The sequence below is a fragment of the Parabacteroides sp. genome, assembly GCF_977054455.1.
Window position 1 is genome coordinate 1 of sequence record NZ_CDRTCT010000017.1, and the last position, 111,228, is coordinate 111,228.

Below are 111,228 nucleotides of genomic sequence, written 5' to 3' on the forward strand. Positions count from 1 at the left end.
GGAAGTCACGCGTTGCATGGCGGCATCCGTGTTGCGTCCGGTCCAGACGTCCTCCACGATGGAGGCATAGTCTTCGCGGTTGTAACGGGCCGGCTTGGTGAAAGCCACGCGGTTCGCCGGATTGTTGGTCAGGCAGAGGCGATAATTGTAGGACTGCACGGCATTGTCTTTCTTGAACGTGCTGCCGTCACCTTCCGGACCGCCCCAATATTTGTAGACGCGTCCGGCTCCGGGTTCGCCGAACTCGTCTTTCCCTTCACGGCCTACGCGAAAGGGGACTCCGGCGGCGGCTCCGAGGTCACCTTCGTAGGTGGCATCCAGGAATACCGAACCGGTGTATTCCTCCATCTCCCCGGTTTCCCGGTTCAGGATGCGGATCTTCTCGATGCGGTTGTCGCGCATGACGATGTTTTCGTCTTCGGCATCGAACTGGCGCATGGTGAGGACGGTGATCTTGTCCTTCTGCCCGTCGAGCATCTTCTGGAAGATGCGTGCCCCGACGGAGGGTTCGAAATGGTAGCCGTCGCTGCATACTTTCACCTGCTCGGAGTCAGGGCCGTAGGTGTCGATATAGTATTGTTTCACTCCGTCCACAAACTCACGGAACAGGCCGGTCGTGGCGGCACGGGTGGCGATGTCGGTTGCTCCGAGTCCGTTGGCGGGAAGTCCGCCGACATAGCGGGTACGTTCGAGTATCACCGATTTCTTCCCCATCCGGGCGGCCGAGATGGCGGCCATGATGCCTCCGGGGTTGCCGCCGACGATCACCAGGTCGTAGGACGACTGGCCGAATGCGGCCGCACAGGCCAAAAGGAGAGAGAGTATAAGTGTTTTCTTTCTCATAAAGTGCTATTTACTAATTAATATTTCATAGGCATAACGGACGTAACAACTTTACAAACCGTTTACATATTATCAAAAGCTATAAAACAAGTATTTTATTTTGAAGCTAAAGAGAGGAGTGCAGATTCTACACTCCCCACAAGAAGCAATTCAGAAAATTGAATTTATATAATCCCCAATTGCTATTACATTATTAAAGAATTCTTTTATACTGCTTCTTTTCCATTGGAGATATAGAAGTAAGATCTGCGATTTTTACAGGTTGCTTCGATGCTATACTATTGCGTGCAGCTATCCCTACCAAGCAAGCTAATGCCCCATCTCTACTGTTAGCACACTGGTGATACGGATCATCGACATTGGGAAGGAACAATTGATCTTTCAGAAGCGCATCACCTCCTCCATGTCCTGAAGTTCCAAACGGTATATGTATATATTCTCGCTTAGAAAAGTTTTTAAACAACACAATCTCGTCATAATTTACATCTGAAGTTTTTCGTGACTCTTGTATCCAGGCTTCTAACCGGCCTTTTGTTCCATTAAAAGCGATACGGTAACCTTCATAAGGAGAATAGGTTGTTAACGAATATGCTACCTGTACCCCATTTTTGTAATGGATAGTTGCTGCCATTTTGTCGAAAATATTGACATCATTTCTAAATACACAACCATCACGTAAATAACCATCATATTTTTCGTTGGCTACATATATATCCATATGGCTTTTAACCTTGGTAATATCAAAGAAAAACGGACATTGTCTGGTTTGGGAACAGGTACGACAATTTTTCGCCCTCATCGTTCCATTTTTACCGTAGAAATTCAATTCACCTAATGCATATACACTTTCCGGATCACTATCGATCCACCAGTTTAAAAGGTCAAAATGATGGCTGGCTTTGTGTACCCATAACGAACCGCTACATTCAACGAGCCTGTGCCAACGCCGGAAATAGTCGGCTCCGTGTGAAGTGTCAAGATACCAATGGAAATCTACAGAAGTGATATCACCTATTTCTCCAGCACGAAGCAACTCCCATATTTTAGCCCTATGAGGAGAATATCTATAATTAAATGTAACTCGACAATGTTTTCCAGTTCTTTCTTCGGCATCCAAAATTGCCTGTATTTTCTTTTCATCAATGGTCATTGGCTTTTCAGTGATGACATTTGCACCAAACTCCATTCCACGGATTATGAACTGATGATGTGTACTATCCATTGTTGTAACGATCAACACTTCAGGCTTTGTTTCTTTCATCATCTTTTCAAAATCCGTGTATGTAGGACAAGAGACTCCGATCATTCTTTTTCCCGTTTCAACACGTCCTTCATTGATATCGCAAAGTCCAACGAATTCAATATAATTGGAATAACTATCTACCAAGTCCTTTCCCCACATAAATATTCCCCTTGAGCCAGTTCCAACCAAAGCTACAGTTATTTTTTTATTCGATCTAAAAGGAATATTTTCTATTGAGGAAGCTCCTAAATTGGAACTAATCAAGGAACTTCCAGCAATAATACCGGATGTTTTCAAAAAATCGCGTCTCGAGATATTACTTTTCATTTTTTAATTTATTTTATTATTAACTTCTATAAAAAATATGCAGGCCAATCTACCTCATTTATGTATCTATACCCACCAATTATACTATTCGCATAACAATGCATAAGTGCACCATAACATTGGAGCCTGCCCATGATAATCTCCCGTAATACGGGGACGATTATAATAAAATTGGAGATCGTTTTTCTTATCCGTACCAACACAAACTTCCTCAACATCTCCATCTTCATTGATATAGGGAACTAAAGCAATCCAAGCCTTCCGTGCCACCGAACCATACTCGGTAGCATCCAACCAACCTTTTTTTACTCCCATTATCATCGCATAGGCAAACATCGCAGAACCGGATGTTTCCGGCCAGCAATCGGTTTTATCCACCAACTGGTTCCACATGCCGCTTTCACTCTGGTAATCTTTCAAGCTCTTCATCATAAGACGATAACCTTCTAAAATACGAGTACGATTAGGGTTATCTTTCGGAGTGGACAATAGAAGTTCTGCCATACCGGCTGCCATCCAACCATTTCCTCTAGCCCAGAAATAAGGAACATCGGGAGCATGATAGAATAGACCGTTAGGACGCTGCAATTCATCCAGATAAACAACCATTTCTTTGGCTGCCCGATCGATATACTTACGTTTTCCTGTTGCATGATAAGCTTGCGCCTGTACAATCGTAATCATAAACATATCATCGATCCAAAGACGAGTTTGCCAAGACAGACCTTTATCTGCCCAAGCTTTTTCCTCCGGTGTTGCTCCTTCGGGCAATGTCCATTGCGTATCAGCATACGGCATACCGAGTTCAAAATATTTTTTATCTTTTGTTATCCTATAAAATTCCAGCGGAAGACATCCGAACATATTCCGATTCACATGATTCATTATTGGTTGATATGACTTTTCAACAGTAAGTAGAAAATCAAATCGATCTTGCAATTGTTTGATAAGTTTTTTATCTCCTACCACATTGGCATATCTCAATGCTCCAAACCAAGTACAAACCTCTGCATAATGAATCCATCTACCTCCAAACATGTGTTTAGAATGAATAAAACGCTGACCTAAAATTGTCCCAACTTTTTTGGGGGAACACTCACTAGGTAAATCCTCAAAATATTTTTTTTGTGCACTTGCAGGTTGTACTAAACAAATAAACAGGTACATGATTGAAAAGAAATAAACAAAATGTTTCATACTTAAATATTAAATTAAATACGGAATCAATCAAAATCACTCAAACTTATTTCAATTCATGGGACTGTGTCACAAAATGCCTTTTGTAACACACCGCCATGAATTTTACTTGATCTGCTCTTTTTATTTTTATTTAAAATTTAGCAAATACACCATTTATTCCATACTTTTTAATCATAACCTGGATTCTGTTCAAGTACAGCCCCCACATTTGCATCTATTTCACTTTGAGGAATTGGGTAAAACTGATGATGCTCACGAATATTTGGTGCATTGTACACATTATATTTTACAGTCCTTTCATACAATTTTCCCATTCTACTTAATGTCAATCTTCTCTTTTCTTCAATACCTAACTCACGTAATCTTTCATCCAAAATAAAATCTATCGTAACCTCTGATGCCGTAATCAACGAAGCTCCAGCTCGTTTTCTAACAACATTAATATCTTCTGCAGCTGCAGACAAATCACCTTTCAGCAAATAAGCTTCAGCTCTCAGCAAATAAGTTTCTGCAAGTCGCATATCATACCAATCTGTATAAGTAACCCCTGCCTCACTTCTTAACTCTCCGGTTTCCTCATTTGCAATCATTGAAGCTGGATGATTATTAGGGGTTGTACATTTCGTCTGATAAGGATAAGCTCCACGAGACCAAATACCTTTTTCTTTTAAACAATATTGATTTTCTGCAGTATTGATATCAAAATAAACTCCTTGATATTTCTCTGGTCCATTAGGATTATTATATTTAATCCCTCTAGGGAAATTATATTCTGAAACTCGAATATCTCTATAATCTATCTCACCATCAGCATTATACCATATTTCATTCGAAAAATGAAAAGTCGGCATTAGCCATCCCGTACCACGTCCGCTAACAGTTGTCCACAACATATCCGCAAGGATATTTTTGTCCCAAGGATCTGTTGCTAATGGAGTATTTGGAGCATGATATCTTTCCATCTGATAGCCGGTTCTCTTCGTTGAAGATTGTCCACCACCCAAAATATCTAATTCAAATTGTATTACAAATATAGCTTCCTTATTTCCATTAGATCTATTCTGATTGCCCCTTTGAAAAAGATCCCAATATAAATCTCCCGGTTCATCTTTACGGGACCCAAATCGTTCTGTCATTAAACCCATTGCAGGATTATTGATTGCAGCAGAAGCTGATTTAACTGCCAAATCATAATTTTTAGCGGCTAATGCTATTTCAGCTAGAAGATGATTTGCAGTCACATTAGATACTCGTCCATCTGCTACTTTAGAAATATCAGGTAAGTAATTAGCTGCAAATTCCAAATCCGCAATAATCTGTTCCAATACCTCCTCTTTAGAAGCACGTACAAAATCATCTTTAGAAGATGTTATTTCCTCCACAACCAAAGGAACACCACCATACAAAAATACAAGATATCTATATGCCAAAGCCCGGAAAAATTTTGCTTCAGCTGCCATTGCATTCTGCTCTTCTTCTGTTAATTCGGAATCAGGCAACCTACTTATAATCGTATTCGCATTTGCAATGATTTTATAATTACCTCTCCAATGATAAATTACTTTAGCAGTTGTAGGATCCAATGTTGCAGGATAATCACTAAAAAATCGAACGACATTTGGCTGACCTGCATGAATAAAATCTGTTCCCCAGAAAAAATCATATTCATTGTCATTACCACTATAATATAATGAACGATAACCTCCATACAATTGTATTATTGCAGAGTCAAAATTTTCCTTCGTTTTATACATATTCTCTGCCGTATACTTTCCAGATGGAATCTCCTTCAAAAAATCAGATTCGTTGCATGAACAAAAAGATATCAACATGCAGAAACAAATTAAATATATTATCTTCATTTTGCTTTTTATTTTAATGTTAATTCAAGTCCAATTGTAAAATGTCTCATAACAGGTCGACCTCCATATCCAAGACCACTGCCCGTCTCAGGATCCCATCCATCCCATTTCGCCCAAGTGCATAGATTCTTACCTGAAACAGATAATCTCAAAGCGTCTACATAGATTTTAGATAATAATCCGGGATTAAAATCATAACTTAAAATTACATCTTGTAAACGCACAAAACTTCTTTTTTGATAAATATTCGGATTAATAGAACTTGTTCCTGCAGGATTTCTAAATTTTCCATTTGGATTAGATGGAGTCCAAAAATCTACTTCTTCATACATTCCTTTTGATGATATAAACTGGGGGGTATATGCACCAAATACATCTGCATTCGCCAAGTATCCATTTTTTCCACCTTGAACAGAATTTAAGAAAATTTTAAGAGTAAACCCTTTATAACGGAAAGTATTATGCAAACTAAAACGATAAGCAGGATCAGATTGTCCTAAGATAATACGATCGTCTGCCGATAATTTACCATCACCACTATGATCAACGATCCGATAACTTCCTGGATAATAACCTTCAGGGATATTATCATTTAACTGATAAATTCCGTCTACATCATAGTGATAAATTGTACTTAACGATTGGCCAATAAACAAATTACTAGAAACTAGATCATCTTCAATGCCATCTCCATTAACATCCCCTAAAAGATGATTAATTTTATTCTTGTTACGAGAGAAATTAAAAGTCACATCCCAACTGAAATTTTTATTCCTAATAGGAGTTGCATTCAGAGTCAGTTCTATACCTTGATTAGCAATTTCTCCCATATTATCCACAATTTCTTTAAAACCAGTAATTTCAGGAAGTGTTTTTTTCCAAATCAAATCTTTCGTCGTTGTCCTGTAATACTCTATATTCCCTGTTATTCGATTATTTAGCACACCAAAATCCATTGCAATGTTAATTCCATGAGTCTTCTCCCACTTCAAATTTGCATTTGGAAGATTGGACAATGATTGGCCATACGCAGAACTACCTCCATCACCAAAAACATACGCAGCAGAAGATGAAACCGTTGCTAACGAGCTGTACCTACTAACCAAATTACCATTCACACCATAACTTGCTCTCAATTTCAGCAAATCCAACCAATTAGCCTGTTTCAGAAATGATTCTTCCGAAGCAATCCAGCCTAACGCAAAAGAAGGAAAGTAAGCAACCTTTTCATTCGTCGCAAACCCAGAAAAACCATCTCTTCTGATTGTTCCTGTCAACATATATTTTGACATAAGAGAATAATTTGCTCTAAACATCTGATAAGAAGAGGCTTCTTCCCATGATTGAGATGTCGTGTATTGATTTTTCCCTTGAGCCAAATCATTATAACCTAATGTCTGGTTTGCTAAATCGGTCGATCTTGCAGTAGTATTCTCATACTCCCGCTCCGTCCGACCAATAACCAATGTCGCATCAATATGATGTTGATCAAAATCTTTGGTATAATTCAAAATATTATCGAACGTATAACTATAAGCTGTACCATTCACTTTCTTAGCTTCTCCTGTTTCCGCCTGTGCATATTCATTAGAATTAAACTGCCTTTCCCACTTAAGCATATTTCCATAATTAATATCCCAACTAAATCCAGGAAGGAATGAAATGTTATTTAATCGAGCATAGAAATTTCCAAACAATTCATTTCGCTTATCCATATCCTTATTATAAAGTCCGATTAAAGGATTAGTAAAATCTCCACCTAGAATTACCAAATTTCCATCATCACCATATGGCATTCTTAAAGGCCCAGCCTGCGTCAATTGCGTAAGATTAGGAGACTCACCTGAATAATCAGAAAAAGAACCAAAAGCTTGAGTTCCAATTTTCAACCAATTAGTAACTGAAGTTTCAAGATTTACACGAACTGTTTTTCTATTAAACTTATCATTGATTATATAGTTGTCCTGTTTATCATATCCAAAAGACATATAATAATTAACTTTAGAACTCATACCTTGAATGCCTACATTGTGTGTCATTATAGTCGCATTATTAGTTCCTAAATTCCACCAATCCGTATCAGCACCAGCCCTATAACCTTTTGCGATGGAGGCATCTGTAAAAGGTGCAGAAGTTTCAATATTATAATCGGGGTTATCTTTTGTATAACCAGATTCTTCTGTATAGGCTTCTTGCCAAAAGATATCACGAATCATTTGCAGATAAGAATCTCTATTTTTTGAATGCAACCTATTATAAGGAGATCCCACAGAAAACGAAGTGTTATAAGTAATTACGGGTTTATCTTGACTCTGTCCACGCTTAGTTGTTATCAAAATTACTCCATTTGCAGCTTGTGCTCCATAAATAGCTTTACTACTTGCATCTTTTAAAATATCAAATGATTTAATATCATTCGGATTCAAACTTGTTAAACTTCCATAATAAACAATACCATCTAAAATGATCAGAGGATTTTGACTTCCGGAAATAGTAGATCGTCCTCGCACTGTAATACTTGGACTTGCCCCCGCCTCATCCACCATCCCAACATTCAATCCAGGAAGAGTTCCTTGTAATCCTTGTAATATATTGACATTAGGAGATCCTTTCAATGCTCCTAAATCGGCAGAAGCAACCGATCCTGTCATGTCTTTCTTCCGCATAGTCCCATATCCGACGACTACCACCTCATCTAGATTTTGAGTATCTTCTACCAATTTAATATGAAACTTATTTTTATTTCCAATTAGTATCTCTTGGGAAACATATCCTATATAAGAAATTTGCAACAGAGAAGAAGATGCGACATTCAATTCGAAATTCCCATCAATATCAGTGATGATACCATTCGTCGTCCCCTTCTCCACAACATTCGCGCCGATGATCGGTTCGCCTTTTTCATCTTTGACAACGCCGGTGACTTTTTTTGTTTCGGAAGATGCCGGGGCTTTTCTGGAGATGATTACATGGCCGTTGCTGAACGTGACGGAACAGTTCGTGCCTTCCAGCAGTTGTTCCAGGACGTTCCTGACGTTGTTGCCGGCCGGTACTTTCTTGATCATGCGTGAATCGTTGACATCTTGGGTGTTGTAGTCTACGAAGAGTTTCGTCTGTTGTTCGATTTGCTTGAAAGCCGCCTTTAAGGTTAAATTGTTTCCGGACAAACGAACCTGTTGATTTTGAGCAAATACGAACGAGCTGCCAAGAGACAGGGCTCCAATTATACATAGACGGGAAAGCGTTTTTCCCGCTTTTATAGGTATTAGATTAGTTAATTTCATATATTTGTATGTTTGAAAATTGAATATTTATTATTTCCAACGTTTTACGTTGAGTCCAAAAAAGTCACAATTCGGTTTCAAACGCCGGAAAGAGGGATTTTCGCACTTTCGTTCTTTCCGGTTTTCTTTTGTTCATCCTGTCCTCTCCTTTCTTTTTAATTTATAAATACAACATTTCCCTTTATCTTGAAACGAATGCCGATCAGCTGTTGCAAAACAGCCAATACATCCTCCAGGGTTTCATGCGGGGCAAACTTGACATTGTAATACTCGTCCGCATATTTCTGGGAATTATAATGGATCGTCACGTTAAACTTCCGTTCCAGCGAAACCATCAGATGGTTGAAAGAGACATTCTCGTAGATCAGGTAGCCGCTACGCTCCATCTTATAGAGCGAAGCATCGACCGGCCGGACCGTGACCGTATGCGCCGCATGCGAATAGACCAGACGTTCGTTCGGCTTCAGGATAGCCGGCTGGTGTTCGCCCGCCTTAACATCCACCTTGACGCTCCCCTCTTCCAGGATCGTGCTCGTGCAGGAATCGGCCGGATAGGAAGCAACCGTAAATACCGTACCCAAAGCCTGCACATCCAGATAAGTCGTCTTCACGATAAAAGGCTTTTCCGGGTTTTTCCGAACCGTGAACGACGCCTCGCCTGTCAGGTAGACCGTACGCGTTTCCGTATCCGCAAAGTCCTTCGGGTAAACGAGCAACGAACCGGCATCGACCCACACCCGCGAACCGTCCGGCAAAATGACCTGCCGGCTCTCGCCATAAGGGACGAACAATTCCGCCATCTCCACATGCCGGGCGGGTTTCAGGCGGTCCGTAACGAAAAAGGTCGCCGCTCCCGTCAATAGCATCAATGCGATTACCGCCGCATATCTGATCCACCCGCGATACATCGGGACGGAATTCCGGCGGACTGCTTCCACCTGTAAATGTCCTTGCAAGGCCTCCCAGTCTTCGCGGGTCTCGGCAGTCGCTTCTGCCGGCGAATGTTCCCAAAAGGCCTGCAACATATCGGTCTTTTCGGAAGTCCCATCCTCCGCCCGCAGCCAGCGTCCGAACAGGACACGCCCCGAACGGGAGAAATGCTTTCCGAAATAAAGTTGTATGATTCGTTTTATATTGTTGTCGTTTTCCATAAAATCCCGTGCTTTATAATGGAGTCGGCTTACTATGGGAATACACACAACCGGATATGTACTTTTTTTCAAGTTTTCTTTGCCATGTCTTTCGATGGGGGCAGGAGTGGGGAATATAACTTGGGGCAGGGAGACTCCCCTTGCCATTTTTTTACTCTCAGGATTTATTTGTATATCTAAGGCATCGAATGGTTACTCAGATGCAAGTGTAATCTGTTTTCGACCCTGTCGTATATATTCCCGACAATGTCAAACATATACTTGACAATGTCGAACTTATTCTCGACAATGCAGAAAACAGATTACACTTGCATCTAATCAAAAACACATTGGCATCTCACATCAAACCTGTGCCAGTGCCTGGTCCAGATCATCAATGATATCATCGATATATTCGGTACCGATGCTCAGGCGCACCGTGGAAGGCGTGATATGCTGTCCGGCCAACTCTTCCGGAGTCATTTGAGAATGGGTAGTCGTATATGGATGGATCACAAGGCTCTTCACATCAGCCACATTGGCAAGAAGGGAGAAGATTTCCAGCGAATCGATAAACTTCCAGGCCGCTTCCTGCCCGCCTTCGATCTCGAAAGTAAAAATACTGCCAGCGCCTTTCGGGAAATATTTTTTATAGAGTTCATGATCCGGATGGTCCGGAAGAGCCGGGTGGTTCACTTTGCTCACTTTCGGATGTTCGGACAAATACTCGACGACTTTCAAAGCATTGGCAACATGACGCTCCACACGGAGGGACAAGGTTTCCAGCCCTTGCAGCAGGATAAAAGCATTGAAAGGCGAGATCGTGGCTCCTGTATCACGCAGAATGACGGCCCGGATACGAGTGACGAAGGCTGCCGGGCCCGCCACGTCGGCAAAGACCGCCCCATGATAGCTTGGGTCCGGTTTGCCCAAAGTCGGGAACTTATCGGCGTTTGCTTTCCAGTCGAAACGGCCACTGTCCACAATCACGCCTCCCAAGCTCGATCCATGCCCGCCGATAAATTTGGTGGCGGAATGGACGACAATATCGGCCCCGTGCTCGATCGGGCGGATCAGGTACGGCGTACCGAACGTATTATCCACGATCAACGGGATATTATGACGATGGGCCACCTCCGCCACAGCATCGATATTGGTAACATCAGAATTGGGATTACCGAACGTTTCGACATACACCGCTTTCGTATTCTCCCGGATAGCAGCCTCCAACGCCTGCAAGTCATTGACATTTACAATCGTGTGGGTAATGCCCTGAGCCGCTAACGTATGCGTAATCAGATTGAAGGAACCGCCATAGAGATTGTCGGCAGCCACAATATGGTCGCCCATCCCAAGTATATTCTGCAAGGCATACGTCACGGCCGCCGCACCGGAAGCCACCGCCAGACCAGCCACTCCCCCTTCGAGAGCGGCGACACGCGCTTCAAAAACTCCCTGGGTCGAATTGGTCAGGCGGCCATAAATATTCCCGGCATCACGAAGGCCGAAACGGTCTGCCGCATGTTGTGAATCATGAAATACATAAGATGTTGTCTGATAAATAGGGACGGCACGAGCATCAGTTGCGGGATCGGCCTGTTCTTGCCCTACATGAACCTGTAATGTCTCGAAATGTAATTTCTTTGTTGCCATAGTCGTATTATTTTAAATTGTTCTTCTTGCTTATTTTCCAGCAAAACTATAGCAGACAGAGATATCAGACAAGATATATGGGAAATACAGAAAATAACGCTATTTTTACGGCCATCAACAGAACGCATAAACTGTATCAGGATCGAAAAAAGGATTCCGATAGAATTTTATTCTTATGAACACACTTGAGAAATTAGACAAAGTAGACTTGCAGATCCTCCGTACCCTGCAATCGAATGCCCGGCTCACCACAAAAGAGCTCGCCGCGAGTGTCAGCCTCTCGTCGACACCCGTATTCGAACGCCTGAAACGCCTCGAAAACGGAGGATATATAAAGAAGTACATTGCCGTGCTGGACGCCGAAAAGCTAAACCAGGGCTTCGTGGTCTTTTGCAGTGTCAAGTTGAGGAGACTGAACAAAGAGATTGCGGCGGAGTTCACAAGAATCATACAGGAGATTCCGCAAGTCACGGAATGCTACAACATATCGGGGAGTTACGACTACCTGCTGAAGATCCATGCGCCGAATATGAAGTATTACCAGGAATTTATCCTGAACGTGTTAGGCACGATCGACAGTCTCGGCTCGCTCGAAAGCACCTTTGTGATGGACGAGGTGAAGCATGAATACGGAATCCATATTTAACACGCCGCCCCGTCCCTATCTCGCATTTATTACTTCAAGGCATAAATCCGCTGGATGATGTCCACGACCTTCATGCCTTCCAGTACGTTGGTCGTGATGCATTCCGAACTTGCACCGGAAAGGACACGGACCACATTGCGGATCACGAAATTATGGTTCTGGGCGGAACCTTTATAAGGACCGTAGTCATTTCCCGGATTCGTCGGCGCCAGTTCCGGCATTTCATAATCTTTGATATGACAGTATTCGACTTCGTTCATATACTGTCCGCCGATTTTCACGCTTCCGTTCTCCGCAACAATCAGCATACTGCTTTCCATGTTCCTGTTCCAGACAGAAGTGGAATAGCTCAGACTCCCCATCCCGCCGTTCACGAAGTTGAAATTCACAAAACCCGAATCTTCAAAAGCCGTAAGTCCGGCATGGTTGAAATCGGCAAAGCGGGCCTGGATATTGCAGATATCCCCGAAAAGCCAGTACATAATGTCGATGAAATGGGAGAACTGGGTAAAAAGCGTCCCTCCGTCCAAAGCGGCATCGCCATGCCAGCCACCGGGTTTATAATAACGATCGTCACGGTTCCAATAGCAATTCAACTGGACCATATAGATCTTGCCTAACTTACCCGAATCCACCATCTCCTTGATCCAGACGGAAGGAGGAGAATAACGGTTTTGCATGACGCAGAACACTTGTTTACGGTATTTCAGCGAAGCATAGACCACCTTCTCGGCATCGGCAAGCGTCAGTGCCATCGGCTTCTCGATCACGACGTGATGCCCGGCTTCGACAGCCCGGATGGCCATAGAGGCATGCAGACCGTTCGGTACGCAGATATTCACGACATCGATGGAAAGTCCGCTCTGCAATAATTCCGTAAGGGATGAGAAAAACGGGACATCGTATGCTTCAATGCCCAATTCTTCACGGGGACGAATATCACAAAGGGCCACCAACTCGGCTCCCGGATCGCGTGTCACCATCTCGGCATGACGTTTGCCGATATGGCCGCAACCGATTACTGCGAATTTTATCTTCTTATCCATAATCACTTTAGTTTAGTGAGGGTATCTGTTATATATTGCTGTTGTTCGGATGACATCTCCGTATGGATAGGTAGGGAAAGGACGGATTCGCACAAACGGGCGGAGATGTCCAAACTGCCGGATATACGGGAGATGTGCCGGTAGGCTTCCTGATGATGTACCGGTAAGGGATAATAGATCATGGATGGGATTCCCCGCTCTTTCAACAGACCCTGAAGGACATTCCGCCGGCCGTCTTTTACCTGGACCGTATATTGATGATAGACATGAGTCGAAAACGTCGACTTCGTCGGGAGAACCAACAAGTCGCAGGAAGACAAGGCTTCATCGTACCGGAAAGCGACCTGCCGGCGGGCCTCGGTGAACTCCTCCAGATGCTTCAACTTCACATCCAGCACGGCAGCCTGCAACGTATCCAGGCGGGAGTTACATCCGATCCGCCTATGATGGTATTTGCATTCCTGACCATGATTGGCAATCATGCGGATACGGGTAGCCAGCACCTCGTCGGAAGTCATCAACGCGCCTCCGTCGCCATAGCAGGCCAACGGCTTGGACGGGAAAAAGGAAGTCGTCCCGATATGTCCGATCGTGCCGGCCTTTCGTACCCGTCCGTCGGAAAACGTATAATCGGCGCCGACGGATTGGGCATTATCTTCCACGACATACAGATGATAGGCATCTGCCAAAGCCATGATCGGCTCCATATCGCAGGGTTGTCCGAACAGGTGGACGGCCACGATCGCCTTTGTCCGCCCCGAAACAGCCGCTTCTATTTTCCGGGGATCGATATTGAAGGTCCGGGGATCGACATCCACCAGCACAGGCGTCAGCCCTAACAAAGCGACAACCTCGGCTGCCGCTATATAAGTAAATGCCGGTAGGATCACCTCATCGCCGGGCTGAAGTTCCAATGCCATCAAGGCGATCTGCAAGGCGTCCGTCCCGTTTCCGCAAGGGATCACGTATGGGATCTGGAGATAGCCGGCCAGATGCCCGGCAAAGGCTTTCACCTGCGGACCATTGATAAAGGCACAACTGTCGATCACCGACTGCATGGCCTCATCGATCTCCTCTTTGAACCGGAGATATTGTCCATGCAAGTCGACCATCTGTATCTGTTCTTCCAACATTATATTATCTATTTCACTTCGCTGCCCGGTTTCACCTCTTTCTCAGGCATGATGACAGCCAGCTTGCCGTCGAAGTTTTCTGCAGAAAGGATCATTCCTTCGGAAACGATGCCTTTCAGCTTGCGCGGAGCCAGGTTGGCAATGAAGCAAACCTGCTTGCCCACAAGCTCTTCCGGCTTGTAATGCTGGGCGATACCGGAAACGATCGTACGTTTCTCCAGACCGTCATCGATACGGAACTGCAACAGCTTGTCCGCCTTAGGCACTTTCGTACATTCCAGCACGGTCCCGACACGGATATCCAGCTTCATGAAATCATCAAACTCGATATTCTCGCGGATGGGTTTCGCCTTGTAGTTCGCTTCCTCGTTTGCCTTCTTCGTGTCCAGCAGCTTTTGTACCTGCGCTTCGATCACGCTGTCTTCGATCTTCTCGAACAACAGTTCCGATTTGCCCAACTGGTGGCCGGCTTCCAACAGGTCGGTCGATCCCAGACGGTTCCAGCCTAACGGTTCGACATTCAGCATCTTGTTCAGTTTCTCCATGCTGAACGGCAGGAACGGTTCGAAAGCGATCGCCAGATTTGCCGTGATCTGCAAAGCGATATTCATGATCGTGGCGACACGTGCCATATCGGTCTTTGCCAACTTCCAGGGTTCGGTGTCAGCCAGGTATTTGTTTCCGATACGCGCCAGGTTCATCGCTTCTTTCTGGGCGTCACGGAAATGGTACGTATCCAGCAGACGTTCCACGTCGGCCTTTACATTCGCAAAGTCGGTCAATGTCTGACGGTCATAATCGGTCAGCTCGCCGGCGGCCGGCACCTTGCCTTCGAAATACTTTTCGGTAAGCACCAAGGCGCGGTTGACGAAGTTACCTAAGATGGCAACCAGCTCATTGTTATTGCGTGCCTGGAAATCTTTCCAGGTGAAATCGTTGTCTTTTGTCTCCGGAGCATTGGCCGTCAAAACATAGCGCAACACATCCTGCTTGCCCGGCATATCCACCAGATATTCGTTCAACCAGACAGCCCAGTTGCGGGAAGTGGAGATCTTGTCGCCTTCCAGGTTCAGGAACTCATTGGCCGGCACATTCTCCGGCAGGTTGTAAGAACCTTCGGCTTTCAGCATGGCCGGGAACACGATACAGTGGAACACGATATTATCCTTACCGATGAAATGCACCATCTTGGTTTCAGGATCTTTCCACCAGGTTTCCCAACTTTCGGGGAGCAGTTCTTTCGTATTGGAGATATATCCGATAGGCGCGTCGAACCAGACATACAGCACCTTTCCTTCCGCACCTTCCACCGGCACGGGAATGCCCCAGTCGAGGTCGCGGCTTACGGCGCGAGGCTGCAATCCCATATCCAGCCAGCTCTTGCACTGTCCGTACACGTTCGGTTTCCATTCCTTATGTCCTTCCAAAATCCACTGGCGCAGAAACGGTTCCCATTTGTCCAAAGGCAGATACCAGTGTTTGGTCTCTTTCATCACCGGCTGGCTGCCGCTGATGGCAGACTTCGGGTCGATCAGGTCCGTCGGGCTCAAAGATGTACCGCAGGCTTCGCACTGGTCGCCATAGGCTTTCTCATTGCCGCAATGCGGACAAATCCCGGTTATATAGCGGTCGGCAAGGAACTGTTTTGCTTCCTCGTCATAATACTGTTCGCTTGTTTTCTCGATAAACTCGCCTTTATCATATAAGGTACGGAAGAAGTCCGATGCCACCTGGCGATGCGTAGGCGAAGTCGTACGGGAATAGATATCGAACGAGATGCCGAAATCCTCAAAAGACTTCTTGATAATGCCATGATAACGGTCCACCACATCCTGCGGCGTAATTCCTTCTTTCTTCGCTCTCAGCGTGATAGGCACTCCATGCTCATCCGATCCACCGATCATCAAAACTTCTTCCCCCTTCAGGCGAAGATAGCGTGCATAAATATCAGCAGGCACATACACCCCGGCCAAATGACCGATATGCACCGGTCCGTTCGCATACGGCAACGCCGTAGTTATCAGCGTTCTCTTAAACTGTTTTTCCATACCTTGTGTTCTCTTTTTGAGGCACAAAGGTAAGGAATAATTTGGTTAGATGGAAAAGATTAGTTCCCTGTTTAACCATCATTTTAGCCGTTTCACGGCTAAAAAAGCGAATCATGATAGTGTGACAATTGTTTTCGCAATCAATAATATGTTTGCAGAATAATAGAACGATTGTAAGAATATTTGAAACATTAAAGAACCAGGTTCGCGGATGACGCGGATGAAACGGATGAAAGCGGATTTTAATTATTTTATCCGTTAAGATCCGCCCAATCCGCGTCATCCGCGAACCTGGTTCTTTAGTGGTACATTTAGTTTCAAATCTGCTAAGAAATGAAGTTGTTTCTGCCAATCAAAACATATATGTTTCAAGATCGAATCATAAGCGTTTTGCAAAAGAATGCCTGTCTTTTTACTAAAAGCCGCCGACTTCTTTTTTATTCATATATCAGCTCCAGATCATCCAGCCATAAGGTACTGCCGTCACCACCGGTAAAATAGTCGCCGTACTTGCTGGCACTGGCGACAACTATAATATATGTCGGCTTACGCGTCAGAGAGCGGTAATCCAGCTTTAGCTTGAACTCCGTCCAGCCGCTGACTGTTTCGCCGACAATCATTTCCTGATAAGCGATGATATGTTCATCGTTTTTATTGAACAATTGACGCTTTGACTTCTTCGTCTGGATACGTACAGGAGAGTTCCAATCTCCTAAAGCGATATAAATATGCGCTTTATCATTCATCCCTTTCTGTGCATCCGCAAACTGGTCTCCCGGATCATCTGCAACCTGAGTGATCGGCGTACAAGTATATTTGAACCATCCTTTCAAGGAGGTCGGACGCGCGGTGAACGGACGTCCGAAATCAAGGATACCATCTGTCCCGTCCGTTTTGACATATTCGCCGGCAAACAGGTTTCCGGCAGCAAACTTGATAATCACATTTTCCGAAGCCAGCTTAATAGACCGTTTACCACCATGAGGCTTAGATTCGTCATAAACCGTCACATTCTTATTGGCAATTGCGGACCCCGTGTTTCCGGTATCCCAGAACATTTCACCCCCTTCGGCATAGACAAACCAGATATTTTTCGTGTTCATCCACCATTCTTCAAAACCGGCATTCGGCAACTGTGCCGCCTCATCCGTCACAAAAGAGGTGACATCGTAAGTTTGCGTACCGATAGTAGCCTTGTATTCATATTCGGTCGCCGGCATCAAATGACGCATGGCCGCCGAGAAAGTGCCGTCTTCATGGAACGTGATCTCGTCTTCAAATACCTGGTCCCATACCTCCTCGCCTTTCTGGCGATATTGGATATCGATAGCAGTTCCCTCTTTTGCCACTCCGCTCAGATACGCCCGTTTTGCCCATACGGAAAGAGTTGCTCCTGTTCCCTCGTAATGGACAACGCTGACAGACCATGTTTCCGTCTCACCAAAAGCCTTCACTTCAAATGTACGGGTACGGCGGAAATCGGTTACCGTTGTCGGTTCGGGAATAGTGGAAGCAATAGAGCTTCCCAATGTCATTTCTTGCACCTTCAGATTACCCAAATCCGTCTCTTTGCTCACATATATAATCACCTTGCAGTTCTCTTCATCGACAACAGGAGTCCCGACCTGTACATCACTACCGTCAGCCGCCTTGATCGAGAATTTCCGCTGGATATTCCGTTTAGCCGATATCTGCCAGGGATAATCCTGATAAATACGCAAGACAAAAGTAGCCGGCGACGACAGGTCAATCTGCGTGTTAGCCGTTGCAGGCAAACTGTCGACCGATACAAATCCCGAATCCGGGAAATGACCGACATCCTTACATGCCAATGAATCCGGAATGATCGTCGTACCGGCAGTTGCCAGCAACTTTGTAATGCGGAGTGTACGGAGGTCGACCGTATCGTCTACCAGAATGGAAACACTTCTTGCCTCCTTATCAATAGAAGAAGAGACAAAGCCATTCGTCTCAATGTCCTGTATCTCCGCTTTTACGACCGGATAGGGAATATCATTCTCTATACATCCTGTCAAGACACAGATAAATGACAGAAGACATCCTTTTACGTTATGCATCATCTCTCTCTTATAAATAGAATGTAATACCTAAATTGATTGACAACAAGTTGATTTTAAAGTTCGCCCCGCTATTGGTACGTTTGCCTTTTTCTACTTGGTTCGTTGTCTGGTCATACCATTTAAAGTCCAACCCTAACACATCTATTGCCGCCTCAACAGCAACATAGTCGTTGATGAAACAGGTGATGCCAGGTGCAACCCCGAAATTCAGATTCTGTTTGACCTGATGTGTCCCCTTCAGTTCATCGCCCGTCCCGTCTTCCACGTTGCTTTGTCCGTATCCGTAAGTCACACGGGCTTCGTTAAACAAGCCGAACCGTTTGCTATCACCCAGGTTCAGGTATGTACGGATAAAGAATGAACCGGATACCATATGTGATTTATCTTTATAATCAGACAAATCAAAACTCAGGTCATCTCCCAGATTTAGAGATAAGTTTCCTAAATCAGTCAAGCCGCGGGAATAGGCTACACGTCCGCCGATTGCGATATTATCCCGGATAAAGTAGCTGACAACCGGAGAGACTTTAAAAGTATATCCCGTACTGGTCACATCATCCATCACCAACCACTTGAAATTATCGTCCGTATGTTCGGAATAAGAGAAAGAGGCTCCCACCATCCATTGCCCTTTCGGGATGAATGTCTTCTGCTCTATTCCACGATCGAACTTATTCCCTCTCGCCATTGCCGGTATGCTGCATACGAGCAATAGCATTATTAATATATGCTTCATTGTTTATTATGTGTTCAATTTGAATAGTTGGCATCATCGTTATCACTTTTGTATTTCATAACGATGATGCCGGAAATAGATAACGATGCCATTATTCGGCCAAACCTTCTAAAGATGTACCGACGAAGGAGGCAGGGTTGTAATCAAACCCTAACTTAAATTCATCTAACAATAAAATAGAACCATCTCCTCCTACAAAATAATCCCCAAATTTACTTGCAGAACAAACTATTATAATATAGACAGGGATTTCTGCTTCCTTACCTTTCCTATAAACCAATGGTATAGTAAAATCCTGATATCCGTTAGTCCCACTTGCTTTATCCGAAGACAACTCACCATAAGCTATAACTGATTTATCATTCTTATCAAATAATACACGACTCTTTGTTTCAACTGTTACTTTTGATGTTGTCAAAGCAATATATATTGAACAAGTATCAGGAACACCGTTCTGCACATACGAAGGCAAATCCGGTGTTGCATATTTTGTTGTTATATTCACAGGCGTATAATTATATCTTCCTGAAAGAGTTGTTGGTCTTAATTTACAAGATTGTCCTAATGTAAGAATACCATCCATGCCATCAAGTTCAAAAGTTCCAGTAAATAAATTTCCCGCAGCAAGTTTTGTGCTCATCACGATTTGAGATTCCAAACGTGCAGCACTTCCTACTTCTCCAGATACTTCTGTTGTAAAATTAAACTTAAAAATCATATCAGTATTACCTGTAGCCCAAAAAGGAACAGTTCCATCTTTATAGGGATATTGAAGTTTACTTTTCGTACACCAATCATCAAACCCCAAATTCGGCACAAACGGCTTTCCTTCATTATCCTCATTCTCATAATCCGTTGTAAACTCAACGTCATTACCTATAATCTTACCTCCATCCTGATCATTACTGATAGCACGATATACATACCTTGTTTTCGGTTCCAAACCTTGGACAAAAGCACTGAACGTCTTTCCGTCCTTATTCTTAAAAGCAACAGTTACCGGAGTCCATTCACTATCAGAAACTTTTTTATATTCAAAGCCAAAACCTTCATCACTATCACTTTCACCGCTAAAGAAAGTAAACGTAGACCAGATATTCATGGTTGCAATCTCTTTGGTGATAACAGCGACATTCGGCTTCACTGAATAAGAAAATGATATACTTTGTTCCTGCGTTTTCGCATCTGTTATTGTAAAGGTAAAGTTATGCGTCTGGATGCTTTCATCAAAAGATTTCAACGCATTACTCATCGCAGTCAAATCGAATGTCAATGTATCAGTTTCACTCTTAACCGATTGAACCGGGAAGTGAATACTTTCCAATTTTTCGCTTGTTGCAGCATCCAAACTTGCTAAATCAAAAGATTGAATCCCCACACGATTATTCAAAGAATCAGACTGTATCGTTACCATCAACTTCTCGATACCGCAAGAAGCAACAGCTTTCAAGATATTATCAGCAAACTCACCTTCTTTAGCTTCCAAACTATTATTCTCTCCAAATCCTTCCAACTTCAATTCCGGAGCCTTGATATTTTCCAGATCTTCCACTTTAATAGGGATAGAAACAATCACCGTATCAGCTCTCTCGTCAATCGTTATATCATCAAACTTGCCTCCTGCTTCTCCGCTATCATCCGGTGTTTCCGGATCGCCACTCAATTTGAAATAAAGTTTATAATGACAACGTTCCTGGATATCGGCATATTCACGTTTCAATTCAAACTGTTCGCCGTCCGTATTCGTCAGCTTCAATAAAGCCAATAATGTTTCCGGAGCAAAATAGCCGCCTCGTGTTTCACCTTTCACGAAAGTCAAAGAACCCGAAATATTACTTACCGTTGTACTGTAATCGGTAAAGTATTTCTTAAAATCGTCGCTATAATCGACTGTTACTTTCGTATTCGCGATCTTACAAGTTACTTTTGCCGAAGTAACCTGGTTCGTTTTAATCTCGCATTCCGTCTTTCCGTAGAAATTCGGTAACTCCCAGGCTGCAGAGTCTTTCTTACCGGAAGCAACGACTACCTGATAGGAACCGGCATCCAATAGAATTCCTTCATCTGCTTTTTCAGCCTCAAAATCGGCAATATACTTAACCGTATCTTCTGCCGCATTCAAGATAGCGACACTCAAAACAGGATCGACAGCCTTCGTCTGCAATGTGACGTTCTTCTCTATACCCAAGTACAGATATCCTTGTCCATTGGTTGCCTTTTTCTCTTCATCACATGACACAAAGCCAATTAATAATAAAGCGGATATTATCGATAATATATATTTTGTCATTGTCTTATTTTACTATGATAGTTAATGTTTTCGAACTGGATGTTCCATTCTTATCTTTCAAAGAAATATTAAACTTATGAGTTCCTTTAAAACTTGTCAGCAAGGACATAAAATTACTTACATCAAAACGAACAGACTTTTGGCCTTCTTGAACGGCATTCAAAAGTTGGGACTGCATTGAATTCAAGTTCAACATATCAAAAGGATTACCAATATCGGCTACTGCCGCCATAAAATCATCATGATTAGACGAAATTGTTACTTTCATTTCACTTACTCCGGTCGGCATCGTCATAGTCACAACTACTTTTGTAGAAGAAGCATTCTCTTCCGTCAATGTAATCGGTGAATCTAAATTTGTTCCTCCCCATTGGATTTTAGCAGTAGTGGAACCACCTCCATCACCGCCGGAATTACCACCTCCATTATCATCGCCGGAAATGAAATCAGAAGGGATTTTAATCGTATATTCACGTTCCACCAATTGGATATCCACTTTGATGATTGGACGTTTCAAAGAATCCGGGGTTTCTGTCGGCTCATCCGGGTCTACCGGTTCGTCCGGATCTACAGGCTTATCGGGTTCTACCGGTTCATCCGGTTCGGCAACATCCAACCAGACAACGATATTATTATACTCTTTCACGGTCGGATCGTTATACAGATCACAAAAATATTGTGTTTCCAGGCCGGAACGAGTGGTAGCATGAAGAACAAAATCCAATTGGTCGGTAGTTTTGAAGAATGGCTTTTTCTCTTCATCGGATTTTAAAGTCAGTACACCATTGCCGTTCGTCATTACCACTTCATAATCTTCTTTAAAACGCTCTTGGAAATTTTCAGTATAAGCGACCGTTATTTTCTTATTGCTCAGCACACAAGGGGTAATCAGCGAAGAGACTTCCTGTGAAGTAATCGTACAAGAATCTTTTCCTTCATAATAAGGAGTATCGTAGGCAGCATCTTTCAACTCGCCTTTTGTTGCAACCACCTGATATTTTCCGGTTGCCAGCAAAACCTCATCGATATCGGCATAAGATGCATATTCTTCTACGACCTCACCATTCTCGTCAAGAATCTTCACCGAAAAATCGTTTACATCCAGACTTTCATCGGTTGCTTTCGTCGAATTTCCCGTAATCGTTTTTTCCATCTGCGGATCCAACTTCAAATCCAGCAACCCGACCTCTTTCGGCAAATCTTCACGAGAAGGCTTTTTGCCGAACAGATCATCTTTCATTTCACAAGACGTAAATCCTGCTATCAGAAACACCAATAAATAAAGGATATGTATATTTCTTTTCATAATCATTCTTCTTAAAGTGCTTTAGTATCTGGATTTTCACCCGTAAATTCAACTATATAATAATCGTTCGGAGCAGGAGCCAGACCTTTTTTCGTAAGCTCTTTTGTCCGGGTGGGATAAGCAGTAGATAGATCTTTCGCCTTAACTGTATATTCCAGTTTTAAGCCGCCATCCACATCATCAAAATAGATAACCTGACCGTTATTCTCTTTCGTAAACGTACATTCTTTGCCTTTTCCGTTAATCACTTTCATCAGATAGCTATCTTCAAAAAGCAGATTAAAACTGGTAGTCAGTTTAATATCTACTGCTACACTCTGGAATGTACAAGTAATAGCCGGGACCGTTGTGATCTTCTTTTCCAAAATCACAACATTATTGTTCTCACCGTAGAAATACGGACTATCAAAAACACCGCCTTCTACTTTATCACGCGAATAAGCTTTGACTGTATAAGTTCCTACCGGTAATACAATAAAATCTTTTTTTTGCATTTCTGCAAAAGAGTCGAATACAATAGTCGTATCTAACGGGTAATCATTTGTAGGATTACTTTTCAGTTCCACTTTGAAAGTACCGGCATCCATACCGAATGCTTTCGTTCCTATAACCTGTATCTCATCATCAATTCCAACCGACTGCAAAGAAAGCTGTCCATAGTTTTCAGGAACATCATTATTCCCAATCTCGTCCTTCTGACAAGAGACTGCCAGCATACTGAGTACGCTGAACAGTAAGATTGATATGTTGTTTAATGTTTTCATCTTTTATTCGTAGATTAGTTCGACGTCGTCGATATATAATTGGCTACCGATGTGCGCTTTATCAGAATAAGCAGCATCTCCAAAACTATCAAAAGTCTCTAAATTTACATTACTTTTTAAATCATCATGATTTACATTCCCAGATTTAAACTTCACATATAGGTATTTTGCTTTTTCATTTTTTTGATAACTTAATGGTAGATCTATTTTAGTATACGTAGATAATACTCCACCTCTTTCTATAGTATTTTCAGATATAACATCTCCACTTTCTCCTACTATTACTACTACTACAGTAAATACATCATCTCCTTTCGGCACATATTTACAATAAAAAGATAAAGATGATGGACGTGACCCAAATTCAAAATCATAATTCGGCTTTAAATCCGGATCACTAGTTTTTGATCCTAAATAAAGATAACCGGCATCAACATTATACAATACAGAGATTGAACCTGCTAAAGTAGTACCTTTACCCCACGCTATTGTTCTCAACAATGCAGCAGAAGTTCCAGTATTTTTATCACCAGTCTGAACAGTCCCCGAATTAGAACAATATGCGTATGTTCCAGGATTGACAGTTGTTACATCATTTATTGTATTCCACCCATGTGAGCTAGGATTACTATCAGACCATGGATAATAATAATGCCAAAACGGCCCTTTCTCTTTTCCAATCCATGGTTTATATTTAGGTCCATCTTTTACAATCCAATTTTCAAATCCAGCATTTGGAATCTGTAATGCATCTTCTGTAATAAACTCCTTTACCTCTGTTGGCCAGCCATTAACAAAGGCCCGTACCTTATATTTAGAACCAGAGGATAATCCTATAGCCATATTTCCCTCTACATCCTGCCATTGTCCATCTTTGAACACTTGAAAAACTGGTGCAGCATATTTAGAGACATCTTCTTTAATATAAAAAGTAGCTCTTTTAGCCCAAATCTCACCATCCGGCACAACAATCGTAAAAACAGGTGTTACTTCCAATTTTGAAGTCTTTACAACCGTCTTATCCAAATTATCCGTTACCGATACTTCATAGGAGTAAGTAGAAGCCTCTGTTTCCTTCGACTCTAATCCATTTGAAAAGTCCTTCTTGAAAACAATCTTATGATTTTGTTTATCATAAGAGATACCTGCCGGCAAATTATCAGAAAGCACATTATACACAACCCCATCACTATTAATCTTCAGTGTTAATGCTTTTATTCCCGCTTCTGCCATAACCGCAATAGCCGTATCTTCTTTTAAAGCATGTTTAGAAGGAACTGTCAATTCAAACTGTCCGACAGTCGGTGTTTTAGCCTCTTTCAAATTCACAGAAGCCGTTACCACGTCCGAAGTATGCATCACATTCAATGCATCATTAATATATACGCTAAAACCATATATTTTGTCTTTATCAGAAGCATATAACTGGTTAAATGCCCCTTTCAAATCCAGTTCAAGCCCCTTTGTTCCGGTAATAGGAGAAGAAATAGCATTCAATCCCCAAATATCTTCGGCCGTTTTCAATCCTTCCGGAGTTGCAATATCGACACTGTCTTTCTTTTCTCCATCTTCCAGACGAACCACCCAACATTCTTTAATGCGTCCGGGCACTTCGGCCTTGACCGTACAGGAATCATTCGGGAAACCATCTGTTACATTCATTTCGACAGGTACGTTATTCTCAAACCCACAAGCCCAAATCCGCAAATCGGTAAACGGTTTCCACATAAAGTCAGGAATACCGAATTCAAGATCCGCTTCTTCCATAGAATCATCCAATTCGATAGAAAGGTTCAACCCGTCTCCCGTCTTCCCATCCGTAGCAAAATTCAATATGACGGATTCTTTCGGATTCAGTGTTATAGCCGGATCCGTTACGGTATAGACTTTGGGCTCTTTCCAGTTTTTACGCATTAAAGAGATAGCGACACTCAACGGTGTCCCTTCTTTTGCCACTTGCAGATAAGCGCCGCGAGACTCGCCTTTAGTGATCGTAAAGGAACCATCCATATAAGAAGTCTTCAATGAGACACTATAATCCGAATAAGCTTTCAGGAAATCTTCCGTATAATTGGCATAAACACGTGCATTTGCCATCTTGCAAGTCACCTCCAAGGGAGTCTTCATGTCTTTCTTGATGACAAAATCCACACTTCCCTCAAAATAAGGATTATCAAAAGCAGCAGGTAAGTTTTCTCCTTTAGAGGCACGTAAAGTATAAGCCCCTTCTTTCATTTCCAGTTCGTCCGGAAAATCCTTATACAAAGCACTTTTAAGCGTGTCACTTTTCTGGAAGATTTGGACTGTATATTCGTCCGCATCTTCAAAGCCGTCTAAAATATTCCCGGCTTTTGTAGATAAAGTTCCTCCCTTAATGTTTGTCGTATCGGCGGCGAGATTTAAACTCAACATCCCTATACTTCCCCCACCGTTCAAGCGATCCGAATCGCAGGAAAAGAGCCCTGCAACCGAGACCCATGCACAAAAAGAAAATGCGATAGCCTTTCCCAGACTATGACGTAATTGATACTCTTTCATTTGTATACCTTTTTACCTTAGTACATACAATCTGAAACAGCACAATCAATCGTGATATTACCCTATAATAAATTCTTAAATACCCTACCCTTAAAATCGTTGCAAAATAACAACAACTCTAAAATCCTCACAAGGTCTATTTATCCGATTACATGTTCTTTCTTTCAGAAATCACATAATCTTTTCCAAACAATCAACACAACCGGACCTTACTTACGATTACCGAATCCTGATTTTTACAGGTTCTCCCTCTCCCACTTTGACGATATACAGACCGGCAGGCAACGGATGTACAGAACAACCATCCGAAACGAAAGTCCTCTTTATCAACACCCCATCCATATTCCAGATAGATAGGCCGGACGCCTTCGTTTCCACATACAGTTTACCGGAACGGGCATATATACGTGTAACCGACAGTGCAATCCCCTCATTCGCCACCGCCATGTCGCTGCGCATAAACACTGCTTTCAAATTCATGTCGCCATCCACCGAGAGAGGATACGGGTTCAGCGTATTCCCATCGCTCCACTTGACGAACATGTTCCCGGCATCCGGCATAGCCGTGAATACCAACTGCTTGCCACATTCGATCCGTCCTGACGGACTGACAGACACCCGTCCTCCTTCCGACTGCTCCACGCCGACATTATAAGTATCGAGTTTCAAGCCGCCGATCTCGATTTTCACCTCTTTTTCCACATCGGCAAGCGAATAGACCAACGTACGGCTCTTGCCGGCGGCACGCATGGACAGTCCTTCCTCCAACAATTTGCCGTTGGCCGTGACCTTCACCTCGCTTTGGCTGTATCCGGGCAGAAGCACAACTTTGAACGGCATCTTGCCGCCTACCTCGATCGTATGTATATCCACCTGCACGCCGACACCTGCACCGACAACGTTGGGAAGGTGGATCTTGGCGTATTCTCCCTCTCCGGAACTCGGTTGGAACAAAGGCAACAATCCGGAAGCCTCACGAACCGTCACGATACGCGGGTTGTCGCTATTCCCGTCATTCCATTTGTAAAAATATTGTCCATCCGGAGCCGTTGCCAATAAAGAAATCAGCGATTCCGGATAGAGCTTCGCTTTCATGGCATCCGTTGCAGTCGCAATGTCCACAGCGGAAACATGCTCTGCCAATTTCAATTTCACCCCATCCTGCACGATCCCTTCCACCGAGATGGAATAGTTCTTGACAATCCGATAAAGGCTATACACCCCTTCTTCATTCGCAGCCAACACTACGCCGTTTGCCTTGACAACCAGATTTTCGGCACGATACCCATCGGCAAAACGCAAATAGAAATGGAATTTCCCACCTTGCAACACTTCGGTCGAATAATTAGACAACGGTTTGACCGTCACTCCTTCCAACACAGGCAGCGTAATCGTAAAATATTTGTCATCCGGCACGAAAGTCGCCTCCAATGTCGTATCACTCGATACAGTAAATGTGTAGGGATTTTCTTGACTTCCGTTACTCCATTTCCCAAACCTATAATTCAAATCAGGTACAGCCGTCACTGAAATCCGTTTGTTACAAGGCAACGTAAGGATCCCATCGCTGCCATCTTCGGTATAATAAATATGACCTCCTTTGCTTTGTTTCAACGTGACTTCATAAGCGATACTTTCCAATCCCTTTACTGTAACGGTCACATCTTTTGACGGACCGTCCACTCGGTAAATACCGTCGGCATTTGCCGTCAATATGGAATCATTTGCCAATACGGTCATCGAATCCAACGACTGAAAATAGTTTTTGTCCACTTGCAGGGAAAATTCGAAGGCGGTACCGGAGGCAATCGCCGAAACTACATCCCCACCCAATGGGTTGACAGCCGTAATGCCGTCAGGCAAATCAAAGGTAATCGATATTTTCTGCACCCCGAATCCCATATCTCGCACGCTTACTCCGTCTTTATATCCTTCTTTGACTGCATAAGCTTTTAAGGTAAGAAGTTTTGCCGTTTCACTACTCAACTCGAAAGGCTTTTCGTAAAGTCGTTTCGGCCCGTCACTGATCGAATAATAGAGTGTCGTGTTTTCATCCGTCTTTTTGAGGGTGACTCTCACGGTTGTTCCCATAAGCATATTGTCGGTGTTTTCCGGATCCGTGATGATCTCCGGCGCGGAAGCTACCGCACGCGCATCTTCAAAGATGGCGGAGATATACAAGTCGTTGGCTGGCATTTTGATGATTTGGGGGCTGGTGGTGTATGTCTTTCCTCCGATCGACAAAGCCTTCAAACCATACTTTGCATCCGTAGGCGTAGCCGTGATCGTGATCTCCACACCTTCCCCGACCTTGTCGCCCGAAACTAACAGGTCTCCTCTCCGTTTTACCTCTATCTTTCCGTTCTCCGGCTGGGTAAAGCGAATCGAATAGCCTGGTTTCCAAGTGGCATAGAATGTCTTGTCGCCCGAACTTCCTTTGTCAATCTTCGTTACAGGTCCCTTTGTCAACATATCGTCTTCGTACCAACCGGCAAACGTAAATCCTGGACGAACTGCATTCATAGGCAACTGTTTGGATTCTTCTGTCGTATAGGTATCATCAGGCAATTCTTCCCCGTGAAACATATCGTAATGGATCTTGTAGCGCTTCGGTCCCCATTTGGCGTATAGGGTGAGGTCGCCGCCATATTTGTTCTTTTCATCAAAAGGCGTTTTCAAAGTCTCTTCCATATACCAACCGGAAAAATCATAGTTCTTTTTATAAGTACGTTTACTGATTTTAATCGTTTCACCGTATGTATATGGAAAACTTCCGGCAATAACCGTTCCGCCATTCGTTTCATAAGTTACGTGATAAACATTCGGTGTCCATCTGGCATAAACGGTCGTATCTCCTGTTGCCAAACTAATCTTATTGGCAATCAGCTTTTCGCCACCTTCTTTGCGAGTGTACCATCCGGCAAATGTATAGTGTTCTTTCTTGGGAGTCGGCAACACAATGACATCTTCCACTGTGTATGTGCTTATCGGTTTGTCCAACGTTCCACCATTGTTTTCATACGTAATATTATAATCTATCACTTTCCAATGCGCGACAAGAGTGATCCTATCTGTTCCTCCTGCAGGAATAGATTCCACCTTATTTTTTCCTTCCGGATCATTCTTTTCATACCATCCTAAAAATTCATAACCCTTTCTTTTTGCGACAGGCATATCAGCTTCCGAAACTCCGTTTGCCAATTTATAAGCATCACAATCAATAGGTTCTCCTCCATTAGGCATAAACAAAATATCATATACTTTTTCTTCCCATTCCGCATAAAGCGTAAATGTCACTTCCAAGCCATCAGAAGAAGTAGTTGCCGGTTCCAAGTGTCTGTTTAAAGGGAACTGGCTAATTACCGTTCCTGTAGCAGAACCCAAATGCCAACCCTTAAACACAAATCCGGACTTCATCACATCTACCCCTGTTTTCCAACGCACATCCTTTGTGGTTTCTGCTGTATATCGATCCACAGATTGAACTCCCGTACCAAAAGTCCCTCCATCAAGATCGTATTGAACAACAAAATTAACCAAATTCCAAGTAGCATATAGCTCAACAGATTCATGTCCTTTTTCTACATTCGTTAGGATAGAAGTATTTCCTTCTTCAATCCAACCTTTAAATATTCGGTCATCTTCGATAGGCACAGGTAATTCATCTATTCCTTTCTCTTCCGAGCGATTGAACGTACCAAATTTGGTATATTGCACAGCATCTTCACCTGTTCCATTATAAAAAGTCACCGGATATTCAATAGGGATCCATTTAGCATAGAGATAGAAAGGATTTTCATAGAATCGTCCTTCAAACCCTGGAAACCATTGAGTTAATCCCTGATCTTTATACCATCCGCCAAATTTATAATAATGACGTCCAGCTTCTCCTAATTCACCGGTTTTGGTTTCAACATTATACGTCTTTGGATTCTCATTATCTGGTTTCTCAAAACCACCATTTCGCTCATAAACAATTGGGTATTCAATGGGAGTAAAAAGAGCTGTAAACTTTAACGTATCAGTAGTTCCCTGTTCAATACACAAATCTTTCACAATTTTACCTCCACTTCCATATCGCCAACCAGCAAATGTATAATGCTCTTTAGCCAAGGTATCAATACGGAAAGTAGGAGTCTCAACATTATATTTTGAAGGATAATTCCCACCTTGTATTTTACTGCCTCCGTTCAATTCTTGATATAAAATCGGATAGTCGATTGGTTTGATTTCGACAGTACCATTGGCAGCTTCGGTTGCATCCATAGATAAAGGATCCTTATCATTTTCTTTATATATTCCATAACCTTTAACTAAGATATTCATTAATGGCTTAGATGATTTTATAGCTTTTGCTTTATCTTTATATAATCCACTTTCATTCGTGCCCATAATCTTTCCGTTTTTTAATTGAACATTTCCGTTTTCAATACTTAAACCATATCCCCAATATTCATTAGTCACATTTACTTTTGCCGTAGCATTTATTTCACCACCAAACATATTAAAAGTTCCTCCGGAAACGTGCACGCCTATAGCTTCCCAGCGTTCACATATAGACTCTATTCCACCATTATATAAATTAAATGTTCCACCTATTAACGAAACTCCTATCATTTGTACATGTTTTGTATCAAAAAAAGAGCTCGTATAAGAAACTAAAATTTTACCATTTTTTCCCGAATCTTGAACACTAAAAATACCTTTTGAAACTTGAAAAAGAATTATCCCATTTTTTTTATTAGAATTTTGTATTGTTTTTCCATTCAAATCCAACACAATATCCCCACCCGTTATCGTAATCGTCTCCGACAACTCCACATTTCCAGTCAACGTCACCTTATTTCCACTACAATTAGCTTTACCTTTAAAATCTTTTGCATTTGCTAACCCTTCAGCCAAACTTACATCTACAGCCTCAGCCACCCCAGCCACCATCATCATCCCAGCCAGCAGTACACCTTTTATCCACCAATTGATTACTCTATTCATGGTCATATCGTTTGTCCTTTCTCCCCGAACCCGTTTCCCCATCTTCCACGTTTTCGGGTATATTTAATTTTTAAACTGAATTCAACCTATTTCCATTCTACTTGTCAGACAGTCCTTTATCCTGTCGGCAAGCAGTGCAAAAACTACTTACTAAGTAAACCCTCGTCTACTTAATAAGTAAACACACGCCTGCTTAGTAAGCAGACATACCCACTACTTATCGAGTAGATTTGAGCTTACTCGATAAGCAGATTGTTTATTTAAAAATCTTGGATTTAAGAATAGGCAGGTAACTCCTCTTTCATGATTCGGATAGTGTCCAAAAAGGCTTCAACTCTACACAAAGAGTCATCTATGATGATGGCTCAAAAGAACTAATTATCTTATCTTTACCAAAGAGCCACCTTGCCCAATGAGCCTAAGTCGAGATTTGCCGATTTTACACCCATCGCCCGGAAAGCCCGGACAATCGTTGAGAAATTGACGCTTTTTCCACTTTCTATTTTGGATATTTGCGCTCTCTTGACACCCATCAATTCACCCAATTGCTCTTGAGTGAGATTCTTGGATTCACGGGTTCGCTTAATGGCTTCACCGATTAGGAAATTGTTAATATCATCTTCATATTTTTCCCGTTCCGAAGTACCACGGACACCGATTACTCGATCCAGCATTTCCTCATGCGTATAAAGTTTCATCTGTTCCATATCATTTCTTTTTTAAGCCAAAATATAGTTTTCTCAATTCTTCTGCTTTCAAAATTTCTTTAAACGGCGTCCTTTGAGTCTTCTTGATTAAACCATGCGTCGCAACAACCAATGTCTCTTTATCTGTATCCCAAAATGCGAATAGACGATATGACATTCCATTATACAAGGTTCTAAATTCCCAAATATCAGAACTACCCATCTTTTTGAACAAAGCCTTATCAACCACCAACATTGCTTTTTCTATATTATAAGCAATCTTAGTTCTAACTTTTTCGTCCAAAGATTCCAAAAATCTGACAGCCTCATCCATATAGATTACTTTGAATTTCGCTTTTGTTTCCATAGTCGCAAGTTTATGCGACAAAGATAACAAAAGTTCCTATTAAGGAAACATCCTAAGCCATTTTTATTTCAGAATCTGCCTATATTCCAAATCCAATCATTTCAAAGAGCTCACCCAATTGCCAATTACTCAAACACCAACTCCAACTCATCCAACAGCAATACGCTGCTCGTGCTTCCCGTGAAGTAATCGCCATACTTGCTGGCGGAGGCTACGATCAGAATATATGTCGGTTTTGTTGTCAGGTCGCGATATTCCAGGTCAATACGGAACTGGGTATAATCCTTTACCGTTTCGCCCTGTATGAGTTGCCCGAAAGCAACAAGGTTTTCATTGTTCCAGGTCAGATCGACAAACGTTCCCGTATTGGTATTGACCGGGAAAGGAGCCGTCCAGTCTGAAAACAACGCCATATAGATATGACAGGAGTCACGCCGTCCCGCCAAATCCTGATAAGGTGCTTTCGCCTTGTCGATCACACCGGAGTTATACTTATAATATCCTCTCAATGCCGACGGACGGCCCGTATAAGGACGGCCGAAGTTCAAAGAAGCACCGCTCAATCCCTCTACCTTGCCGAATGTTCCCGTATAAAGGCTACCGGCAGCGAAGACACCCGCTACCGTCTTGCTTTCCAGACGCGCCGCCTTGCCACGAACCACATCGCTCGTTTCCGGTGAAGTCGGATTCGCCTCGCCTACTGCGTTGGAACCTTTGTTACCGGAATCCCAAAAATAGTTGTCCGGCTCCAGGTCCAGATTGGCATACCAGCTTTTCCCGTCTTTATACCAATCATCCAACGAAAGGTTCGGAATCAACTCGACAGGCTCCGTCTCGAATGTCTTCACCTCTTCTTTGACGCCGTCGACGGTCAATTCGTATTCATAGACTTTGCCCGGTTGCAGATGGGTAAACACCAACGTGAAATTACCCGATTCGTCGATATCTATCTCGCTCGAAAGTACTTCCAACCAACCTTCGTCCGTATCGGCCTTCGTCACCGCTTCGGGCTTGACACGATAGCGGGCAGAGACCATGCCTGTCCGTGTATTTCCTGTGACGCACGCACGTTTGGCAAAAGCCGACACCGTAGTAAAAGACATCCCTGCGGGCGGATAGGCAATACTGACCGTCCACTCTTTCGTCTCGCCGAAAGCAGTAAACAGGAAGGTACGGGGACGTGTAAAGTCGGTCACCGATTGCGGGTCGGGCATGACCGTTGCCGTCGAACCGCCCAAACTCAACGTTTCAATCTCAATATTGTGCAAAGAAGGTTGCAAAAGCGAGTCTACATATACAATTACATTGTGCGTATTCTTATCGATCAACGCACTGCCCAACTGGTTTTTCACCGTTACTCGTTGTTGGATATCATGCTCTACCGTCACTTTCCACGGATAATCCTGATATAGGCGAAGGGTAAACGAGACAGGCTTCTTAAAGTTCATGCGCGTATCGGCAGTAGGCGGCAAGCTGTCCGCATGGACAAAGCCCGTATCCGGGAAATGCGCAAAGTCGAGGCACGCCTCTTCATCGGGGATAATCGTCATGCCGTCTGTCACAATCATTTTCTCGATTTTAAGATTGGCCAGGTCCAGACTGTCCGCAACCTTGACAGCAATCGTAGCCGCTCCTTTATCTATCTTCATCTGAGTCTGCCCATGCAAGGCAAACTCATTGATTTCCCCCACGATTGTAGGATAAGGCAAATCGTTCTTCACGCATCCTGCCAAAAGAACAAGAACAACCGATAGTAGTATGAAATTCTTTCCTTTCTTCATAAATCAGTTACAGATAAAAGACTATGCCGAGATCTACCGACAGCAGGTTGATCTTGAAATTCGCCGAACTGGAAGTACGTTTGCCTTTATATACCTGATCACGCGTCTGATCGTACCAGTTAAAATTAAGCCCTGCCACGTTGATAGAGGCTTCCACGGCTGCAAAATCATTGACGAATACCGTGATACCGGGTGCGACACCGATATTCAGGTTATGTTTCAGCTGGTATAAGCCGGAGAAGTCGACTCCCGTTCCGGAACTTCCGTTACTTTCGGAATAGCCATACGACACCCTTGCTTCGTTGAACAACCCGAACCGTTTGCTATCGCCCAAATTCAGATAAGTGCGCAAAAAGACCGCAGTCGTAAACGTATTGGAAGTACTTTCGTAGTCGCTGACGTCAAAGCTCAAATCATCGCCCAACTCCAAAGACAGGTTATTCAGGTTCGTCACGGTACGCCCGTAAGCAAAACGTGCTCCCAAACTGATATTGTCACGTATGAAATAGCTGACCAATGGCGTCACCTTGAATGTATATCCATCGCTCGTTATATCCTTTAGCACGGAAAGAAACTCGAAGTTTTCGTCCACATGCTCGGAGTATGAGAACGTTGTCCCTACCATCCACTGTCCTTTCGGGATAAAGGTCTTCATGACAATCCCACGGTCGTACTTGTTTTTCTTTGCCTGGACGGGCAAAGAAAAACAAAGGACGGATAGGAACAGGAAAAAAAGATGTTTTTTCATTTATTCGTTATTAACTGGATTTACGGGAATATCTTTGTATTCCGTTTCTTTCAAACATTCTTGATTATAATCGTAAGACAAACTAAATTCGTCAACATACATGACACTGCTCGTCGAACCGGTAAACACATCGCCATCTTTACTTGAAGAAGCCATGATGATAATGTATATAGGGGTTTCGGGAGATGGCATCTTCCCTTTATAATATGTCAATGGTATAGAAAATTCCGTATATGTGTCCACATTTTCCGTTATTATCTTTTCACCATAGGCAAAGACACTTGATGCTTTTGGATCAAAACGAACCGGAGTACCTTGTAATGGAGACTTTACTATCTGAGTTTCCGTTGTTAATACAATATATATTATACCGACATCGGAACCACCTGCTTTCTTTTCATTACTTATATAATCAATATTACCAGGTAAATACTTATACCAGCCTTTAAAAAGAGTTGGAAAACCGATATATTGTTGTCCATATTGTAATGTTGCTCCACTTGTTCCCGCCTCTACTACAATTCCAGAAAATATACTACCTGCAGAAAATGCACCAAGTTTTAACAAATCAGAACCAGCAAACTGTGAAGTTAACTTCGCTGCTGCACTTCCTTCTTTACAATCATCTGTTTTTTGAAGTAATATTTTACTTCCCATCTTTGCACCCTTGTTGCCAGATTCCCAATATTCTCTTCCTTCCTTATTAACTCCACCCGGTCTATTATACCCTGGGTCTGTGTTCCAGTCTTCAAAACCCAAATTCGGAACCACCGAAGCCGCCTCAACCTTGAACTCCACAGCTCCACATACCATTGCCGGATCCTGTTCTGAAGCCAATTTATACGAATAAGTAACATCCGGCTTCAACCCTGTAACCAACGCCGATACATTCCCTTCATCCGTACGCTTTACATCTTTAATATCAATATTTAAGCCATCAGATGATGTCAATTGGAAATAAGCAGTCTCATCAACAGTAATCCCCCGCAATACGGCAAAAGTCGTCCAACAAATGGGGTCTTCGACAGCTGCTGCTACATCCGGCATGATCTTAACCGTAAACGATGCTTCTTTTTCCTGGTTACGGTCATCTACGAAAAGCACCTTGAAAAGATGCTCTGTCGGTTTGTCATTTACAGCCTTCAAATGTGATAACAATCCGGACAAATTCCAGATACAATCTACAAACTCAGCACTTTCCCCTAACTCCGGTGTCGGAGGATTACCAAGTCCTAATGCCTGTGCTGAAGTTGCACTTTGCGGATTCATCAAATCAAACTTGCTCAAACCGGCCTCTACAAATACAAGTGAAGTCGTTTCAACCAACACTTTTGAAAATTTGGTTTTCGTACCAACTTTATAAGTAATCCCTATTTGCGGCATTGTTTCAGAATTTTCCCGAAAAGAGAATACTCCATTTGTAAAATTATCACTCAAAGAAAAAGAGGTTATTCCCACACCAAACAAATCCTCTTTCCGTATAAAAATATCACACGTTATTTCGTCATGCTCCTCATCAATCGTCACATCAAAATCAGCACCAGCTTCCTGATCTCCTCCACCCGGATTAGCTATAGCGATGTTAAATATATAATGATACTGGGGATTAATATCCGGATATATCTTTCGAATCACAAACTCGTTACCATCCCGGTTTACCAACTTCAATGAAACAGTCAGCTCTTCCGGTGTAAAATAACCGGAACGATACTCATCACGGGTAAATGTCAAAGAACCGGAAGAGTTGCTTACAGTAGTACCATAATGAGAAAAATAGTTTTTCATATTCTCGGAATACAATACCGACACTTTCGTATTGGTTATCTTACAAACCACTTGTGCACTGGTGATCTCTCCTTGTTTGACTTCAACTTCTTCTTCTCCTCGATACAAAGGGGTTTCCCAGCCAGCCTCACCGGTATGATTCGAAGTAACGGCAACAATATATTTTCCCACAGGAAGCGTTATCCGCTGGTCTTTTACATCCGAAAGATAATCTTTATATGTATTAACCGTATCCCGATTCATATCCAACACATCTACCCGAAGCGACTCAAAAGTAACTCCCGTTTGCGCCTTGGTATGTAAAGTCGCATCTTCTTCTACATTCAGATAAAGGATTCCGGTCGGACATAAACTATTCTTATCTTCTGCACAAGATCCTAACAATCCAACCAACAGGCAAATTGCAATATATTTTATAGCATCAGTTAATGACTTCATTCCCATATTTATTTTTTATTCAAGACAATTTTTGCTTTATCTTCTTTTCCGTTTTTATCCTTTATATATATATTAAAAGTATTACTGCTACCAAACAAATCCGAGAAAGAAGAAATATCAAATTTCAGTTTGCCCTTCTCTCCTCTACTGGGCACAACCAATTTGTCTTTTTCCAGATTGACAAGCAGATCATTAATTCCCCCTAAAGAAGATGCATCTAATAAATCTACTGACAAACCTTCTATAACTCCACTAATCGTAATATTTGCAGTCAAAGCATCCAATCCCGCAGGCAAATACAAATAAACAATAATACTTTCTGTTTTTTCAGTAATTGTCTGAGGTGTATGCACATCGAAAGCCTTTCCATCAATCGTACCTGTTATCTCTGGTTCAGTTTTGGAAGGTTCCTCTCCCGGCTCATTTTCCCCCGGCGTACTCGGTTTATCTGGTTTATCCGGCTTATCCACTTCCACGAAATCGGAAGGCACTTCTATGACATAGTTCTTTTCAACCAGCGACACATCCACTTTGATGGTCGGGGCGGCAAAAGGATGTTCCGGATCTTCAGGTTCACCCGGTTCATCCGATCCCGGCTCGCTCGGTTCCGAAGGTTCGTCCGGTCCCGGGTTGTCGGGATTGCCGGGATCCGACGGTTCATCCGGCCGGGCATCGATGGCGTCCAGTTTGATATACAAATTGTTATGTTCCTTAATCTGTTCGTCTTTCGACAAGTCGCACGAATAGGTATAGGATTCCCCCTTATAGGTTGTCGTATAGATCGTAAAACGCAACGTCCCGGTATTCCGGAAATAGGCGGAACGCAACTCATCCGATGAAATCGTCAGCACCCCCGTCCCGTTGTCCACCACGATCGTATAATCACTTCTGAAACGGTCGAAGAAACGGTCAGAAAGGTCGAACTGTACCTTTTTATTCGACAAACGACAATTCGTCTCGATCTTCACCACCTCTTTGGCAGAAATCACGCAGGTCGTATCCCCTTCATAATAAGGAGCATCGAAACCGGCATCCGGATCGTCGCCGCTAAAAGCCCGTACCGTATATTTACCGGCAGGCAACAACAATTCGCCATCCGCCTTCAATGCCGCATACGAATCGTAGCTCTTCACCACCTGCCCCACGCTGTCGAGTATCGAGACACAGAAATCGTCCGTAGCCAAATATATATCCTCATTCTCCGTCTCCCCTTTCGTTCCGGGCACGGCTGCTTCCCGTTCTGCTACTACATGAAGATCCAGCAGGCCGACATTCTCCGGCACACCCTCTTCTTCATTTCCTTGTCCCTTGCCGAACAAATCCTTTTTCATCTCGCACGAGACGAAAAACAGCAGGCAGCACAACGCCCAATATGTAATCGGTTTTACCATACTCATTCTCCTATTCCATTAATGCACTTCTTAAAGATACAGTCTCCGGCTGGTCACCGGCATCCAGACGGATGATATAATACTCGCCCGTCTTAGGCGCATTCCCATTGTTCGTGATCCGCCAGACACGCTCCGGATATTTGTCGCCCCCCATAGTCATGGTCACTCTCACGACCAGTTCTTCACAGCCTTTCAGGAAATAGGCAGGCTTCATTTCGTCTTTCGAGAATTCATACGAGGCATCGCCGTTCGATACGTTCACCGTATAATCATAGTTTTCAGACTCCGTTTCCAGCAACTTCTGAAACTGTTCGGACAAATCCAACTCTACGCCCAAGCTTTTATAGGCACACTTCAACGTCACCTGCGTAATCCGCTTCTCCTCTATCACAAACGGATGGCCTCCGCCCTCCACTTCAAAATAAGGATTCTTGGAAACCTTTACCCCGTCAGGCTTGAACGAAGAGGCAAACGCCGTGTAGTCGCCGGTCGGCAGAATGACAGGCAGCCCTTCGTTGCGCATGGCTGTCAACGATGCAAACTCTTTGGCAACCTCTCCTTTGTCATTCAATATCTTTATATAGAAATCATCCGCCGAAACACCACTGAAATCGGCCGACCGCGTGATCACCGGTATCACCTGTTCGGTAGACATACCGGCAGCCACATTCAAGCCACCCGTATTGTTCGGAAAAACAACCAGATCATCTGCTTCGTTCCCACCACACCCCGCCATGCAGAGCAAAGCGAACGATCCTAAAATAGATAGTATATGCTTTTTCATTCTTCTATTATTCCTTATTTGTATTTTCTTGCGTAGGCAAAAACACTTTCACGTCAAAAGTAACCTCATCCGTTTCTTTCGGCTTTTCATTCGCATTATGCCCCTTAATGGAGAAATGGTATAAATAAAATGAAACCCCTTCTTCCGGACTCGGTGCTTTCAGATTATTCAGGGCATCCCACAAGAAAATCTGTCCGTTCTTTATGTTTTTCAGATTGATATTCCGGTTATCGCCGGATTGCCAAGAGAACTTTTGTTCTATCGCTTTCTTGACACCCTCATCCGTAGCAAGGTCTATGATCTCGGCTTCTTCCTCATACAAATCGTCTCTCCAATACTTGATCTTCAAAGAACCGACCCCGGCAAGCATCTTGAAACCGACCGTCATGCCATCGCCGGAGGTACCCTCCGCAACGGGTACTTCAACCACATCACCCGACTTAAAGTGAACGGGATGCAAATCCGGCTTGGTAAATTCTTCCCACATGAAATCCGGAATCTTGATCGAGTAATCATGGTTAGTCAATGTATCGTCCAACATGACATCCAACCCGATTCCGTTGAAAGCACCGCCATCCGTCTTGAATATCAAATGGACATTCTGCCGCCGCCCCAGCTTGATCGTACTGGGGACAAGATATGTACTCGATTGCTCTTCCCCCGTTTTCCGTACCCGGATCCGGACCGTCATATCCGTCCCTTCTTTCGCAACTTGGAGATAGGCAGGGCGTGATTCTTCCTTGGCAATCTCAAACTCGTCCGAGGTGAAAGGAGTGCTGAGCAGCACGGCATAATCGTCATATGCTTCCTGGAATACGGAAGTATATTCCACCGTCACCCGCGCATTGCCCAACGAGCAAACGACGTCCAGAGGGGTGTTCATACCGGATTTGACCGTAAAATCGGCGCTTCCTTCAAAATAAGGGTTTTCGAAAGCAGCGGATAAGTTGTCGCCTTTGGAGGCGACAAGAGTATAATAACCTTCCGGCAGTTCGATTTCCGAAGGCATTTGGTCAAAGCGGTCGAAAGAGCGGACTGTGTCGGAGACTTGGCCGATACAGATGCGATAGTCGGCCATCATCAGGAAACGGTCGAACTCGTTCGAGCCAACCGATTTGGTGGCATTACTGACACCTTTGTTGACCGAAACCGTATCAGCCGCCAAGGAAAGCTGCAATTTCCCGGAACCTATCGTTCCGACACGTTCGGAATCACAAGAAAAAAATGTTAACAAACAAGTTAACATAAAAGCTGTTAAAGTCGTTATTTTCTTCACCCTATACTTACTTGTACTCTTTTTCATTGAAAAGAGACTGTTATCTGATAAAAATTCCTTGCAAAGGAACAGTTATTCTTCAAATCCGACAAGGTCTATTTATATTATTACCTGTCCTATTTTTTAGATCAAGAACTCCATCTATCCACATATAGAAGTATTTAGCCACGATAATATATCCATTTTATCATATTTACCACAATCTTTTTTTGCAGATCAAACATCATATTCAAGAAAAATCAATATCTTTGTCTCCAACCTTTCCAACCATACCATGCAAATAGAAAACAACATACCCAAAATAGACCTTCCCGAAAACTGGATCATCGGGCAGCTCTCGAAAAACGACATTGGATTGCTCAACTTATATGCGAACAATCCATGTCGGTTGAAAGCCGGAATTTTCGTCCTGTGCCTGCAGGGGGATCTGGAAGCCTCCATCAATCTGGCACGCTACCGAGTGATGCCGGGAAGTTTTATCACGCTTCCGCCGGGCACGATCTTGCAAATACACAAGGCAGAAGGAGACTTGGAAATCTATTTCATGGGGTTCTCGTCTTGTTTCATCGAACAAGCGAAAATCAATTATTCTGCCATGGACATCTATTATGCAGTCAAGGACAGCCCGGTCGTAGAATTGGAAAAACAACCTGCCGGGTTGTTGAAAGACTATTTCTCGTTGCTCCTCAACACATACGAATTTTGCGATGGCATACTGAACAACGCCAACCTCTTGAACCATCTTTTCTCTGGAATCCTCATGGGAGTAAGCGCCTTATATAAAGATAAAATCAAAGACAATTCCAATCTGTCCAAATCCGAACAGACCAGCAAAAACTTCAACCGACTGGTTATGCAGAACTATACCACGCAACGAAACGTTGCGTGGTATGCCAAAAAGCTTGGCATAACGCAGGCACATCTCAGCACAATCGTCAGGCAGACGACCGGCAAAACCTGCATTGACATCATTACCTCGATGGTAATCATGGATGCCAAGGCGCAACTGAAATCAACGAACCTCAGCATCCATGACATCGCCTATTCACTGAATTTCACCAATATGTCGTTCTTCGGGAAGTACTTCAAACGCCACGTAGGCATGAGTCCGCTGGAATACCGGAACAGTTAAAAGGAAAAAGGGACAGACATAAGCCAGACCTACTATCGGCATGTTATCAAACATATAAAAAAACAAATAATAACCGCATAAAAGATTGGACAAGTGTTTTTTTATACCTTCCTTTGCCATGTCTTTCGATGGGGACATCAAGGAAAGGCTAACGACGGTTTATGGCTAGAGCAAACACTCTTGGCACGAAGCCTTTGAGCTGTAAACACGAACGCAAACCAAAACTTTAATTATGAATTGGTAGAAATGGGGAGTCTAGCCTGGGGCAGGGAGACTCCCCTTGCCATTTCTATACTATCATGATTCAAATGACGACGACAGCTATTTTGCTGTCGTCATATACTTGGCGATATCCATCAGCCACTTTCCCAACTCTTTTCCCATAGGAAATATAGGTATTATTTTGATATCTAATTAAATTCCCGCGGTTTATTTTTACGTTCCCCACGTCTCCCTGTCCAGGCTCCGGTATTGTATGGCTTCCGCCAGATGGCGTGCTTCGATATTCGGAGAGGCTTCCAGGTCGGCGATCGTACGGGAGACTTTCAGGATGCGGTCGTAGGCGCGGGCGGAAAGATTGAGGCGCTGCATGGCGACCTTCAGCAAAGAGAGGCCGGCGGCATCGGGCACGGCATATTCATGAAGCAGCCTGGAGTTCATCTGGGCATTGCTGTAAATGCCCTCATGCCCGGCGAAGCGTTTTTCCTGGATGGCGCGGGCTTTCATCACGCGCTCGCGTATCGTTTCGCTACATTCGGAAGGGCGGCCGTCCGATATCTTCTCGAAAGGGACCGGCACGACTTCCACCTGTATATCGATCCGGTCGAGCAGAGGGCCGGAAACGCGGTTCATATACTTCTGGACTGCTCCCGGCGAACACAGGCAAGGACGATCGGGATGGTTATAATATCCGCAGGGACAAGGATTCATCGAGGCAACCAACATGAAGTTTGCCGGATAATCGACTGAAAAACGGGCACGGGAAACCGTTATCGTCCGGTCTTCCAGAGGTTGGCGCATGACTTCGAGCACGCTCCGGTTAAATTCGGGCAATTCATCCAAAAACAAGATTCCGTTATGCGCCAGGCTGATCTCTCCCGGCTGCGGGAAAGCGCCTCCGCCGACCATCGCCACATTCGAGATCGTGTGATGGGGCGAGCGGAACGGGCGTTGCGTCATCAGGGATGTGTCCAGCCCGATCTTGCCGGCGACCGAATGTATCTTGGTGGTCTCCAGCGACTCCTGCAAGGTAAAAGGCGGCAAGATGGAAGGAAGACGTTTCGCAAGCATCGACTTGCCGCTCCCCGGCGGGCCGATCAGGATCAGGTTGTGGCTTCCGGCGGCGGCTACTTCCATCGCACGCTTCACATTCTCCTGTCCGCGCACATCCGAGAAGTCCGCTTCAAACTGAAGCTGCCGGGCATAAAACTCTTCACGGGTATTGACAACCGTCGGTTCCAGGTCCCGCTTTCCCGCAATGAACTCGATCACCTCCTTGATGGTCGAAACACCGTACACTTCCAAGTTGTTGACAACAGCGGCCTCGCGGGCATTCTGCTTGGGAACGATAAAACCTTTGAATCCCTCTTCACGCGCCTTGACCGCGATCGGCAGGATTCCCTTTACCGGCTTCAAGCTGCCGTCCAAAGAGAGTTCTCCCATCATCATGTAATGACTCAACCGGGAGGCATCCAGCTCTTCGGCCGCCGCCAGGATACCGATCGCAAGCGGCAAGTCATACGACGAACCTTCCTTCCGGATATCGGCAGGCGCCATATTGATCACAATGCGGTTACGGGGGAACTTGTAACCGCTTACCTGAAGAGCGGAAATAATGCGCTCATGGCTTTCACGGACAGCCACGTCGGGCAACCCTACCAAAAAGAACTGGATACCTTTCGTGCAATTCACTTCGATCGTAACGACCGTTGCCGATATACCCTGCACGGCGGCAGCATAAGATTTGACTAACATAGTTAAAGATTTATGATTTATAATTTATGATTTATGGGTCTGGATTTATGAGGCCGGATTTATGATTTAGGGATAGCAACATTGCATAAATCAGAAATCAGAAATTCCTACTCCATCAGCTTTTCCAACGTCTGCTTTATCTCGACCCCATTGTCCGTTTTCAAGATGATCTTTCCTTCTTCATCGATCAGGAAACAACGGGGCAAGGCACTTACATTATACAGATCGACCAACATGGCTGCCTGTCCGGCGGAATCGGTAACCAGATTCCAGTCGATGCTATCCTTTGCAATCACTTTCCGTACTTCGGCTTGGTCGTCATCCAAGCTGATCAGCAACATGTCCACCTTCTCTTTCGGATATTTCATTGCCACTTCATCCAAATACAGGTCTTCCGTCTGGCACATATCGCACCAGGGAGCCGTGAATGCAAGCAGCAAATATTTCTTAGGAAAAGAATCCAGGCTGACAGGAGTCCCGTAAATGTTCTTCACATTGAAACCGGGCGCCTCGGCCCCCAAAGCAGTCCTTTTTGCCCGCGTACTATATTCCTGTAGCTTTCGTACCAGATAGAAATCATTCAGTTTCGGACTCAGCACCGCCAGCAGTTCGTCCATTCGCCGGGTATCGTCGGGATGGTTAAAGTAGTGTTGTATCAATACGACGGAAGCTTCTTCGTCCGGATATTTCTTAATGGCGGCGGCAGCCTCCTCGTTCAACAGATGGTTCACATTCGCCAGGCGCGAGGCCATATCCGTTTCCTCTATCGAGCCGTTGGCGTTTTCCTGGTTCTTCTTGTTCAGTTGGCGGATCAGGTCGGCCTGTTCCTTCAACAAAGGAGCCATTTCTTTTTTTATCGCGGAAAGACGGTCATTGATCCGCCCTCCTTTGACACGCAACAGAGCGGGATAATCAGCATCTCCGGTGATCGTCACCTTCTCTCCCTTTTCCAGATAAGCCGTAACCCAATGCATTTTATCGGCAAAGAAAAGCGTCACTTCCCGAAAATCGCCCTCTTTCTTTTCGATCAAGAATTCGCCCGGCTTCTCGCAAGTCACCGTATCTACGACTTTTATCTCATCATTCTCGAAAACGGCATATAAGGTCTGATCCTCCAGATTGGTAAGTTTGCCTTCTATCCGGTAAGCAATATCTCCGCCACACGATGACAAAGACACAATAATCCCTACGACCAGTAATAAACGTCTAATCATGTTATACCTCACATCCCACATTAACAGATAATTCGGGGTAAAGATAGGAATAGATTTTAAAACATCCTAACAATTATGCTAAAATTAATGTATATATACAAAAAAAGCGCAGAACCGAAGTCTGCGCTTTTTTATAATCGTCTTTTATTACAATTTCGGACCGGCAGCAACCAGCTTCTTACCGGCTTCGTTGCCTGTGAACTTAGCGAAGTTCTTGATGAAACGGCCAGCCAGATCTTTTGCTTTTTCGTCCCACTGTGCAGGATCAGCATAAGTATCGCGCGGATCCAGGATCTTCGGATCAACACCCGGCAATTCTGTCGGTACGACGAAATCGAAGTACGGGATAACTTTTGTCGGAGCTTTGTCGATAGAGCCGTCCAGGATAGCATCGATGATACCTCTTGTATCTTTGATAGAGATACGTTTGCCGGTACCGTTCCAACCCGTGTTGACCAAATAAGCCTTAGCACCGGTCATTTCCATCTTTTTAACCAATTCTTCACCGTATTTTGTCGGGTGCAGTGACAAGAAAGCAGCACCGAAGCAAGCGGAGAATGTCGGAGTCGGTTCAGTGATACCACGTTCCGTACCGGCCAATTTAGCTGTGAAACCAGACAGGAAGTAATACTGAGTCTGTTCCGGGTTCAGGATAGATACCGGAGGCAATACGCCGAATGCATCGGCAGACAGGAAGATAACCTGTTTTGCGTGCGGGCCTTTGGAAACCGGTTTAACGATGTTTTCGATATGATAGATCGGATAAGAAACACGGGTGTTTTCCGTTACGCTCTTATCAGCGAAGTCGATCGTACCGTCAGCAGCAACTGTAACGTTTTCAAGAAGAGCGTCGCGTTTGATAGCGTTGTAGATATCCGGTTCGCTTTCTTTGTCCAGGTTGATAACCTTAGCATAGCAACCGCCTTCGTAGTTGAATACGCCTTCGTTATCCCATCCGTGTTCGTCATCACCGATCAACAGACGTTTCGGGTCGGTAGACAAAGTAGTCTTACCTGTACCGGACAAACCGAAGAAGATAGCAGAGCTCTTGCCTTCTTTATCCGTGTTAGCGGAGCAGTGCATAGAAGCGATGCCACGCAACGGGTTCAGATAGTTCATGATAGAGAAGATACCTTTCTTCATTTCACCGCCGTACCAAGTGTTCAGGATCACCTGTTCTTTAGTCTTCAGGTTGAAAACAGTAGCAGTTTCAGAGTTCAGGCCCAATTCCTTGAAGTTTTCAACTTTAGCCTTGGCAGCGTTGAAAGAAACGAAATCAGGTTCTCCGTAATTAGCCAGTTCTTCAGCTGTCGGGCGGATGAACATGTTAGTCACGAAGTGTGCCTGCCATGCTACTTCCATGATGAAACGCACTTTCAGGCGAGTGGCTTCGTTAGCGCCGCAGAAAGTATCGACAACGAACAGACGTTTGCCTGACAATTCTTTTACAGCTTTAGCTTTCAGATCAGCCCAAGCTTCTTCAGAACAAGGCTTGTTATCGTTTTTATATTCTTCAGAAGTCCACCATACTGAATCTTCGCTGGCTTCGTTCTTTACGAAAAATTTATCTTTAGGAGAACGGCCTGTGTAAACACCGGTCATCACGTTTACAGCACCCAGTTCAGTTACCTGACCTTTTTCAAAGCCTTCCAAACCCGGTTTTGTTTCTTCTGCGAACAGAACATCGTAAGACGGATTGTGAATGATTTCTTTCACATCTTTAATTCCGTACTTGCTTAAATCTAATGTAGCCATCTTGAAATAAATTTAATTGATTGACTTTATATAACTTTTCTCTCTACTCGATGTTAATACACAAGGCAAATCATCTCTATTTTCACTTGCTGTTCCCTCGCCTTGTTAATCGCGGTACAAAAGTAATACAAATTTTCATAGAACATACTGAATTAAGGAAATTTTTCAGTAATAATTATACTTTTCCATGCTGTTAACACCAAACACTACCATTTTGTAACATAGAGTTTGCAAATCAGGTACTTTTATCCAAAAACAGCATCATGAAAGGCCCAACGTCTCGATTCCGTACTTTTCAGCGGAACGTGCCTTGTAGCCCTTCAGGATTTCTATGATTTCGGCGGTTGTCTTCATTGCTATATCCTTTTGTTCCACACAAGATATAAATATAAACAAGAAAAGCTGTAAACCCTTGTCTATTTTTTCAGGGTTTACAGCTTTCTTATACAGACAGGCGTATTGCCTTATTTTACTTCCCAGATTTCTCCGCTCATCAGATAATCCTGCAATTTGCGGATCGGGTTCTTGGCCTGGACTTCTTCGATCTGCTGGTGGACAGCTTCATCGTAGGTCGGAGCGTCCACATCACGGATCACACCGAGTGCGATCGGCATGTCTCCGCTCATCATGGCAAGCATCATGTGCAGGGTGTTATCCTTCTCATGTGCGTCGTGTACCAGGACATCATCCAACGTATAACCATCCTGTCCGATTGTTACAGCTTTCAGTTTCAAACCTTCCAACACGATACCCTTTTCGTTGTCCTTGCCGAACAGCATCTTTTCGCCGTGGCGCAGGAAGATCGTACGGTCGGCACGAAATTCCTTGTCGACAATCTTTTTATGGATACCGTCGTTGAAGATCACGCAGTTCACCAGCACCTCGGTCACGGAAGCGCCTTTGTGGCGAGCGGAAGCAGCCAGCACTTCGGTCGTGTTCTTCAGATCCACATCGATCACGCGGGCAAAGAAGTTGCCACGGGCGCCCAGAGCCAGTTCAGCCGGGATAAATGGATCTTCGACCGTCCCGTAAGGAGAACTCTTGGATACGAAACCACGATCGGAAGTCGGGGAATACTGCCCCTTCGTCAGACCATAGATCTTGTTGTTGAACAATACGATATTCAGATCCACGTTACGGCGGACAGCATGGATAAAGTGGTTACCGCCGATCGCCAGACAGTCGCCGTCGCCGGTAATCAACCAGACACTCAGGTCGGGACGGGCCGTCTTCACGCCGGTAGCGATAGCAGCACCGCGACCGTGGATCGTATGGAAACCGTATGTGTTCATATAATAAGGTAAACGGGAAGAACACCCGATACCCGAGATAACAGCCATCTTATGAGGAGCCACTCCTACTTCGGCCATTGCTTTGTGCAAGCAGTTCAACACGGCATGGTCTCCACAACCCGGACACCAGCGTACATACTGATCGCTCTTATAATCTTTCGGTTGAAATTTTACTTCTTCAGTTGCCATCTTTTAAGCCTCCAATATTTTCGTGAATTCCTCAACTAATCTCGCTACGACAAAAGGTTGTCCCTTTACGCGGTTGAAACGGTACGGATTGAAACCGGCCACTTTACCACGCAGGTAGTTGGCGAACTGTCCGTTGTTCTGTTCGGCAACGACCACCTTCTTGTATTTGCCCAGCACTTCAGCCGTGTTCTTAGGCAACGGGCTGATGAACTTGAAATGAGCCAGAGCGACCTTCTTCCCCTGCTCCTGCATGGTTTCCATTGCTTCGTAGAGGTGTCCGTAGGTTCCGCCCCATCCGACGATCAGCAGGTCGGCATCGGGATCTCCGATCACTTCCAGTTCGGGGATGTAATCGGCAATCTTGTCGATCTTGGCCTGACGGGTGGTAACCATCTTCTGGTGGTTGACCGGGTCGGTCGAGATAGCACTTGTCTCGTAGTCTTTTTCGAGACCTCCCAAACGATGGGCAAAGCCTTCGGTTCCCGGAATAGACCAATAGCGGACCAGGCTTTCCTTGTCACGGCGGTAGGCTTTCCATACCTTTTCGCTCGCATCGTAGTTGGAGACATAATTCGGTTTGATTTCCGGATATTCAGCCAGGTCCGGCAGTTTCCATGCGGAAGAACCGTTGGCGATGAAGGCATCCGTCAACAGGATGACCGGAGTCATGTGTTCGAGCGCCAATTTTCCTGCCCAATAAGCGGCGTCGAAGCAGTCTGTCGGAGTCGAAGCGGCAATCACGACAGCCGGGCTTTCACCGTTACGTCCGTAAAGCGCCTGCATCAGGTCGGTTTGCTCGCTCTTGGTCGGCATACCCGTAGAAGGACCGCCACGCTGCACGTCGATAACGACCAGCGGCAGTTCGGCGATCACGGCCAGACCGATCGCTTCGCTCTTCAACGCCAGACCGGGTCCGGAAGTGGAAGTTGCCGCCAGGCAACCGGCGAAGCTGGCGCCGATGGAAGTACAGATACCGGCAATTTCATCTTCCGCCTGAACAGTGATGACGCCAAGTTCCTTATGTTTCGACAGTTCATGCAAAATATCGGTAGCCGGAGTGATCGGGTAGCTTCCGAGGAACAGCTGCAAGCCGGCCTTTTCGGCAGCGGCGATCAACCCGTAGGAAGTAGCCTTGTTCCCGTTCACGTCGGTATAAAAACCAGGTGCGGCCTTCTTACTCTCGATACGGTAAGTGGAGACCGAAGCATGGATATTGTGCCCGTAGTTGTAACCGTCCGTCAGCGCCTTGATATTGGCCTGCGCGATAGCCGGTTTTTTGGCGAACTTGTTCTGCAACATGTGCATCGCTTCTTCCAACGGACGTTCGAACAGCCAGCAGACCAACCCCAATGCGAACATATTCTTACAACGGAGAGCCGACTTGTTGTCCAAGCCGAATTCAGCCAGGCCGTCTTTCACCATTGTCGAGATAGGAGCCGCCACGACCTGCACGCCGCCGAGCCCGAGTTCCTGGAACGGATCGTCAGTCGTAAACTGCGCCTTCTCCAGATCGCTTTTCTGGAACGAATCCGTATCGATCAAGACGATTGCATTGGATTTCAGGTTTTTCACATTCACTTTCAAAGCAGCGGGGTTCATTGCGACCAACACGTCCGCCTTATCACCGGGAGTAAAGATTTTACGGGACCCCAGATGAACCTGGAAACCTGATACGCCACTAAGTGTTCCTTGAGGAGCACGCACTTCTGCCGGATAATCGGGGAATGTAGAGATCTCATTCCCAAAAATAGCCGACAGATTGGAAAAGATTGTCCCGGTCAGCTGCATACCGTCACCGGAGTCTCCCGAAAAACGGATGACAACCTTTTCCAGAGTTGTTACTTTTGTCTGTTCTGCCATAATATACTTATATTAGCTTAATCGCTTATTGATATTTAAGATCGTCGCAAAGTAAAGAATAAACTTCGCGAGTTCAAAACTTTTAAGGGTTAAAACGCAGAAAGGTATAGATCGATATTATTCGACGATAGACCGAATCTATTGGAAACGTAGTTGTTAACGGGCTTCCCGCAGTACATGTAGACTCCGTTCTTGAATCCCGGATCGCTCTTGATCATCCCCTGCACGGCACCGGCGTCGCCCAGCTGGAAAAGCATCGGGACGAAAATGTTGCTCAAGGCCATCGAAGTGGTACGCGCCACACGGTTGCTGATGTTCTGCCGGCAATAATGCAACACGCCGTACTGTTCGAAAACAGCCGGATCGGACGGACAGAGGCAACAGGTCGTCTCGAAGCAACCTCCCTGGTTGATCCTGAGATCGATGACCAGTGCGCCGCGCTTCATGGTACGGATCATATCTTCGGCGATGATATACCGGTGACGCGTATTGATATAACGCATCGCCCCGATCACCACGTCGGCGCTGCGGAAAGCGTTTTGCAGCACATTCGGATGGAAAGTGGAAGTGAACAAGCCTTGCCCCAACACCTGCTGGATGGTCCGGAGCTTGTTTATATCGTCGTCGAACACTTTCACGGAAGCGCCCAGCGCCATAGCGGCACGGGTGGCGACGGTTCCGGCATTACCGGCCCCGATGATCACGACCTCGGTCGGTGAAACGCCCGGAATACCTCCCAACAAGATGCCTTTCCCGCCTTGCGTATTGCTCAGCAGCTCGGAAGCGATCGTGATGGAAGCGGTTCCTTCGATCTCGGAGATCACGTTCAGCACCGGACAGCGTTGCCTTTCATCCGCCAGCAACTCGTATGCGACGGCCGTAATCCGTTTAGCCATCATCAGCTCGAAGGCTTCATGCGAGAAGGTATTGAACTGGACGGTCGAAAACAGCGTGGTGCGCGGCTTCATCATCATCACCTCGGCGGTAAGCGGCGGCAGGATCTTCAGGATGATGTCCGCCTGATACACTTCGGCCGCCGTCGCCACGATCTCGGCTCCCGCTTCCGAATAATGGTTATCGGAGTAATTGATCCCCAGGCCCGCACCGGCTTCCACCAAGACGCGATGCCCGCGGTCGGTCAGCATGTCGACCGCTTCGGGAGTCAGAGCCAGACGGCGCTCTCCTTCCACCCGTTCACAGGGAATACCTATCAGCAGGCGATTGCTCACCTTGCTGAGTTCTTTCAATAACTCCTGGGGGATATAAGCTCCCTGCCCTTGTCTGTCCATAAACTTAATCGTGTTGCCAGTTCTTGTGATATTTCATGTACATCCTGATCGGTCATCATCTCTTCCGCCTTGAACACAATCGCCGCCTTCGAATAGAAAGGCTCCCTTTTCTCCAGGCTTTCGGCGACGAAGGCTTTCAGTTCGTCGCCTGTACGGCCTTTCAACACCGGGCGGGTGGATTTGCAGAGTTCCAGGCGCTTCGCCAGTTCGTCTACCGAAACCTTGAGGTAAACGGTCTGTCCGGCTTCGTTCATGAACTCCATGTTATCGAAAAAACAGGGAGCGCCGCCTCCGGTCGAGACCAGGACATCTTCAAAAGTAGCGACTTCGCGGAGCATCCTCCGTTCGATATCCCGGAACGCATCTTCCCCTCTCTCGGCAAAAAGCTGGCCGACGGTCCTATGGTAACGGCCTTCTATATAATGGTCCAGATCGATAAACGAGAGTCCCAACTGCCGGGACAGCACCTTTCCCACAGTGGTTTTTCCGGCTCCCATATATCCAATCAGAAATATACGCTTCATATCTATATGATTGTTTCCTGCAAATGTAAACTTTTTCCGTTAAGAAGTCCTGTTTTGTGCCGGATAAATTTTTATCTTTGACCGCATGCTTCTTCGATTACGTGCCCAACGATTTGCCTGTCGACAATTGTCGGCAGGCCTGCCGATGATTGTCGACAAGTCTGCTGACAACTGTCGACAGGTTTGCTGACAATTGTCGACAAGCGATTAGATGCGGGGAAAAACGAACTTATCCGGCAAGCCGGAAGCATTTTCCCGAAGGAGAAGATCGATTTCCTACAAGGGAAGAAGAAGTCGGACAAAGACTTATTTAAACAGAGAGCAATGGCAAGAAACAAATATTATGTAGTATGGAAAGGCATCACTCCGGGCGTATATGACAACTGGAGCGAATGCAAGGCGCAGGTGGACAAGCAGGACGGGGCGAAATACAAGTCGTTCGAAACCGAAGAGGAGGCGGCAAAAGCTTTCGAGAAAGGATACGAGCATTATCTGAAAACCGTTTCTTCCGCCAGAGCGGCTGCGAGCCTGGCACCGAAAGCTCCGGTCGGGAAACCGATCTGGGAAAGCCTTTGCGTAGACGCTGCTTGTAGCGGGAATCCGGGAGACATGGAATACCGGGGCGTTTATCCGCCCACCATGCAAGAGATCTTCCGGATCGGGCCGTTAAAGAAAGGGACGAACAACATCGGCGAATTCCTGGCTTTGGTGCACGGACTCGCCCTGCTGAAGCAGAAAGGAAGCAGCCTGCCGATCTACTCGGACAGCCGGAACGCCATCGGCTGGGTAAAAAAGAAGAAATGCAAGACACTCTTGGAGCGCGTGCCGGAGAACGAGCCGGTCTTCGACCTGATCGAACGGGCGGAGAAGTGGCTCAATACCAACACCTACACGACCTCTATCCTGAAATGGGAAACTTCGGAATGGGGAGAGATCCCGGCGGATTTCGGACGGAAATAAATTGGGCAGGAAAGTATTCTATCCCTTATAACCGGTCGTCTACCCAAGCCGGATCAAGGCAACCTTTCACATCATATACCACACTGTGCTCCTTCGCCAGCGCCGGAATGTCCAGTGACAGGAAATCGGCATGGGCGACCGCCAAGACGACAACGTCGAACTTCTTTTCCGGCAGGGCGGACAGGACTTCCAAACCATATTCGCGCCGTACGTCTTCCGGACGCGCCCAGGGATCATAGATCGTCACGTTGATACCGTAATCACCGAGGTAGCGGACGACATCGCCGACCTTGGAGTTGCGCACGTCGGGGCAGTTTTCCTTGAAGGTAAAGCCCAAAACCAACGCTTCGGCATTCCGTACCGGAACATCTTTCTTGATCATGCACTTCACGACGCGACCGGCGATGTATTCGCCCATCGTATCGTTGATACGGCGTCCGTACAGGATCAATCCCGGATGGAAACCGTAATCCTGCGCCTTGCGGATCAGGTAGTAAGGATCGACTCCTATGCAATGTCCTCCGACCAGGCCGGGCTTGAAAGGCAGGAAGTTCCATTTCGTCCCGGCTGCCGCCAGCACTTCGTTCGTATCGATACCGATCAGATGGAAGATCTTCGACAGTTCGTTCATAAAAGCGATGTTGATATCGCGCTGGGAGTTCTCGATCACTTTGGCAGCCTCCGCCACTTTGATACTGGAAACCGGGAAGGTTCCGGCCTGGATGACCGACCGATACAGGGCATCGACCTTCTCAGCAGCTTCGGGCGTGGAGCCGGATGTCACTTTCATGATCTTCTCTACCGTATGCTCCTTGTCTCCCGGATTAATACGCTCCGGCGAATATCCGGCAAAGAAATCGCAGTTGAAAACCAAACCGGACGTTCTCTCTAAGATAGGGACACATTCGTCTTCCGTTATGCCGGGACAGACGGTCGATTCATAGATCACGATATCGCCTCTGCCCAAGACCTTTCCCACCGTCTCACTCGCCGAATACAAGGGCGTCAGGTCAGGACTATGATGCAAGTCGACCGGCGTAGGAACCGCCACAATATAATAATTGCACCCGCGGAGCTGTTCCGCATCGGACGTACAGAACAACCCCGTCTCGCCTTCTTCCGGCAACCGGGACAGCAGCACGGACTTCAACAATTCGCCCGATACCTCCTGCGTCGCGTCCCGCCCTTCCATCAAGGCAGCCACCCGCTCCCGCTTCACATCATACCCGACCACCGGATAACGCGTCGCAAACAACCGCGCCAACGGCAAACCGACGTACCCGAGGCCGATAATGGCAAGTTTGATATTTTCCATTTAATGCAGAACTTCTTATTTCAGTCACAAAGGTAATTAAAACCAATAAATATTCTATCTTTGCCCTTTCACAGAACATTCATAATTTATCAAAAAGCGACTGTGGATATAGTAAAAGTTGTCATACCTATTTATAAAGCAACGCTATCCAATCTGGAAAGGCGATCATTATTACAAGCCTACAAGGTGTTACAAACATACCCCTTAGTAGTCATAAAACCAGACTCTTTGGACTTGTCGGAACTTGCAAACGAATTTCCATTACTCTCATTCAAGTCATTTAAGAATTCTTATTTCAATGGGATCAGTGGTTATAACCGGCTTATGCTGGCTAAAGAATTCTATGAAAGCTTTTTAGATTGTACCTATATCCTGATCTATCAGTTGGACGCTTATGTATTTCGTGATGAATTGAGAGAATGGTGTAATAAAGGATACGACTATATTGGCGCCCCCTGGTTGCAACGCCCAGTCTATAAACTACCCGTTATTTCCGGAATCATGCATTTGATACATTCTTACCATAAATTCAAAGGAACGCCTTCCAAACAGGATCTGTACGGCAAAATCGGTAACGGTGGCCTATCTCTGAGAAAAGTAGCCAGTCATTATCGGGTGACTTGTGAACAAAAGGAACGAATCGACCACTATCTGGCACAAAAGCGATATCATCTTTACAATGAAGACGTTTTTTGGGCAACGGAAGCAAACGGATTCACATATCCCAAAGTAAAAGATGCGATTCGCTTTTCATTTGACAAATATCCAGGTTATTGCTATCAATTAAACAACCGGCAATTACCTTTCGGCTGCCATTCTTGGTACAAGCCTAATATGAGAAAATTCTGGATTGATTTTATTCCATTCCAATAATATAAACAACCTATTCATTAAAATCATATGAGTATATTCAAAACATTAACATGCAATATCGGCTCTTACTATTATTTCCTTCGAGAAATAATAACCCCATCCCTAATCAGAGATGCCAAAGAGATTCCTATCATCATCAATAATTTTAACCGGCTCACCACCTTACGGCAGTTGACAGAGGCATTGACTACGTGTGGATATACCAATATTTACATTCTGGATAATGCATCCACTTATCCTCCTTTGCTGGAATATTACAAGACCTGTCCATTCACAGTATTCCATCTCAATCAAAACTTAGGCTTTAAAGCTCTTTGGAAATCACCTTTAAAAAAAAGATTTTGCAATGACTATTATATCTATACAGATTCGGATGTAATCCCTGCCGATTATTGTCCTAAAGACTTCATCGACTATTTTTTTAAAGAATTAAAAAAACATCCATTCGCCCGCAAGATCGGTTTTTCTCTACGAATAGACAATATTCCTGATTTTTATGTGCACAAAGAAGAGGTTATCAATTTGGAAAAACGATATTATGTCCAACCACCAAAAGAAGGTCTATACAGAGCACCGATAGATACAACTTTCGCCCTTTATCGTCCTCGTGTCGGATTGAGCAGAAGCCGTTCAGTCGAAGCTTACCGAACGGCGTATCCCTACCAAGCAGAACATTTGCCTTGGTATAGCGACTCTTCAAATCTGTCTGAAGAAGAACAATACTACATTAACCATTGCACACATATCACGGAATGGAGTTCCAAATCAAAATTGGATACTAAAACTCAGTCTTGAACACTTTCAGGAAATACTTTCCGAAAATCAAACTGACGCAGATAATCATCATAAACCCGAATCCGTTTATGACGGTAGGCATTACGTGTCGTTTCTGAAAGTAATTTACAACAACTTAACAGATCATATGCTTTATAGAAAAAAGAAGGAAGGGCAAAACAGTTTCCCCCATTTCTTCGCCAGGCTTTATTGCCAAGGCGAAATGTGTAATTCCTGAAAAAACGATCGCTATATTCTCCCATCAAACGAATTATTTCCAAACTATTCCATCCTCGCTGTGAAGCATATTCACAAGCCACTTCATCCAAAACTTTACGGGATGTTGCCAAACGGGCTAAATTCTTACAAGCGTCAACAACTGAAACATTCTTAAATTTCATCCGATTGACATCCACCAATGCAAACACATATGAACCAGCCTGTTTCCTTACAAGGATATTGCCTGGGGAATAATCCACATGCAATATTTCCGCTTTATGCAATTGTGCCGTAAAACGTGCAAAAGCTAATCTAAGTTCTCGGTCTTCTGCCCTATACACAGCCATATATTCACGAAGTTCTTCCATCCCTTCCATATATAAGGATATATAATAACTATCGGTAAGCAAACCTCCGTGCTTTATTTCGATATATGCTGTAGGATCTGCGACTCCAATTCCACGTTTTTGAACTTCAAGCGAATAGTCAAAAGAGCGTCGTGCTTTCGACTTACGAAAAAAAGAATACACAATCTGATTTATTATATAAGGACGTTTAAATCTCTTTACTATCAGACGATATCCTTGTATATCGTATCTTTTAAGGATATTACGCCCTTGGTATATAGTCTCGCCTTCCTTGAAAAAACATTCAGGAAGATGATAAATAAAATCAGTGAGAAAACTATATTTAGGATTAATTACGACCTTCATCTGCCACATCCGATTTTGTCAGAAACTTAACAGCCTCATCCAAGGCTTTAGTAAAAAAATATCCTACAGACAACAAGTTACTCATCTCAATCACCCGAGATTTCATCTTAAGATAATCATCCGCAGCCAATTTTGCCAGTTTTCCATCCAGTTCTTCCAGAGAATTTATGCAAATACCGATTCCCCGCTCTTTTATAAAAGGAGCCAATGCAGCCTTCTCCCAAATAATAAGCGGCAGATGACAACGGACATACAAAGAGACTTTATGAGGATTATTGTATTGCAGATATTCGCCATAGTTACCAACACATGTCGCATAAGAATCTCCATCCCAAACCAGACCAAAATCACCCTGTACCGAAGAGATCAATTGATCTGCCGGCAAAAAGCCGTTATATGAGAAATATTCTTTATTGAAAATCTTATCAGTTTCGAACCCTTTACCATATACACTCAAGTGCCATTGACGAGGTAAACGATCCAACTCATATAAAAAACGATTTTTATCATATCCTAACGCGCCTGCATAAACAACTGTATAGTCAGTAGCTGGTTCTATTTTGTTTAAGACGATAGCTGGAGACAAATAATCCCAAATCTTCAACTCCCCTTTCGGAACTTCACATCCCTTAGCTTGTAACCAAGCAGACATCGAACCATTTAATGTTATTAAATAATCAGAATGCTGCAGACGATCGATTTCTTGAAGGACTGTCAATCTTTTCCGCCGGAAAGAGCCTAAATCGTGAATCAAGGTTATAACTTTAGCTCCTCGATAATGTGCTATATTACATAATAGCGTATAATATTTTTTCAAAGGATATTGTATAACCAAAATATCACCCGACCTCAAATTAAAACAAACTTTAATCATACTGAGCAAAGTTATGACAAAGCCAAGTATCTTATTCGAGCAAACGATACAAGGCAGCCCGATATTCCGATATCCCAGATCGCACATTATCTGTTCCATATCAGTCTTTGCCTTACTGCCCGCGCTATATAGCTCTTTATAACATTTTGAGAAATAACAGACCCTCATGATATCGTAGTTTTCTCTTTCTATTTTATTGATGCCTTTACCTTTTCAACAATCCTCTCCGGTGTTATTTGCGTCATGCACGCCCAATCACCACGCAAACATGGTTTTTGCCCGAATACGGAACAAGGACGGCAGGGTAAATTTTCCTGAATAACATCACCGGAGTCTTGATGATAACCATAAAAACCGGCATACGGATGCGTCGCTCCCCAAATCGAAATCACCCGCGTACCTACCAAAGAGGCAAAATGCATATTGGCTGAATCCATACACAATAGCACATCCAATTGGCTGATTAATGCCAACTCATTATCCAAAGCATATTTGCCTACAACACTTTTAACACGTGGATATTGAAACTCCCATTGTTCAAGGACTGCCTCTTCATATCCTCGCCCTCCGAACAAGAAAACCGTATAATCTTCACATTCCGACAAACGGGCAACGACTTGTTCCATATCGTCTACCGGATAAATTTTACCCCGGTGCTTAGCGAATGGTGCAACGCCGATCCATTTACCTTTTTTAATTCCGGCAATGGATTCCATTCCTGATAAGTCGGCAGGAGTTTTTTCGTAAAGGGATGTAAATGATTCCGTATAGTTCAACCCGGCAGCTCGGAACACATCAGCATAACGGGCTATAACCGGACGAAGAGGATGAAGTTTTTTGTTTTTGATTGCAGTCAGTTGTTTACGCTCTTTCCGCGCTTTATCCAGCACAAACACACGTCTACCGTTCAATCTGAAAAAAGTACAAATAATTATCGAACGGAGCACATTGTGCAAATCTAAGATAATATCAAAATCATACTTCACCAATGCCGAAGTAAACTTCAACAGTCCGACAAGCCCTTTTTCAGCTCCTTTTGTATTAATACCGATCACCTCTACATTAGACGGGCGATTCATAAACAACGGCATCAGAAAAGCTTGGGTCAGAACAGTAAAGGAATCTTCCGGATTAGCTTTGGCCGCAGAATAAATGACAGGCACTGTCATAGCGACATCGCCTATAGCCGAGAGCCGTATTACTAATACCTTTGTCATTATTTTTTACCGTACAATACTGGGTTCAAGGCCGGATCATTATACATCTTCATTTGCTTGTACACTTTCATATATTTACGTCCGGCTCCGATATCTGTCAATAACTGATCCAATGCCGTGCATAAATCCATTTTTTGCTCCAAAAGCACACGTAGCTTCTCTTTGCATTTACCATTATGTTCAGGAGTTGTATCCGGACGATCAACTTCCTGCTGCATATGATAAATCTTCAGGATCAAGATAGACAGACGATCCACCGCCCATGCCGGACTCTCTGTGTTGATCGTCGCATTTGGCAAGACCTTCACTTTTTTATACTGATCTAAAAAGAAACTGTCAATCAATTCAACCAAATCCGTACGATCCTGATTGGATTTATCGATGCGCCTTTTAATCATTAAAGCTTCAGCCGGGTCAATTGACGGATTGCGAATAATATCTTCCATATGCCACTGAACAGCATCAATCCAGTTTTTCAAATACAGATAAAACTCTATGCTTTTTACCTCATAAGGATTATGAACCATAGTGTCTATATGATCGGTAATATGATATGCTTCCGTAGCCTGTTCAAATACCCGGCAACACTTTTCACTGAAACTCATACGCTTTATTTTTCTTTGTCAATACTTCTATTGTACAAAGATAGCAAGTTTTTTTATCCTTTCAGCATATAGCCTTTTTTTGTCAGGGAAACGATGCCTGTCGAGGGGTCGTTATGCAAGGCTTTGCGGAGGTAGGTGATCTGCACGTTTAATGCCAAGGAGTTGGCGTAAGAGGCATTTCCCCATACGGCGGAAAGGATGATCTCGCGGTCGATCGCGACATTCGGATTACGGGCGAGGATGCGAAGAATTTCAGCCTGACGGGAGGTGATCAGCGTCTTGCTGTTGCCCGTACGGATTTCATTTGTGGAATAGTCGAAGACGGTATTGGCAAAATGATAGATTTCCTCTTCGACAGCCACTTCGGGATCGGCTTCGAAACGTTCCCGGATTCGTGCTAACAGTTCTTCCGGATAGAAGGGTTTGGCAAGATAGTCATTCCCCTTGAGGCTGAAACCTTTCAGGCGGTCGGTTTTGTCCGAACGGTCGGAGAGGAAAAAGATCAGGACATGGCGGTCGGTTTCCCGTATCTTTTCAGCCACTTCAAAACCGTTCAACCCCGGCATATTGATATCCAAAAGGACAAGATCGGGCTTAACAGCCGGAAACTGTTCAAGGGCCATCGTCCCGTTTCCGGTATAAGTCACGTCGTAGCCTTCTTTCTCCAGGAAACGTTTCAGAAGAAGGGAATATTTCAGGTCGTCGTCAGCAAAAAGTATTTTCAAAGGTGTCGCCATATCGTTTTATATCGGTAATCCAACTGTCACTTCCGTTCCCTTTCCCACTTCACTGCGAAGCGAGACTTGCCCGTGATGGGCTTCGGCTATTTGTCGCACATAACTCAATCCCAGTCCCAGGCCGGGAATTTGCTTATCCGGCAAATGGGCGGAACGATAGAATTTCTCGAATACTTTCGTCTGTTCGTCGGCAGAAATGCCAACGCCATTATCAGTTACGGTCAGTTCTATCAGCCTGTCATTCCGGATCACGACCACGCGGATATTGACTTCGGGGCCGGAATATTTGATCGCATTCTCTATCAGGTTACTCAGGATATTGGCAATATGCACCGGATCAGCCGTAACCTGTGGAAGATCAGGCGGGAAAGCTGTAGAAAAAGCGACCTGTTTCCCGGATGGGATATGAACCAGACGGATCACCTTCTCAACCAATTCCTGTAAATTGAACGGGACGGGATGCAGCAACGTCGCACTACCGTCGGCGCTCACCATATTTTTCAGTTTTCCCAGATAAGCGGAAAGGTTATCCAGTTCGAACAGGGCGTCCTGAACGACGCCGTCGCAGGCAACCTCATCCGTGCGCATCTGCTTGTCGTCCAAGAAGGAAACACACATTTTCAAGGTTTGCACCGGACGTCTCAATTCGTGGATCATCGTATGGACAAAGCTTTCACGCAGTTCGCCGAGCTTATGCTGTTTAAGTATCGTATCGATTTGCAACCCCAGGCAGGAAAGCAGCAACAAGATCAGGAACAGGCTTAAGGCCAGTTGCCCCACCATCCGCTTCAGGAGAGGGTTTACCGGAAAACCGACTTCTATCATCACCCCTTTCCGATCCAACGGGGCATACCGGTATTTGACTCCCAGGCAAGGCGGAAACAGATGTTCCGGCAAAATCTCCCAGGAATTGAAACGGCTCAACGTATCTCCTTCCGGCAAAAAAGCAACCCGGAAATCGTATTGCGGCAAACGTGCCCGGAGCACACTATCCAGCCGTTCCACCCGGAAAGGGATATAGTAATTAACGACATTTCGTTCTACGCCATGAATAATGCTGTCTTCCGGTAAGGTAGCATCAAATGAGAGGTTTAATTTTGTCATATCTACCTGACCTTTAATTATTGAATCGATCAGGATATCCGTTTTAAAATCAAAACAAAGTTGCGTTTGCACATTCCGGACAATAGAGGATCCGGATTTAGTATGCGAACTGCGATCTATTATATAAGAAGTTTCATTCCCTATCGCCATCTTCCTGCGTTCGGCAAACTCTTCGTCTCCGGCACGTAACACATCGGCGGCAATTTCACCGGCATACCGCTCTACTTCATAACGATACTGATTATAGAGCCAATAGGCTTGCACGCTTATTGCCATCAAAGCCGAAAATAACGATAATATATAAATCAGTTTGATCCGCTTTTCCATCTGCTTCCGGTATTCTTTCCGGCAAAGGTAAAGAGCAGCCCGATAAGTTCCGTACGAAAACGGATCTTTTTGGGGCTGCGTAATATTTTAGTAATAATCAGGAAAAGAAATCAAGTTTCACGTAATAGATAAACTTGCCTACAACATAGCCTAAACGATAGATCATTGCCAGTGAGACTAAGCATAATAGAATATTTATGCAATTCCGATATCTCTTGTCCGCGCAATAACGCGTAATCAGTCGGTGTAATTTTGATTCCATACTATAATATGTTTAATAAGTTCCTTTGATAATGGTAGCGCTAAAAGATTCATTGCCGTCTATAATCTTATCATTGTCATTAAAAGAGCGGAGCTTCCAGAAATAGTAACAATCGCCACTGCTACACAAAACACAATATATGCCAATAAAGTAGATCATACTATTTCCTGTACAAAAGCCATGTATCATCGGAAATAATCCCAATACAAAGAATGGCAATAGCAAAGCTATACGATAGTATTTCAAAGCCAGAGGCTTTGTCAGAAGAAAACCCCACGATTTCCAATCCATATTCCAACGTAACGCCCGGAAATCTCTTCCGGAAAAACAATATAACGCTATATATTGAAGTAATATATATCCTAAAAGGCAAAGAATCATATTCATTCCCCCCCTTAAAGTGAATGCTTCAAACCTTACGGCATGCCCCAATTCATACTCCGAGCGGTAGCTTGAAACTTCGCCCCAAATATAATTATATAATAAAGCACTCACAATCACGAGAATAAACATTGACAAAAAAATGATTCCCGTTATCCGCCCGGTACTAACTTTCACCTCCACCCCTTCTGGACGTGCATATTCTCCTACATTTCTTTCTTTTGTTTCCATATCGTATTTGTTTTTCGATTTCTACACTGCAAAGATATGGGTAACGAATGAGACGGAAGGTTATCCCAACGTTATCTTTAGGTTAAGATAGGAAATAGAAGATGCAGGATATAATGGAATGCCTATATTTGCCGGCATAATTTAAGAAGCTATGACGAAATCATTCTATATCATTTTGACGGCAGTAGCCGTTTTTATCGTCCTTTTCCTGATGGGGCAATGGATCGGGAGAAGCTATTCCCTGACAAAAGATCTGCTGGCACGGCAGGTATATGAAGCTTTTTGCCATGCAACGGAACGGTATGATGCAGACCAGACAAACGTATTTCCGGCCCTGTTCAGAGAGGAACTCAACAAGAAAGACCTCAATAAACTGATGTTCCGCATAGACACGGTTTCCCTCAGCGACCCGAAAACAGTTCTAAGAAAGGACATCCGGTACTTCTCCGACTACGAACAACTGCTCAACGAGCGTCATACATTTGCATATCCGATCGACGACACGCAAGGCATCCGGGCTCATATCATCAATCCACGCGCAGGCTCCATCGGCAGGCTGCTATATTACTTTTTCGGAACAGCCATCGCATTGGTCATCCTGCTGATCGGAATCCAGAAACAGACCGATATCATCAAGCGGCAGGACGAGATCGCCCGAATGCGGGAAGACTTCTCCTATGCCATGATCCACGATATGAAAAACCCGCTCAGTACCATCCTGACGGGTACTCGCATCCTCCGGAGCGGGAAACTGGATAAAATGCCGGATAAAAAAGATAAATTCTTCGATATATTAGAAGAGGAAGCAGAGCACCTGATGGCATTGGCCAACAAAGTGCTGACCATTTCCAAGTTGGAGCACGGACAACTCCTGTTAGAAAAAGACTGGATTCCCATCCGCCCGATGATAGAAGAACTGACCCGGATGTTTTCCGCCAAAACAAACAAACCTGTGACGTTTAAGTTGAACCTGGAAAAGGAAGAGATATTTGCAGACGAAGAGTATCTGAAAGAAGCTGTCAGCAACCTGATAGACAATGCCATCAAATACTCGAAAGAGACAGTCGAAATACAAATCGCTTCCTGCACGTACAATAAATTCATACAAATCAAGGTAAGGGATAACGGAATCGGCATCTCACTTTCCGAACAAAACCATATCTTTGACAAGTTCGAACGCGCCTCCGCCAGCCGTCGCAGTGCGGCAAACGGTGTTACCGGGTTCGGACTGGGGCTGAACTATGTGATGAACGCCGCCCGCTCGCACGGCGGTTATGTCAGCGTCGAGAGCAAGGAAGGAAAATACAGCGAGTTCACAATCTCATTGCCTTTACCAACAGAAAACGAAATAACAGTATGATCAGATTATTATTAGTAGAAGACGATGCAAACCTGAGTTATATGATTCAGGCTGCTTTGGAAGATATGATCGGCGATTACGAAGTGACTATCGCCAACAACGGGCAAGAAGGCTTGGAAGCATACCGGCAGGATAAACCGGATGTGATCGTTGCGGACATCGAAATGCCGGTCATGGACGGTTACGAAATGGTACGCCGCATCCGGGAGACAGACCGTGAGATTCCGATCCTCTTCTCTTCCGCCCGCGTATCTCCCAAAGACGTCGTGAAAGGTTACGAATTAGGAGTCAACAATTATGTCAAGAAACCGTTCCTGCCCGAAGAACTGGATGCGCACGTCCGTGCTTTGCTCCGCATGACACAGGGAATAACAGAAAAAAACACTCAACAGACTTTTACCGTAGGCGGTTACACCTTAGAGCCAGCGCAGGCAAGACTGCGTCATATTTCCGGCAGCGCCCAGCTGCTTACCCCACGTGAAGCGGGGATTCTGGAACTTCTGTTCCGCAAGCCGGGAGAAGTGATCCGCCGGGAAGTGATCCTCGACAAGTTCTGGAACACGGAAGGCGATTACTTTGCTTCCCGTAGCCTGGATGTATTCGTCACCAAGTTGCGTAAGTTGATTTCCATGGATGAAGCCGTCAGTATTAAAACGGTAAAAGGGATCGGTCTTATGATTACTACGGCCTGACAAGGCTCACCCTTTTAACATTTTTTCTATGGCAGGGTCATATCAGAGGGGATATGACGGGTATCATCCCCCCGGATATGACAAGTGCTATCACCTCGGATATGAGGGGGCATATCAGGGAAGATATGACGCCCCATATCAGAAGGGATAGCACTGATCTGTTTGTAATCTGTTATTTTACATTATATCCGGAAATAACCACCTTTCCCTCATTTCCTCTGGTATCTTCGTCTTTCCAGCTCATACGGACTTCCTTCTTCTCGCCCGGAAGCAAAGAGAAGTAGTTGTCGGAATAGAATACCGGCAGAATCTGCTGGCCGTCTTTACCGCCAACGACATTCAGGCGGATCATCAAGGCCGGAGCAGAAGTCTTGTTTTCGATAACGGACACGGCGCTCCAGGTTCCGTCTGCATTCTTATCCACTGTAGTAGTAGATTCCAAAGCGACTTTCGGCAACTGCTGCAAATCCTGGTAGTTGTTCTCTTCCAGGCTGCGGTGGTAGAAGTTGTCGGAGATGACTTTGCCATCTTCGGTCAGCGTCATCTTGATGAAATGGACCTTCGACAAGTTCTCCGGGAATTCCAGCTTGATACACTTGTCGGTCGTATCTTCATTGCTGTCGACAATCGTTTCCTTTTCCCAGGCTACGGATCCATCCATATTCAGGATCTGTACTTTTGCCGTCAGGCCCTTATGCGTACCGGCGCTGTAGTTGACCACTTCCACCTCGTCCGTTGCCGGATTCCACTGGATATGCAACGGCTCGGAAGCCTTCTTGATAGCAAAATAGGCGGCAGTCGGCTCGAAATAATAATCATACGTCTGCCATACCATTGAAGGCCAGCAGGAATGGCTCATCCACATCAGCAGACCTTTGCGGTTCTGGCTTCTGGACTCGAACAGGCTGCGGTGGCCGTCGTAGTTCACCCACTGTGCCAGTTCGGCAAACTCTTTCGCACTCTGCGGTTCGCCATACCCTTTCGCGATGATCTCGTTGAAAGAGGTGCAGCCCTGCGCCCCTTCGCGGGTATAGTCGTGCATGCCCCATTCGTTATCCTGCGGCCAGATTCCTTTCGGCGAGAAAGTGCGGAGCATGCTTTCGTAGGTCATGACGTTCGGCATGCCTCGTTCGCTATGGAACTTGTCGTTGCCGGTCTTCAGCGTGAAATATTCTTTTGCCGGAAGCATACGGTACGGGCCGTGGCCGCTCACCACATCATCGGCCGAGCTGGAGATATAATGGATATCCGGATGGTCTTCCGAGATGATACGGCGCAATGCCTTGTCGATCTGTTCGGGCGGGAATCCTTCGTTACGTCCGCAATAGATTCCGATAGACGCATGGCTGCGAATCCGTTTCACATAATCTTCCGCATTGGCGATAAACATTTCCGGATAATACGGATCAGGTCCGTCGGCCGGGTTGGCCAGCCAGAAGTCCTGCCAGATCATGATACCGTGGCGGTCGCAAGCCTCATAAAGCTCCTCGTCGCCGATCATGCCGACCCAGTTACGCATCATCGTAAAGTTCATATCGGCATGGTAAGCCACGGCAATATCATATTCGCGGCCGCGATAGTTCAAATTCGATTCACCGAAGCCCCAGTTACCGCCCCGTCCGATAAAGCGACGGCCATTGATAAAGAGGCTCAGGATATGATTATCCTCATTGAATGTCATCTGGCGGATACCGACTTTGAAGTCTTTCGCATCCGAAACCTTATCATCCACTTTAAAGGTGAAGTTGGCATCGTAGAGGTTCGGCGCGCCGTAACCTTTAGGCCACCACAAGCGCGGGTTCTCCATCTTCAGTTGCGGGAAGTCCTTGACATCGAAAACGACCGTCTTCTCTTCTCCCGCCGCCAGGGAAACAGGTTGCTGGAATGTGATATCTCCTACTTTGCCTTCCAACGTACCGTTCACCGTATTGGCATCGTGGTTCTTCACGATCACCTCGGCAGTCAACGTAGCGGAAGTCGTATCGGGCAACGGCAAGACAGACGTAACAAGCGGATCGGCCACCGTCACCTTCCCGGTTGAGGTCAGGAAGACATCGTTCCAGATACCGATATTACGGCCGCGAACCGTCGGAATCCAGTCCCAACCGATCGTTGCGTGGAAGGTCGGGTTATCAGCCCCTAAGATTCCGCCGTTGAAGTCCGTGCTCTGTTTGTTCTTTTCCTTGATCGCCCCGATATGGTTATTCCGGATGATCTCTACAGCCACCACGTTCTTGCCCAGAACGACAAGATCCGTCACATCGAACTTGCCTCGCATAAAGGCGCCTTCGATACGGCCTAATTTCTTTCCGTTCAGATAGACATTCGCTTTCCAGTTGATCCCGTCGAAGTTCAGGAACAGTCGGTCCTGCTTGAATCCTTCCGGCACTTCAAACTCGTCGCGATACCAGAAGTTCGACCAGAAGAACGATTCGGACACCTGCAACTGGTTGTCCGCATAGTTCGGATCGGCGATTGCCCCGATGTTCTTATAACTGCTCAGGACTGTTCCAGGCACTGTCGCCACGATCCAGTTCTCCGGCTTGAACCCCGGAGTCGAGATCTCTTCACCCGAAGCGGTCACTTCAGAAGCACGCTGCAACTCCCAGTTGCCGCCAGACAAGATAATCTCTCCCTTCGAAGCGGCAGGAGCAGCCACAGGCTGAGCCACCAGTCCGCCTTTCCCCATTACTTCCACTTCGCTCAGGATGTAACGGCTGTCGTTCGCCGGCTGTTGCATCAGGATGCGCACATAGCGGGCATTCTGTTTGCCGTTCAAAACGATTTCATCTTTCAGGCCGTCACCACCCGGCAGCTCGGCCGCATCTTTCCACTGCACGGCATCATCCGACACCTGCACTTTCCCTTTAACGGCTTTGTTGATCCAGTGCAACACGACCTTATCGAACTCCGACATGCTGCCGAGGTCCACATACAACCATTCTTCACCCGTAGTAGCACTCATCCAGGCACTGTTGAAGAACTGGGAGGGTTTCATTTCCACTAAACCACCGTCCTTATCCATGAAATTAGCTTCCGTAAACACCCAATCGTGTGCGCCTGCCATCTTCAGCAGCACGCGATAATCGGAGTAGGCATCTTCGGAATTGAAAGTGATCGTTTCATTCAGTTTGCGGACCGGCATGGTTGTTTCTCCCGTCTGTTTGTTCGGGTCGGTCACCACCACCCGTCCGGAGAGCGCCTGACCGGGCAGGCCGCTACCGCTCAGTTTGCCGATTTCCGTCCAGTTCTTTCCGTCATTGGAACCCTGGCAGATGATCTCGTAACCGCCTTTCGACACGTTATCGTCATACACGACCGTCCCTACCAGCGACAGTTTACCGGCCGCTTTGCTATAGTTTGCCAGCGTAAACCGGAAATAGGTATCTTCGCCGGGAAAAGTATTCCGTGAATACGGCCCTTCGTCGATCATCCATTCGCGTTCGCGTCTCGGAACGTCTCCATCGGGAGTCGAGAGGTTCAGGTACTGCGGCTGCTTGTCCGTCACGATGCCGTCCGTCGCCAACTGTGCCACTAAGTTATAGTCATGGCTGGAGGAGGCAAAAGCCGATCGCAACCGGGCAATATTCCGGTAAGTGGAAGGATCCGGAGCCAGAGAAGGTGAAAAATCCTCCTTCGGGTCGCCCGGATACTGTCCGATACCACGCGTATAATAATCAGACCGTTCGAATGATTCGGCCGTAGGGTTTGTTCCGCCGCATCCCCAAAGAAGCAACGATGCCATCGCCGCCCCGCAAAGGGTAAGGACGTTCTTTTTCTGTTTATCCAAAGTCTTCATTTATGAAAGTTTGCTTTATTATTTTGTGCTTTTTGACTACTTAACCCCTTACTTGAAAGAAGTTTGCACAAACTTACGGAAAAAACTACTATTTACATAGGAATCACCGTTTTTTATGTATCTTTGATCCCATATACAGGATTCTTCATGAAAGATTACAGATATTATATTACTTTGCTAAAACAATTCAAATCCAAATAGCCAGCCTATTTTAGAAACTTCCTGTTTCCATCATCTTCCAATACTCGCATTTGCTGAATGGCAATCTGATTGAGCTTGACGAGCCGCTCTCCCTGTGGAATGCCTTGGTGGATAAAAACTGCATTGAGGTTTTCCATATTCGAGAGGCAAATGAGTTCGTTTACGGAAGCATAGTCGCGGATATTTCCTTTCAGTTCAGGATTCTGTTCCTGCCACATCTTTGCTGTCATTCCGAACATAGCCACATTCAAGACATCGGCTTCATTGGCATAGATAACGCTTGCCTGTTTAGCGGTTACTTCCGCAGGTATCAGGTGTTGCCGGATTGCGTCGGTATGGATGCGGTAGTTGATTTTAGACAGTTCACGTTTGGCAGTCCAACTAAGTTGTGCCTGCTCCTTTTCTTTCAGATGTTGAAATTCTTCAATTAAATAGAGTTTGAACGGAACACTGATTGCCGTACCAAACTCAAACGCAATATCTTTATAAGCATACGTTCCTCCATAACGTCCTTTCCTAACAACAAGGCCGATGGCATTAGTCCTTTCAATCCATTCCGACGCACTCAATACAAAGCTCGGCAACCCTGCCTGCATTTTAAAGTGGTCGAATTCGACCACTTTAAAATTAGGATTATGAATCATTTCCCACGTACCGAGAAACTCAATCGTATATCGGTTACGCATCCAATTCTTGATAATATCGGCAGCGCGGCTTTCACTATTCTTCGCATTTGCCATGTCTGTAAGCGAGATGTAGTCATTATCATTATATGCAACAACAGTAATCTCCGTATCCTGTACCGTAATTTTTGCCATGTCTTATTTGGTTTAATAGCTACAAAGCTATCTTAAAAACAGGAGAACACAACACTTCCACCCATCTTTTTCGATTATTCTTCCCCAAAGGATAGTAAAGGAATAATCCCTCCGTAATATTTCAGTAATAACTTTAGTCGCTCCGGAGGTTTGCCGTCCGCTACATTTGCGATCAGACAAACACTCTAAAACGATTAAGGTTATGAAACGAATCCTATTATCCGCAGTTCTTTTATTGGCATGCGGAGCTGCACAGGCCCAATTCAATATCCGTGTGTACAACATGAACGAAGTGCTCAAGGCGAAACCCATCGACAAGGTATTGTTCACCGCCCAGTACGAACTCTCCTTCATCGGCGACACGGCCCATGAGGACAGGCATATCGACGAAACGATGATGTTGAAGGTTGGCGCTAAAAGTTCCCTGTTCTACAGCTATGCCCGTTTCCATGTGGACTCGCTTATCGAAATAGACAAAGCGACCGGAGCCTCGCAGGAGATCATCAATGAACACATGAAACAAGGCAACAGCCAGGTGAACTACCAGATATACAAAAACTACCCCGAAGGCAAACTGACACAACTCGACCCCATCGCCGCCAGCAACTTCCGTTCGGAAGAAAAGACAGAACTTCCCGTCTGGGAACTGCACCCCGACACGGCAACCCTCCTCGCCTACACCTGCTACAAAGCGACCTGCCGGTTTCGGGGGCGTAACTACGAAGCCTGGTACACCCCGGAAATCCCCCGCAGCGAAGGCCCCTGGAAACTGCAAGGACTGCCCGGCCTGATCCTGAAAGCCTCCGACAGCCGGAAACACTACACCTTCGTCTGCACCGGCATCGAGAAAGCCCACAAAGAGGAAACCATCCTGTTCGCCGGAAGCGAGTACGAACCGATCTCCCGCAAAGACCTGCTCCGGGTGCACGAACGCTTCGCCGCCGACCCGATCGGTTACCTGAAGGAAACCTCCCCCGGTATGCAGATCATCGTCAAAGGGGAAGACGGACAGCCGATACACCCGAAGAACACGCCTTACAACCCGATAGAAAAAGAGTAACAGAAACAAGTACAAAACAATGAAGAGCCTCCTGTATATATCCATTCTCCTGCTCACCGCCTGTAGCCTGTCTGCCCAACAAACCATCAAAGGGATTGTGACCGATGCCGGAAACGGCCGGCCGGTGGATGCCGCAGCCGTGCAGATACGCAAAGCCGGGCGGCAGTTCCCGCTAACTTACACCCTGACAAAGGCCGACGGAACCTTCACCCTCTCGCTCCACCAGACCGACGACTCGCTATCCGTCCACGTCTCGCTATTAGGATATAAAGCGGTCCGGCAAAAGATCACCAACGGGGCAACGCTCCACATCCGCCTCGAACCGGAAGTTTTCACGCTGAAAGAGGTAGAGATACGTCCGGGGCGCGTCTACGGGCGGCAGGACACGATCAACTACGACGTGTCGCAATTCATCAGCCCGAAAGACGAAACGATCAAAGACGTACTGAAGAAACTGCCGGGCGTGGACGTGGACGACGACGGGAAAATCTCGTACAACGGGAAAAACATCAGCCAGTTCTACGTGGAAGGAATGGACCTGACGGGCGGGCGGTACAACCAACTGACCAACAACCTGCAGGCGGATGCCGTCAAGAGCGTACAAGTACTGGAGAACCATCAACCCATCCGCGCCTTGCAAAAGAAGCTGACGACCGAAAATATCGCGATCAACCTCAAACTGAAAGACAACTTCCGCGACCGCTGGATGGGCACGTTGGAAGGAGGTCTGGGCGCTTCTCCCCTTTTGTGGGAAGGCACGGGCAATGCCATACAGATCAGCCGGAATAGCCAGTCCGCCTATATCTATAAAGGGAATAACCGGGGGAACGATGTAACAGACGAACAGAACGTACTTACACAAACAGGAGCCGAAAAGGGAACAGGCCCTTCGATCCCGTCATTCCTTTCGCAGCCCTCCTTCTCCGCACCGCTGAAAAAGGAACGGCTGCTCTTTAACAACGTGCATTCCCTTTCCGGCAACCGGGTGTACAAGCTGGACGAAACGACCCAGTTACGCCTCAACGCCAACTACCTACATGATCTCACGCAACAGGAAAGGGGAAGTGTCACCCATTATTACCAGGCCGAAGATACGGCTACCTTGGCGGAACAAAGCAGCACGCACATCCGCACCGACCGGGCGGAGGTGGCGATGAGCCTGGAAAACAACGCCGAAAGCCATTACCTGACAAACGACTTCAACCTTTCCGGAAACTGGGAAAGAGGCACGTCCCGTATCTCCGGCGCCTCGTTGGTCAACCAACGCATCCGGACACCGGACATGGGCATACGCAACTACCTGCAAAACATCCGGACACGGGACAGATACACGCTCGAACTCCGCTCCCTGCTCCGCTATCACAATCTGCCGGCCCGCATTCTGATAGACGGGGACAAGCAGACGTTAAACTTGCAACAGCTTTATCTGGACCATTCACTCGCTTTCCTGCGCAAGAAAAGGAGCCTGACACGGCAATATACAGTCGGCATAACGGGCGATCTCAATTCGATCAGGAACGGGACAAGCCTGTATTTCAAACCGAACTACCAATGGAACCTGCACAAATGGAATCTGACGTTCCATCTTCCGCTCGTATGGACCACCTTCCCGGCAGCCGGCTTTTCCCGGTTGGCTGCCAATCCGTTCCTGTACATCAACTATAAGTTCAACTACGCCTGGCGTTTCTCCATCCATGCCAACTATAACGAAAACTACGGAAACATCGCCGACCTGTACCCGGCTGCCTACCGCACGGACCACCGCCATTACCGAATGAACAACGGGATCATGCCGGTGAACCGCACGCAGAGCTATTCGCTGTACGGAGAATACAAAAATACGGTGCGCGAATTCTTCGCCACCCTATCGCTCAACCACAACCGGAGATGGTCCGACCGTATCTTCGAACAGCAGATACAGGACGGGCAAGTCGCCCTTGTCTCCCACCGCCTCTCCAATCATTCTTCCGGATGGACCGTGAAAGGGACGCTCTCCAAAGGCCTTTACGATTACGGGCTGAAGACTTCGCTCACTTATCATCTTGGCCGTAGCGAGGCGGAACAGCTGAGTGCCGGCGAACGGTTGCCCTACCGATACGATTTCATGCAATACGAACCGAAGATCATCTGGACACCTGTCCGCAGCTTCTCCGCCAGCTACCAGGCCACCATCCACCTCGGCAGATCCTCGATCGGTACGAACACACGCCTCGATCCGCTTCTGAACATCGTCCGAAAGCTCCAGCTCTCCTACGAACTTTTCCCCATAGAGATCAATCTCTCGGCAGACCATTACCATAATGACGTCAGCCGTGGCAAGGCGGTCAACGCTTTCTTCGCCGACCTTTCCTTCCGGTGGAGGACAGGGAACTGGCAATTTGTAGCCGAAGCCACCAATCTGTTCAATAAGAGGCAATATAGCTACACGCAGTATTCCGCCACTGAAAGCTATACCTCCTGGATCGATATCCGCCCGCGGGAATTCAGGGCGTCGGTGCGGTACAAGTTCTGAATGTTAAGGCGCAATATATTGCACATTACGCTTGTTTATTCCAAATTCTATACCTATCTTTGTTCAAATATGTAATATATTGCACAATGAGCATCGGTGAACAAATAAAAAAGAGACGCGCTGTGCTGAAGATCACCCAGCAAGATCTGGCAGATTTCTCCGGAATAAGTCTGCGTACTATCATTGCAATAGAAGATAATTCCGGCAATCCTTCCTTATCTACACTATCCAGAATAGCGGATGTATTAGGACTGGAAGTTCAACTGGTACTAAAAGCGGATAGTGAAGGATGAGAAAAGCAGAAGTTTTCGTAAACGACCGGCTTGCCGGTATACTGATAGAGAAAGGTAAAGGCAGCTATCAGTTCAGTTACACAAAAGAGTATTTGGAAGAGGCCTCTGCACCGGCTGTTTCGCTGACGTTGCCCAAAAGGCAGGAGGCTTATCAATCGGATTACCTGTTTCCGTTCTTTACCAATATGCTGGCGGAAGGAAGTAATAAAGAGGTACAATGCCGGTTGCATAAAATAGACAAAAACGATTTATTCGGTTTATTACTGGCCACAGCCGACACAGATACGATCGGAAATGTATTGATAAAAAAGATTGCAAAATGAAAGATATCCATGTATGTCCGTCCACTTTGAAGGCAGGCTTTCAAACCTATTGTCCCGCTGCAATAAAAAGCCTGTTTGCCGGAATAAAAGTCAGTCACCAGACCGACTTTACCATTTCGGAAGAGAATACAATCAAAGAACTGAATGAAAATGTAGGTAGACTATCTTTATCAGGCGTTCAGGAAAAATATTCTGCCGTCATCAAAGATGCCCGAATTACCTTGACCCCCCAGGGGATGCAAGGAACGTATATCATAAAACCCGCACCAACAGACCGCCGTATCAGAAACCGGAAGCAACTGCCTGCAAACGAGAGCCTGACCATGCAAATAGCCCGCCAAGTCTATAAAATCAGCACTGCGGAAAACGGAATGTTCTTTTTCAGTGACGGTGAACCAGCTTATCTGACCAAGAGATTTGATGTTTTACCCACTGGCAAGAAGCTGGCACAGGAAGACTTTGCCTCTTTAACCGGTAAAAACGAAACAACTCATGGCGCAGATTATAAATATACAGGAACTTACGAAGACATCGCTAACAAGATCAAGCAATATGTAAAAGCCTGGCAAATCGAAACAGCCCGCTTCTTCGTACTTGTCCTATTCAATTATCTCTTTTCGAACGACGACGCACATCTAAAGAACTTCTCATTGCAACAAACAGAAGACGGAGATTACATATTGACACCTGCATACGATTTACTGAATACTTCACTTCATATCAACGAAGGCGACTTTGCATTGCAAGGCGGCTTATCCGAGCAGATAGAAAGATCAGACGTTTACGAACAAAAAGGGCATCCCTGCCAAACGGATTTTATCCGCTTCGGTAGACAGATAGGACTTCCACAGAACATAATAGACAAAGCTATCAAGCCTTTTCTTGAAGAGCAGGCCAAGGTAAAAGAACTTATTGCCAATTCTTTTCTGGATGAGAAGTTAAAACGAATGTATTGGAGCAGTTACACTGAAAGGCTCAATCGGTTGAGAAGATCAAGCAATCACAGCCAATGAAACGAAAAGCGAACAACTACACAGGAGAAATAAAGTCGGGGGACTTCAACCTGACAAAAGGGGAGATCGAGAAGGCGGAATGCTGTTATCCATTACGCATTCAAACCGAAGAGTCTCAATCACATACATTCCATACCCAACTGATCAAACTCCTGGGGATGACGTGGAACTGGCAACATTGCTCGACACAGAATACGACCTATACCATTTCAGCGAAGTTATCCAAGATGAAACCTTCTCGTTCGACTACAAACTAAAGAGCGGTCCCCTTTACCAACGCAACACCATCCGTTTATTGGAAATCAACGGCTTCCAGCCAGCTATCATCCGGGAGGCTTACCGGATGATAGAGGATTATTTTTCCACCAACTTCAATCCGGCCGATCTTATGGTCTGGATCTCAACAGTCCACGGATATGCGCATCCATTTCTTCCGCGATAAAAGGCTTTTTGATATAATTATTGGCTCCGATCTGATATCCCTCTATCACATCTTTCGGGGTGACATGGCCGGAAGCAAATAAAAGAGGCGTATCGCCGTCTATCTCCCGTATTCTGGAAACCATCTCCCTGCCATCCATTACAGGCATCTCTATATCGGTCACGATAATGTCCGGATGATGCTTTTTCCAAGCATCCAGCCCTTCTTTTCCATTGTTAGCAATGATCACTTCATAGCCTCCGATCAAATCTTCAAGAGATGATTTCACCATGTAGCACAAGCTGGCATCATCTTCCACCAATAACAGCTTAATCATACTATTTCAATTGTTTGGATTAGTATAGGTAAATAAATCGTAAACTCGCTGGATTGACCTTCGATACTGAACACACGGACTTCCCCGCCATGCGCTTCGGCCACCCGGTAGACATAGTTCAGCCCCAGGCCGAAACCGGCAGCTCCCCCCTTACGGTTCCGGTCGATAGCTGCCGCCCGCTCGAACTTCTCGAAAATCTTTTTCTGATCTTGGTGCGAGATACCGAATCCGTTATCTTTCACCCTGATCCATGTATAAGTATCATCCGAACCGACCGAAATATCGATCCGGACGGAATCTCCGGAATATTTGATGGCATTGTCGATCAGGTTGCTGATCGCTTCTTTCAGAAACTCTTCGTCACCATATACCAGTTCTTGCCGTATATCGGTAGAAAACAGAGTCTCTTTACCCGCTTTCACCGAAAACTTCTCTATCAAATCATTGATAACCGGGGCAATCCGAAACTTCTTCTTATCAAGCTTCAACTTTCCACTTTCTATCTTTGACAGAGTCAACACCTTATTTGTCAAAGCCAACAAATGAGCGACTTCATCCTCCACAATCTGAAAACTTTTTTCCCGTTTTTCCCCGGTCTGTTTATTACTATACAAAAGACGGAGTCCCAACTGAATCGAACTAAGAGGAGTCTTCATATCATGAACCATTGCATACGAAAAATCTTCCCGTAGCTTGGCGATTTTGTTTTGAAAAAAGATTACCTTGATTTGATAGACGATACAGGCAGCAACAAATACCATTATAAGGGCTGTGGCAATCAATATCAGCCCCATTCGTTCGAAGATTGTCACATAAGGATTCAATATTACAGCTTGGATGCCTTCGGAGCCGTCTTGCCGGATGGGGATGATCTCTGTTTTGATAGAACCCAAAGAAGATATGCCAGAAGAACCGGCAGATTGAATTACAGACTGATCCTTCATATTTATATAATTCAGAACTATATCTGTTTGTATATGCTGTTCTTTTAATTTAGAGGTATAAATACTATCTAATTGGGACATATCAATAGGGAAACCCCATTGGATCAAAGATTCATGCAAAGGGACAATCATTTTCGTTAGATTTCCTGCGTCTTCTATGGGACCAGATAATATTTCTCTCGGCTGATCAGAATCTGGCATGCTCTCTACCCTATATATTACCTCTAATTCTGCAGAGACCCAAAGTTGCTCTTCTGCTTTCTCCTTGATATCATTCCACAGAAGTATATACATATTATATAACCATATTATCTGCAACGATAATATCGCTAATAAGCCTAATGCCGTAATAAATTTTACTATATATACTCTTTTCATGATATTCATGCCGCAAATATATAACATTCCGATAATATTAGATAACCTTTTGATAACATATTTGCATTTTAAACAGCCATATCTTTGCAACATCAAACAAACAAAATAGCATTAACATAAAATAAAAAAACATGAAATCTATCGATTTTTTATTTCAAGAACTTACAAAGAAAGAACAACAAACAATTTCAGGAGGGAGTTCAACAGAAGAAAAAGGTATCTACAAATGGGTCTTAAAAAATGGGAAACTTGTCAGGATATTAATTTCTTAACCTAACGATAACGTACGGTTAACATTCGAGGCAAATCTGCCACCCTATCTTTGCAATATCAAAAACGAACAAGTAACATTCAAAAACATGAAAACAATACAAGTCATAATCAAGAAGCCCGATCCAGGAGGCTGTAAATATCCGGTTCTTCTCTATGTCCGGCAATGCTGCCCGGTTCTCCGGATCCGGGCAGCAGAAAGAATCAAACAAACAGAGATCACATTTTTAACCTAACGATAACGTAAGGATAACATTCAAGAAGGAACAACCGGTTTATCTTTGCAATATCAAAAGAGATAAAACAACAATATTACTAACTATTTAAAATTTCACTTTATGAAAAAGGATCAAAGATAGAGCGAACGCTTCCCCGGAAAAGCCTGTCAGCCCCCGAAGTTAGTAAATGCATTACTACGTACGGTTAACATTCGAGGCAAGACAGCCACTCTACTTTGTACCAACTCAACAAAGAACAACAATTTTTACTAACAAATAAATTAACAACGTTATGAAACAGAAAAAAGAAACAAAAGAATTGTCAGAACTGACAAATGCTGAAAAATCAAGTATTAACGGAGGTTGCATCCCTCCCGAACCGGGCACTTGCTCTTGCTGTCCAAGCAACCCAAGCCCACTGGATGAGTTGAAAAAACTAACACATATCCACTAAAATTTGGTAGAATCATTATTTATGTCTAATTTTAAATTTATAAAATCATGAAAGAGTTAACAGAAAAAGAAAGTGTAGAAGTGAATGGCGGCGGAGTTATCGATTGGATTATCGACAAGTTGAAACCTGAATTTCCTATTGATTGGATTCTATAAAATATTATTTTAACATATTAAAAACAACAGTCACATGAAACAATTACAAATAAACACTGAAATACAAGAGCTTACCATTCATGAAATGACAAAAATCAACGGTGGTAACGGAGAATGGCACTGGCAAGAAGCATTATATTGTGCCTTTTATGCTGGCCCTGGAGGGCTTATAGTCTACACAATAGTAACTATGGTAAATTAGTATTAACAACAAAAAAACATCATTATGCAAGAACTTAATAATCAAGAATTAATAAATACAAATGGCGGAATTCCATACAAAATAATAATCGAATGTGCATTGGTTGCTGTAACATTGTATGTAGATGCATTAGAAAAATGCTATGAAATGGGGAAGGATTAACTTTACAAAAAATCAAATAAACAGTATAGCAAATTTTATTCTAATTACTGGAATATGTTTACTTACTATTTTTAAATGTTCATTACCAAATATCATTTTACCAGAAGATATAGTCCCTATACTACATAGATCATACTCATTATCACTGGCTTCTATTTTAAGAACAATATTTATTATAATATTTTTTCTTATGAATTTTGCCCGTATATTAAGACCTGGTAAAAATTAGGTAAAATAAAAAAGCGGTAGAAAAGTTTGATACTTTCTGCCGCTTTTCTTTGTTAACCCACCGATAACATTCTCCATTTTATGCTCTTCATACCTTTATGCCCCAATAACAACGCATAAACCATAAAACAAATAAGATCATGTTATTATCAAACGAATGGCAAGAATCACCGATCGTCTTGTTGTATGTTAGTCTTTTATGAAACGCAGATTTGTAGCAAAACAAACTCTTTACCGTCAATTTAATTTGTATTGGGCGTTCTTTCTTACAGGCAAATTCTTATTTTCAGTCTTTTCAGCCTAAAGCTCCCTTGTTTTTGTACTTTTTTCTCCAAATCATCTGAATGATTATTCAAATGATCTGAATAGTTTGGCAAAACCATACGGATGTTTTAGGCAAACCATACGGATGAATCCGGAAAATCATCTGAATGATTTTCCCGGACGAACTGAAACAAAGAAAAAAGCATTGTTAAAAAGCGCCTGAAAGGCATTTGAAAACAATTTTAACACCTCACAAGCTCTATAGAGCAGGCCATTTATGATTGACACTTTGACAGGAATCCATCTTTCCAGCCGACACGCTCATCCATTTCTTCTGTACCGTTCCAGTTCCTCCATGACAGAAAAGAAATTTTCCGATGATCCTGAGAACAAAACGACATTAGCGAACTCTGTTTCCCGCTTCTATCCGTAGCCATTCCGGCAAATGAGCACATACAGACGAATACGAGGAAGGCGAATACGACAGTTTGACATTATACGCATTCAGACATTATTGGAGCAAATAGAGAGTACAATCCTTTTAATTCAAAACAAATCATCTCTCTCCATTTTTTCGTTAACCTAACATTAACCTACCGATAACATTCCCCGCTTTATGCGCTTTATACCTTTGTGACACAATAACAACGTATAAACCATAAAACAAATAAGATCATGTTATTACCGAACGAATGGATAGAGAACAGCATCGAGACGTACATCTATCAACACACGACAAAATCGCAAGTTATCTACTGGGTTGTATTGGCGGCCATTACAGCCACGATCATCGCATTGCCTTTCGTCTATGTGGATATTTCCGTACAGGGCGGCGGAGTGGTACGGCCGGTAACCGAAAAGACCGAAATCAAGGCGGCTATCACCGAATATGTAGACTCCGTGTTCGTGAGGGAAGGGCAACAAGTGAGGAAAGGCGACGTGCTCCTGCGCTTCCGGACAAATAACAGCGACTATAAGATCAACTACCAGACAAACCGGATCAAAGATTATGAAGCCCATCTGGCCGACCTCGCTTTCCTGGCAGAAGGACAAACACCGTCCGTTTTCCGTTCTCCCGTCCGGCAACAGGAATACAGCTATTTTATCCGCCGCAAAAAAGAGCTTGAAACGACTTTGGCACAAGCAGAAAAGGAATATCAACGTAATAAAACCCTCTTTGAGAAAAAGGTGATCTCCGAAGAAGAATACGACAAATATTATTTCCAGTATAAAAGCCGTCAAAGCGAACTGGCATCCCTGCAGGAAAGCCAATTAAGCACCTGGCAAACCGACCTGAACACCTACCGGAACCAGTATAACGAAATGAACACCAACCTCCGGCAGGAAGAAAAGGAAAAAGACCTCTACATCGTACGCAGTCCGGTGGACGGGACGATCGACCAGTTCTCCGGCATCTACCGGGGCAGCAACATCCAGGCAGGGCAGTCACTTGCCGTCGTCAGTCCGGATTCGACCCTTTGCGTGGAAGTATATGTGACACCCCGCAACATCGGGTTCCTCTATCCCGGCATGCCGGTCAACATGCAAGTGGAATCGTTCAACTACAACGAATGGGGTACGATCCCCGGAAAGGTAAAAGATATCTCGTCCGATTTCCTGACCGATAGCAAGGGTAACTCTTTCTACAAAGTAAAATGCAGCATGGAACGGGATTACCTGACGCTCCGCAAAAGCGGCAAAAAAGGCGTCCTGAAAAAAGGGATGACTGTCAGCGCACATTTCATGATCACGGAACGCTCCCTCTTCGACCTGCTGTACCAGAAGATAGACGACTGGGCAAACCCCGTACAATATAACTCCAACACAATGATTGCAAATAATTAAACACACTAAAAGAAGATGAAAAAAGGAATTAAGATCAAACAGCACGATATCACCGACTGCGGAGCCGCCTGCCTGGCTTCCGTATGCGCCTATTACGGGCTGCAATTTCCGGTAGCCCGCATCCGTCAATATGCTTTTACCGATCAGAAAGGGACCAATATATTAGGATTGATTGAGGCAGCAAACAAATTGGGACTGTCTGCCAAAGGGGTACGCGCCCAGTTCGAAGCACTGCAAATTGTACCCAAACCGACAATCGCGCATATCGTAGTCAAAGAAGTGCTGCAACATTTCGTCGTGATCTATAAAGTCACGGAGACGCATATCACGTATATGGACCCGGGAGACGGGCGGATGCATCAGAAAACAAATGAAGAATTCAAGAAAGAATGGACGGGCGTACTGGTTCTCATGGAACCGGAAGAAACATTTCAAAAGGGTAATCAGAAAATAAGTATGACACGGAAGTTCCTGTCGTTATTGATGCCACACAAGAATGTAATGTTCCAGGCTCTATTCGGCGCATTCATATATAGTATTTTGGGATTATCCACTTCTGTATATGTCGGGAAGATAACCGATTATGTCTTGGTGGATAAGAACCTGAACCTGTTGAACCTGATGGGGATCGTCATGCTGCTGATCCTGCTGCTCCGGACGTTTGTCGGGGCGATGAAAAGCATCCTGGCTTTAAAGACCGGACAGCGCATAGACGCCGCCCTTATCCTGGGATACTACAAGCACCTGCTCACGCTGCCTCAACAGTTTTTCGACACGATGCGCGTCGGCGAAATCATTTCGCGTGTGAACGACGCCGTGAAAATCCGCAACTTCATCAACAACGTATCGCTGGACTTAGTGGTAAACATGATGATTCTCATATTTTCCGTCTGCCTGATGTTCGTCTATTCCTGGAAATTAGCGTTAATCACGCTGGTATCAGCTCCTTTGTTCTATCTCATTTATTGGGCCTTCAATAAATTGAACCGGAAATACCAACGTAGCATTATGGAGAGCAGCGCCGATCTGGAATCTCAATTAGTAGAATCGATCAACTCGATCACCACAATCAAACGTTTCGGTATCGAAGACTTTGCCAACCTGAAAACAGAAAGCAGGTTTGTCCATTTGTTGAAAAACACATACCGCAGCATTCATGGGGCGATCCTGGCACAGGGAGGCATCCAGTTTGTGTCGACCGGCATAACAATCGCTATTTTATGGATAGGCAGCATCTTGGTTGTCGACCAGGAATTGACGCCGGGGACGTTGATGGTGTTCTATTCGCTGGTCGGCTATGTCCTTTCGCCTATCGGTTCGCTGATCACTTCCAACCAGACCATTCAGGACGCCCTGATCGCTGCGGACCGTTTGTTCCAGATCATGGACCTGGAACGCGAACAGGATGACGAACAGAAAATCACACTTGAACCGGACATGATCGGTGACATCACGTTCGAAAACGTTTCCTTCCGCTACGGCTCCCGCAAGCAGGTATTCGAAACATTAAATCTGACCATCGAAAAAGGAAAAACAACCGCCATCATCGGTACAAGCGGCTCCGGCAAGACCACCTTAATTTCTTTGCTGCAACATATCTATCCGATACAGGCCGGCCAAATCCGGATCGGCAACTACGACATCGCCCAGATCGACAACCGGAGCCTGCGCAGCCGGGTCGGCACCGTACCGCAACAGATCGAGTTGTTTGCCGGAACAATCGTGGAAAACATCGCTGTCGGCGACCTGCATCCGGATATGAAACGGATCGTCGACCTGATCGACCAACTTGGATTGGCATCTTTTATCGAACGTTTACCCAAAGGATATATGACATACATAGGAGAGCACGGGACTTCCCTTTCCGGTGGAGAACGCCAACGGATCGCCATTGCCCGTGCCTTATATAAAGAGCCGGAAATCCTGATCTTCGACGAAGCAACCTCTTCACTCGATTCCATTTCTGAAAAGTTTGTCAAGCAAACTTTAGACAAACTGGCACATGAAGGCAAAACAGTCATCGTCATTGCCCATCGCCTGAGCACGATAAAGGCTGCAGACCGGATTGTCGTCCTCGACCACGGACAGGTAACGGAAACCGGCACGCACCACGAACTATGCAGCTCCGGCGGCATCTACAACCAACTCTGGAACGAACAATTCGACATGTTGACGTAAAGGGCGCAGGCACGTTCGCCTTTTACGTTAACATGAACTTATTGTCATCTATTACTTATTGTACGATTCATTAAAATACCCGTTGGTCCAAATCGAAACACATTGCCATGAAAATCGATTTTCACGCAAGGGTAATATTTTTTAACAAACATACATTTCTACAAAGACCTAATATAGAACAGAATACAAAAACATGCCATTTTAATGAGGTTATTGTACGATTTAATATATTTTCAAAAGCATCAAATCCGCATTTTGCCACTTTCGGATGATGGAGCCGTTAACCTAATGATAACATACCGATAACCTGATTCCTATTATCATCCCGCTACTTTTGCGACAAACAAAGTAATCAGACATACACATGAAACGAACAATCATTCTTTCTTTATTTTTATCATTGCTTATGGCCAACGTTTCCGCACAGGAAACATGGACATTACAGCAATGTATCGACTATGCACTGGATCACAACATCAGCATAAAAAAGCAGAAAAACGAAATCAAAAGATTAAATATTGAACGTAATAACTTAAAAAGCAGTTTTTTGCCCAACCTGCAGGCAGGAACGACGCAAAAGATGGATTTCGGCCGTTCGCTAAACAAAAACAACACGTATGACGAGACGAACGCGCAAAGCACTTCTCTATCCTTATCATCCGAAATAGTATTGTTTGACGGTCTGAAACGATTCCATTCCATCACAAAAAACAGATATGACCTGTCCGCACAAATCGCCGGGACGGAAGTAACCCGAAACGATTTGTCACTGAACATCGTCTCCTGCTATTTCCAGATCCTGCTGGACAGCGAAATAGCTGAAATAGCCCGCCAACAAGTACTCCTGACGGAAGAACAAATCGCAAAAACGCAATTTCTGATAGACCACGGAAAAGTCCCGCATTCACAATTATATGATGTACGGGCACAACTGGCAGATGACGAACTTACGGTCACGGAAGCCGTCAACACGCTGCGGCTATCCAAGCTGGAACTCATGCAGCTAATGGAACTAAACGACATGGATTCGTTCCGGATAGTTCCGGTTCGGACCGGAAATCCGGAAACGGTCTCTTTGCAGCCGGACGAAGTCTATCACGCCGCATTGACTTGCATGCCCCAGATCAAACAAGCACAATATAAGGTAGAAAGCAGCAGGAAGTCCATCGCAATCGCCCGTTCCGGCTATTATCCCTCCCTTTCGCTGGGAGCCGGGATCAGTAGCGGCTATTACCATTCGGACCAAACTTTAAACGCTTCCTTCGGCCGGCAACTGCAAAACAATATGCAGAAGAGCATCTACATCACGCTCAGCATTCCGCTGTTCAACCGCTTCTCCACGCGTAACGATATCCGCACTGCCAAAGTTCAGGCCGATAATGCCCTGCTCGCCCTGGAAGAAGAAAAGAAAGCGCTTTATAAAGATATCGAGAAAGCTTATACGGACGCTGTTTCCGCATATGAAAAATATGAATCGACAACCCGCTCGGTCGAAGCAAACACAGAGGCCCACCGGTACGCACAAGAAAAATATGCCGCCGGCAAATCGACCGTATTCGAATATAACGAGAGCAAGATGAAACTGGCAAACGCGCTCTCCGCCCAGGCTCAGGCCAAATATACTTGTTTGCTGAAAAACAGGATTCTGAATTTTTATGCTTGCCGGGAACTTGCCGGCACGAATTAACCTAAAGATAACGTAACGATAACATACCGGCGGATATCGTCTGCCTACTTTTGCCATAGATAAAAGAAACAAAGTATTAATCTCAAAAAATAAACGACAATGGATGCAATTACAATCACAGCTGCAATGGTTCTTTCTTTATTCGATACTAATATCGGAGGTGACCAATTTATTTATAACACCGAGTTCAACGACCGGCAGGAAGTATGTGCAAAAACTGTTTTCAAGAAAAACGATGACGGCAATTTCCAAAAGAGACTCCGTTACCGATATGACTACGACTCGCAAAAGCGCTTGACAGCCAAAGAAGTCCAGGCGTGGGATCCGGCGTCCGACGAATGGGGAAATGCATATCGCCTGGAATACAAGTACGATTTGACGGAAACAAGCGTCACCTGCATGAAATGGGACAGCCGCACGAACAGCTACTCCGATCAGGAAGACAAAATCATTTATTCGCAATTGGACGAACATGTACTTAGCGTATGCAACTATACCTGGAACGAAAAAGACGAGAACTGGAACCTCGTCAGCCGGATGGCAGCATACGATCCGACTCATGAACTTTTATATACGGATAACCGGATAAAATGAAAATTAATTATTCCCGTCATTATGCAACTGTTTGAAACAATCGATCGGGCACAACGGATACATCGCATGATCCAAAAATCAGCAACAGGAACTCCTGCCGAATTTGCAGAACGACTACATATCAGCCGCCGATCATTATACTATTTGTTAGATGAACTAAAAGATTTCGGAGCAGAAATTGCATACGACCGTACTAAATGCACGTTCTATTATGCAAATAACTTTGAATTGGAACTTATCATCAAAGTCAGTCCGCTTACTTCCAAAGAAAAAAGTTACATTTATGGCGGAAATATTGAACTTTATTTCGAACGTGCAAGGAGGTTGCACAGAGCCGACCTATCTTTGCGAATGTAAAAGAGACAGAAATACTTGCAAGGAATTTGGTTTATTTTATAGGTTACCCGATTACCAGAGAAAGCGGGAAGCGGAAATAAGGGTCGAAAAGCTTGAATAGAGTAGGCCGATAAATATCATGGAAAAAAAACATTTAATAACAGAACTAAGTTCTTCGGAGAATATTTCTATTAACGGAGGATGGATTGGATTCGCCGCAGGATTTGTATTATCAACTTTCTTAGGTGAAGTACTTTTTAATCCTTCAGAATCTATAGAGATTTACAAAGAAGCGTATAAAAATGCCCAATAATTAAAACTAATATATCATGAAAGATTTAAGTTTAATTGAATTACAAAACATTAATGGTGGACTATCGGAAGTATCCACATATATTCTTGAAGGAATGGCTACATTCCATAAAAAAGTAGCAGAGTTTATGGAAAACGATTATTGGTGGCGCAGTTTTGCACATTAAAAATTAATAAGGGTATTCAATATATTATCAAATTAACTATATTGTAATACCCTTATTTAAATTAAGATTAAATCACATACAAAAAAACATGATGAAAACAAGAGATATAACATATTCAAAAATTCTAATATCCATATTGTCATTTGCTACAATATTTATTTTAAGATTTGGCTTAAAATATAATTTTGAACCTATAGGAATGTTATTATTTCCAAGTCTACTATTATTCCTATATAATAGGAACGGATTAAAAAACGATATCATATTTAGTCTGATAGCTGCAATAATTGTATTTACATTTTGGGGGCATTTCAATTATACAGATATAATCTTGTCATTGTCAGGAGGATTAATAGCATTTTTTTGTTTAACAATTATCAGATTTGTTTTAAAAAAATAATCTTCAATCCTTCTTAAAAAAACACAACTTCTTACATTTGTCCGGATTCTTTTTGTATATTTGACAAAACGGAGGTGACAATATGGCAAACCCCAGATTACCCAATATAACAGAGGCGGAACAGGAGCTCCTCTATGAGAAGTTGAATGTTTATAACCAGGGAAAAGCCTCTTATAAGGAAGCGGGATGCTACCTTGTGGTTTTACCGAGGGAAGGGCATCCGGACTACAGCCTGTGGTTCTACACGCCTCTGCTCGACAGGCGGTGCATCCTGTTTGTCGAAGATCTGAAACCGGACATTATCCAGTCGCTGCGCATCGTCACTTCCGAATTGTGGTATGCCAACCGACAGATCCTGGTCACGGACTACAATGAGAAGAGGATGTCGACACACGGGGACGACCTGATCGCTTTCGGCAAATACCGCGGACATTTCCTGTATGAGATCCTGCGGATAGATCCGGGCTACGTGAACTGGATCGCCCATAAATACACACCTACCATCCCCAAACAGGAACGTTTCGTCAAGATGGCACAAGCCTACAACTGCGTATATCTGGACAAGATGCTGAAAAAGAAATACCAGCCGCGTCCCACCAGCCGTTTCTTAGGAAAGAAAGGGGACAAGCTGGCCCATCTTACCCTGAAAATAACCAAAGTGCGGGTGGAAGACGACCCGTACAGGACCCATGTCGTCGGGACAACCCCGGTCTTCTTCGTCCGCCAGCGCCTGACGGCCATCGATGCGAGCGGCAACCTGGTCAACCTGACCTTCGCCTCCGGCAATCCCAGCCAGGCCTCTGGGCAGTTGCCCTCCCTGGAACATGCTTACCGGCCGGGCGAGGTGCTGCATATCTCTTCGGCACGTATCGCTGCGACATTCGAGAGTTATGGCATACAGTACACGCGGCTGAATTATGTCAAGATTGGAAAATAATCCCTACCTTTGCCTCCTCGAAAAAGGACAGCAAGATGAAAATAGTCGCCGACAATACCGTTCCCTACCTGAAAGGAATCGCAGAACCGATTGCAGAGGTAAAATATCTCACTTCTAAAGAGTTTACACCGGAAAACGTAAAGGATGCAGACGCGCTGATCGTGCGGAGCATAGACAAATGCACCCGCGAACTGCTCGAAGGAAGCCGGGTGAAGTTGATTACCAGCGCCACAATAGGCTTCGACCATATCGACACCCGGTATTGCGACGAGGCAGGTATCACGTGGAAGAACTCGCCGGGATGCAATGCCGTTTCGGTCGCCCAATATGTACTTGCCGGATTGCTCATGATCGCGCTCCGAAAGGGTGAACCCCTACAAGGGAAGACGATCGGGATCGTCGGAGTCGGCCATGTCGGGAAAGAGGTGGAGAAGTTATGCTCGGCCTACGGGATGAACGTGCTCCGCAACGACCCGCCGCGGGCGGAGGCGGAAGGGGAAGACGGCTTCGTCCCACTGGACACGATCGCCGAGCAAGCCGACATCGTCACCTTCCACACGCCGCTGACAAAGGATGGTCGTTTTGCCACCCGCCACCTGGCAGGAGAAGGCTTCTTCGGCAAGCTCCAACGGAAACCCTGGTTCGTCAACGCATCCAGGGGAGCCGTCCATGACACGGATGCCCTCTTGCATGCCCGGAAAGAAGGCAAGATCGGCGAACTGATCCTGGACTGCTGGGAAAACGAACCCGACATCAACCGGGAATTACTGGGACTGGCCGCGATAGCGACTCCGCATATCGCCGGTTTCTCGGCGGACGGGAAAGCCAACGGCACGCGTATGTGTCTGGAAAACATCGAAAAATACTTTCAGGTGAAGATCGGAAAGATCGCCGAAGTGGTTCCGCCTGCACCCGGAAATCCGGTTATCGACCTGGACCGGTTTACAGGAGACCGGATCGGACAGGCGATCCTGACCTGTTTCAACCCGCTTGCCGTTGACCGGGCGTTGCGGGAAAATCCCGACCGGTTCGAATGGTTCCGGGCAAACTATCATCACCCGAGGGAATACCAGGCATACACAATCGTCCATGCGACTCCGGAAGAAGCCGGACTGCTCCGAAGATTGGGGTTCGAGGTCCAACAATAACACAAACCAAACGGAACAATGGGAAAAGACAAACTTATTTCACCCAGTTTCTGCTATATATTAGCAGCCAACTTTTTGCTGTTCTTCGCATTTTATCTGATATTGCCGGTCCTGCCGTTTTACTTGCAGGACCAGTTCGATGCGGATAAATCGATGATCGGCTTTATCCTGTCGTGCTATACCATTGCCGCCCTTTGCATCCGTCCGTTCTCCGGATACCTGCTGGACACATTCGCCAGACGGCCGTTGTACCTCTTAGCCTACTCCGTCTTCATGGTCATCTTCGCCGGATATATGATCGCCAGCCTGCTGAGCATCTTTATCGTGCTCCGTATCCTGCACGGCTTCGCCTTCGGCATGGTGACGGTGTCGGGCAATACGATCGTGATCGACATCCTGCCCTCCTCCCGCCGTGGCGAGGGGATCGGTTACTACGGGCTGGCAAACAATACGGCCATGAGTTTCGGGCCGATGACAGGGCTGTTCATGCACACCAGCTTCTCCTACGAAACGATTTTCGCCTGTTCGCTCCTCTCCTGTTTTCTCGGATTCATCATGGCCTATTTAGTAAAGACACCGCAGAAGCAACCGGTAAAGAAGGAACCGATCTCGCTGGACCGTTTCTTTTTAGTGAAAGGCACTTGGGCGGGTATCTCCTTGCTGCTGCTCTCCATTCCCTACGGCATGACGACCACATACGTGGCCATGTATGCCGATGAGATCGGTATTTCCGTCAATTCGGGGTTATATTTCACCTTTATGGCAATCGGCCTGGCTGTCTCGCGCATGTTCTCCGGACGGCAGGTCGACAAAGGGAGGATCACGCTGGTCATCTCGTTGGGAATGTATCTTGCCGCCGCCAGCTTCTTCGGGCTGGCAGCTCTGGAAAGGCTGATGCGGTGGGATCCGGCTTTCACCTCTTATCTGTATATCGGGATCGCCCTTTCGCAAGGAGTGGCGTTCGGCACGATGTTCCCGGCTTTCAACACCCTGTTCGTGAACCTCGCTCCCAACAGCCAACGGGGAACAGCGACTTCCACCTACCTGACCAGTTGGGATGTGGGGATCGGGATCGGACTGATGATAGGCGGAAGCATTGCGCAGGCATTCGGGGGATTCAACTATGCTTACCTGTTCGGGGCATGCCTGACAATTCTTTCGACACTGTTCTTTTTATTGAAAGCAGGACCGCATTTCAATCGGAACAAATTGAGATAGGAAACGCGGCTCAACTGTTACGGTACTCCAGCGGCGACATTCCCACGTAGCGGCGGAAATATTTGTCGAAGAAAGCCACATTGCTATATCCTAATCCGATAGAGATTTCCTTTATCGGGAGATTCGTTGATTTCAGTTGGGCTTTGGCGTCCATTATCACGACGTTGGCAATAATATCGAGGGCCGTCATCCCGGTCGTCTTTTTGATCACGTAGCAGAAATGGGGCAAGGTGATCCGCAGCTTTCCGGCATAGAAGGAGGCGCTCCGCTCTTTCGTATAATATTGCCAGACAAGCTGCACGAACTCGCGGGCGATCTCCTTGTCACGGCTCAGAACCGGTTCTTTCCAAGTATTGAACTTCTTGTACATATTGACCACTCCCTGGATCAGCAGGTCGAGGACCGGTTTCAGACTGTCGGTAAAGAGGATGGAGTCAGGATCGTTGTCCGCCCGTACCAGCAGGGAGAAAAAATCCTTATAGATAGCGGCGGCATTAGCGGACAAAGGGACTACCGGATTCTCGATGATCGTAACGATCAGGTTGGAGATCGTCCGGATAAAATTGATGCTTTCCAGGAAACGGGAAGAGAAAGCGACGAAACAGACCTCGGCATCTTCCGACACTTCATGGATCTGGATAAAGGTATTGGGCAGCAAGGTGATGAAATCGTTCACCTGCGCCGTATATTCATCCAGGTTTATCGTCACACGGATCGTTCCCCTGGTACAAAAGGCAAACACGCCCGCTTTTATCTTGCAGGGAAAAAGCCCGTACATGTTCAGGATATCGCCCGTAATACCATCGCCCACGATAAAATCCTTCGGGATATCGAATTTAGGCAAGTCAACGTCTATCTTCATACAACACCGTTTTGTTGTTTCAAAAGTAGTAAAATATGCTTAGTCTGCCTAATAATCTTAAAAATAGAATATTTATTCCCAAACATAGAGATTGTTTAACTCAAACTTTAGTCTGTTCTTTGTATTATCCAATAGTAGGACTAAAAACGAAATATATGAATAGAAAATCGATATGCCGTTTCCTTTCCGCCATGATGCTGACTATCCTCCTGATATCCTGCAATGACGATAATGGGCATGACAGCCTTTCCCCGGCGGAACTGAGCGGGATCTACTCTAACAAACTAAGCGTCCCGGCAAACGGGGACTCCCTTATCCTGAGCTACAACGGGAATACATTTATCGGAAAAGACGTGGCATTTAAGACGGATGACGGGAAAACCGCACATATCATTCTTAAATATGTACTACCGCACGATGCAGAAACGGCCCTTGCCGACATTCCCCTGACGACGGCAAACGGCGGCTATTCCTTTAGTGGAAACGCAACGGCAACAACCGGCACTACGTTTCGTTACCAGGGAAGCATACAGGCTAAAAGACTGTTTTTGGAACTGTCGGACATCACGATTCCTGAGAACCGGTTGACGGCGAACGGGACCTGGCATGTCGCCCACGAAAATGCCTCTTATTATAATGTAGACAACGGCAGCATGCAGACGATGACCGGAATGCTGTATAACCTGGTAGGCGGCAAGCTGGTCAGCAACCTGATCAGTTCCGTGCTGAACGATCTGACCTTCCGGGCGGACGGAAACATCATCGCCCGCTATGCTCCCCTGCCCGATTCGGTCCGGATAGGAAACCTGATAGGCAATTATGTCAAACACCCGGCAAACGACTGGGCCGCTTCGCCTTCCAACTTAGCGACTTATCACGTGGAGGGCAATGCATCCTTATATGTAATCCCGCAAGTCGACATGATCATCCGCCAAGTGATGGTAAACAAACAGACGAAGGTCGGCTCCGGGGATAGCTCCATGGAGAACGCACTACTGGCGGCCTACCGGAAGATCAACGCCTGGTCTACCACCGGCATCAAAATGACGATCCGCGAAAGCGAAGCCCCGGCAAAAGGCGATCTCATCCTGCTCCTCGACAAACCGGAAATACAAGAGCTGTTCGCCCTGCTGGACATCGTGAAGGTCTTTCTTCCCGAAGAGACGCTTAACACACCTGTCACGGACCTGATCGGCGACCTGATCCCGCCCCAGTTCGCAAGTATCGCAGGCATACTCCTGCAAGGAAAGACGCTCGGCGCGATCCTGGACCAGTTGAGCCGGGAGTTGAACGCAATTCCCATCGAGATCGGCATCTATTTATACAAAGACAAACCTGTCAACTAAAAGCAATCCGCATGAAAAAGCTATATATCCTGATTTTCGCCCTGTCACTCTTCACCGGAGCCGTATTCGGACAAACAGTGAAAGGACACGTCTATGACGCGGAAACCCATGAACCGCTGCCGGGCGTCAACATCACCTACAAGAAAATAAACGGGGATACGAACGGAACCATATCGGATGCCGACGGAGCCTACGAAATCGCGCTGCCGGAAGGGGGGACCGACCTCCTGTTCAGCTATATCGGATATGAAAACGAACAGCTCCCGCTGGTACTCCGCAAAGGGGAGATCAAGACAAAAGATGTCTATATGAACATCAAGGCGAACCTGCTGGGAGACGTGGTGGTCAGCGCCGGACGCTTCGAACAGAAACTAAGCGACGTCACCGTCTCGATGGACCTGCTGAAAGCGGGCGATATCGCCCGGCAAGCGCCGACCGACCTGAGTTCGACACTGAACACGATGCCGGGCGTGGATATCAACGACAAGCAGCCCTCCATCCGCGGCGGAAACGGATGGACATACGGGGTCGGTTCGCGCAGCCTTGTGCTGGTGGACGGCATGAGCGCACTGAGTTCGGGCAACGGAGTGATCAACTGGAACATCGTCCCGCTCGAAAACATCGAACAGGTAGAGGTGATGAAGGGCGCCTCCTCCGTGCTCTACGGTTCATCCGCCCTGAACGGGGTGATCAACATCCGCACGAAACGGCCGGGACTCACGCCGGTCACAAGCGCCCGCGCCTATGTCGGGATCTACGACCATCCGGCTCATGACGAATACGAAGGGGCGGACGTCTCGCACGCACGGCGGATCGGGAACTTCGACGTGTCGGGAGGACTCAACCTGTTTTCCGACGACGGATACCGCGAGCAGGGATACAACCGGCGACTGCGGTTCGGAGGCAATATGACGTACCACCATCCGATGAAAGAAGGGAAGCTCCTGAACTACGGGTTCAACTTCAACTACCTGGCCGACAAATATGCCGACTTCTTCATCTGGCGTTCGCCAGTGGAAGTCTATCAACCGTCGTCCATCGCCAACATGGGGCGCAAGGGGAACACCTTCTATATCGACCCCTTTTTCAACTTCACCAATCCGGCCGGCAACACCTCGCATAAGATCAAGACCCGTATCTATTACCGGGGAGACGGCATCATCGACGGAAGTTCCGCCCGCAAGTCGCTCGACGACATCTTAAGCAATATGGGGAGCGATGCCGCCACGGTCAACGCCTATATCGACAACATCAAGAACGGAGACTACAGCCCGTTCTTCCCGTTGATCCAGCCGATATTGCAAGGCGACCTGAACGGGATCGTGGACGGGGCCGTCAACATCCTGAACGGAGTATTCCCGACTGCCACGACAGCCGACTACTGCGACCTGATCTCCTGGGTGATGAACAACAACAAGGAGAGTGCGCCCAAAGGGACGGACAAGAACTACACCTACTATGCAGACTACCAGTTCAACAAGAAATGGGACAACGGGAGCCAGATCACCGCCGGAGCGACCTACGAACACATGAAAAGCGTTTCGAAAACGACCGGGACGCACGACAGCGACAACGCCGCCCTGTTCGTCCAGTACGACCAACGTTTCTTCGACCGCCTGAGCGTATCGGCCGGTATGCGTGCCGAATACTACCGGGTGGACGGATACCTGCGGGAAGCGGATACCCAACTGTTCGGGACCCGGATTCCGGTCAAACCGATCTTCCGCGCCGGACTGAACTACCAGCTTGCCGACTACAGCTTTATCCGCGCCAGCTTCGGGCAAGGCTACCGCTATCCTTCGCTGACCGAGAAATATGCCCGCAAGGACATCGGCGGTGTCGGCGTGTACCCGAACAGGGAAGTGAATGCCGAAAAGGGCGTGAACGCCGAACTGGGCTTCAAACAGGGATACAAGTTCGGCAACTTGGCGGGATTCTTCGACCTGGCGGGGTTCTATACCCAGTACACCGACATGATCGAATTTCGCTTCGGGATTTTCAACAATACGACTTTGCAGTATATCAACGGGACGCGCGACCTCCTGGGCATGATCACCCAGGGACAGATGCCGGGAGTCGGCGCACAGTTCTATAACGTGTCGAAAGCGCGAATCTACGGGGCGGAAATCAGTACGAACGGCGTCTGCACGTTCACCCCCAACACCACATTGAGCTACAACTTAGGGTATGTATTCATCGAACCGGAAGACGCCGGCTACAAGAAAAAGAACGAGGAAGAAGCCACCTACGACGATCCGATACGCATGAAAGAAAAGTCCAACACATCCAAATACCTGAAGTACCGCCAGAAGCACACCGTGAAAGCCGTCCTCGACTTCCAGTGGAAACGGCTGACGCTGGGAACCAATATCGTATGGAAAAGCAAGACATTGGCCGTCGACTACCTGATGGTGGACGAGCGGGCGAAGGAGCAGCCGGAGATCATGGACTACGTGCGCGACATCCTCTTCGGCGACGTGAACGGACAAACGCTTCACTCCTATTGGGCGAAGAACAACACGCCCTACTGCGTGGTCGACCTGCGTGCAGGCGTGAAGATCACGAAGGAGCTATCCTTCCAGTTCATGGTGAACAACCTGTTCAACAAAGAATACTGTACGCGTCCGATGCTGGTCGCCGCGCCCCGCACCTATGTCATGCAGTTGAGCGCGAGCTTCTGATACCGGTTTTTCTCCGGGAGTTTCAAAAAGTTTCCTGCGCATGAAACAAAAGTTTCTCCGGCAGGAAATAAAAGTTTCATCGGCAGGAAACAAAAGTTTCATCAAAGGGAAACTTTTACTACCCACCGATCAGTTCTTCTATAATATGAGGATAATGGGCGTATTCCAGCGCATGCACTTTCGCGGCGACCTCTTCCGGCGTATCGGAGGGCAGGACGGGACATTTTGCCTGGAAGATAACCGTCCCCTCATCATAATGCTCGTCTATGTAATGGATGGTAATGCCGGTCTCGCGCTCGCCGGCGGCAACGACCGCCTCGTGCACATGCATCCCGTACATGCCTTTGCCACCGAATTTAGGCAGAAGGGCGGGATGGATATTGATGATTTTACCCGGATAGGCATTCAGCAGAGGCGCGGAAATCTTATTCATGAAGCCGGCAAGGACCACCAGGTCCGTATCGTACTCGGCAAGTTTTGCCAAGACAGGTCCCCCGTCTGCAAAATCCTCCCTCGAAAAGACAAACGAAGGAACCCCCAACCTGTTCACACGGGCATGCACGCCTACGTTCCGGTTGTTAGACAAAACAACCGCGACTTTAATACTTTCACTTTTAGAGAAATATCGGGCGATATTCTCCGCGTTCGTACCCGACCCGGAGGCAAAAATTGCTACGTTTTTCATGTTTTCTCCTGTTTTTGTGCACAAGAAAAGATAAAATGTGCAGTTTTCCACATTTTTAGCTCATTAAATTTGTTTTGTAACATAAAAAATTCTTTTCTTTGCACTGCAAATTTAAAAAGTATATTCGTATTTATTAATCTAAATTGAAAAAGTTATGTCTGAAGTTGCTGAAAGAGTAAAAGCTATCATCGTTGACAAATTAAGTGTTGAAGAAACAGAAGTTACAAACGAAGCAAGCTTTACTAACGATTTAGGAGCAGACTCTCTTGACACTGTAGAACTGATTATGGAATTCGAAAAGGAATTCGGTATTTCTATTCCTGATGATCAAGCAGAAAAGATTACAACTGTAGGCGACGCCATTGCTTACATCGAAGCTAACGCGAAGTAATCAATCCTTTTAATTAAAGGTATGGAATTAAAAAGAGTTGTGGTAACAGGTCTTGGAGCTATTACTCCTCTTGGTAATACTCTTCCGGAAACATGGGAAGGTATTATCAATGGGAAGAGTGGAGCCGGGCCTATTACTCAGTTTGATGCATCCAAATTCAAGACACAATTTGCATGCGAAGTAAAAGGCTTCGACCCGTTGACAGTAATGGATCGGAAGGAAGCCCGCAAGTGTGACCGTTATAGTTTATTCGCAATAAATGCCGCAAAACAAGCGATTGAAGACGCAGCTATGGACTTGGACAAGGAAGACAAGGACCGTATCGGCGTTATCTTCGCCTCCGGTATCGGCGGTATCAAGACATTCGACGAAGAGGTATTAGGATATGCAAAGATCAAAGACACGATCGGTCCTAAGTTCAATCCGTTCTTCATCCCGAAGATGATCTCCGATATTGCAGCCGGGCATATCTCCATGCTTTACGGATTCCACGGCCCCAACTTTGCGACAGTATCCGCTTGTGCATCTTCTACCAACGCGATCGCTGACGCGTTCAACTATATCCGTCTGGGAAAAGCAAACGTGATCATAACCGGTGGCGCCGAAGCCGCCATTTCGGAATCAGGCGTCGGCGGGTTCAACTCGATGAACGCGCTGTCGACCCGCAACGATTCGCCCGAAACCGCTTCCCGCCCGTTCAGCGCAAGCCGTGACGGATTCGTGATGGGAGAAGGCGGTGCCTGTCTGGTCCTGGAAGAGATGGAACACGCTTTGGCTCGCGGAGCTAAAATATATTGCGAAATTGCCGGAACCGGCATGTCTGCCGATGCTTACCACCTGACCGCTTCCCATCCGGACGGATTAGGAGCCAAGTTGGTGATGCGAAACGCATTGGAAGATGCGGAAATGGCTCCGGAAGACATCGATTATATCAATGTCCACGGGACCTCTACCCCGGTAGGAGATATTTCGGAAGTAAAAGCGATCAAAGAAATCTTCGGAGATCACGCCTACAACCTGAATATCAGCTCGACGAAATCAATGACAGGTCACCTCTTAGGTGCAACCGGAGCATTGGAGGCAATCCTTTGCATTATGGCAATTAAAGACGGTATCGTACCTCCCACGATCAATCATGCAGAAGGTGACGATGATCCGGAAATCGATCATAAACTGAATTTCACATTCAATAAAGCTCAAAAAAGAGAAGTGCGGGCAGCACTGTCCAACACCTTCGGGTTCGGCGGGCACAATGCTTGTGCTATTGTAAAAAAATTTGTGAAGTAACGTGTTTACAAAGTTATACAAAAGAATAAGGCTCCTCAAGAACATGGGTAAGGAGCCTTATTCTTCTTTATACAAGATACTCGGTTTTTATCCCGATAACATCCACCTTTATGAACAAGCCTTCCTCCATAAATCCTCATCCGTAGAAAGCGGTGACGGCAGATGGCTGAACAACGAACGGTTGGAGTTTTTGGGCGATGCCATATTGGATGCAGTCGTAGGCGATATCGTTTACAAACACTTTCAGAACAAGCGGGAGGGATTCCTCACCAACACCCGCTCCAAAATCGTACAGCGCGAGACGATGAACCGCGTTGCCGTCGAACTGGGACTCGACAAGATGGTCGTGTACTCCGCCAAACTAAGCTCTCACAACAACCACATGTATGGAAATGCCCTCGAAGCACTGATCGGCGCGATCTACCTGGACCAGGGCTATGAGGTCTGCTACAACTTCATCCAGAATGTGCTCATCAAGAAATATGTCAACCTGGAAACGATCGCCCGCAAAGAGGTCAATTTCAAATCGAGCCTGATCGAATGGAGCCAGAAGAACAAGCTCGAAATATCGTTCGACCTGATCGAATCGTTTACCGACAACGACGGGAACCCGGTGTTCCAGACAGGCGTGACGCTTTCCGACACACAGATAGGCGTAGGCATCGGCTATTCGAAAAAAGAATCCCAGCAAAGCGCCGCCAAGATGGCAATCAAGAAACTACGAACCGATAAAACATTCCAGCAATTCATCTCGGAACTCAAGAAGAAGAAAACCGGCGAGAACACAGCCGAGAACGAGTTCGAGGAACTCCCTGAAGAAGCCGTAGAGAACAACGCACAGGAAACAACTGAAATGGAAATGAACGGCACGGAAAAAAGAAAAGCGGAAACAAGCATGGAAGCCGTTCCCGCCGAAAGCTAATTTTCAATTTCCGAAGGAGATTCCCATCCGTTTTCCCTGAACGATCAGATCATGTCCGGGAGTCACCAATTTCAACTTACCGGCCACCTCCGAAAGAGGGATCGACTCGACTTCACTGCCTCTCATGCAAACCATCCGTCCGAATTGCCTGTTCGCGATCAGTTCCGTAGCATGTCCGCCCAGGCGGGTAGCCAAATTGCGGTCGAAAGGAGAAGGATTGCCTCCGCGCTGGATATATCCCAAGACCGTATCGCGGCTTTCGATCCCGGTCGCCTCCTCTATGACACGCGTCACATAGACGGAAGGACGCTCCTTGTCGGGCGTTTCGATCCCTTCAGCCACAACCACGATGGAATAGGGCTTACCACGGCGGGCACGGTCCAGGATCACTTCGTTTATCTTGTCCATATCGAAGCCCAGTTCAGGCAACAGGATCACATCGGCGCCTCCGGCCATCCCGGCATACAGCGCGATCCAGCCGGCATGATGTCCCATCACCTCCACCACCATCACCCGTTTGTGCGAACTGGCGGTCGAATGCAGGCGGTCGATCGCTTCGGTCGCGATATTGACAGCCGTATCGAACCCGAAGGTTATGTCCGTTCCCCAGATATCGTTGTCGATAGTCTTCGGCACGCCGATCACGTTCAGACCCATCGCCGAGAGCATGCCGGCGGTTTTCTGCGTCCCGTTGCCGCCGATGCAGACAAGGCAGTCCAAGCCGAGCTCTTCATAATTCTGCCTGATGAGCTGCGGCTTCTCGCTTTCGCCCGAAGCCAGGAGTTTACGGAAAGGTTTCTCGCGGGAAGTCCCCAGGATCGTACCGCCCAGGTTCAGGATACCGGAAAGGCTGCGTTCGTCGAAAGTCTGGACATCTTTATTCAGCAGGCCTACAAAGCCGCTGTGTATGCCGATGACTTCCATGCCATAGTGCATAATGGCCGTTTTACCGACACCGCGTATCGTGGCGTTTATTCCGGGACAATCGCCGCCGGAGGAAAGGATACCTATTTTCATCGTTTTTTCGGATTAAGTACTTGTCCAACAAAGATACGGAAATTATCGTATCTTTGCATGCAATTCAAACAACAGGAGCATGGATATTCTGACAAATACAATATCACTACTCTTCCGCCCACGGCAAAAAGAGATCGCAAAGTTTGCGCAGGATGCAGACGCCATCCAGCACAGACAGTTGAAATCCCTTCTGTCTGCCGCCCGAAGCACCGAATGGGGCCTGAAATACGACTACAAAAACATTCAGGGATATGCAGACTTTTGTGAGCGGATTCCCTTGCAGACCTACGACGACCTAAAGCCATACATCACCCGTATGATAAACGGAGAAAGGAATATCCTCTGGCCTTCGGTCGTGCGGTGGTACGCAAAAAGCAGCGGCACCACGAACGACAAAAGCAAGTTCCTTCCCGTCACGCCCGAAATCCTGAAAGGGTGTCATTACAAAGGCGGCTTCGACACCGTCTCCATCTATCTCCGGAATAATCCCGACAGCCGTTTCTTTTCCAGCAAAGGGTTGATACTGGGCGGAAGCCACAGCCCTTCCCCTTTGAACCGGAATGCGCATTGCGGGGACCTTTCGGCCGTCCTGTTGCAGAACCTGAACCCGCTCGTCAACCTGATCCGCGTCCCCGACAAGAAGATCATCCTGATGGATGAATGGGAAAGCAAGATCAAAGCGATCGTCGAAAGCACCTGGAAAGCCGACGTGAACAGCCTGTCCGGCGTCCCCTCGTGGATGCTGGTACTGATCAAGGCTGTGTTGCAAAAGGCGGGATGCGAATACCTGACGGACGTCTGGCCCAATATGGAGGTATTCTTCCACGGCGGGATCAGTTTCGAGCCGTACCGGGACCAGTACAAGGCGTTGATCCCCTCGGACCGGATGCAATACATGGAAACCTACAACGCATCGGAAGGTTTTTTCGGCCTCCAGGACGATCCGGCGGAACACAGCCTGCTGCTGATGATCGACTACGGCATCTTCTATGAATTCATCCCGGTGGGCGAGGTGGGCAGCGAACACCCGACCGTCCTTCCGTTAGAAGCCGTAGAGGTGGGGAAAAACTATGCGATGGTGATCACGACCTCCGGCGGATTGTGGCGTTACCAGATCGGTGACACGGTCCGTTTCACCTCCCTCTATCCGCACAAGTTCGTGATATCGGGACGTACCAAGAACTTTATCAATGCCTTCGGCGAAGAGCTGATGGTAGACAATGCAGACAAGGCGATCAGCAGCGCCTGCCGCCTGACGGGAGCCAAAGTGAAAGAATACACCGCCGCTCCCCTCTTCATGCTCGACAAGGCGAAAGGCCGCCATCAATGGATGATCGAATTCGAAAAAATGCCGCCTTCGCTGGATGAATTCGCTTCCTTGCTGGACAAGACCTTACAACAGCTTAACTCCGACTACGAGGCAAAACGTTATAAAGAAATTTCCCTCCAACCGCTGGAAATCCGGGTCGCCCGCGAAGGGACCTTCTACGAATGGCTCCGCCGGAAAGGGAAATTAGGCGGCCAGCACAAAATCCCCCGCCTCAGCAATGACCGGACGTTTATTGAGGAGCTGATGGAGATTTCGGGAATTAAAAATTAAGAATTAAGAATTAAAAAATAGGGGGATGATGATATTTCTCAAAACTTCCAAGACAGATAGAGGGCGCCTCCATCGGGGCGGAGCGTCGGGGCGATGACGAGGCGGTCGCTTCCCTTCATATTGATTTTGCGGGCGATCGCGTTGCGGATAGGGAAATAGGTCAGGTAGGCGAGTTCGACGGAAAGGATACCGAAACCGGCCCCCGCCACCACATCGGCCACCCAATGCCGGTTGTTGTACAAGCGCGAACAGGCGACGAAGGTTGCCAGCGCATAGCCGGAATAGGCCAACACCAGGCTGCTGTCCTTCAACTCCTTCCAAGCGATATGCGCTCCCAAGAAAGCATTGGCGGTATGTCCGGAAGGGAACGAGTGAGGACCGCCGTCGGGGCGTATTTCATCCACCGTGTACTTGACCGTCCGTGTCATGGCGGCATTGAAGCCTTCGGCAATAACGACTAAGCAGAGTTGATCCACCCAGTTATGCTTCTCCTTCCCCATCAGGTCGCATACGAATACCCAACCCAACATGCCCCATTCCATATAATCGTCGATCCGTATCTTCCTGACGGAATCCTTGCGGGAAAAGAGGTGGAAGTCGTTCATCCCGTCTATGGCAGTGCCGATCGCCCCGACTGTTATCAGGGAAGCGGGAAGGATCAGGCTTTTCGGCTTGAATTTATATTCGACGACGGACATCCGGGATGTGCTGTCGTCCCGTGCCTCCGCATCGGACACGGAAAGGCGTAGAGGCGATTCAGGCAAGGAAGGCTCGCGAACCGCCCCAACCGTTGTAAATATTGTAAACTGGAGTAATACCAGCAGGATGCAAATAAAAGATTTCACTAATTACCTTATTGATTTTCGCCCCCAAAGGAACAAAAATCTTCTTACATCACAACTATCGGTTTGCTATTTCTTAACGGCAAAATAGCGAGGCAAGCATATATAATTATAACGATTTAGAGAGGGACATAGCCAAAGCCGGGAGCGGCCGACTTATCCTTTTTATCCCCCGAACCGGGGGAATATGTTGCATAAACGGTATTGTTTTGTTCTGTAACCCACATATTTCGGAAAATTAAAGGCGTTTTTTCTTGTTGATTCGGAAAACCTATTTACCTTTGCAACGATTCCGTAGTGGGCAGCGGCTCACAGTGCGCGGGATCGTTTACATATTGTAAGCATTTTACGAAGATTATTCCAATCTTAAAATCTGGTAAATTTTAAACACGCCGGAATAATGGACAGTAAATGCTTGCGCTGATTACGTTATGGTTTATCCACTTTAGATAGGGGGAGTATATTATATCGTATAGGCGCGGGCTATTGTTCTATTATTGGCGTGTGGGCTTACCAGAGCCTTAAGATTAATAATAGACAATTGGCCCGCGTTTTTTTTATGCCCGTTCATAATCATTCGCGGGAAGTTGTTTCCCTTCGTAAGATTAGTTGTTGGATTTTTATACACTATTTTATTAACAATTAATTTTATAATGATTATGAACAAGAGATTTTCTACTCTTATGACAACGGGCCTGCTGATGTTGGGCGCGTTGTTCAGCAATGCGAATGCGCAAGCTCCCGGTGACGGAGTTGAAGCAGTCACAGGCAATGTAAAAGAATTTTCCGGTTACTACCTGTTGGGTGACGGAGCAAACGGGTTCTTGAAAGGCAAGGAGGCCACTATCGAGAATACCAAGTTTACGGTTTTGGAAGAAACTGTGAAGGACGAATTCACAGCATCTGAAACGATTGATGACGAATACTTCTGGACGATCGAGCCGCAATTGACTACCGGAACTGCTACCGGTGTGACCGTATCCGGTTTCAAATTCAAAAACAAAAAGACGAATGCCTATCTGACAATGGCGGATGGTGCAGATTTGGAGCCTACTACAAAGCCGACAATTACGGTTTTCAGTTGGTACGACACGTATGATGCTACCAAGGGTTTTGAAAATGTAGAAAACGGTGAAGACCTGAAGATGGCGACTTATGGAGTTGTCCTTAGCAGTGGAACAACAAGTCTTAACAGCACTGGAACGGTGAAGATCAAACCTTACCGCGCCAAAGCCAAAGAAGTCGAAGCCGAGGACTTGAACGGTATCCGCGGTTCCTTCTCCTTCAATGCCGACGGATTGAAAACCAGCATCTTTGCCAAGAACATCAAGGCTTTCAACGTTTCCCGAATCACGACCGGATTCAGCGAAACCAATGTTAACAAAGACATCCCGGCCGGTGTTTACTTCGCCACTTCATGGGACGACCTGACAGGTAACGCTATCACGACTTACGAAGACTTTGCAAAATGTACGTTCATCGCCATCGACCCGACTACGAGCCTGAGCAAGGACGACAAGGAAGTGAAGGACGGCAAGAACCTCGGCTTCGTGGAAGTACAGGGCAATGACTTCAACTTCTTTACAAGTTCCGCAACAGGCGAACAGCAGTCCAAGAACAAAGAAGTGTATGTAGGCAACGCCGCTTTCAAAGTCGAAACAAGCGAAGCCTATCTGGCAAACGGCAAATATTCTTATGCCATCACGACTGTAAGCACTATCCGCCACTTGAAAGAAAAAGGAAAGACGGAACAAGTGACAAGCGCAAATGCTGCCGGTATCGACGTTGCAACGGTCGACACTAATGTAAAGAAACTGACTGCAACCGTAAAAGCGGCTGCCGGTAATGTCTTCACATTCGGCTCGAACCCGATCTCCAAAGTGAATCGCCTGCTGAACAGCACAGGCGCTTCGATCTACAACATCCGTTTCGAAAGCGGTAAATCTGAAGTTGAAGACGAAGCAACCGAAAAGGGCAAATACCTGAGCGCTAATTTTATTACCGGTACAGATTACTCCCTTGTCGCACAAGGTTCAGCCGTTGCCGACCTGAACACTCCGTTGTATCAGTTCGTTATTTCGGCTGTCGATACGACCCAGAACATCGTGACTTTCAGAAACCGCGAAGCCGGTTATGAGTTCAATTGCGAACTGGATACGACTACGACCGCAGGCGTATATTATATTGCAAGCGCCCAAAAAAATAGTGCTCCTGCGCAGTTCCAGGTAATCACGGTAAACAAAGATGGTAAGTACACGGAAGAAACAGCCGTCGGCCTGACAAGCAAGACCATCACCCTGATTCCTGCAACGGTAGACAAGTTTGCCGGTTTTGCCGTAAGAGGCGAGAACCACGATTATATCCGCTTGGCATTTGCAAAAGATGCAAACGCAGAGAAATTGTATGTGACGGTTGATGAAACAAGTACCCCTGCATTGGCAGAAGTTTCCGACGAAGAAGCCGCCATGTTCGAACTGGTAAGAAACGATGCTCCTTCTTATTTGAAGAACGACTATGTGATGCTGGACGACAAAGGCAAAGTAAAGACTATGTCCGGCAAAGACACGGTTGCTTACTATACTTATAATGTCAGATATCAGGTGAACAACTTGGATTGGTATTATCTGAAGAATACCGACCTGAGTCTTGAAAAAGAAAATGCCGGTAGTGTTCCGGTTGCTGCTCATGCTTTCATCATCAAGGAAAACAAGAACGGTTCCGTTTCCATCATGGATAAGATCGCTTACAATGCAAAAGCCATCGCGTTTAAGACTTCTACTGATAAAGCTGAAATGTCAGCAGCCGGTGTACCTTACCAGAACGCCAATGCCGCCTCCGTCAAACTGTATATCGCACAGGATATCTACGGCGCAAGCCTGGAAGCTGTTCCGGGTCACGTAGCGATCAGCGCCGAGAACGGCGGTTATGTATCAATGGATGAAAACCGGGATGCCCGCATTGCCATCAAGACGGCAGCCGACGTGGATCTGACTTTCTGGTTGGATACAGCCGATGTCGACAACACGCTGCCTTCTTTCTATATCTCCAAGGGCGTGAAAGACGCTGCCGAAAGACTGTATCTGTATTATGCTGCCGACTCTGCCGCTTATGTAGGCGGTCCGGATGCCAAGAACCCGTACAAATGGTCGAACGGTGACAACAAACTGATCTTCAAGGCAGCCACATTGGCCAACTCCGACACGTTGGTAACGACCGCCAAGGGACAGACGGTCAAAGTAGCCATGAAGCAGGATGCCGATGGCACGCAGGCAGGTCTGGCTAACTTCCGCTATCAGATCTTCAAGGCTTCGGATGCAGAAGAGGCTTATGTGGTACGTTGCGGCGTTCAGTTCCTGAAGAACAACAACGGCGAGTTGACTTTGACAAGCGATGTAAAAGACGCTCTCCGCGTATATGTCGACGCTCAGGAAGCTCCGACAGCCAACGAAGGCGTTGAAGTTGCAACAGTCAAAGTCATCGCAGGCGAAGGCAACGTGACGATCGCAGGCGCTCAAGGCAAGAAGGTGGTCATCAGCAACATCCTCGGTCAGGTAGTGGCCAATACGGTCATCGCATCCGACAACGCTGTAATCGCCGCTCCCCAGGGTGTGGTTGTCGTAGCCGTCGAAGGCGAAGCCGCTGTGAAGGCAATCGTGAAATAATAAATAGACATTTTATAATCAAATAATTCTAAAGTGCCGGTTGCGCGGGGGTTGCGCCCCAATTACCCTGCGAGAGGCGAACAAGCGGCCGGATTAATATTAATAATACTAAAGTATATTGAATTTGAAAAGTTCAAGTAGCCTTTCCCCTGTGAAGGACGAAGGCATACACAAGACAAGCCCCGGAGGTGATCGACATCTCCGGGGCTTCGTCGTTTCACGGGAGCGGGCAGACAAGATGCCTCGCCGCCAGCCTTCACCTGCCCGCCTCATGTCAATATGCGCCGGCAAAGAAAAAACAGGGTGAAGGCAAAACCGTCGGGTGGTACTATTCTTTCTGGAACTTCCGGCTCACCTTCAGCAAATTCGCCGTAAAGGCCACCACATTCTGCGCCTCCTGTACCATATTGAGGTAGACCATGCTGACCTTCGTGCTGCCGCTCTGTCCCTGGATACGTTTCAGTTCCTCCTTCTTCAGCAGCGTCAGTTTCGCCAGCAGGTCGGCCGATTCGGCGATCAGGTCGTCCATACGGTGGTAATCGTTGCTTTCGACCATGGCAGCACTGCGGTTCAGGAAAGAAACGATCTCATCGGTCATCTTTCCGAAGTCCTCCTTCTGCACCTCGCTCAGCGGGCTGAAATGGTTGTCGACATGCTCCTTGCCCGGTTCCGTCAGACGGCGGATACTGAACACGATCTCGCTGGCAAAGTCATTTCCCTGATAATAGTACAAACCTTTATCGATCGCGATATCGTGCTCCAACTGGGTAACGCCCAACGTGCCGACACGTTTGACCTGTTTCAGGTAACTTTTCTTCTCTTCGATCGCGCTCATCACCTTGCGAAGTTCGCGCAAGTTCTCGTCCATAAAGCCGTGGACGGAGCGGTTGAAAGCGTCGGAAGCGAAATTCAGCACGTTGCAAAGCTCGTCGCGGCTATGTTCGCGGAACAGGGAGAGAGCTTCGCGTTTGTCCTTCGTCTCGCGCAGCTTGGAGATCGTGGAATCGACTTCTTCCTGCATGGCCTCCTTCTTCATCTTCTTCTTATACAGAATCTGGTTGCGGACCAGCATATAGACCGCCAGCCCCACCATCGCCGCCATCGCCGCAATACCGCCGACATGGATCAAGAGGGCGACCAGGAAACAGATCGTAAAGGCGGCACCTGCCGTAATGAACCAGCCTCCGATCACGGAGAGCACGCCGGTGATGCGGTAAACCGCACTCTCACGTCCCCATGCACGGTCGGCAAGAGAACTGCCCATCGCCACCATGAAAGCGACATAAGTCGTAGACAACGGCAACTTCAACGAAGTGCCCAACGCAATCAACAGGCCGGAAAGCACGACATTCACCGAAGCACGCACCAGGTCGAAACTGGCCTTATCGGCCAGTATTATCTCGCTATTGTTGAAGCGGCTGTCGATCCAGTCCTTCACACGCAAAGGGACCACGCTCAATATCGTGCTGGAGGCGTTATTGCACGTACGCACCAGGACACGGGCAACGGGCGACGTTCCGAAATTCTCATTACCATCCGACTGCCGGGCCAGGTCCACCGACGTTTTGATCACCGCCTGCGCCTTCTTCGATGTAGCCAAAGCGATCACCATGATCAGGCCCGAACCGACCAAGAAGTACCACGGCGTCCGTGCCGGCTGAAGCAACGACTCCATCAGGAAAGTGTCGGTCGTAGTCGTGCCGCCCTGCGCCATCAGGTCCATATAAGAAGAATAGCCTGCCAACGGGACGCCGATAAAGTTCACCAGGTCGTTACCTGCAAAGGCCAATGCCAAGGCAAACGTACCCAACAAGATCACCACCTTAAAGACGTTCACCTTCAGCCAGTGAAGAACCTGCATCAACAGGGTGAAGAAGACAAGCGCTCCCCACACGATCGTATCCGTATTACTATAGACCGCCGTTTTGAGGTCGCCTTCCATAAAGGAGCTTTCCTTCAGACCTTTGATCAACATAAAGTAAAGGATGGAGGTAGCGGCCAATCCGCCGAACAGCCCGATGAAACAGGTCGCATGCTTCTTATAATTGAAGGTGAAGATCAGACGGGAGATATATTGGACAATGGCCCCGAAGAAGAAAGCGATCGCCACCGAAAGGAAAATAGCGAGTATCACCGTAAACGCCTTATCCGTGTTCAGCAGGTCGCCCAACTGGAGCGCACCGTCGGAATTGGCGATCTTGATCAATGAAATCGCAACCGTACCGCCCAGCAACTCGAAGACCAGCGAAACGGTAGTTGAAGTGGGCATACCCAGAGAATTGAAGATGTCCAGCAACACCACATCGGTGAGCATGACCGCCAGCAAAATGCACATGATCTCCGAAAAGAAGAAATGCTGCGGCTGGTAAATCCCGTGCCTGGCGATGTCCATCATCCCGTTGGAAAGCGAGGCGCCGACAAAGATGCCGACCGCGGCAATCACCATTATGACTTTAAAAGATGCAGCTTTCGACCCTATCGCCGAATTCAAGAAGTTTACCGCATCGTTGCTGACCCCTACTGACAGGTCGAATACCGCCAGCACAAAGAGGAAAATGATCAGGAAGAGGTAGAATGTCTCCATAATTGCTTGTTATGTATTTGGTTGCAAAGGTCTGAAACAAATATTACGCTAAAATGACATAGATGTTACAAACGCGTTACAAGCCGAACTATTTCCTTATAGGAACAATTGAATAAAAAATAAGGTTACCGGACTAAGGGTTTTTCCTTATATTCGCGACTTTTATTGTAAGAACATTGTTAATCTTGCTCGCACTTGAGAGAGAATCGGGACAATATCATACAGTGGATTTGTGAAATGGCCTTATCGGACTCACAAGCCGCCCTTAAATCGCTTTACATGGCCTATTTCGGGCCGCTGATGCGATTTACAGGCATGTATGTCTCATCGCCGGCAGAAGCCGAAGAGATCGTTTCCGATACCTTCTTGGCCGTCTGGAACAACCGCAAGCAACTTCCCGGCATCTCCAATTTCGACTCTTACCTATATACGGTAGCCCGCCACAAGGCGATCAGCTATTACCGCAAGCAGCACATGGAGCAGGTATCGCTGGACGAAATCTCCATCGACCTTTTCACCTCGACCGAAACGACTCCCGAAGAAGAGCTTATCAGCCGCGAAGGAATCCGCCGCCTGGACCTCGCGATCGACTCGCTGCCCGCCAAATGCAAGATGGCTTTCAAACTCGTCCGCGAAGACAAGCTCAAATACAAAGAAGTAGCCGCCATCCTCGACATCTCCGTCAAGACGCTGGAGGCACACTTGGCAAATGCCGTCCGCAAGCTGCGGGAAACGCTTGCCGACGACTGCATCTGAAAAGCAACACCCCGGCAGGAAATAAAAGTTCCATGCCTACGAAACTTTTGTTCCATGCTTACGAAAATTTATTTCCATGCCCATGAAAATTTATTTTCCCGCCAGTGAAAATAAATTTTCACCTAATGGGAACAGGTGAAAACTTTCTATCTTTTTCTCATTTCGACTAAGGGTATTCTCATTTCCCTGCGACTATATATACAGAAACACATAGAATGGAAAACAGAATAAACCATATAATCGCACGTGTCCTGAGCGGGGAAAGTTCTTCGGACGACATCCTTTCGCTAAGCGAATGGCTGAACGAAGACGAAAAGAACCGGGATGAATTCCGGCGGCTCAAGAATTACTGGGATGCGGATGTCGCTTTCAAGCATTCCGTCGCCCCAGCTTTCTCGGCCGACAAGCTGCAACAAAAGATCAATGTACAAAGAAGGCAGACGGACCGGCGGCAAATGTGGAGAAACGCCATCCCGCTCATTGCCGCAGCCTGTTTGCTTTTCATTTTCTCAACAGCCTTTTTCCTTTACAACACGAATGACCGTACATCCGAATACTGCACCTTGCTGGCAGGCGAACATACCTCCCACTTCACGCTGGAAGACGGGACCGTCATCACCTTGAACAAGAACAGCCGCCTCAGCTATTCCGACAGATACGGAAAAGGCAGCCGTGACGTCAAGTTAGAAGGCGAAGCCTATTTCGAAGTGGCAAAAGATCCGGGCAAACCCTTCCAAGTAAAAATGAACGGCGCCTCTATCACCGTACTGGGCACGCACTTCAACGTGAAAGCAGATGCCCAATCCGACGACATCACAGCAACCCTCGTGGAAGGTTCCATCCGTTTCGAAGGCGCAAAGCAAAACATCGTGATGACTCCGAACCAGCAGCTTACTTTCAGCCGGTCGACAAATAAGGTGGATGTCAAAGAAATAGACACCGACACTTTCACTGCCTGGAAAGACGGGCTGTTGAAATATAAGTCCATCTCATTCACCCGATTGGTCGAGAACCTAAAAGATATCTATCAAGTAGAAATCCAAATTGACGATGAAAGACTGGCCGATCCGTCCGTCACCGTATCCGGGACATTCGACCAGAAACAAAGCATAGAACAGATCCTGAAAGTGATCTCCTACAGCTTACCTGTACGATGGACGAATAATAACGGAGTTTATCATATCCAGTATGCAACACTAAAAAAGACAATGCCTATGAGAGAACACTAATATTTACAAAACAGCACTGATGATCCCGTAAAGCGGGCCACATCATGAAACAACCCAATTATTAATCTCTTAAATCAATACATAAGCATGAAAAATGTTTCGTATTACAGGCATCTTCATCCTGAAAGCCTGAAAAAGTTAGCAGCAATTACAAAAATAGCGGCGGTTTCGCTATTGACGGTTTTACCTTCCACTATGCAAGCAGAACCAGCCTATTCGCAATCAGCAGTGATATCCATCAAGACTGAACGGGTACTTCTCACCGACCTGTTTTCACAGATCGAGAAACAAAGCGAATTCCTATTTTTCTATGTAGACAAAGATGTCGCAAACATCAAAGTCAACATAAAGACCAACAGTAGTCAAATCGATGAAATCCTGACACAAGCATTGACAGGAACAGGACTGACATACACTATCAACGACCGGAACATCAACATTATGCGAAAAACATACGCACGGCAACAACAGGCCAAGCAGATCACAGGGAAAGTCCTTGACAGCAACGGTGACCCGATCATCGGTGCCAACGTGGTAGAAAAAGGAACGACTAACGGGTCTATTACTGATGTTGAAGGACTCTTCAACATCAGTATAGCACCAGGTGCTATACTTTCGATCTCCTACATCGGATACAAGCCGGCCGAAATAAAAGTCGGTTCACAGAACTCGTACAATATCACCCTCGAAGAAGATTCGGAGACATTGGATGAAGTCGTCGTGATCGGTTACGGTACGGCACGCAAGATCGACCTGACAGGATCGACCTCTTCTTTGGGAGGCGACAAACTTCGGATGAAGAGCACACCGCAACTTTCCAGCCAGTTACAAGGGCAGATGGCCGGCGTACAGATCACACGTTCCAGCGGCGACCCGTCAGCCGGAGCAACCATCCGCGTACGTGGTGTCACGACCATGTCGACCAATGACCCATTGGTGATCGTTGATGGAGTGCCTGGCACTCTTACGGATATTGCCCCTGAAGACGTAAAAGACATTCAAGTACTGAAAGACGCGGCTTCGGCTGCCATTTACGGTTCACGCGCAGCAGCAGGTGTCATATTGGTCACAACCAAACGCGCCAAAAACAAGGAGTTCCATCTTTCATATAATGGAGAATACGGGATCAACACACCGACCGCAAAACCGAAATTCGCTAATGCCGTACAATGGATGAGTGGCCTCAACGAATTGGCTTTCAATGATGGCGCATCATCTCTTCATTCGCTTTATTCGGAAGATGTAATCAACAATTACGCTCAACTGCGAGCCGAAGATCCGGACCGCTATGCAGATACCGACTTTATGGACTTGGGATTGAAAAGCAGCACACATCACCAAAGACATTCTCTCTCGCTCACCGGAGGTACGGAAAAACTGAAAACAAACTTCAGCCTCAATTATTACAATTCGGAAGCGCTTATCAAAACAAAAGACTACGAACGTTTCAATATCCGCACGAACAATGACTATCAGATCAATAATTGGATACATGCCAATGTCGACTTGAATTTGCTCTATTCCAATGCAAATGAACCCCACGGATCGATCTTTACCTTGATGGAACGCGCACCGATCTACAATGCTTACTGGTCCGACGGACGTTTTGCCGATGGCAAAGATGGTGACAACCCCATTGCCGAGCACCAATTAGGCGGCTCCATGAAAAAACAAAACTACAGTGTGGGCGGTAAACTACAATTAGATCTCACACCCGTAAAAGGATTAACGTTAACTGCCATCGTAGCACCGAAATATTCTTTTTACAAAGGGAAAGACCACCGCAAAAGATACGAAGTCTACCGGATCACCGGTGACCCGGTTCCCGGAGTCGGCTATGCCTCGACCAGCCTCAGCGAAAGCCGCAACGACAACCATAGCCTGACAAAACAATTCTATGCCAACTACAAGCTGCAACTGAAACGTCATTCTATCGGATTAATGGCCGGTTATGAAGATTATTCTTACAAATGGGAAGAAGAAGGCGCTTCACGAACCAATTTCAACTTGGTTAATTATCCTTACTTGAATTTAGGACCTGAAGATTATCAATATAATAGTGGAAAAGCCGGACATAATGCTTACCGTTCATTCTTCGGCCGTATCATGTATTGTAGATAATAACTGAAAAGTACTCCACTAAAATAATTGAAAAGTATACCACCCGTTGGATAGAACTTTAGGGCTATCGCATATAAAAGTCTGAGTTTTATCTACACTAATTAACATTATAAATTCC

General features: G+C 46.0%; 86 protein-coding genes and 1 pseudogene. 38 read left to right on the plus strand and 49 right to left on the minus strand.

What is annotated here, in order from left to right:
* From ACW6QF_RS09915 to ACW6QF_RS09945, 7 genes are all read right to left on the minus strand, one after another.
* A partial coding sequence (locus ACW6QF_RS09915) for an FAD-dependent oxidoreductase (protein ID WP_456087687.1) occupies positions 1-843 on the minus strand: 843 nt, incomplete at its 3' end.
* 193 nt (positions 844-1,036) lie between these two features.
* Positions 1,037-2,413: a Gfo/Idh/MocA family protein gene (locus ACW6QF_RS09920; RefSeq protein ID WP_456087688.1), complete on the minus strand. Its 1,377-nt coding sequence runs from the start codon at positions 2,411-2,413 to the stop codon at positions 1,037-1,039.
* An 84-nt stretch (positions 2,414-2,497) separates the two neighbouring features.
* On the minus strand, positions 2,498-3,610 hold the full coding sequence (locus ACW6QF_RS09925) for a glycoside hydrolase family 88/105 protein (RefSeq protein WP_456087689.1): 1,113 nt from the start codon (positions 3,608-3,610) through the stop codon (positions 2,498-2,500).
* 170 nt (positions 3,611-3,780) lie between these two features.
* Positions 3,781-5,475, minus strand: a complete 1,695-nt coding sequence (locus tag ACW6QF_RS09930) for a RagB/SusD family nutrient uptake outer membrane protein (RefSeq protein ID WP_456087690.1) — start codon at positions 5,473-5,475, stop codon at positions 3,781-3,783.
* An 8-nt stretch (positions 5,476-5,483) separates the two neighbouring features.
* Positions 5,484-8,759, minus strand: coding sequence for a SusC/RagA family TonB-linked outer membrane protein (locus ACW6QF_RS09935; RefSeq protein WP_456087691.1), 3,276 nt, complete (start codon positions 8,757-8,759; stop codon positions 5,484-5,486).
* A 155-nt stretch (positions 8,760-8,914) separates the two neighbouring features.
* A complete protein-coding gene (locus tag ACW6QF_RS09940) occupies positions 8,915-9,910 on the minus strand; it encodes a FecR family protein (RefSeq protein ID WP_456087692.1) in 996 nt (331 codons plus the stop codon).
* Between the two features lie 342 nt (positions 9,911-10,252).
* Complete coding sequence (locus tag ACW6QF_RS09945; protein ID WP_456087693.1) at positions 10,253-11,542, minus strand: O-acetylhomoserine aminocarboxypropyltransferase/cysteine synthase family protein; 1,290 nt, start codon at positions 11,540-11,542, stop codon at positions 10,253-10,255.
* 175 nt (positions 11,543-11,717) lie between these two features.
* On the opposite strand from ACW6QF_RS09945, the gene ACW6QF_RS09950 reads away from it, so the two are divergent.
* A complete protein-coding gene (locus ACW6QF_RS09950; protein WP_005639984.1) occupies positions 11,718-12,188 on the plus strand; it encodes an Lrp/AsnC family transcriptional regulator in 471 nt (156 codons plus the stop codon).
* Between the two features lie 29 nt (positions 12,189-12,217).
* On the opposite strand, the gene ACW6QF_RS09955 is transcribed toward ACW6QF_RS09950, so the two are convergent.
* From ACW6QF_RS09955 to ACW6QF_RS10040, 18 genes are all read right to left on the minus strand, one after another.
* A complete protein-coding gene (locus tag ACW6QF_RS09955) occupies positions 12,218-13,234 on the minus strand; it encodes a Gfo/Idh/MocA family protein (RefSeq protein WP_298554085.1) in 1,017 nt (338 codons plus the stop codon).
* A 2-nt stretch (positions 13,235-13,236) separates the two neighbouring features.
* Positions 13,237-14,367 (minus strand): DegT/DnrJ/EryC1/StrS family aminotransferase, encoded by a 1,131-nt coding sequence (locus ACW6QF_RS09960; protein ID WP_456087694.1) that lies wholly within the window; start codon positions 14,365-14,367, stop codon positions 13,237-13,239.
* Positions 14,368-14,375: 8 nt separating this feature from the next.
* On the minus strand, positions 14,376-16,415 hold the full coding sequence (metG, locus tag ACW6QF_RS09965; protein ID WP_456087695.1) for a methionine--tRNA ligase: 2,040 nt from the start codon (positions 16,413-16,415) through the stop codon (positions 14,376-14,378).
* A 437-nt stretch (positions 16,416-16,852) separates the two neighbouring features.
* A complete protein-coding gene (locus ACW6QF_RS09970) occupies positions 16,853-18,493 on the minus strand; it encodes a PCMD domain-containing protein (protein ID WP_456087696.1) in 1,641 nt (546 codons plus the stop codon).
* A gap of 10 nt (positions 18,494-18,503) precedes the next feature.
* Positions 18,504-19,232 (minus strand): hypothetical protein, encoded by a 729-nt coding sequence (locus tag ACW6QF_RS09975; protein WP_456087697.1) that lies wholly within the window; start codon positions 19,230-19,232, stop codon positions 18,504-18,506.
* Positions 19,233-19,323: 91 nt separating this feature from the next.
* The gene (locus tag ACW6QF_RS09980; RefSeq protein WP_456087698.1) at positions 19,324-21,522 is read right to left on the minus strand and encodes a DUF4493 domain-containing protein; all 2,199 of its coding nucleotides are present in this window, start codon (positions 21,520-21,522) and stop codon (positions 19,324-19,326) included.
* Between the two features lie 4 nt (positions 21,523-21,526).
* On the minus strand, positions 21,527-22,828 hold the full coding sequence (locus tag ACW6QF_RS09985; protein ID WP_456087699.1) for a DUF4493 domain-containing protein: 1,302 nt from the start codon (positions 22,826-22,828) through the stop codon (positions 21,527-21,529).
* Between the two features lie 11 nt (positions 22,829-22,839).
* Complete coding sequence (locus ACW6QF_RS09990; RefSeq protein ID WP_456087700.1) at positions 22,840-23,592, minus strand: DUF4493 domain-containing protein; 753 nt, start codon at positions 23,590-23,592, stop codon at positions 22,840-22,842.
* Positions 23,593-23,595: 3 nt separating this feature from the next.
* Entirely contained in the window at positions 23,596-26,130 is a 2,535-nt protein-coding gene (locus tag ACW6QF_RS09995) for a DUF4493 domain-containing protein (protein WP_456087701.1), read from the minus strand.
* A 219-nt stretch (positions 26,131-26,349) separates the two neighbouring features.
* Positions 26,350-30,396: an InlB B-repeat-containing protein gene (locus tag ACW6QF_RS10000; protein ID WP_456087702.1), complete on the minus strand. Its 4,047-nt coding sequence runs from the start codon at positions 30,394-30,396 to the stop codon at positions 26,350-26,352.
* Between the two features lie 1,115 nt (positions 30,397-31,511).
* Positions 31,512-31,829, minus strand: coding sequence for a helix-turn-helix domain-containing protein (locus ACW6QF_RS10005; RefSeq protein WP_456087703.1), 318 nt, complete (start codon positions 31,827-31,829; stop codon positions 31,512-31,514).
* A 1-nt stretch (position 31,830) separates the two neighbouring features.
* Positions 31,831-32,175, minus strand: coding sequence for a type II toxin-antitoxin system RelE/ParE family toxin (locus tag ACW6QF_RS10010; RefSeq protein WP_456087704.1), 345 nt, complete (start codon positions 32,173-32,175; stop codon positions 31,831-31,833).
* 125 nt (positions 32,176-32,300) lie between these two features.
* Complete coding sequence (locus tag ACW6QF_RS10015) at positions 32,301-33,956, minus strand: PCMD domain-containing protein (protein ID WP_456087705.1); 1,656 nt, start codon at positions 33,954-33,956, stop codon at positions 32,301-32,303.
* 7 nt (positions 33,957-33,963) lie between these two features.
* Entirely contained in the window at positions 33,964-34,704 is a 741-nt protein-coding gene (locus ACW6QF_RS10020) for a hypothetical protein (RefSeq protein ID WP_456087706.1), read from the minus strand.
* The gene (locus ACW6QF_RS10025; RefSeq protein WP_456087707.1) at positions 34,705-36,927 is read right to left on the minus strand and encodes a DUF4493 domain-containing protein; all 2,223 of its coding nucleotides are present in this window, start codon (positions 36,925-36,927) and stop codon (positions 34,705-34,707) included.
* A gap of 8 nt (positions 36,928-36,935) precedes the next feature.
* Positions 36,936-38,324 carry a DUF4493 domain-containing protein gene (locus ACW6QF_RS10030; protein ID WP_456087708.1) on the minus strand — a complete coding sequence of 463 codons (1,389 nt, stop codon included), beginning with the start codon at positions 38,322-38,324 and terminating at the stop codon, positions 36,936-36,938.
* 4 nt (positions 38,325-38,328) lie between these two features.
* Positions 38,329-39,102: a DUF4493 domain-containing protein gene (locus ACW6QF_RS10035; RefSeq protein ID WP_456087709.1), complete on the minus strand. Its 774-nt coding sequence runs from the start codon at positions 39,100-39,102 to the stop codon at positions 38,329-38,331.
* 7 nt (positions 39,103-39,109) lie between these two features.
* Positions 39,110-40,336, minus strand: a complete 1,227-nt coding sequence (locus ACW6QF_RS10040) for a DUF4493 domain-containing protein (protein WP_456087710.1) — start codon at positions 40,334-40,336, stop codon at positions 39,110-39,112.
* A 322-nt stretch (positions 40,337-40,658) separates the two neighbouring features.
* On the opposite strand from ACW6QF_RS10040, the gene ACW6QF_RS10045 reads away from it, so the two are divergent.
* Positions 40,659-41,510, plus strand: a complete 852-nt coding sequence (locus ACW6QF_RS10045) for an AraC family transcriptional regulator (RefSeq protein WP_456087757.1) — start codon at positions 40,659-40,661, stop codon at positions 41,508-41,510.
* Positions 41,511-41,945: 435 nt separating this feature from the next.
* Here the strand turns inward: ACW6QF_RS10045 and ACW6QF_RS10050 are convergent, their stop codons facing one another.
* From ACW6QF_RS10050 to ACW6QF_RS10080, 7 genes are all read right to left on the minus strand, one after another.
* A complete protein-coding gene (locus ACW6QF_RS10050; RefSeq protein WP_456087711.1) occupies positions 41,946-43,484 on the minus strand; it encodes a YifB family Mg chelatase-like AAA ATPase in 1,539 nt (512 codons plus the stop codon).
* Between the two features lie 107 nt (positions 43,485-43,591).
* Complete coding sequence (locus ACW6QF_RS10055; RefSeq protein ID WP_456087712.1) at positions 43,592-44,698, minus strand: redoxin domain-containing protein; 1,107 nt, start codon at positions 44,696-44,698, stop codon at positions 43,592-43,594.
* 147 nt (positions 44,699-44,845) lie between these two features.
* A complete protein-coding gene (pckA, locus tag ACW6QF_RS10060; RefSeq protein ID WP_298554030.1) occupies positions 44,846-46,453 on the minus strand; it encodes a phosphoenolpyruvate carboxykinase (ATP) in 1,608 nt (535 codons plus the stop codon).
* A gap of 464 nt (positions 46,454-46,917) precedes the next feature.
* Positions 46,918-47,934 (minus strand): 2-oxoacid:ferredoxin oxidoreductase subunit beta, encoded by a 1,017-nt coding sequence (locus ACW6QF_RS10065; protein WP_298554022.1) that lies wholly within the window; start codon positions 47,932-47,934, stop codon positions 46,918-46,920.
* 3 nt (positions 47,935-47,937) lie between these two features.
* Positions 47,938-49,794 (minus strand): 2-oxoacid:acceptor oxidoreductase subunit alpha, encoded by a 1,857-nt coding sequence (locus tag ACW6QF_RS10070; protein WP_456087713.1) that lies wholly within the window; start codon positions 49,792-49,794, stop codon positions 47,938-47,940.
* A gap of 89 nt (positions 49,795-49,883) precedes the next feature.
* Positions 49,884-51,083 carry an alanine dehydrogenase gene (locus ACW6QF_RS10075; RefSeq protein ID WP_456087714.1) on the minus strand — a complete coding sequence of 400 codons (1,200 nt, stop codon included), beginning with the start codon at positions 51,081-51,083 and terminating at the stop codon, positions 49,884-49,886.
* Entirely contained in the window at positions 51,038-51,607 is a 570-nt protein-coding gene (locus ACW6QF_RS10080; protein WP_456087715.1) for a shikimate kinase, read from the minus strand. The genes ACW6QF_RS10075 and ACW6QF_RS10080 overlap by 46 nt, the downstream gene beginning before the upstream one ends.
* A 324-nt stretch (positions 51,608-51,931) precedes the next feature.
* Between ACW6QF_RS10080 and ACW6QF_RS10085 the strand changes: the two genes are divergently transcribed.
* Positions 51,932-52,567 carry a ribonuclease H1 domain-containing protein gene (locus tag ACW6QF_RS10085; protein WP_456087758.1) on the plus strand — a complete coding sequence of 212 codons (636 nt, stop codon included), beginning with the start codon at positions 51,932-51,934 and terminating at the stop codon, positions 52,565-52,567.
* 25 nt (positions 52,568-52,592) lie between these two features.
* Here ACW6QF_RS10085 and ACW6QF_RS10090 read toward each other — a convergent pair whose 3' ends face one another.
* Positions 52,593-53,882: a nucleotide sugar dehydrogenase gene (locus ACW6QF_RS10090; protein ID WP_456087716.1), complete on the minus strand. Its 1,290-nt coding sequence runs from the start codon at positions 53,880-53,882 to the stop codon at positions 52,593-52,595.
* A 102-nt stretch (positions 53,883-53,984) separates the two neighbouring features.
* Between ACW6QF_RS10090 and ACW6QF_RS10095 the strand changes: the two genes are divergently transcribed.
* Positions 53,985-54,755, plus strand: a complete 771-nt coding sequence (locus ACW6QF_RS10095; protein ID WP_456087717.1) for a DUF5672 family protein — start codon at positions 53,985-53,987, stop codon at positions 54,753-54,755.
* Between the two features lie 27 nt (positions 54,756-54,782).
* Positions 54,783-55,550: a glycosyltransferase family 2 protein gene (locus tag ACW6QF_RS10100; protein WP_456087718.1), complete on the plus strand. Its 768-nt coding sequence runs from the start codon at positions 54,783-54,785 to the stop codon at positions 55,548-55,550.
* On the opposite strand, the gene ACW6QF_RS10105 is transcribed toward ACW6QF_RS10100, so the two are convergent.
* The 7 genes from ACW6QF_RS10105 to ACW6QF_RS10135 form a co-directional block, all read right to left on the minus strand.
* Positions 55,541-56,461: a lipopolysaccharide kinase InaA family protein gene (locus ACW6QF_RS10105; protein WP_456087719.1), complete on the minus strand. Its 921-nt coding sequence runs from the start codon at positions 56,459-56,461 to the stop codon at positions 55,541-55,543. The two genes, ACW6QF_RS10100 and ACW6QF_RS10105, sit on opposite strands and share 10 nt — an antisense overlap.
* The gene (locus ACW6QF_RS10110) at positions 56,445-57,434 is read right to left on the minus strand and encodes a galactofuranosyltransferase (protein WP_456087720.1); all 990 of its coding nucleotides are present in this window, start codon (positions 57,432-57,434) and stop codon (positions 56,445-56,447) included. Before ACW6QF_RS10110 ends, ACW6QF_RS10105 begins: the two co-directional genes overlap by 17 nt.
* Positions 57,435-57,523: 89 nt before the next feature.
* Positions 57,524-58,552: a glycosyltransferase family 9 protein gene (locus ACW6QF_RS10115; protein WP_456087721.1), complete on the minus strand. Its 1,029-nt coding sequence runs from the start codon at positions 58,550-58,552 to the stop codon at positions 57,524-57,526.
* Positions 58,552-59,157, minus strand: coding sequence for a DUF4254 domain-containing protein (locus tag ACW6QF_RS10120; RefSeq protein ID WP_456087722.1), 606 nt, complete (start codon positions 59,155-59,157; stop codon positions 58,552-58,554). The genes ACW6QF_RS10115 and ACW6QF_RS10120 overlap by 1 nt, the downstream gene beginning before the upstream one ends.
* Positions 59,158-59,210: 53 nt before the next feature.
* Entirely contained in the window at positions 59,211-59,894 is a 684-nt protein-coding gene (locus tag ACW6QF_RS10125; protein WP_298553994.1) for a response regulator transcription factor, read from the minus strand.
* 6 nt (positions 59,895-59,900) lie between these two features.
* Positions 59,901-61,325, minus strand: a complete 1,425-nt coding sequence (locus tag ACW6QF_RS10130) for a sensor histidine kinase (protein ID WP_298553991.1) — start codon at positions 61,323-61,325, stop codon at positions 59,901-59,903.
* A gap of 274 nt (positions 61,326-61,599) precedes the next feature.
* Positions 61,600-62,199: a DUF3267 domain-containing protein gene (locus ACW6QF_RS10135; protein ID WP_298553988.1), complete on the minus strand. Its 600-nt coding sequence runs from the start codon at positions 62,197-62,199 to the stop codon at positions 61,600-61,602.
* A 151-nt stretch (positions 62,200-62,350) separates the two neighbouring features.
* On the opposite strand from ACW6QF_RS10135, the gene ACW6QF_RS10140 reads away from it, so the two are divergent.
* Both ACW6QF_RS10140 and ACW6QF_RS10145 read left to right on the plus strand, forming a co-directional pair.
* Positions 62,351-63,559, plus strand: a complete 1,209-nt coding sequence (locus tag ACW6QF_RS10140) for a sensor histidine kinase (RefSeq protein ID WP_456087723.1) — start codon at positions 62,351-62,353, stop codon at positions 63,557-63,559.
* Positions 63,556-64,251 carry a response regulator transcription factor gene (locus ACW6QF_RS10145; protein ID WP_298553983.1) on the plus strand — a complete coding sequence of 232 codons (696 nt, stop codon included), beginning with the start codon at positions 63,556-63,558 and terminating at the stop codon, positions 64,249-64,251. Before ACW6QF_RS10140 ends, ACW6QF_RS10145 begins: the two co-directional genes overlap by 4 nt.
* A gap of 172 nt (positions 64,252-64,423) precedes the next feature.
* Here ACW6QF_RS10145 and ACW6QF_RS10150 read toward each other — a convergent pair whose 3' ends face one another.
* Together ACW6QF_RS10150 and ACW6QF_RS10155 are read right to left on the minus strand one after the other, a co-directional pair.
* A complete protein-coding gene (locus ACW6QF_RS10150; RefSeq protein ID WP_456087724.1) occupies positions 64,424-68,050 on the minus strand; it encodes a glycosyl hydrolase 2 galactose-binding domain-containing protein in 3,627 nt (1,208 codons plus the stop codon).
* A 206-nt stretch (positions 68,051-68,256) separates the two neighbouring features.
* On the minus strand, positions 68,257-69,069 hold the full coding sequence (locus tag ACW6QF_RS10155; RefSeq protein WP_456087725.1) for a KilA-N domain-containing protein: 813 nt from the start codon (positions 69,067-69,069) through the stop codon (positions 68,257-68,259).
* Positions 69,070-69,271: 202 nt separating this feature from the next.
* Here ACW6QF_RS10155 and ACW6QF_RS10160 point away from each other — a divergent pair, with 202 nt between their 5' ends.
* The 6 genes from ACW6QF_RS10160 (at position 69,272) to ACW6QF_RS10185 (ending at position 74,527) form a co-directional block, all read left to right on the plus strand.
* Positions 69,272-70,129 (plus strand): GLPGLI family protein, encoded by an 858-nt coding sequence (locus tag ACW6QF_RS10160; RefSeq protein ID WP_456087726.1) that lies wholly within the window; start codon positions 69,272-69,274, stop codon positions 70,127-70,129.
* A 19-nt stretch (positions 70,130-70,148) separates the two neighbouring features.
* Positions 70,149-72,641: a carboxypeptidase regulatory-like domain-containing protein gene (locus ACW6QF_RS10165; RefSeq protein ID WP_456087727.1), complete on the plus strand. Its 2,493-nt coding sequence runs from the start codon at positions 70,149-70,151 to the stop codon at positions 72,639-72,641.
* Between the two features lie 86 nt (positions 72,642-72,727).
* A complete protein-coding gene (locus ACW6QF_RS10170) occupies positions 72,728-72,934 on the plus strand; it encodes a helix-turn-helix transcriptional regulator (protein ID WP_298553974.1) in 207 nt (68 codons plus the stop codon).
* Complete coding sequence (locus tag ACW6QF_RS10175) at positions 72,931-73,257, plus strand: HipA N-terminal domain-containing protein (RefSeq protein WP_456087728.1); 327 nt, start codon at positions 72,931-72,933, stop codon at positions 73,255-73,257. The genes ACW6QF_RS10170 and ACW6QF_RS10175 overlap by 4 nt, the downstream gene beginning before the upstream one ends.
* Complete coding sequence (locus ACW6QF_RS10180; RefSeq protein WP_456087729.1) at positions 73,254-74,270, plus strand: type II toxin-antitoxin system HipA family toxin; 1,017 nt, start codon at positions 73,254-73,256, stop codon at positions 74,268-74,270. Before ACW6QF_RS10175 ends, ACW6QF_RS10180 begins: the two co-directional genes overlap by 4 nt.
* Positions 74,267-74,527, plus strand: coding sequence for a hypothetical protein (locus ACW6QF_RS10185; protein WP_456087730.1), 261 nt, complete (start codon positions 74,267-74,269; stop codon positions 74,525-74,527). The genes ACW6QF_RS10180 and ACW6QF_RS10185 overlap by 4 nt, the downstream gene beginning before the upstream one ends.
* Positions 74,528-74,662: 135 nt before the next feature.
* Here the strand turns inward: ACW6QF_RS10185 and ACW6QF_RS10190 are convergent.
* Both ACW6QF_RS10190 and ACW6QF_RS10195 read right to left on the minus strand, forming a co-directional pair.
* A pseudogene (locus tag ACW6QF_RS10190) lies at positions 74,663-75,028 on the minus strand (response regulator transcription factor); the annotation flags it as partial.
* Entirely contained in the window at positions 75,025-75,972 is a 948-nt protein-coding gene (locus ACW6QF_RS10195) for a sensor histidine kinase (RefSeq protein ID WP_456087731.1), read from the minus strand. The gene ACW6QF_RS10195 and the pseudogene ACW6QF_RS10190, both read right to left, overlap by 4 nt.
* A 509-nt stretch (positions 75,973-76,481) precedes the next feature.
* On the opposite strand from ACW6QF_RS10195, the gene ACW6QF_RS10200 reads away from it, so the two are divergent.
* The 14 genes from ACW6QF_RS10200 (at position 76,482) to ACW6QF_RS10265 (ending at position 89,125) form a co-directional block, all read left to right on the plus strand.
* Positions 76,482-76,622 carry a hypothetical protein gene (locus ACW6QF_RS10200; RefSeq protein ID WP_456087732.1) on the plus strand — a complete coding sequence of 47 codons (141 nt, stop codon included), beginning with the start codon at positions 76,482-76,484 and terminating at the stop codon, positions 76,620-76,622.
* A gap of 508 nt (positions 76,623-77,130) precedes the next feature.
* Positions 77,131-77,292 (plus strand): hypothetical protein, encoded by a 162-nt coding sequence (locus tag ACW6QF_RS10205; protein WP_456087733.1) that lies wholly within the window; start codon positions 77,131-77,133, stop codon positions 77,290-77,292.
* Positions 77,293-77,481: 189 nt separating this feature from the next.
* Positions 77,482-77,649 (plus strand): hypothetical protein, encoded by a 168-nt coding sequence (locus ACW6QF_RS10210; RefSeq protein ID WP_456087734.1) that lies wholly within the window; start codon positions 77,482-77,484, stop codon positions 77,647-77,649.
* Positions 77,650-77,673: 24 nt separating this feature from the next.
* Positions 77,674-77,811 carry a hypothetical protein gene (locus tag ACW6QF_RS10215; protein ID WP_456087735.1) on the plus strand — a complete coding sequence of 46 codons (138 nt, stop codon included), beginning with the start codon at positions 77,674-77,676 and terminating at the stop codon, positions 77,809-77,811.
* A 1,167-nt stretch (positions 77,812-78,978) separates the two neighbouring features.
* A complete protein-coding gene (locus ACW6QF_RS10220; protein WP_456087736.1) occupies positions 78,979-80,148 on the plus strand; it encodes an HlyD family secretion protein in 1,170 nt (389 codons plus the stop codon).
* A gap of 15 nt (positions 80,149-80,163) precedes the next feature.
* Complete coding sequence (locus ACW6QF_RS10225) at positions 80,164-82,326, plus strand: peptidase domain-containing ABC transporter (protein WP_456087737.1); 2,163 nt, start codon at positions 80,164-80,166, stop codon at positions 82,324-82,326.
* A 364-nt stretch (positions 82,327-82,690) separates the two neighbouring features.
* A complete protein-coding gene (locus ACW6QF_RS10230; RefSeq protein ID WP_456087738.1) occupies positions 82,691-84,013 on the plus strand; it encodes a TolC family protein in 1,323 nt (440 codons plus the stop codon).
* Between the two features lie 99 nt (positions 84,014-84,112).
* Positions 84,113-84,607 carry a DUF3836 domain-containing protein gene (locus ACW6QF_RS10235; RefSeq protein ID WP_456087739.1) on the plus strand — a complete coding sequence of 165 codons (495 nt, stop codon included), beginning with the start codon at positions 84,113-84,115 and terminating at the stop codon, positions 84,605-84,607.
* 21 nt (positions 84,608-84,628) lie between these two features.
* On the plus strand, positions 84,629-84,964 hold the full coding sequence (locus ACW6QF_RS10240) for a helix-turn-helix domain-containing protein (RefSeq protein WP_456087740.1): 336 nt from the start codon (positions 84,629-84,631) through the stop codon (positions 84,962-84,964).
* A gap of 118 nt (positions 84,965-85,082) precedes the next feature.
* Positions 85,083-85,256: a hypothetical protein gene (locus ACW6QF_RS10245; protein ID WP_456087741.1), complete on the plus strand. Its 174-nt coding sequence runs from the start codon at positions 85,083-85,085 to the stop codon at positions 85,254-85,256.
* A 16-nt stretch (positions 85,257-85,272) separates the two neighbouring features.
* Positions 85,273-85,422 carry a hypothetical protein gene (locus tag ACW6QF_RS10250; RefSeq protein ID WP_456087742.1) on the plus strand — a complete coding sequence of 50 codons (150 nt, stop codon included), beginning with the start codon at positions 85,273-85,275 and terminating at the stop codon, positions 85,420-85,422.
* A 482-nt stretch (positions 85,423-85,904) separates the two neighbouring features.
* Entirely contained in the window at positions 85,905-86,759 is an 855-nt protein-coding gene (locus tag ACW6QF_RS10255; RefSeq protein WP_456087743.1) for an exodeoxyribonuclease X C-terminal domain-containing protein, read from the plus strand.
* A 35-nt stretch (positions 86,760-86,794) separates the two neighbouring features.
* Positions 86,795-87,907, plus strand: a complete 1,113-nt coding sequence (gene pdxB / locus ACW6QF_RS10260; protein WP_456087744.1) for a 4-phosphoerythronate dehydrogenase PdxB — start codon at positions 86,795-86,797, stop codon at positions 87,905-87,907.
* A gap of 18 nt (positions 87,908-87,925) precedes the next feature.
* Complete coding sequence (locus tag ACW6QF_RS10265; protein ID WP_456087745.1) at positions 87,926-89,125, plus strand: MFS transporter; 1,200 nt, start codon at positions 87,926-87,928, stop codon at positions 89,123-89,125.
* A gap of 10 nt (positions 89,126-89,135) precedes the next feature.
* Here ACW6QF_RS10265 and ACW6QF_RS10270 read toward each other — a convergent pair whose 3' ends face one another.
* Entirely contained in the window at positions 89,136-89,987 is an 852-nt protein-coding gene (locus tag ACW6QF_RS10270; protein ID WP_456087746.1) for a helix-turn-helix domain-containing protein, read from the minus strand.
* Positions 89,988-90,142: 155 nt separating this feature from the next.
* Here ACW6QF_RS10270 and ACW6QF_RS10275 point away from each other — a divergent pair, with 155 nt between their 5' ends.
* Together ACW6QF_RS10275 and ACW6QF_RS10280 are read left to right on the plus strand one after the other, a co-directional pair.
* Positions 90,143-91,333: a DUF4925 domain-containing protein gene (locus ACW6QF_RS10275; RefSeq protein ID WP_456087747.1), complete on the plus strand. Its 1,191-nt coding sequence runs from the start codon at positions 90,143-90,145 to the stop codon at positions 91,331-91,333.
* A gap of 11 nt (positions 91,334-91,344) precedes the next feature.
* Positions 91,345-94,014, plus strand: coding sequence for a TonB-dependent receptor (locus tag ACW6QF_RS10280; RefSeq protein ID WP_456087748.1), 2,670 nt, complete (start codon positions 91,345-91,347; stop codon positions 94,012-94,014).
* Between the two features lie 118 nt (positions 94,015-94,132).
* On the opposite strand, the gene purN is transcribed toward ACW6QF_RS10280, so the two are convergent.
* Positions 94,133-94,699, minus strand: a complete 567-nt coding sequence (gene purN / locus ACW6QF_RS10285) for a phosphoribosylglycinamide formyltransferase (protein ID WP_298553947.1) — start codon at positions 94,697-94,699, stop codon at positions 94,133-94,135.
* A 154-nt stretch (positions 94,700-94,853) separates the two neighbouring features.
* On the opposite strand from purN, the gene ACW6QF_RS10290 reads away from it, so the two are divergent.
* Genes ACW6QF_RS10290 through rnc form a run of 3 tightly spaced genes read left to right on the plus strand, consistent with a single transcriptional unit; the run spans position 94,854 to position 97,299 of the window.
* Positions 94,854-95,090, plus strand: coding sequence for an acyl carrier protein (locus ACW6QF_RS10290; protein ID WP_005639879.1), 237 nt, complete (start codon positions 94,854-94,856; stop codon positions 95,088-95,090).
* Between the two features lie 21 nt (positions 95,091-95,111).
* Positions 95,112-96,377 (plus strand): beta-ketoacyl-ACP synthase II, encoded by a 1,266-nt coding sequence (fabF, locus tag ACW6QF_RS10295; RefSeq protein WP_298553944.1) that lies wholly within the window; start codon positions 95,112-95,114, stop codon positions 96,375-96,377.
* Position 96,378: 1 nt separating this feature from the next.
* Entirely contained in the window at positions 96,379-97,299 is a 921-nt protein-coding gene (rnc, locus tag ACW6QF_RS10300) for a ribonuclease III (RefSeq protein ID WP_456087749.1), read from the plus strand.
* Between the two features lie 3 nt (positions 97,300-97,302).
* Here the strand turns inward: rnc and ACW6QF_RS10305 are convergent, their stop codons facing one another.
* Positions 97,303-98,316: an ATP-dependent 6-phosphofructokinase gene (locus ACW6QF_RS10305; protein ID WP_298553939.1), complete on the minus strand. Its 1,014-nt coding sequence runs from the start codon at positions 98,314-98,316 to the stop codon at positions 97,303-97,305.
* A gap of 79 nt (positions 98,317-98,395) precedes the next feature.
* On the opposite strand from ACW6QF_RS10305, the gene ACW6QF_RS10310 reads away from it, so the two are divergent.
* Entirely contained in the window at positions 98,396-99,916 is a 1,521-nt protein-coding gene (locus ACW6QF_RS10310) for a GH3 auxin-responsive promoter family protein (RefSeq protein ID WP_456087750.1), read from the plus strand.
* Positions 99,917-99,954: 38 nt separating this feature from the next.
* On the opposite strand, the gene ACW6QF_RS10315 is transcribed toward ACW6QF_RS10310, so the two are convergent.
* Positions 99,955-100,761, minus strand: coding sequence for a phosphatase PAP2 family protein (locus ACW6QF_RS10315; protein ID WP_456087751.1), 807 nt, complete (start codon positions 100,759-100,761; stop codon positions 99,955-99,957).
* Positions 100,762-101,417: 656 nt separating this feature from the next.
* Between ACW6QF_RS10315 and ACW6QF_RS10320 the strand changes: the two genes are divergently transcribed.
* A complete protein-coding gene (locus ACW6QF_RS10320) occupies positions 101,418-104,420 on the plus strand; it encodes a DUF6383 domain-containing protein (RefSeq protein WP_456087752.1) in 3,003 nt (1,000 codons plus the stop codon).
* 124 nt (positions 104,421-104,544) lie between these two features.
* Complete coding sequence (locus ACW6QF_RS10325) at positions 104,545-104,727, plus strand: hypothetical protein (RefSeq protein WP_456087753.1); 183 nt, start codon at positions 104,545-104,547, stop codon at positions 104,725-104,727.
* Positions 104,728-104,748: 21 nt separating this feature from the next.
* Here ACW6QF_RS10325 and ACW6QF_RS10330 read toward each other — a convergent pair whose 3' ends face one another.
* Entirely contained in the window at positions 104,749-107,004 is a 2,256-nt protein-coding gene (locus tag ACW6QF_RS10330; protein ID WP_456087754.1) for an anion permease, read from the minus strand.
* A gap of 195 nt (positions 107,005-107,199) precedes the next feature.
* Between ACW6QF_RS10330 and ACW6QF_RS10335 the strand changes: the two genes are divergently transcribed.
* The 3 genes from ACW6QF_RS10335 to ACW6QF_RS10345 all read left to right on the plus strand — a co-directional run bounded on the left by ACW6QF_RS10335 (position 107,200) and on the right by ACW6QF_RS10345 (position 111,110).
* The gene (locus ACW6QF_RS10335; protein ID WP_298553927.1) at positions 107,200-107,760 is read left to right on the plus strand and encodes an RNA polymerase sigma-70 factor; all 561 of its coding nucleotides are present in this window, start codon (positions 107,200-107,202) and stop codon (positions 107,758-107,760) included.
* A gap of 215 nt (positions 107,761-107,975) precedes the next feature.
* The gene (locus tag ACW6QF_RS10340) at positions 107,976-108,989 is read left to right on the plus strand and encodes a FecR family protein (protein ID WP_456087755.1); all 1,014 of its coding nucleotides are present in this window, start codon (positions 107,976-107,978) and stop codon (positions 108,987-108,989) included.
* 87 nt (positions 108,990-109,076) lie between these two features.
* Positions 109,077-111,110, plus strand: a complete 2,034-nt coding sequence (locus ACW6QF_RS10345; RefSeq protein WP_456087756.1) for a SusC/RagA family TonB-linked outer membrane protein — start codon at positions 109,077-109,079, stop codon at positions 111,108-111,110.
* Positions 111,111-111,228 lie beyond the last annotated feature (118 nt).

Excerpts from the sequence above, each read along its gene's own strand:
- ACW6QF_RS09920 (WP_456087688.1), bottom strand. The coding sequence starts at position 2,413 with ATGAAAAGTAATATCTCGAGACGCGATTTTTTGAAAACATCCGGTATT.
- ACW6QF_RS09925 (WP_456087689.1), bottom strand. The coding sequence starts at position 3,610 with ATGAAACATTTTGTTTATTTCTTTTCAATCATGTACCTGTTTATTTGT.
- ACW6QF_RS09930 (WP_456087690.1), bottom strand. The coding sequence starts at position 5,475 with ATGAAGATAATATATTTAATTTGTTTCTGCATGTTGATATCTTTTTGT.
- ACW6QF_RS09935 (WP_456087691.1), bottom strand. The coding sequence starts at position 8,759 with ATGAAATTAACTAATCTAATACCTATAAAAGCGGGAAAAACGCTTTCC.
- ACW6QF_RS09940 (WP_456087692.1), bottom strand. The coding sequence starts at position 9,910 with ATGGAAAACGACAACAATATAAAACGAATCATACAACTTTATTTCGGA.
- ACW6QF_RS09945 (WP_456087693.1), bottom strand. The coding sequence starts at position 11,542 with ATGGCAACAAAGAAATTACATTTCGAGACATTACAGGTTCATGTAGGG.
- ACW6QF_RS09950 (WP_005639984.1), top strand. The coding sequence starts at position 11,718 with ATGAACACACTTGAGAAATTAGACAAAGTAGACTTGCAGATCCTCCGT.
- ACW6QF_RS09955 (WP_298554085.1), bottom strand. The coding sequence starts at position 13,234 with ATGGATAAGAAGATAAAATTCGCAGTAATCGGTTGCGGCCATATCGGC.
- ACW6QF_RS09960 (WP_456087694.1), bottom strand. The coding sequence starts at position 14,367 with ATGTTGGAAGAACAGATACAGATGGTCGACTTGCATGGACAATATCTC.
- metG (WP_456087695.1), bottom strand. The coding sequence starts at position 16,415 with ATGGAAAAACAGTTTAAGAGAACGCTGATAACTACGGCGTTGCCGTAT.
- ACW6QF_RS09970 (WP_456087696.1), bottom strand. The coding sequence starts at position 18,493 with ATGCATAACGTAAAAGGATGTCTTCTGTCATTTATCTGTGTCTTGACA.
- ACW6QF_RS09975 (WP_456087697.1), bottom strand. The coding sequence starts at position 19,232 with ATGAAGCATATATTAATAATGCTATTGCTCGTATGCAGCATACCGGCA.
- ACW6QF_RS09980 (WP_456087698.1), bottom strand. The coding sequence starts at position 21,522 with ATGACAAAATATATATTATCGATAATATCCGCTTTATTATTAATTGGC.
- ACW6QF_RS09985 (WP_456087699.1), bottom strand. The coding sequence starts at position 22,828 with ATGAAAAGAAATATACATATCCTTTATTTATTGGTGTTTCTGATAGCA.
- ACW6QF_RS09990 (WP_456087700.1), bottom strand. The coding sequence starts at position 23,592 with ATGAAAACATTAAACAACATATCAATCTTACTGTTCAGCGTACTCAGT.
- ACW6QF_RS09995 (WP_456087701.1), bottom strand. The coding sequence starts at position 26,130 with ATGAAAGAGTATCAATTACGTCATAGTCTGGGAAAGGCTATCGCATTT.
- ACW6QF_RS10000 (WP_456087702.1), bottom strand. The coding sequence starts at position 30,396 with ATGGATGCAACCGAAGCTGCCAATGGTACTGTCGAAATCAAACCAATC.
- ACW6QF_RS10005 (WP_456087703.1), bottom strand. The coding sequence starts at position 31,829 with ATGGAACAGATGAAACTTTATACGCATGAGGAAATGCTGGATCGAGTA.
- ACW6QF_RS10010 (WP_456087704.1), bottom strand. The coding sequence starts at position 32,175 with ATGGAAACAAAAGCGAAATTCAAAGTAATCTATATGGATGAGGCTGTC.
- ACW6QF_RS10015 (WP_456087705.1), bottom strand. The coding sequence starts at position 33,956 with ATGAAGAAAGGAAAGAATTTCATACTACTATCGGTTGTTCTTGTTCTT.
- ACW6QF_RS10020 (WP_456087706.1), bottom strand. The coding sequence starts at position 34,704 with ATGAAAAAACATCTTTTTTTCCTGTTCCTATCCGTCCTTTGTTTTTCT.
- ACW6QF_RS10025 (WP_456087707.1), bottom strand. The coding sequence starts at position 36,927 with ATGAAGTCATTAACTGATGCTATAAAATATATTGCAATTTGCCTGTTG.
- ACW6QF_RS10030 (WP_456087708.1), bottom strand. The coding sequence starts at position 38,324 with ATGAGTATGGTAAAACCGATTACATATTGGGCGTTGTGCTGCCTGCTG.
- ACW6QF_RS10035 (WP_456087709.1), bottom strand. The coding sequence starts at position 39,102 with ATGAAAAAGCATATACTATCTATTTTAGGATCGTTCGCTTTGCTCTGC.
- ACW6QF_RS10050 (WP_456087711.1), bottom strand. The coding sequence starts at position 43,484 with ATGTTAGTCAAATCTTATGCTGCCGCCGTGCAGGGTATATCGGCAACG.
- ACW6QF_RS10055 (WP_456087712.1), bottom strand. The coding sequence starts at position 44,698 with ATGATTAGACGTTTATTACTGGTCGTAGGGATTATTGTGTCTTTGTCA.
- pckA (WP_298554030.1), bottom strand. The coding sequence starts at position 46,453 with ATGGCTACATTAGATTTAAGCAAGTACGGAATTAAAGATGTGAAAGAA.
- ACW6QF_RS10065 (WP_298554022.1), bottom strand. The coding sequence starts at position 47,934 with ATGGCAACTGAAGAAGTAAAATTTCAACCGAAAGATTATAAGAGCGAT.
- ACW6QF_RS10070 (WP_456087713.1), bottom strand. The coding sequence starts at position 49,794 with ATGGCAGAACAGACAAAAGTAACAACTCTGGAAAAGGTTGTCATCCGT.
- ACW6QF_RS10075 (WP_456087714.1), bottom strand. The coding sequence starts at position 51,083 with ATGGACAGACAAGGGCAGGGAGCTTATATCCCCCAGGAGTTATTGAAA.
- ACW6QF_RS10080 (WP_456087715.1), bottom strand. The coding sequence starts at position 51,607 with ATGAAGCGTATATTTCTGATTGGATATATGGGAGCCGGAAAAACCACT.
- ACW6QF_RS10085 (WP_456087758.1), top strand. The coding sequence starts at position 51,932 with ATGGCAAGAAACAAATATTATGTAGTATGGAAAGGCATCACTCCGGGC.
- ACW6QF_RS10090 (WP_456087716.1), bottom strand. The coding sequence starts at position 53,882 with ATGGAAAATATCAAACTTGCCATTATCGGCCTCGGGTACGTCGGTTTG.
- ACW6QF_RS10100 (WP_456087718.1), top strand. The coding sequence starts at position 54,783 with ATGAGTATATTCAAAACATTAACATGCAATATCGGCTCTTACTATTAT.
- ACW6QF_RS10105 (WP_456087719.1), bottom strand. The coding sequence starts at position 56,461 with ATGAAGGTCGTAATTAATCCTAAATATAGTTTTCTCACTGATTTTATT.
- ACW6QF_RS10110 (WP_456087720.1), bottom strand. The coding sequence starts at position 57,434 with ATGGAACAGATAATGTGCGATCTGGGATATCGGAATATCGGGCTGCCT.
- ACW6QF_RS10115 (WP_456087721.1), bottom strand. The coding sequence starts at position 58,552 with ATGACAAAGGTATTAGTAATACGGCTCTCGGCTATAGGCGATGTCGCT.
- ACW6QF_RS10120 (WP_456087722.1), bottom strand. The coding sequence starts at position 59,157 with ATGAGTTTCAGTGAAAAGTGTTGCCGGGTATTTGAACAGGCTACGGAA.
- ACW6QF_RS10125 (WP_298553994.1), bottom strand. The coding sequence starts at position 59,894 with ATGGCGACACCTTTGAAAATACTTTTTGCTGACGACGACCTGAAATAT.
- ACW6QF_RS10130 (WP_298553991.1), bottom strand. The coding sequence starts at position 61,325 with ATGGAAAAGCGGATCAAACTGATTTATATATTATCGTTATTTTCGGCT.
- ACW6QF_RS10135 (WP_298553988.1), bottom strand. The coding sequence starts at position 62,199 with ATGGAAACAAAAGAAAGAAATGTAGGAGAATATGCACGTCCAGAAGGG.
- ACW6QF_RS10140 (WP_456087723.1), top strand. The coding sequence starts at position 62,351 with ATGACGAAATCATTCTATATCATTTTGACGGCAGTAGCCGTTTTTATC.
- ACW6QF_RS10145 (WP_298553983.1), top strand. The coding sequence starts at position 63,556 with ATGATCAGATTATTATTAGTAGAAGACGATGCAAACCTGAGTTATATG.
- ACW6QF_RS10150 (WP_456087724.1), bottom strand. The coding sequence starts at position 68,050 with ATGAAGACTTTGGATAAACAGAAAAAGAACGTCCTTACCCTTTGCGGG.
- ACW6QF_RS10155 (WP_456087725.1), bottom strand. The coding sequence starts at position 69,069 with ATGGCAAAAATTACGGTACAGGATACGGAGATTACTGTTGTTGCATAT.
- ACW6QF_RS10160 (WP_456087726.1), top strand. The coding sequence starts at position 69,272 with ATGAAACGAATCCTATTATCCGCAGTTCTTTTATTGGCATGCGGAGCT.
- ACW6QF_RS10165 (WP_456087727.1), top strand. The coding sequence starts at position 70,149 with ATGAAGAGCCTCCTGTATATATCCATTCTCCTGCTCACCGCCTGTAGC.
- ACW6QF_RS10170 (WP_298553974.1), top strand. The coding sequence starts at position 72,728 with ATGAGCATCGGTGAACAAATAAAAAAGAGACGCGCTGTGCTGAAGATC.
- ACW6QF_RS10175 (WP_456087728.1), top strand. The coding sequence starts at position 72,931 with ATGAGAAAAGCAGAAGTTTTCGTAAACGACCGGCTTGCCGGTATACTG.
- ACW6QF_RS10180 (WP_456087729.1), top strand. The coding sequence starts at position 73,254 with ATGAAAGATATCCATGTATGTCCGTCCACTTTGAAGGCAGGCTTTCAA.
- ACW6QF_RS10185 (WP_456087730.1), top strand. The coding sequence starts at position 74,267 with ATGAAACGAAAAGCGAACAACTACACAGGAGAAATAAAGTCGGGGGAC.
- ACW6QF_RS10195 (WP_456087731.1), bottom strand. The coding sequence starts at position 75,972 with ATGAAGGATCAGTCTGTAATTCAATCTGCCGGTTCTTCTGGCATATCT.
- ACW6QF_RS10200 (WP_456087732.1), top strand. The coding sequence starts at position 76,482 with ATGAAATCTATCGATTTTTTATTTCAAGAACTTACAAAGAAAGAACAA.
- ACW6QF_RS10205 (WP_456087733.1), top strand. The coding sequence starts at position 77,131 with ATGAAACAGAAAAAAGAAACAAAAGAATTGTCAGAACTGACAAATGCT.
- ACW6QF_RS10210 (WP_456087734.1), top strand. The coding sequence starts at position 77,482 with ATGAAACAATTACAAATAAACACTGAAATACAAGAGCTTACCATTCAT.
- ACW6QF_RS10215 (WP_456087735.1), top strand. The coding sequence starts at position 77,674 with ATGCAAGAACTTAATAATCAAGAATTAATAAATACAAATGGCGGAATT.
- ACW6QF_RS10220 (WP_456087736.1), top strand. The coding sequence starts at position 78,979 with ATGTTATTACCGAACGAATGGATAGAGAACAGCATCGAGACGTACATC.
- ACW6QF_RS10225 (WP_456087737.1), top strand. The coding sequence starts at position 80,164 with ATGAAAAAAGGAATTAAGATCAAACAGCACGATATCACCGACTGCGGA.
- ACW6QF_RS10230 (WP_456087738.1), top strand. The coding sequence starts at position 82,691 with ATGAAACGAACAATCATTCTTTCTTTATTTTTATCATTGCTTATGGCC.
- ACW6QF_RS10235 (WP_456087739.1), top strand. The coding sequence starts at position 84,113 with ATGGATGCAATTACAATCACAGCTGCAATGGTTCTTTCTTTATTCGAT.
- ACW6QF_RS10240 (WP_456087740.1), top strand. The coding sequence starts at position 84,629 with ATGCAACTGTTTGAAACAATCGATCGGGCACAACGGATACATCGCATG.
- ACW6QF_RS10245 (WP_456087741.1), top strand. The coding sequence starts at position 85,083 with ATGGAAAAAAAACATTTAATAACAGAACTAAGTTCTTCGGAGAATATT.
- ACW6QF_RS10250 (WP_456087742.1), top strand. The coding sequence starts at position 85,273 with ATGAAAGATTTAAGTTTAATTGAATTACAAAACATTAATGGTGGACTA.
- ACW6QF_RS10255 (WP_456087743.1), top strand. The coding sequence starts at position 85,905 with ATGGCAAACCCCAGATTACCCAATATAACAGAGGCGGAACAGGAGCTC.
- pdxB (WP_456087744.1), top strand. The coding sequence starts at position 86,795 with ATGAAAATAGTCGCCGACAATACCGTTCCCTACCTGAAAGGAATCGCA.
- ACW6QF_RS10265 (WP_456087745.1), top strand. The coding sequence starts at position 87,926 with ATGGGAAAAGACAAACTTATTTCACCCAGTTTCTGCTATATATTAGCA.
- ACW6QF_RS10270 (WP_456087746.1), bottom strand. The coding sequence starts at position 89,987 with ATGAAGATAGACGTTGACTTGCCTAAATTCGATATCCCGAAGGATTTT.
- ACW6QF_RS10275 (WP_456087747.1), top strand. The coding sequence starts at position 90,143 with ATGAATAGAAAATCGATATGCCGTTTCCTTTCCGCCATGATGCTGACT.
- ACW6QF_RS10280 (WP_456087748.1), top strand. The coding sequence starts at position 91,345 with ATGAAAAAGCTATATATCCTGATTTTCGCCCTGTCACTCTTCACCGGA.
- purN (WP_298553947.1), bottom strand. The coding sequence starts at position 94,699 with ATGAAAAACGTAGCAATTTTTGCCTCCGGGTCGGGTACGAACGCGGAG.
- ACW6QF_RS10290 (WP_005639879.1), top strand. The coding sequence starts at position 94,854 with ATGTCTGAAGTTGCTGAAAGAGTAAAAGCTATCATCGTTGACAAATTA.
- fabF (WP_298553944.1), top strand. The coding sequence starts at position 95,112 with ATGGAATTAAAAAGAGTTGTGGTAACAGGTCTTGGAGCTATTACTCCT.
- ACW6QF_RS10305 (WP_298553939.1), bottom strand. The coding sequence starts at position 98,316 with ATGAAAATAGGTATCCTTTCCTCCGGCGGCGATTGTCCCGGAATAAAC.
- ACW6QF_RS10310 (WP_456087750.1), top strand. The coding sequence starts at position 98,396 with ATGGATATTCTGACAAATACAATATCACTACTCTTCCGCCCACGGCAA.
- ACW6QF_RS10320 (WP_456087752.1), top strand. The coding sequence starts at position 101,418 with ATGAACAAGAGATTTTCTACTCTTATGACAACGGGCCTGCTGATGTTG.
- ACW6QF_RS10330 (WP_456087754.1), bottom strand. The coding sequence starts at position 107,004 with ATGGAGACATTCTACCTCTTCCTGATCATTTTCCTCTTTGTGCTGGCG.
- ACW6QF_RS10340 (WP_456087755.1), top strand. The coding sequence starts at position 107,976 with ATGGAAAACAGAATAAACCATATAATCGCACGTGTCCTGAGCGGGGAA.
- ACW6QF_RS10345 (WP_456087756.1), top strand. The coding sequence starts at position 109,077 with ATGAAAAATGTTTCGTATTACAGGCATCTTCATCCTGAAAGCCTGAAA.